This window comes from Bradyrhizobium sp. DN3 (genome assembly GCF_041357655.1).
Taxonomy (GTDB): domain Bacteria; phylum Pseudomonadota; class Alphaproteobacteria; order Rhizobiales; family Xanthobacteraceae; genus Bradyrhizobium.
The window spans coordinates 55,590-167,140 of the sequence record NZ_JAULLN010000009.1 but is presented as its reverse complement, the minus strand read 5'-3'; the positions used below and the strand labels follow the sequence as shown (position 1 = coordinate 167,140).

At 63.6% G+C, this 111,551-nt stretch carries 112 protein-coding genes and 1 pseudogene (2 of these 113 cut by a window edge); 54 read left to right on the top strand and 59 right to left on the bottom strand.

Annotated elements, in window-relative coordinates:
* Together AAE027_RS15910 and AAE027_RS15905 are read left to right on the top strand one after the other, a co-directional pair.
* A protein-coding gene (locus AAE027_RS15910) for a dihydrodipicolinate synthase family protein (protein ID WP_370985332.1) crosses the window boundary here: on the top strand, positions 1–116 show its final stretch. The gene continues 940 nt to the left of window position 1, outside the view; 116 of the gene's 1,056 nt are visible here — the last part of the coding sequence; its start codon lies beyond the left edge, outside the window; its stop codon occupies positions 114–116.
* Positions 104–886, top strand: a complete 783-nt coding sequence (locus AAE027_RS15905) for an ABC transporter ATP-binding protein (protein WP_091888147.1) — start codon at positions 104–106, stop codon at positions 884–886. The genes AAE027_RS15910 and AAE027_RS15905 overlap by 13 nt, the downstream gene beginning before the upstream one ends.
* Before the next feature lie 144 nt (positions 887–1,030).
* Here AAE027_RS15905 and AAE027_RS15900 read toward each other — a convergent pair whose 3' ends face one another.
* The 3 genes from AAE027_RS15900 to AAE027_RS15890 all read right to left on the bottom strand — a co-directional run bounded on the left by AAE027_RS15900 (position 1,031) and on the right by AAE027_RS15890 (position 3,597).
* Entirely contained in the window at positions 1,031–2,122 is a 1,092-nt protein-coding gene (locus tag AAE027_RS15900) for a TRAP transporter substrate-binding protein (protein ID WP_370985333.1), read from the bottom strand.
* Positions 2,123–2,322: 200 nt separating this feature from the next.
* A complete protein-coding gene (locus AAE027_RS15895) occupies positions 2,323–2,580 on the bottom strand; it encodes a hypothetical protein (RefSeq protein WP_018322933.1) in 258 nt (85 codons plus the stop codon).
* Between the two features lie 66 nt (positions 2,581–2,646).
* Positions 2,647–3,597 carry a DUF2778 domain-containing protein gene (locus AAE027_RS15890; RefSeq protein ID WP_370985481.1) on the bottom strand — a complete coding sequence of 317 codons (951 nt, stop codon included), beginning with the start codon at positions 3,595–3,597 and terminating at the stop codon, positions 2,647–2,649.
* 202 nt (positions 3,598–3,799) lie between these two features.
* On the opposite strand from AAE027_RS15890, the gene AAE027_RS15885 reads away from it, so the two are divergent.
* Both AAE027_RS15885 and AAE027_RS15880 read left to right on the top strand, forming a co-directional pair.
* Positions 3,800–4,240, top strand: coding sequence for a DUF1810 domain-containing protein (locus AAE027_RS15885; RefSeq protein ID WP_370985334.1), 441 nt, complete (start codon positions 3,800–3,802; stop codon positions 4,238–4,240).
* A 91-nt stretch (positions 4,241–4,331) separates the two neighbouring features.
* Positions 4,332–6,413: a methyl-accepting chemotaxis protein gene (locus tag AAE027_RS15880; protein WP_370985335.1), complete on the top strand. Its 2,082-nt coding sequence runs from the start codon at positions 4,332–4,334 to the stop codon at positions 6,411–6,413.
* A gap of 111 nt (positions 6,414–6,524) precedes the next feature.
* Here the strand turns inward: AAE027_RS15880 and AAE027_RS15875 are convergent, their stop codons facing one another.
* Together AAE027_RS15875 and AAE027_RS15870 are read right to left on the bottom strand one after the other, a co-directional pair.
* Positions 6,525–7,115 (bottom strand): NADPH-dependent FMN reductase, encoded by a 591-nt coding sequence (locus AAE027_RS15875; RefSeq protein ID WP_091899119.1) that lies wholly within the window; start codon positions 7,113–7,115, stop codon positions 6,525–6,527.
* 50 nt (positions 7,116–7,165) lie between these two features.
* Positions 7,166–8,113 carry an AraC family transcriptional regulator gene (locus AAE027_RS15870; RefSeq protein ID WP_370985482.1) on the bottom strand — a complete coding sequence of 316 codons (948 nt, stop codon included), beginning with the start codon at positions 8,111–8,113 and terminating at the stop codon, positions 7,166–7,168.
* 302 nt (positions 8,114–8,415) lie between these two features.
* On the opposite strand from AAE027_RS15870, the gene AAE027_RS15865 reads away from it, so the two are divergent.
* Genes AAE027_RS15865 through AAE027_RS15855 form a run of 3 tightly spaced genes read left to right on the top strand, consistent with a single transcriptional unit; the run spans position 8,416 to position 11,038 of the window.
* On the top strand, positions 8,416–9,540 hold the full coding sequence (locus tag AAE027_RS15865) for a DUF2336 domain-containing protein (RefSeq protein WP_370985336.1): 1,125 nt from the start codon (positions 8,416–8,418) through the stop codon (positions 9,538–9,540).
* Complete coding sequence (locus AAE027_RS15860; protein ID WP_091899116.1) at positions 9,537–9,869, top strand: PilZ domain-containing protein; 333 nt, start codon at positions 9,537–9,539, stop codon at positions 9,867–9,869. The genes AAE027_RS15865 and AAE027_RS15860 overlap by 4 nt, the downstream gene beginning before the upstream one ends.
* Positions 9,870–9,919: 50 nt before the next feature.
* Positions 9,920–11,038 carry an HD-GYP domain-containing protein gene (locus tag AAE027_RS15855; RefSeq protein ID WP_370985337.1) on the top strand — a complete coding sequence of 373 codons (1,119 nt, stop codon included), beginning with the start codon at positions 9,920–9,922 and terminating at the stop codon, positions 11,036–11,038.
* Positions 11,039–11,064: 26 nt separating this feature from the next.
* On the opposite strand, the gene AAE027_RS15850 is transcribed toward AAE027_RS15855, so the two are convergent.
* Together AAE027_RS15850 and AAE027_RS15845 are read right to left on the bottom strand one after the other, a co-directional pair.
* The gene (locus tag AAE027_RS15850) at positions 11,065–11,268 is read right to left on the bottom strand and encodes a hypothetical protein (protein WP_370985338.1); all 204 of its coding nucleotides are present in this window, start codon (positions 11,266–11,268) and stop codon (positions 11,065–11,067) included.
* 134 nt (positions 11,269–11,402) lie between these two features.
* Entirely contained in the window at positions 11,403–12,080 is a 678-nt protein-coding gene (locus AAE027_RS15845) for a nitroreductase (protein WP_091899113.1), read from the bottom strand.
* A gap of 116 nt (positions 12,081–12,196) precedes the next feature.
* On the opposite strand from AAE027_RS15845, the gene AAE027_RS15840 reads away from it, so the two are divergent.
* The gene (locus AAE027_RS15840) at positions 12,197–13,159 is read left to right on the top strand and encodes an alpha/beta hydrolase (protein WP_370985339.1); all 963 of its coding nucleotides are present in this window, start codon (positions 12,197–12,199) and stop codon (positions 13,157–13,159) included.
* Between the two features lie 127 nt (positions 13,160–13,286).
* Here AAE027_RS15840 and AAE027_RS15835 read toward each other — a convergent pair whose 3' ends face one another.
* Positions 13,287–13,751 carry a cupin domain-containing protein gene (locus tag AAE027_RS15835; RefSeq protein ID WP_370985341.1) on the bottom strand — a complete coding sequence of 155 codons (465 nt, stop codon included), beginning with the start codon at positions 13,749–13,751 and terminating at the stop codon, positions 13,287–13,289.
* A gap of 204 nt (positions 13,752–13,955) precedes the next feature.
* On the opposite strand from AAE027_RS15835, the gene AAE027_RS15830 reads away from it, so the two are divergent.
* Complete coding sequence (locus AAE027_RS15830) at positions 13,956–14,204, top strand: hypothetical protein (protein ID WP_091892990.1); 249 nt, start codon at positions 13,956–13,958, stop codon at positions 14,202–14,204.
* Positions 14,205–14,348: 144 nt separating this feature from the next.
* Here AAE027_RS15830 and AAE027_RS15825 read toward each other — a convergent pair whose 3' ends face one another.
* Positions 14,349–15,224: an MBL fold metallo-hydrolase gene (locus tag AAE027_RS15825; protein ID WP_370985342.1), complete on the bottom strand. Its 876-nt coding sequence runs from the start codon at positions 15,222–15,224 to the stop codon at positions 14,349–14,351.
* 131 nt (positions 15,225–15,355) lie between these two features.
* Here AAE027_RS15825 and AAE027_RS15820 point away from each other — a divergent pair, with 131 nt between their 5' ends.
* Complete coding sequence (locus tag AAE027_RS15820; protein WP_370985343.1) at positions 15,356–15,889, top strand: REP-associated tyrosine transposase; 534 nt, start codon at positions 15,356–15,358, stop codon at positions 15,887–15,889.
* A gap of 166 nt (positions 15,890–16,055) precedes the next feature.
* On the opposite strand, the gene AAE027_RS15815 is transcribed toward AAE027_RS15820, so the two are convergent.
* The gene (locus AAE027_RS15815) at positions 16,056–17,678 is read right to left on the bottom strand and encodes an ABC-F family ATP-binding cassette domain-containing protein (protein WP_091892986.1); all 1,623 of its coding nucleotides are present in this window, start codon (positions 17,676–17,678) and stop codon (positions 16,056–16,058) included.
* A gap of 928 nt (positions 17,679–18,606) precedes the next feature.
* On the opposite strand from AAE027_RS15815, the gene AAE027_RS15810 reads away from it, so the two are divergent.
* Positions 18,607–19,131, top strand: a complete 525-nt coding sequence (locus AAE027_RS15810) for a DUF992 domain-containing protein (RefSeq protein WP_091893017.1) — start codon at positions 18,607–18,609, stop codon at positions 19,129–19,131.
* A gap of 239 nt (positions 19,132–19,370) precedes the next feature.
* Positions 19,371–19,967, top strand: coding sequence for a phasin family protein (locus AAE027_RS15805; protein ID WP_091893015.1), 597 nt, complete (start codon positions 19,371–19,373; stop codon positions 19,965–19,967).
* 157 nt (positions 19,968–20,124) lie between these two features.
* On the opposite strand, the gene AAE027_RS15800 is transcribed toward AAE027_RS15805, so the two are convergent.
* Complete coding sequence (locus AAE027_RS15800; protein ID WP_143035523.1) at positions 20,125–20,355, bottom strand: hypothetical protein; 231 nt, start codon at positions 20,353–20,355, stop codon at positions 20,125–20,127.
* 287 nt (positions 20,356–20,642) lie between these two features.
* A complete protein-coding gene (locus tag AAE027_RS15795; protein ID WP_370985344.1) occupies positions 20,643–21,047 on the bottom strand; it encodes a VOC family protein in 405 nt (134 codons plus the stop codon).
* A gap of 240 nt (positions 21,048–21,287) precedes the next feature.
* Between AAE027_RS15795 and AAE027_RS15790 the strand changes: the two genes are divergently transcribed.
* Positions 21,288–23,237, top strand: a complete 1,950-nt coding sequence (locus AAE027_RS15790; RefSeq protein WP_370985345.1) for an adenylate/guanylate cyclase domain-containing protein — start codon at positions 21,288–21,290, stop codon at positions 23,235–23,237.
* 117 nt (positions 23,238–23,354) lie between these two features.
* On the opposite strand, the gene AAE027_RS15785 is transcribed toward AAE027_RS15790, so the two are convergent.
* The 3 genes from AAE027_RS15785 to AAE027_RS15775 all read right to left on the bottom strand — a co-directional run bounded on the left by AAE027_RS15785 (position 23,355) and on the right by AAE027_RS15775 (position 27,124).
* A complete protein-coding gene (locus AAE027_RS15785; RefSeq protein WP_370985346.1) occupies positions 23,355–24,140 on the bottom strand; it encodes a hypothetical protein in 786 nt (261 codons plus the stop codon).
* A gap of 376 nt (positions 24,141–24,516) precedes the next feature.
* Positions 24,517–26,256: a vanadium-dependent haloperoxidase gene (locus AAE027_RS15780; RefSeq protein WP_370985347.1), complete on the bottom strand. Its 1,740-nt coding sequence runs from the start codon at positions 26,254–26,256 to the stop codon at positions 24,517–24,519.
* A 331-nt stretch (positions 26,257–26,587) separates the two neighbouring features.
* The gene (locus AAE027_RS15775) at positions 26,588–27,124 is read right to left on the bottom strand and encodes a peroxiredoxin-like family protein (RefSeq protein ID WP_128934198.1); all 537 of its coding nucleotides are present in this window, start codon (positions 27,122–27,124) and stop codon (positions 26,588–26,590) included.
* A 76-nt stretch (positions 27,125–27,200) separates the two neighbouring features.
* Here AAE027_RS15775 and AAE027_RS15770 point away from each other — a divergent pair, with 76 nt between their 5' ends.
* Complete coding sequence (locus tag AAE027_RS15770; protein ID WP_370985349.1) at positions 27,201–28,013, top strand: helix-turn-helix transcriptional regulator; 813 nt, start codon at positions 27,201–27,203, stop codon at positions 28,011–28,013.
* A gap of 142 nt (positions 28,014–28,155) precedes the next feature.
* Here AAE027_RS15770 and AAE027_RS15765 read toward each other — a convergent pair whose 3' ends face one another.
* The 3 genes from AAE027_RS15765 to AAE027_RS15755 are packed head-to-tail and all read right to left on the bottom strand — an operon-like array spanning position 28,156 to position 29,903.
* Positions 28,156–28,359: a GDCCVxC domain-containing (seleno)protein gene (locus AAE027_RS15765; RefSeq protein ID WP_370985350.1), complete on the bottom strand. Its 204-nt coding sequence runs from the start codon at positions 28,357–28,359 to the stop codon at positions 28,156–28,158.
* A 14-nt stretch (positions 28,360–28,373) separates the two neighbouring features.
* Entirely contained in the window at positions 28,374–29,213 is an 840-nt protein-coding gene (locus tag AAE027_RS15760; protein ID WP_370985351.1) for a nucleoside phosphorylase, read from the bottom strand.
* Between the two features lie 21 nt (positions 29,214–29,234).
* The gene (locus AAE027_RS15755; protein ID WP_370985352.1) at positions 29,235–29,903 is read right to left on the bottom strand and encodes an ArsR/SmtB family transcription factor; all 669 of its coding nucleotides are present in this window, start codon (positions 29,901–29,903) and stop codon (positions 29,235–29,237) included.
* A 73-nt stretch (positions 29,904–29,976) separates the two neighbouring features.
* Between AAE027_RS15755 and AAE027_RS15750 the strand changes: the two genes are divergently transcribed.
* Genes AAE027_RS15750 through AAE027_RS15740 form a run of 3 tightly spaced genes read left to right on the top strand, consistent with a single transcriptional unit; the run spans position 29,977 to position 32,292 of the window.
* The gene (locus AAE027_RS15750) at positions 29,977–30,717 is read left to right on the top strand and encodes an MBL fold metallo-hydrolase (protein ID WP_370985353.1); all 741 of its coding nucleotides are present in this window, start codon (positions 29,977–29,979) and stop codon (positions 30,715–30,717) included.
* 4 nt (positions 30,718–30,721) lie between these two features.
* Positions 30,722–31,981: an MFS transporter gene (locus tag AAE027_RS15745; RefSeq protein ID WP_370985354.1), complete on the top strand. Its 1,260-nt coding sequence runs from the start codon at positions 30,722–30,724 to the stop codon at positions 31,979–31,981.
* Positions 31,978–32,292, top strand: a complete 315-nt coding sequence (locus tag AAE027_RS15740) for a GFA family protein (protein WP_370985355.1) — start codon at positions 31,978–31,980, stop codon at positions 32,290–32,292. The genes AAE027_RS15745 and AAE027_RS15740 overlap by 4 nt, the downstream gene beginning before the upstream one ends.
* Positions 32,293–32,444: 152 nt before the next feature.
* Here AAE027_RS15740 and AAE027_RS15735 read toward each other — a convergent pair whose 3' ends face one another.
* Both AAE027_RS15735 and AAE027_RS15730 read right to left on the bottom strand, forming a co-directional pair.
* The gene (locus AAE027_RS15735) at positions 32,445–33,149 is read right to left on the bottom strand and encodes a hypothetical protein (protein ID WP_128934200.1); all 705 of its coding nucleotides are present in this window, start codon (positions 33,147–33,149) and stop codon (positions 32,445–32,447) included.
* A gap of 257 nt (positions 33,150–33,406) precedes the next feature.
* Complete coding sequence (locus AAE027_RS15730; protein WP_007609497.1) at positions 33,407–33,556, bottom strand: hypothetical protein; 150 nt, start codon at positions 33,554–33,556, stop codon at positions 33,407–33,409.
* A gap of 103 nt (positions 33,557–33,659) precedes the next feature.
* Here AAE027_RS15730 and AAE027_RS15725 point away from each other — a divergent pair, with 103 nt between their 5' ends.
* Positions 33,660–34,118, top strand: coding sequence for a hypothetical protein (locus AAE027_RS15725; protein WP_370985356.1), 459 nt, complete (start codon positions 33,660–33,662; stop codon positions 34,116–34,118).
* 50 nt (positions 34,119–34,168) lie between these two features.
* On the opposite strand, the gene AAE027_RS15720 is transcribed toward AAE027_RS15725, so the two are convergent.
* The 4 genes from AAE027_RS15720 to AAE027_RS15705 form a co-directional block, all read right to left on the bottom strand.
* Positions 34,169–34,990 (bottom strand): tetratricopeptide repeat protein, encoded by an 822-nt coding sequence (locus tag AAE027_RS15720; protein WP_370985357.1) that lies wholly within the window; start codon positions 34,988–34,990, stop codon positions 34,169–34,171.
* Between the two features lie 32 nt (positions 34,991–35,022).
* The gene (locus AAE027_RS15715) at positions 35,023–35,706 is read right to left on the bottom strand and encodes a substrate-binding domain-containing protein (RefSeq protein ID WP_370985358.1); all 684 of its coding nucleotides are present in this window, start codon (positions 35,704–35,706) and stop codon (positions 35,023–35,025) included.
* An 18-nt stretch (positions 35,707–35,724) separates the two neighbouring features.
* Positions 35,725–36,426, bottom strand: coding sequence for a GrlR family regulatory protein (locus AAE027_RS15710; protein ID WP_128947761.1), 702 nt, complete (start codon positions 36,424–36,426; stop codon positions 35,725–35,727).
* 195 nt (positions 36,427–36,621) lie between these two features.
* Positions 36,622–37,656, bottom strand: a complete 1,035-nt coding sequence (locus tag AAE027_RS15705) for a glutamine synthetase beta-grasp domain-containing protein (protein WP_091892958.1) — start codon at positions 37,654–37,656, stop codon at positions 36,622–36,624.
* Positions 37,657–38,195: 539 nt separating this feature from the next.
* On the opposite strand from AAE027_RS15705, the gene AAE027_RS15700 reads away from it, so the two are divergent.
* Positions 38,196–38,399, top strand: a complete 204-nt coding sequence (locus AAE027_RS15700) for a DUF2735 domain-containing protein (RefSeq protein ID WP_370985359.1) — start codon at positions 38,196–38,198, stop codon at positions 38,397–38,399.
* 112 nt (positions 38,400–38,511) lie between these two features.
* Here the strand turns inward: AAE027_RS15700 and AAE027_RS15695 are convergent, their stop codons facing one another.
* The gene (locus AAE027_RS15695; protein ID WP_370985360.1) at positions 38,512–38,823 is read right to left on the bottom strand and encodes an MliC family protein; all 312 of its coding nucleotides are present in this window, start codon (positions 38,821–38,823) and stop codon (positions 38,512–38,514) included.
* 70 nt (positions 38,824–38,893) lie between these two features.
* Here AAE027_RS15695 and AAE027_RS15690 point away from each other — a divergent pair, with 70 nt between their 5' ends.
* Positions 38,894–39,637 (top strand): tyrosine-protein phosphatase, encoded by a 744-nt coding sequence (locus tag AAE027_RS15690; protein ID WP_370985361.1) that lies wholly within the window; start codon positions 38,894–38,896, stop codon positions 39,635–39,637.
* A 15-nt stretch (positions 39,638–39,652) separates the two neighbouring features.
* On the opposite strand, the gene AAE027_RS15685 is transcribed toward AAE027_RS15690, so the two are convergent.
* Together AAE027_RS15685 and AAE027_RS15680 are read right to left on the bottom strand one after the other, a co-directional pair.
* Positions 39,653–40,003: a hypothetical protein gene (locus tag AAE027_RS15685; protein WP_370985362.1), complete on the bottom strand. Its 351-nt coding sequence runs from the start codon at positions 40,001–40,003 to the stop codon at positions 39,653–39,655.
* A gap of 39 nt (positions 40,004–40,042) precedes the next feature.
* Entirely contained in the window at positions 40,043–40,372 is a 330-nt protein-coding gene (locus AAE027_RS15680) for a hypothetical protein (protein WP_370985363.1), read from the bottom strand.
* Between the two features lie 119 nt (positions 40,373–40,491).
* Here AAE027_RS15680 and AAE027_RS15675 point away from each other — a divergent pair, with 119 nt between their 5' ends.
* The 3 genes from AAE027_RS15675 to AAE027_RS15665 all read left to right on the top strand — a co-directional run bounded on the left by AAE027_RS15675 (position 40,492) and on the right by AAE027_RS15665 (position 42,372).
* The gene (locus AAE027_RS15675; RefSeq protein WP_370985364.1) at positions 40,492–41,172 is read left to right on the top strand and encodes an SDR family oxidoreductase; all 681 of its coding nucleotides are present in this window, start codon (positions 40,492–40,494) and stop codon (positions 41,170–41,172) included.
* Positions 41,173–41,284: 112 nt separating this feature from the next.
* Complete coding sequence (locus AAE027_RS15670) at positions 41,285–41,971, top strand: DUF2161 domain-containing phosphodiesterase (RefSeq protein WP_370985365.1); 687 nt, start codon at positions 41,285–41,287, stop codon at positions 41,969–41,971.
* A 95-nt stretch (positions 41,972–42,066) separates the two neighbouring features.
* Complete coding sequence (locus AAE027_RS15665; protein WP_015686575.1) at positions 42,067–42,372, top strand: hypothetical protein; 306 nt, start codon at positions 42,067–42,069, stop codon at positions 42,370–42,372.
* A gap of 62 nt (positions 42,373–42,434) precedes the next feature.
* Here AAE027_RS15665 and AAE027_RS15660 read toward each other — a convergent pair whose 3' ends face one another.
* Both AAE027_RS15660 and AAE027_RS15655 read right to left on the bottom strand, forming a co-directional pair.
* The gene (locus AAE027_RS15660; protein ID WP_370985366.1) at positions 42,435–43,040 is read right to left on the bottom strand and encodes a GNAT family N-acetyltransferase; all 606 of its coding nucleotides are present in this window, start codon (positions 43,038–43,040) and stop codon (positions 42,435–42,437) included.
* 149 nt (positions 43,041–43,189) lie between these two features.
* Positions 43,190–43,591: a PaaI family thioesterase gene (locus AAE027_RS15655; protein WP_370985367.1), complete on the bottom strand. Its 402-nt coding sequence runs from the start codon at positions 43,589–43,591 to the stop codon at positions 43,190–43,192.
* A 118-nt stretch (positions 43,592–43,709) separates the two neighbouring features.
* On the opposite strand from AAE027_RS15655, the gene AAE027_RS15650 reads away from it, so the two are divergent.
* The gene (locus AAE027_RS15650) at positions 43,710–44,498 is read left to right on the top strand and encodes a cobalamin-binding protein (RefSeq protein ID WP_370985368.1); all 789 of its coding nucleotides are present in this window, start codon (positions 43,710–43,712) and stop codon (positions 44,496–44,498) included.
* 151 nt (positions 44,499–44,649) lie between these two features.
* Here AAE027_RS15650 and kynU read toward each other — a convergent pair whose 3' ends face one another.
* From kynU to AAE027_RS15625, 5 genes are all read right to left on the bottom strand, one after another.
* Positions 44,650–45,852 carry a kynureninase gene (kynU, locus tag AAE027_RS15645; protein WP_370985369.1) on the bottom strand — a complete coding sequence of 401 codons (1,203 nt, stop codon included), beginning with the start codon at positions 45,850–45,852 and terminating at the stop codon, positions 44,650–44,652.
* Between the two features lie 8 nt (positions 45,853–45,860).
* Positions 45,861–46,700 carry a tryptophan 2,3-dioxygenase gene (gene kynA, locus AAE027_RS15640; RefSeq protein WP_370985370.1) on the bottom strand — a complete coding sequence of 280 codons (840 nt, stop codon included), beginning with the start codon at positions 46,698–46,700 and terminating at the stop codon, positions 45,861–45,863.
* Between the two features lie 35 nt (positions 46,701–46,735).
* Positions 46,736–47,545, bottom strand: coding sequence for an alpha/beta hydrolase (locus tag AAE027_RS15635; protein ID WP_370985371.1), 810 nt, complete (start codon positions 47,543–47,545; stop codon positions 46,736–46,738).
* Between the two features lie 356 nt (positions 47,546–47,901).
* Positions 47,902–49,179, bottom strand: coding sequence for an ArgE/DapE family deacylase (locus AAE027_RS15630; RefSeq protein WP_370985373.1), 1,278 nt, complete (start codon positions 49,177–49,179; stop codon positions 47,902–47,904).
* A gap of 54 nt (positions 49,180–49,233) precedes the next feature.
* Positions 49,234–49,959 (bottom strand): pyridoxamine 5'-phosphate oxidase family protein, encoded by a 726-nt coding sequence (locus AAE027_RS15625; protein WP_370985375.1) that lies wholly within the window; start codon positions 49,957–49,959, stop codon positions 49,234–49,236.
* Positions 49,960–50,032: 73 nt separating this feature from the next.
* Here AAE027_RS15625 and pdxR point away from each other — a divergent pair, with 73 nt between their 5' ends.
* A complete protein-coding gene (gene pdxR / locus AAE027_RS15620; protein WP_370985376.1) occupies positions 50,033–51,502 on the top strand; it encodes a MocR-like pyridoxine biosynthesis transcription factor PdxR in 1,470 nt (489 codons plus the stop codon).
* A 67-nt stretch (positions 51,503–51,569) separates the two neighbouring features.
* Entirely contained in the window at positions 51,570–51,815 is a 246-nt protein-coding gene (locus AAE027_RS15615) for a DUF6719 family protein (RefSeq protein ID WP_370985377.1), read from the top strand.
* 4 nt (positions 51,816–51,819) lie between these two features.
* Here the strand turns inward: AAE027_RS15615 and AAE027_RS15610 are convergent, their stop codons facing one another.
* Together AAE027_RS15610 and AAE027_RS15605 are read right to left on the bottom strand one after the other, a co-directional pair.
* Positions 51,820–52,191: a hypothetical protein gene (locus tag AAE027_RS15610; protein WP_370985379.1), complete on the bottom strand. Its 372-nt coding sequence runs from the start codon at positions 52,189–52,191 to the stop codon at positions 51,820–51,822.
* Between the two features lie 34 nt (positions 52,192–52,225).
* Entirely contained in the window at positions 52,226–52,645 is a 420-nt protein-coding gene (locus AAE027_RS15605; RefSeq protein ID WP_370985380.1) for a hypothetical protein, read from the bottom strand.
* Positions 52,646–52,751: 106 nt separating this feature from the next.
* On the opposite strand from AAE027_RS15605, the gene AAE027_RS15600 reads away from it, so the two are divergent.
* Positions 52,752–52,961 carry a hypothetical protein gene (locus AAE027_RS15600; protein WP_370985382.1) on the top strand — a complete coding sequence of 70 codons (210 nt, stop codon included), beginning with the start codon at positions 52,752–52,754 and terminating at the stop codon, positions 52,959–52,961.
* On the opposite strand, the gene AAE027_RS15595 is transcribed toward AAE027_RS15600, so the two are convergent.
* On the bottom strand, positions 52,955–53,503 hold the full coding sequence (locus AAE027_RS15595; RefSeq protein WP_370985383.1) for a CreA family protein: 549 nt from the start codon (positions 53,501–53,503) through the stop codon (positions 52,955–52,957). The genes AAE027_RS15600 and AAE027_RS15595 overlap by 7 nt on opposite strands.
* Before the next feature lie 208 nt (positions 53,504–53,711).
* On the opposite strand from AAE027_RS15595, the gene AAE027_RS15590 reads away from it, so the two are divergent.
* The 4 genes from AAE027_RS15590 (at position 53,712) to AAE027_RS15575 (ending at position 57,726) form a co-directional block, all read left to right on the top strand.
* On the top strand, positions 53,712–55,319 hold the full coding sequence (locus AAE027_RS15590; protein WP_370985384.1) for a L,D-transpeptidase: 1,608 nt from the start codon (positions 53,712–53,714) through the stop codon (positions 55,317–55,319).
* Positions 55,320–55,409: 90 nt separating this feature from the next.
* On the top strand, positions 55,410–55,979 hold the full coding sequence (locus tag AAE027_RS15585; protein ID WP_370985385.1) for a glutathione peroxidase: 570 nt from the start codon (positions 55,410–55,412) through the stop codon (positions 55,977–55,979).
* A gap of 165 nt (positions 55,980–56,144) precedes the next feature.
* A complete protein-coding gene (locus tag AAE027_RS15580) occupies positions 56,145–57,167 on the top strand; it encodes a polysaccharide deacetylase family protein (protein ID WP_370985386.1) in 1,023 nt (340 codons plus the stop codon).
* A 7-nt stretch (positions 57,168–57,174) separates the two neighbouring features.
* Positions 57,175–57,726 carry a dihydrofolate reductase family protein gene (locus AAE027_RS15575; protein WP_370985387.1) on the top strand — a complete coding sequence of 184 codons (552 nt, stop codon included), beginning with the start codon at positions 57,175–57,177 and terminating at the stop codon, positions 57,724–57,726.
* Between the two features lie 2 nt (positions 57,727–57,728).
* On the opposite strand, the gene AAE027_RS15570 is transcribed toward AAE027_RS15575, so the two are convergent.
* Together AAE027_RS15570 and AAE027_RS15565 are read right to left on the bottom strand one after the other, a co-directional pair.
* A complete protein-coding gene (locus AAE027_RS15570; RefSeq protein WP_091892912.1) occupies positions 57,729–58,181 on the bottom strand; it encodes a DoxX family protein in 453 nt (150 codons plus the stop codon).
* A gap of 301 nt (positions 58,182–58,482) precedes the next feature.
* Positions 58,483–60,795, bottom strand: a complete 2,313-nt coding sequence (locus tag AAE027_RS15565) for an NADP-dependent malic enzyme (protein ID WP_370985388.1) — start codon at positions 60,793–60,795, stop codon at positions 58,483–58,485.
* Between the two features lie 843 nt (positions 60,796–61,638).
* On the opposite strand from AAE027_RS15565, the gene AAE027_RS15560 reads away from it, so the two are divergent.
* Positions 61,639–61,839 carry a hypothetical protein gene (locus tag AAE027_RS15560; RefSeq protein WP_370985390.1) on the top strand — a complete coding sequence of 67 codons (201 nt, stop codon included), beginning with the start codon at positions 61,639–61,641 and terminating at the stop codon, positions 61,837–61,839.
* 566 nt (positions 61,840–62,405) lie between these two features.
* Positions 62,406–64,370: a hypothetical protein gene (locus tag AAE027_RS15555; protein WP_370985391.1), complete on the top strand. Its 1,965-nt coding sequence runs from the start codon at positions 62,406–62,408 to the stop codon at positions 64,368–64,370.
* A gap of 179 nt (positions 64,371–64,549) precedes the next feature.
* Here the strand turns inward: AAE027_RS15555 and aspS are convergent, their stop codons facing one another.
* On the bottom strand, positions 64,550–66,322 hold the full coding sequence (aspS, locus tag AAE027_RS15550) for an aspartate--tRNA ligase (protein ID WP_091892909.1): 1,773 nt from the start codon (positions 66,320–66,322) through the stop codon (positions 64,550–64,552).
* A 188-nt stretch (positions 66,323–66,510) separates the two neighbouring features.
* Here aspS and AAE027_RS15545 point away from each other — a divergent pair, with 188 nt between their 5' ends.
* From AAE027_RS15545 to rnd, 6 genes are all read left to right on the top strand, one after another.
* Positions 66,511–67,989 (top strand): protein adenylyltransferase SelO, encoded by a 1,479-nt coding sequence (locus tag AAE027_RS15545; RefSeq protein WP_370985392.1) that lies wholly within the window; start codon positions 66,511–66,513, stop codon positions 67,987–67,989.
* Between the two features lie 287 nt (positions 67,990–68,276).
* Positions 68,277–69,125 carry a phosphodiesterase gene (locus AAE027_RS15540; RefSeq protein WP_370985393.1) on the top strand — a complete coding sequence of 283 codons (849 nt, stop codon included), beginning with the start codon at positions 68,277–68,279 and terminating at the stop codon, positions 69,123–69,125.
* A 1-nt stretch (position 69,126) separates the two neighbouring features.
* Positions 69,127–70,077, top strand: coding sequence for a carbohydrate ABC transporter permease (locus AAE027_RS15535; RefSeq protein WP_370985394.1), 951 nt, complete (start codon positions 69,127–69,129; stop codon positions 70,075–70,077).
* The gene (locus tag AAE027_RS15530; RefSeq protein WP_091892900.1) at positions 70,074–70,943 is read left to right on the top strand and encodes a carbohydrate ABC transporter permease; all 870 of its coding nucleotides are present in this window, start codon (positions 70,074–70,076) and stop codon (positions 70,941–70,943) included. The genes AAE027_RS15535 and AAE027_RS15530 overlap by 4 nt, the downstream gene beginning before the upstream one ends.
* An 11-nt stretch (positions 70,944–70,954) precedes the next feature.
* A complete protein-coding gene (locus AAE027_RS15525) occupies positions 70,955–72,289 on the top strand; it encodes an ABC transporter substrate-binding protein (protein WP_370985395.1) in 1,335 nt (444 codons plus the stop codon).
* A 413-nt stretch (positions 72,290–72,702) separates the two neighbouring features.
* Positions 72,703–73,851 carry a ribonuclease D gene (gene rnd / locus AAE027_RS15520; protein ID WP_370985397.1) on the top strand — a complete coding sequence of 383 codons (1,149 nt, stop codon included), beginning with the start codon at positions 72,703–72,705 and terminating at the stop codon, positions 73,849–73,851.
* Between the two features lie 183 nt (positions 73,852–74,034).
* On the opposite strand, the gene AAE027_RS15515 is transcribed toward rnd, so the two are convergent.
* The 5 genes from AAE027_RS15515 to AAE027_RS15495 form a co-directional block, all read right to left on the bottom strand.
* A complete protein-coding gene (locus AAE027_RS15515; RefSeq protein WP_370985398.1) occupies positions 74,035–75,417 on the bottom strand; it encodes an aspartate aminotransferase family protein in 1,383 nt (460 codons plus the stop codon).
* A 166-nt stretch (positions 75,418–75,583) separates the two neighbouring features.
* The gene (locus AAE027_RS15510; protein WP_370985487.1) at positions 75,584–75,766 is read right to left on the bottom strand and encodes a hypothetical protein; all 183 of its coding nucleotides are present in this window, start codon (positions 75,764–75,766) and stop codon (positions 75,584–75,586) included.
* Between the two features lie 17 nt (positions 75,767–75,783).
* Positions 75,784–76,347, bottom strand: coding sequence for a cysteine hydrolase family protein (locus tag AAE027_RS15505; protein WP_370985399.1), 564 nt, complete (start codon positions 76,345–76,347; stop codon positions 75,784–75,786).
* Positions 76,348–76,372: 25 nt separating this feature from the next.
* On the bottom strand, positions 76,373–76,993 hold the full coding sequence (locus AAE027_RS15500; protein ID WP_091892890.1) for a GNAT family N-acetyltransferase: 621 nt from the start codon (positions 76,991–76,993) through the stop codon (positions 76,373–76,375).
* The gene (locus AAE027_RS15495) at positions 76,980–77,591 is read right to left on the bottom strand and encodes a hypothetical protein (RefSeq protein WP_370985400.1); all 612 of its coding nucleotides are present in this window, start codon (positions 77,589–77,591) and stop codon (positions 76,980–76,982) included. The genes AAE027_RS15500 and AAE027_RS15495 overlap by 14 nt, the downstream gene beginning before the upstream one ends.
* A 77-nt stretch (positions 77,592–77,668) precedes the next feature.
* Between AAE027_RS15495 and AAE027_RS15490 the strand changes: the two genes are divergently transcribed.
* The gene (locus tag AAE027_RS15490; RefSeq protein ID WP_091892886.1) at positions 77,669–78,709 is read left to right on the top strand and encodes a LysR family transcriptional regulator; all 1,041 of its coding nucleotides are present in this window, start codon (positions 77,669–77,671) and stop codon (positions 78,707–78,709) included.
* A gap of 8 nt (positions 78,710–78,717) precedes the next feature.
* On the opposite strand, the gene AAE027_RS15485 is transcribed toward AAE027_RS15490, so the two are convergent.
* On the bottom strand, positions 78,718–79,896 hold the full coding sequence (locus AAE027_RS15485; protein WP_370985402.1) for an autotransporter outer membrane beta-barrel domain-containing protein: 1,179 nt from the start codon (positions 79,894–79,896) through the stop codon (positions 78,718–78,720).
* A 380-nt stretch (positions 79,897–80,276) separates the two neighbouring features.
* Between AAE027_RS15485 and AAE027_RS15480 the strand changes: the two genes are divergently transcribed.
* The gene (locus tag AAE027_RS15480) at positions 80,277–80,483 is read left to right on the top strand and encodes a cold-shock protein (protein ID WP_008551638.1); all 207 of its coding nucleotides are present in this window, start codon (positions 80,277–80,279) and stop codon (positions 80,481–80,483) included.
* Positions 80,484–80,572: 89 nt separating this feature from the next.
* Here AAE027_RS15480 and purN read toward each other — a convergent pair whose 3' ends face one another.
* On the bottom strand, positions 80,573–81,226 hold the full coding sequence (gene purN / locus AAE027_RS15475) for a phosphoribosylglycinamide formyltransferase (protein ID WP_370985403.1): 654 nt from the start codon (positions 81,224–81,226) through the stop codon (positions 80,573–80,575).
* Positions 81,226–82,299, bottom strand: a complete 1,074-nt coding sequence (gene purM, locus AAE027_RS15470; RefSeq protein WP_370985404.1) for a phosphoribosylformylglycinamidine cyclo-ligase — start codon at positions 82,297–82,299, stop codon at positions 81,226–81,228. Before purM ends, purN begins: the two co-directional genes overlap by 1 nt.
* A gap of 154 nt (positions 82,300–82,453) precedes the next feature.
* On the opposite strand from purM, the gene AAE027_RS15465 reads away from it, so the two are divergent.
* The 4 genes from AAE027_RS15465 (at position 82,454) to ppx (ending at position 87,619) form a co-directional block, all read left to right on the top strand.
* Positions 82,454–82,996 (top strand): CDP-alcohol phosphatidyltransferase family protein, encoded by a 543-nt coding sequence (locus AAE027_RS15465; RefSeq protein WP_091892878.1) that lies wholly within the window; start codon positions 82,454–82,456, stop codon positions 82,994–82,996.
* 93 nt (positions 82,997–83,089) lie between these two features.
* Positions 83,090–83,767 carry a P-loop NTPase family protein gene (locus tag AAE027_RS15460; RefSeq protein ID WP_370985405.1) on the top strand — a complete coding sequence of 226 codons (678 nt, stop codon included), beginning with the start codon at positions 83,090–83,092 and terminating at the stop codon, positions 83,765–83,767.
* 141 nt (positions 83,768–83,908) lie between these two features.
* Entirely contained in the window at positions 83,909–86,101 is a 2,193-nt protein-coding gene (locus tag AAE027_RS15455) for an RNA degradosome polyphosphate kinase (protein WP_176945841.1), read from the top strand.
* Between the two features lie 15 nt (positions 86,102–86,116).
* On the top strand, positions 86,117–87,619 hold the full coding sequence (gene ppx, locus AAE027_RS15450; RefSeq protein WP_370985406.1) for an exopolyphosphatase: 1,503 nt from the start codon (positions 86,117–86,119) through the stop codon (positions 87,617–87,619).
* Positions 87,620–87,623: 4 nt separating this feature from the next.
* On the opposite strand, the pseudogene AAE027_RS15445 reads toward ppx, so the two are convergent.
* The 4 genes and pseudogenes from AAE027_RS15445 to ndk all read right to left on the bottom strand — a co-directional run bounded on the left by AAE027_RS15445 (position 87,624) and on the right by ndk (position 92,938).
* Positions 87,624–88,745: pseudogene (locus tag AAE027_RS15445) on the bottom strand (PepSY-associated TM helix domain-containing protein).
* A gap of 159 nt (positions 88,746–88,904) precedes the next feature.
* Entirely contained in the window at positions 88,905–90,836 is a 1,932-nt protein-coding gene (locus AAE027_RS15440) for a TonB-dependent receptor (RefSeq protein ID WP_370985483.1), read from the bottom strand.
* 774 nt (positions 90,837–91,610) lie between these two features.
* Positions 91,611–92,471, bottom strand: a complete 861-nt coding sequence (locus AAE027_RS15435) for a TerC family protein (RefSeq protein ID WP_370985407.1) — start codon at positions 92,469–92,471, stop codon at positions 91,611–91,613.
* A gap of 44 nt (positions 92,472–92,515) precedes the next feature.
* Positions 92,516–92,938: a nucleoside-diphosphate kinase gene (gene ndk, locus AAE027_RS15430; protein ID WP_128934245.1), complete on the bottom strand. Its 423-nt coding sequence runs from the start codon at positions 92,936–92,938 to the stop codon at positions 92,516–92,518.
* 311 nt (positions 92,939–93,249) lie between these two features.
* On the opposite strand from ndk, the gene AAE027_RS15425 reads away from it, so the two are divergent.
* The 3 genes from AAE027_RS15425 to AAE027_RS15415 all read left to right on the top strand — a co-directional run bounded on the left by AAE027_RS15425 (position 93,250) and on the right by AAE027_RS15415 (position 95,884).
* Positions 93,250–93,507: a sulfur globule protein precursor gene (locus AAE027_RS15425; RefSeq protein WP_091893003.1), complete on the top strand. Its 258-nt coding sequence runs from the start codon at positions 93,250–93,252 to the stop codon at positions 93,505–93,507.
* 233 nt (positions 93,508–93,740) lie between these two features.
* Positions 93,741–93,914 (top strand): hypothetical protein, encoded by a 174-nt coding sequence (locus AAE027_RS15420; protein WP_176945832.1) that lies wholly within the window; start codon positions 93,741–93,743, stop codon positions 93,912–93,914.
* Positions 93,915–94,024: 110 nt separating this feature from the next.
* A complete protein-coding gene (locus AAE027_RS15415) occupies positions 94,025–95,884 on the top strand; it encodes an ABC-F family ATP-binding cassette domain-containing protein (protein WP_370985408.1) in 1,860 nt (619 codons plus the stop codon).
* A gap of 309 nt (positions 95,885–96,193) precedes the next feature.
* Here the strand turns inward: AAE027_RS15415 and AAE027_RS15410 are convergent, their stop codons facing one another.
* From AAE027_RS15410 to leuC, 4 genes are all read right to left on the bottom strand, one after another.
* On the bottom strand, positions 96,194–97,084 hold the full coding sequence (locus AAE027_RS15410; protein ID WP_370985409.1) for an alpha/beta fold hydrolase: 891 nt from the start codon (positions 97,082–97,084) through the stop codon (positions 96,194–96,196).
* Positions 97,085–97,279: 195 nt separating this feature from the next.
* Positions 97,280–98,602 carry a 2-hydroxycarboxylate transporter family protein gene (locus tag AAE027_RS15405; protein ID WP_176945831.1) on the bottom strand — a complete coding sequence of 441 codons (1,323 nt, stop codon included), beginning with the start codon at positions 98,600–98,602 and terminating at the stop codon, positions 97,280–97,282.
* A 66-nt stretch (positions 98,603–98,668) separates the two neighbouring features.
* Positions 98,669–99,277, bottom strand: coding sequence for a 3-isopropylmalate dehydratase small subunit (gene leuD / locus AAE027_RS15400; protein WP_370985411.1), 609 nt, complete (start codon positions 99,275–99,277; stop codon positions 98,669–98,671).
* Positions 99,274–100,698 (bottom strand): 3-isopropylmalate dehydratase large subunit, encoded by a 1,425-nt coding sequence (gene leuC, locus AAE027_RS15395; RefSeq protein ID WP_370985412.1) that lies wholly within the window; start codon positions 100,696–100,698, stop codon positions 99,274–99,276. Before leuC ends, leuD begins: the two co-directional genes overlap by 4 nt.
* A gap of 125 nt (positions 100,699–100,823) precedes the next feature.
* Between leuC and AAE027_RS15390 the strand changes: the two genes are divergently transcribed.
* Positions 100,824–101,744: a LysR family transcriptional regulator gene (locus AAE027_RS15390; protein WP_370985413.1), complete on the top strand. Its 921-nt coding sequence runs from the start codon at positions 100,824–100,826 to the stop codon at positions 101,742–101,744.
* A 211-nt stretch (positions 101,745–101,955) separates the two neighbouring features.
* Here the strand turns inward: AAE027_RS15390 and AAE027_RS15385 are convergent, their stop codons facing one another.
* The 3 genes from AAE027_RS15385 to AAE027_RS15375 form a co-directional block, all read right to left on the bottom strand.
* Positions 101,956–102,447 carry a hypothetical protein gene (locus AAE027_RS15385; RefSeq protein ID WP_370985484.1) on the bottom strand — a complete coding sequence of 164 codons (492 nt, stop codon included), beginning with the start codon at positions 102,445–102,447 and terminating at the stop codon, positions 101,956–101,958.
* A gap of 164 nt (positions 102,448–102,611) precedes the next feature.
* Positions 102,612–103,064: a DNA polymerase III subunit chi gene (locus tag AAE027_RS15380; protein ID WP_091892858.1), complete on the bottom strand. Its 453-nt coding sequence runs from the start codon at positions 103,062–103,064 to the stop codon at positions 102,612–102,614.
* On the bottom strand, positions 103,061–104,560 hold the full coding sequence (locus tag AAE027_RS15375) for a leucyl aminopeptidase (protein WP_370985414.1): 1,500 nt from the start codon (positions 104,558–104,560) through the stop codon (positions 103,061–103,063). The genes AAE027_RS15380 and AAE027_RS15375 overlap by 4 nt, the downstream gene beginning before the upstream one ends.
* Positions 104,561–104,897: 337 nt before the next feature.
* Here AAE027_RS15375 and lptF point away from each other — a divergent pair, with 337 nt between their 5' ends.
* From lptF to pdxA, 5 genes are all read left to right on the top strand, one after another.
* Positions 104,898–106,067, top strand: coding sequence for an LPS export ABC transporter permease LptF (gene lptF, locus AAE027_RS15370; protein ID WP_128934253.1), 1,170 nt, complete (start codon positions 104,898–104,900; stop codon positions 106,065–106,067).
* Positions 106,064–107,161 carry an LPS export ABC transporter permease LptG gene (gene lptG / locus AAE027_RS15365; RefSeq protein ID WP_130216071.1) on the top strand — a complete coding sequence of 366 codons (1,098 nt, stop codon included), beginning with the start codon at positions 106,064–106,066 and terminating at the stop codon, positions 107,159–107,161. The genes lptF and lptG overlap by 4 nt, the downstream gene beginning before the upstream one ends.
* Complete coding sequence (locus AAE027_RS15360) at positions 107,161–109,647, top strand: LPS-assembly protein LptD (RefSeq protein WP_370985415.1); 2,487 nt, start codon at positions 107,161–107,163, stop codon at positions 109,645–109,647. Before lptG ends, AAE027_RS15360 begins: the two co-directional genes overlap by 1 nt.
* Positions 109,648–109,713: 66 nt before the next feature.
* On the top strand, positions 109,714–110,640 hold the full coding sequence (locus tag AAE027_RS15355) for a SurA N-terminal domain-containing protein (protein WP_370985416.1): 927 nt from the start codon (positions 109,714–109,716) through the stop codon (positions 110,638–110,640).
* On the top strand, positions 110,640–111,551 hold the 5' portion of the coding sequence (pdxA, locus tag AAE027_RS15350; RefSeq protein ID WP_370985417.1) for a 4-hydroxythreonine-4-phosphate dehydrogenase PdxA. It continues 114 nt past the right edge of the window; the window shows 912 of its 1,026 coding nt (coding positions 1–912); the start codon lies at positions 110,640–110,642; its stop codon lies beyond the right edge, outside the window. Before AAE027_RS15355 ends, pdxA begins: the two co-directional genes overlap by 1 nt.

Below are 111,551 nucleotides of genomic sequence, written 5' to 3'. Positions count from 1 at the left end.
CGAACGAAGGCCTCAGCCCCGGCCAGAAGCAGGAGATCGATCGCGTCACTCGCGAGCACGCCGATCTCAGCGACGACGCCTTCGTCGCCGCCAATTTGAACAAATGGCTGGCATGACCGAAGAGCCCTTCATCAGCCTGCAAGGCGTCCGGAAAGTCTACCGCAGCGGCGGTGCCGAGTTTTTAGCGGTCTCCGACGTCACCATGGACGTGCAGGAAGGTGAGCTGGTCTCGCTGGTCGGCCCGTCCGGCTGCGGCAAGACCACGGTGATGAAGATATTGGCCGGCCTGCACGGCGCCGACGGCGGCACCGTGAGAATAGGCAATGCCAAGAGCCCGTTCGATCCGACCCGCGACATCGGCATGGTATTCCAGCAGGCGCTGCTCCTGAAGTGGCGCACCATCCTGGACAACGTGCTCTTGCCGGCCGAGATCGTCGGCCTGCCGATGAGAGCCGCGCGCGAGCGGGCGCGCGACCTGCTCAATCTGGTCGGGCTAGCCGGCTACGAGCAGAAATATCCGCAGCAGCTCTCCGGCGGCATGCAGCAGCGCACCGCGATCGCGCGCGCCTTCATCCACGATCCAAAGCTGATCCTGATGGACGAGCCGTTCGGCGCGCTGGATGCCTTGACGCGCGAGCAGATGAATCTGGAGATGCTGCGGATCTGGCGCGAGAGCGGCAAGACCATCATCTTCGTCACCCATTCGATCCAGGAGGCCGTCTTCCTGTCCTCGCACTGCGCCGTGCTGACGGCGGGACCTGCGAAGATGGCCGACTATTTTGCGATCGACCTGCCCTTCCCGCGTGATCTTCCGCTGAAGACCACGGATGCGTTCGGTGCGTATGCGCGAAGGATCTATGCGAAGCTGGGGCTGGGGGCGGCGTAGACCGCTTGCTCAGGTCCCGTAGGGTGGGCAAAGCGAAGCGTGCCCACCAGGGCCAGTCGAGCAAGTCGTGGTGGGCACGGCGCAAGTGCGCCTTTGCCCAGCCTACGGGAGCGCGGCGCAATCGCGGCACCGCGCCCCTCAAGCTCAGCTCTTGTTGCGCGTCTTGCTGAGCAGATAGTTGTCGTAGAAGTTTTCCGCGATCTGCGTGTAGAACAGCAGCTCCTTCATATAGGCGTCGTGGCTGTCCTTGGTCCGCTTGAACAGGTCGCTCTTGGCGGCGAGCTCGTTCAGATGGTCCTGGGTCGCGTTGTAGCAGGCCTCCAGCACCGGCTGCGGGAACGCCTTCAGCTCCGCGCCATTGGCGATCAGGCGCTTCAGCGCCGCCGGATTCACGCTGTCATATTTCTCGAGCATCCAGGCGCCGGCCGCCGATGCGGCCTGGTTGACGATCGCCTGGTATTGCTTGGGCAGCGAGGCCCATTTCTCGTCGTTGACGACCATGTGCAGCATGGCACCGCCTTCCCACCAGCCCGGGAAATAATAGTATTTGGCGACCTTCTGAAAACCGAGCTTCTCGTCGTCATAGGGACCGACGAATTCGGCAGCATCGATCGTGCCCTTCTCGAGCGCGGGATACACATCGCCGCCGGCGATCTGCTGCGGCACGACGCCGAGCCGCGCCAGCACGTGGCCGCCCATGCCGGCGATGCGGAATTTGAGGCCTTTGAGGTCGTCGACGGACTTGATCTCCTTGCGGAACCAGCCGCCCATCTGGGTGCCGGAATTGCCGCAGAGGATGGCGTGCGCCTTGAAAGGCTTGAGCGCTTCGTTGGTGAGGCCGGCGCCGCCGCCGAAGTGCCACCACGACTCCTGATGGCGATGGTTCATGCCAAAGGGCGCGCCGGTGGCATAGGCCAGCGCCGGCTCCTTGCCGATGTAGAAATAGAGCGGCGTCTGCGCCATCTCCACCGAGGCAGTGCTGACGGCATCGAGTGCCTGCAGGCCGGGCACGAGCTCGCCGGCCGCGAAGGTTTGGATCTGGAATTTGTTGTCGGTGGCTTCCGCGACGTATTTCGCAAACGTCTGCGCCGTACCGTAGATGGTGTCGAGCGATTTGGGGAAGCTCGAGGTCAGGCGCCATTTGATCTCGGGCGCGCCTTGCGCGATCGCAGGGGCCGCAACCAGCGTCGTCGCGCCGGCGACCGCGCCGCCCTTGAGAAATGTACGGCGTTTCATGATGGGGTCTCTCCCTTGAAGTCAGTTTTCAAACATATTGGGCTTCTGGCGACGGTCGTCGCGGACCGTTTGCCCGTTCCTATAGCGGAGTTCAAGAAAAGGTCTGTAGCCTGGATGGAGCGCAGCGCAATCCGGGAAGGTGCCACTGACGCGCACGACCCGGATTACGCTTTCGCTCCATCCGGGCTACGAAGCTGTCGCTAGAGCAGCTTCGCGCTGACGAACAGCGCACGCACGGCGTTGGTTGCTTGCACTGCGAGCATGGCGTTACCGGCAGCGCCCTCCAGCGCCTCAACGGCGTCCTCATGCAGGGAGCGGAATTCCATCCATTCCACCGACTTGAAGTTGGTCAGGAACTGATAGGCCTGGCCGACGGTCGCAATCGCCAGCGTGTCACCGTTCAGCTTGATCTTGAACGTCGTACGCAGCGGGGTCTCGGAACTTGATGGATCACTCATGGGCTGCTTCTGGACGAGGACGATTTAACGAAGGGGAAACGGCAGCCCCGCCGCGGCAGGCAAAGATCAGGAATCGGTGCTCGCGCGCTGCGAGGCGGTCGCAGACCCGCGCAGATTCGGCACCACGACCAGACGGTTGAACTCGCCATTGTCGTAGGCCTTGATGAAACGGTCATAGTCCTTGATCGAGACGCAACCGTTGGAATCGCCGCGCGGTCCGAGCATGTAATTGTGGGTGAGCAGGCCGACGCGGCCGAGCGCGCTGGTGCCTTCGACCGGAGTCATGCGCAGCGCCCGAACGCCGTGGAACAGCTTTTCGCGCGGCTTCAGCTCGTAAGTAGCCGGCGGCGTCGCACCGACCATCCGCCGGTCGACATGATCGGGATTGTCCATCATCGGGCCGAAGCCGGAATGGGCCTCGAGCGCCACGCCGCCCGGCAGGTAAACCGCCTTGGCCGAGATGTCATAGACCGCCGTCCGCGAATCGTAGCCGAGGGCCGAAAGATCGGGCGCCTTGTTGAACAACCCGCTGTCGGGCGTCAGCGAGGCCAGCTTGATCTTGTCGGTGAATTTTTCGAAGAAATTGCGGTTATCGACCCGGGGGCTGGTGTCGGCATACGCTTGGCTGGATGCGATCTGGGAGGCGAGATCGGCCTGGACCGGGCGCGAGCGCGGCATCGGGACGGCGTCGGCGCGCTGCGAGGGCCTCGCCTCCTCGGCCGGGGGCTGGTCGTCCTCGGTCAGGGTCGAGCGCCAGTCATCGCCCTGGAGCTTCTCGGCGAGCATGGCCTTGGCATCGCGAAGCTTGAGCTGGACCGCGTTCAGGGCGGAGCGCTCCAGCGTCCGCAGGCCGAGTTCGCGGGCCGGCGGATTGCCGGAGGCCGAAGCGAAACGGTCCTCGAATGAAGGGGCATTGGCCGGCGGCAACGCGGCGGAGACCAGCGGGGTCGAATCGCCCATATCCGCAACCCACGCGGCAGCGCCAAGCGCCAGCGCGATCGCTGCCAGAGACAGCAATATCTTTTCGGCTCGCCCGACACGGCGGCGCGACAACAGCCTCTCGGCATGTGCTGCGTCGGAAACCATCAGATCCCCAAATCGACCCCCGGGGGCGCCCAACCCCCACCCGGAGACTCTATACCAGCTACCACATTGGGAGCCAAAAGTTAGGCATAATCGCGGCCGGCAAGGGGTCCGGTACGGCTTCCTGAGGTATCCAATGACCGATCCGTTCGATCTCAACCGCTTTGTCCGGGCCCAGGACCCGGTCTATCGCGACGTCCAGGGCGAGTTGGCCCGGGGCCGGAAGCAGACTCACTGGATGTGGTTCATCTTCCCGCAGGTCGCGGGCCTCGGCTTCAGCGCCATGTCGCAGCGCTACGCCATCGGCTCCCGTGCGGAGGCCGAAGCCTACCTGGCCCATCCCGTCCTCGGGGTGCGCCTGATCGAATGCACGAGGCTCGTGCTCGCCGTTCAGGGGCGGACCATCAACGCGATCCTGGGCGCGCCGGATGATGCGAAATTCCGCTCGTCGATGACACTGTTCGGTGCGGTGTCCCGTGAGCCCGTCTTCGATCAGGCGATCGCCCGATATTTCGCGGGCGAACGCGACGGCGCCACGCTGGAAATCCTCGCCAAGCTCGACCGGGCATCCGGCTGAGTTGCGCGGCCACCAGCGTAAACCCGGGATTAACATCGCCTGCCTATCTTTCGCGCACAATAATTCTCCCGCGCCAATTGCCGGACAGATCATGAAAATCGGTACGCTCCTGACCACCGCCATCGTCTCGCTCTCGACCGTCGGCGGCGGCCTCGCCGTCTACGTTGCCGTGACGAAATATCAGACGATGGAGCGGATCAGCGAGGCGCAAGGCCGCCTGGCGATCGTTCGCGCTGCCAGCGACATCCCGCGCTATCTCAATCCCGAGCGCGGCTTTTCCACCAACATCCTCTACGGCCCCGCCACGATCGATCCTGCGCTGCTCGCCGAGCAGGACAAGCTGCGCAAGCAGACCAACGGCGCCCGCGACAGGATGAACGCGCTGCGCAAGGAACTGCCCGGCTCCTTCGACGACGGCAGCACGATCGGCAGCAACATCGACGGCATCAATGCGAAATTCACCGCCCTGCGCGAGGCCATCGACAAGGCGCTCGCGGGGCCTGCAGAAGCGCGCAAGGATGCCGCCAAGAAGATCGTCGCCGACAATGCCGTGCTCAACGGCGGCGTGACCGCGCTGCTCAACGAGCAGGTCCGCCGCATGGCGATTCTCAACGGCGACGCCTACCGGCAGGCCAGCTACGCCAACATCGCGATGACGCTGCGCGACGTCGGCGGCTTCAATTCCAGCCTGCACAAGAATCTCGTCGGCGGCAAGAAGCCTGCGACCGACGCCGAGAAGGCCGAGATCAGTCGCTCGCAGGGCCGCAACGATCAGATCGTGATGGCGCTGCAGGAATTGCGCGGCAATCCAGCGACTCCGGCCAACGTCGCCGCTGCACTGGAGAAGTTCAACGCGATCTATGTCGAGGAGTTCGGCCGCGAGCTCAAGCTGGTGAAGGACGGTGCGGTCAGCGGCAAGTACGAGCACGACATGGACACCTACTACGCTGCCACGCAGCGCGGCCTCGGCACCATCATCGGCGTCCGCGACGCCTTCTACGACAACGCCGAAGAGATCCTCGCCGGCGCGTCTTCGGGCGCGCGCACCAGCTTCACCATCGCGCTTGCAGGCCTTGCCGCCGTGCTGATCGCGAGCGCCGGCCTCATCGTGACCGTGCGCCGCCGCGTCTGCGCGCCGATCGTCAGCCTGACGACGCGGATGTCGCGGCTCGCCGACGGCGAAGTTGCAGAAGGTATCCCCGGCGCCGAGCGCTCCGACGAGATCGGGGCGATGGCCGCCGCCGTCCAGGTGTTCAAGGACAACATGATCCGGGCCGACCGGCTTGCGGCCGAGAAGCAGGCCGAGAACGACGGCAAGATGCGCCGCGCCCAGGCGCTCGACGACCTCACCCGCGCCTTCGAGGCCAAGGTCACCGAGCTCGTCGGCGGCCTCTCGAGCGCCTCCTCCACAATGGAAAGCACGGCGCAGTCGATGACGTCGACGGCGGCCCAGACCAACAGCCAGGCCGCCATCGTCGCCGCCGCCTCCGAACAGACCTCGACCAACGTGCAGACGGTTGCCAGCGCCACCGAGGAGCTGACCTCATCGATCTCGGAGATCGGCCGTCAGGTCGCGCAATCCACCGAGATTGCCGCCCGCGCCGTCGACAATGCTCGCCGCACCGGCGATACCGCGCGCGCGCTCGCCGAGGGCGCGCAGAAGATCGGCGACGTCGTCACGCTGATCCAGAGCATCGCCGAGCAGACCAACCTGCTCGCACTGAACGCGACCATCGAGGCCGCCCGTGCGGGCGATGCCGGCCGCGGCTTTGCGGTGGTTGCTTCCGAAGTGAAGTCACTGGCCGGCCAGACCGCCAAGGCCACGACGGAAATCTCCGAGCAGATCACGGCGATCCAGTCCGCGAGCGACGAGACCGTGGCCGCGATCCGCAACGTCGCCGACGTCATCGCCGAGATCGACCAGATCGGCGCCGCGATCGCGGCTGCGATCGAGGAACAGGGCTCAGCGACCAAGGAGATCGCCCGCAGCGTCCAGGAAGCCGCGCGCGGCACCCAGGAGGTCAACAGCAACATCTCCGGCGTGCAACGCGCCGCCGACGACACGGGAGCTGCCGCCAGGGAGGTGCTGGGCGCCGCCGAGCAGCTCTCAACCCAGTCGCGCGATCTCGCCGGCCAGTTCGACCGCTTCCTCGGCGAGGTCAGGGCCGCGTAAGCGCGCGGATTCGTAGCCCGGATGGAGCGAAAGCGAAATCCGGGGCGGTGCCGTTGACGTGCGATTTCCCGGATTGCGCTTCGCTCCACCCGGGCTACGGGACTCACCGTCTCAATAAGGCGGCGGCTTGCGCGCGCGCTGTGCTTTCGCCGCCTCGATCCACCACGCAAGATCATCGGCAAAGCGCGGGAACGAGCGCTCCAGCGCCTTGCCGCCCTCGCCGACCGGCTCGCCGTCGGCCGACAGCGTCTGCGCGATCGGGCCGACACCGATGGTGCTCGACACCACCACCATGCCCATTTCCGACAGCGTGCCGTGCCAGGCCGTCGCGGCGCGCGCGCCGGACAGACGGCCGGCGGAATAGCTCGCGATCGCGGCCGGACGCCAGAACCACTCTTCGAGGAAATGGTCGGTGAGGTTCTTCAGGCCGGGCTGGATGCCCCAATTGTACTCGCCGGTGACAAAAACAAATCCGTCGGCGCCGCGGATCTGTCCGGCCAGCTTCTCGAGCGCCTCGGGCGCCGAGCCCTCGGGATATTCCTTGTACATGCGGTCGAGCATCGGCAGACCGATTGCCTTGGCGTCGATGAATTCGACGTCCTCGCCGCGGCTGCGCAGACGATTGATGACGAAATTCGCAAGGCGGATGCCCATGCGGTCGGAACGGTAGGAACCGTAGAGGACGAGAATGCGATTGCTCATGGTCGAACGGTAGCACGAAACCGGCGTTCGGCCCTACTCGATTTGTCAAATTATCGCCCGCGTCCGCGCTCCAGCGTTTGCGATGGCGTCTCGCCGAACTGGTCACGGTAGCTTCGGGAAAAATCGCTGAGATGCCAGAAGCCGAAGGCGAGCGCCACGGCCTTGACGCTGTCCGCCCCGGCGAGCAGCCGCCGTCGCACCAGCCACAGCCGGCGTAGGCGCAAATAGCGGTGCAGGCTCATGCCGCGATAGCGGCGGACGACGTCGTGCATGGTGCGCACGGACAGGCCGAGCTTGCGCGCAATCTCCTCGCTATAGATCGGCTGTGAGAGATCGTCGGACAGCAGCGCGCGGATGTCCTGGAACATCTTGAAGTGCCGCTCATCATTGGGCAGCGCGGTCCATCGCGCGGGAACAACGCTCTCAAATGCGCCGTCGACAGCCGCAAGCAGGGATTCCTTCATTGCGGCTGCCTTGAACGGCACATCTGATTCGTCGATGGGCTCTGACGCCGCGACCAACACCTCGCGAACCACGCCGCGCAATCGGGCGAGGCTCGCGGCGGTCGTTTCGAAAATCTGGAAGCTCAGGGTCACTCGTGGCCAGCCGCGATCCGTCACCTCCGGCCTGAACATCACCGAGGCAATTTGCCGCTGCACCTCCTCGATGCTCGTGTAGGCGGCTCCGCCGCTGCCAATGACGACGACTGGTCGCGCGCGCTGCGCGCCATTAAACCGAATAGGGACATCGAGGTCGTCCATCGTGAACCCGATCGCCGTGCAACTCTCGACGAGTTGTCCGTCAACCACGCGCGGAAATGCGCGCGTCAAATTTACGTCGCAACCGGGCAGCGAGAGAATGGTCTGCTCAGCAGAAATCTTTCGTACGAAAGGCGTGAACTCGAAATCCAGGCCTCGTATGGCGTTCCGAAATTCGTCGACGTCTGAAAAGCGGAATATCTTTGGTGCCAACCTCGGCACGTCATCAATGCTGTTCATGGCAATATGAAATGCACCGTCGTAACCGACGTGTGCATCCGGCAGCGGTACCGGTTCGCTTCCCCCTTCTGTTTCCCGTCGGACCTGAAGAATCAATCCTAATGTGTTGCGATCAGTTGGGAAGGGTCCAGGTGAAAGGACAAGCTGGGGCGTCAAGTCTTGCCAAATTTCGATAGCATTTTCCGAAAATTCGACGGTGCATAAATACCCCGGCATTTAATTTCTAAAATCAAAAATTAACACCTTTGAGGCGCAATAGTCTTCGTTAAATCGTCAAAGTTATTTCGATTCAGGCTCCTGCCATGATGGCAAACTCGCCTGCTGATATTCTGGTCGAGTTGGAAGATGCGGTCGCAACGTGCCCGCTGGAACGCTGCGGTCGCATCCTCGCCGGTATTATACAGCTACTTACCTGCAGTCGTGACCGGCCTCAGCAATTGCTTGCCAATGTGGTCGATGGCGTTCTTCTGCGATTGGCAGAACGGGTTGATGCCAGTGCCCTGATTCAACTGGGCGCGGCGCTTGCCGAGCTCAAGGCGGCTCCGCCGAAGACCTTGCTGCGTCTTGCCGCACACCGCGATCCGGACGTGGCGTGCCCTGTCCTGCTCAAATCGAAGACCCTCTCCAGGGTCGATCTCGAGACGATCGCCGCCTCGGGCGGCGAATGGCAACGATGCGCCATCGCCGCCCGCGAGCGCGTCGAGCCGCCGCTGACCGAGGCGCTGATCAAGAGCGGAGGCCGCGCCGTCCACCTTGCGTTGATCGGTAATCCCGGGGCCAAGCTCTCGGAGGCCGCCTATTCCACGCTGATCGCCCGAGCCGGGCAGGACGACGAGATCACGAAGGCGCTCGCGCTCAGGCCAGATACGCCCGAGCTCATCGTGCGGAAACTGCTGTCCGCCTCAAACGGCCAGGAAAGGCCGGCGAAGCTCAACGCCTCATCAACGCCGCCGCACAACGCGACATCGAGCGCAACTGCCACCTTGGCACCGCCCAAGCTGCCCTGCCAGGCGGCCTATGCGAGCGCGAGGCCGGAGATCGTCGCCCTCAACCGCGTCGGCAAGCTCAACGATTCCACCGTCAACCGCTTCGCGATTCGCGGCGAGACCGCCAATCTGTTCACGGCGCTGTCGGTGCTTTCAGGGGCGCCGCTCGACATCATCGAGCACGTCATGGCCGATGAGGATTGCGAGGGTCTGGTCATGGCCTGCCGCGCTTCGCGGCTGAATTGGCAGACCACGCTGGCCATCCTGAGCAACCGCAGTGGTCGACGGCTTTCCTTTGCCGAGCGCGAACGCGCGCAACGGATCTTCGACGCGCTGCTTCTGTCGACCAGCCAATGGACGGTGCGCTGGGGGGAAATCACCGCAAACGCCAAGACAAGCGATAGGGCACATCGCAGCGCAAGATTGGGGGACAAGCAATGAGATTCGATGGCCGCAAGGCGGGGCGCGTTCGGATGGACCACCGGCAGCCCGTCAACCTGATGGGCTCAGACGGCACTTGGCGGCGCAGCTGTGTTCTGCTCGACGTATCGCAGACAGGTGCGAAGGTCGAGGTCGAGGGTACGCTGGACGTGCTCCAGGCCAAGGAATTCTTCATGGTGCTGTCATCGACGGGGCTCGCCTTTCGGCGCTGCGAGCTGGTCTGGATCGATGGCACCACCGCGGGACTCCACTTCGTCACCGCAGGCGGCAAGAAGAAGCCGGCGAGCGCGCCGGCAACCGCTACGCGGAATTCCGCCGGAAGCAAATAGGCCGAGAATTCATCCCGCACATTGGACCCCACGACATCCCAGGTCAAACCGTGCAGAACCCGCGAACCACGCACAGGCCCTTCGATCGTGACGGCATCCGGGATGCCGAGGCGGCCCGTCCCTTCGTGCATGTGCTGGCCGACACGTCCGACAAGCTGGCGCGTGTCTGCTCGATTCTCGAGGAGCGTTTCGCCGTCGCGGGCGAACGGCTCGACGCCGAGGCCAAGCTGGCGCAGGTTCCGTTCGCCATCGTCATCCGCGCAGAGCTTCGCGACCTCGACAACATCGCGGCCATCAAGAAACGGGCCGGCAAATTGGCCAAAGCGAAGAAGCGGATCTTCCTCATCGAGGACACGTCTCACGTCGGCGTTTCGCAAGCCTATGCGCTTGGAGCGACGCTCGTCCTGCCCGGCACGATCAGCCGGGCCAAATTGCTGTTGGCGCTGTCTGATCCGGCCGATCCGTCCTCTGCCTCGTCAGGCGAGACTGCACAGTTTGACGACGCAGTTGAGATCGGGGCAACCGCGTTCGCCTCGATGTTCACGGCGGTCACCCTCGACCAACCCCTCGACGTGGACGGCACCAAGGAAGCCGGCCGCCAGATTGCCGATCGCATCACTGAGCATGGTCTGTCGGAATGGCTCACGACGGTGCGGCGTCATCACGAAGGAACCTATCAGCACTGCCTGATCGTGACCGGTGTCGCCATCGACTTCGGTCTGAGCCTCGGCGTCGGAAGAGCCGATCTGGAGCGCCTCTACTCGGCGGCCATGTTCCACGACATCGGCAAGGCGCAGATCCCGCTCGCCATCCTCGATAAGCCGGGTCGTCTCGATGCCGAAGAGCGCGCCGTGATCGAGACCCACCCGGCCGCTGGCTACGAGTTTCTGAAGGGTCACGGCAGGATTTCGCCGGAGATCCTCGATGCCGTGCGTCATCATCACGAATATCTCGACGGGAGCGGGTATCCGGATGCCCTCTGCGCCGAAACCATTGGCGACATCGTGCGAATTCTCACGATTTCCGACATATTCGCAGCGCTCATCGAGCACCGGCATTACAAGCCGACCATGCCGCGCGCGGAAGCTTACGACATACTGCGCGGGATGGCCGGAAAGCTGGAGAAGGCGCTGGTGACCGCGTTCAAACCGGTCGCGCTCACGAGGTGAGCGCAGCGACGGCGCCGCAAAACCGGCTAGTGCGTCGCGCGGTATTGCGCGCGGTGCGGAATGGAGCGGCAGGCCAGCCCGTCAGCCAGCAGCTTCATGTCCTCGTGCTTGCCGCTGCGGATCAGCCGGCCGAACTCTTCGGGTGTGAAAGGAAGACTTGGATCATCATCGATCGGGCGCCGCACTCGCGGACCGAGGAACCATCGAACCAGGCTAGCCAGCCGCCGCATCTCAATTCCCTCGCGCCAGCAACAAACCTCTCAGTCAGCATATTGTTCCTCCCGCCCCTTCGAGATTGCAAGAGCTTGCCAGCGACTCCGCACCAAAAAAAATTTCGCCAGAGAACAATCTCCTCTTTGTCGTGCTAATCGGCAAAACCCACGTACCGCACGAACTCCTCGTTAAGTTCGCGGTCCGAGCGAACGGCATTCGCTGCAAAGCCGTCGTCGGGATAGCCCATCGCGACGCAGGTCATGATCACCTCGTCCTCGGGAATCTTCGCGACCTCGCGCACGATATCCGAGCGCATGATGCCCTGTCCGTTGATCACCGAACCGAGGCCGCGATCCCACGCCGCGAGCACGATGCCGTAGCAGAGCGCGCCGAGATCGAAATGGCAGACCGCGCCGGGATCGAGCACGCGGTCGTAGGTCAAGACCAGCGAGACCGGGGCGTCGAACTGGCGGAAGCCGCGCAGCACCCAGTCCTGGCGCATCGGCTTGTCGTCGCGCGCGATCCCCATCGCGCCGAACAGCTTCTTGGCGATGTCGACCTGTCGCGTACGATGCACGCCCTGGTACTCGCCATGGCTGACGATGTCGCGCCTGACCTTGGCGCCGGCGATCATCTCCTCCATGTTGCGGCGGCGCACCTCTTCCAGCGGTCTGCCGGTGAGCACGTGGACATGCCAGGGCTGGGTGTTCATCGACGACGGCGCGCGCTTGGCGCTCTCGATGATCGCCTCGATCACTGCGCGCGGCACCGGCTCGTTCCTGAAGCCGCGCACGCTGCGGCGCGACTGGACCAGCGTTTCGAATTCCACCTCAAGACCTCCCTGCCCATTTCGTCCGGCGTTGCGCTAGAACCGCCGGTTGCCGATGCGGCGCGCAAAATCTATGCTAACCCGCAAGCAAGACCAAGAACCCTGGAGGACCTGTCATGGCCGCGCCGCTCGATCCTGTGATCGCCGAGATCATTCCGCTCATGCCGATGCGCGATCCTGCGGTCATGACGCCACAGAGCGCTCGCGATTCCTTGCGCGCACTGGCTGCCTCGCGCGCCGCCATCCCGCCACCGCTCGTCGACAGCGTGCAGGATATCAAGGTGAAAGGCGGCGCCGGCCCGCTCGATGCACGCGTCTATCGGGTCGGCACCACGCCGGCACCGACCGTGGTGTTCTTCCATGGCGGCGGCTGGGTCGCGGGCGATCTCGAAACCCACGACCGGCAGGCGCGCAACCTCGCGATCGAGACCGGCGCGGTCGTCGTCTCCGTCGACTATCGCCGCCCGCCCGAGACGCGCTTCCCCGGCGCCTTCGAGGACGCCTTCGCCGCGGTGAGTGACATCTTCGACCGCGTCGCGGAATTTGGCGGCGATGCAAAGCGCTTCGGCGTTGCCGGCGACAGCGCCGGCGGCAATCTCGCGGCGACCACCGCGATCGCCTGCCGTGACGCCGGCATCAAGCTCGCCGCGCAATTGCTGGTCTATCCCGTGACCGACGTCCTCGGCAGCTATGCGGATGCGCGCGAGAACGCGCGCTATCCCTCGCGCGCCGAGAATGCCGACGGCTACTTCCTCTCCCGCGCGGTGATGGAATGGTTTTGCGGCCATTATCTCGCCGATCCCGGCCATGCTTCGGACTGGCGCGTCTCACCGCTGCGCGCAGCATCCCTCGCCGGCGTCGCGCCCGCCGTCGTGACCACCGCCTGGTTCGATCCGCTGCGCGACGAAGGCGCGGCCTATGCGCGGGCACTGGAGGCTGCCGGCGTGCGCGTGAAGCACCATGAGGGCCCCGGCCTGATCCACGGCTATTTCGGCATGGGCGACGCCTCAGACGTCGCGCGCGCCGAAGCGCAGCGTGCACGCGCCGACTTTAAGGCGCTGCTCGCGCGGGGCGTATAGGGATGCGACAAATCCGTAGCCCGGATGGAGCGCAGCGTAATCCGGGTTTCGTCTCACGCGGACGGTCGAGCGATACGGTTGGTCTGCCCCCGGATTGCGCTTCGCTCCATCCGGGCTACACGACCGGCTAAATGCTCCGCGCCCGCTGCGCGTCGGTGTGTCCCCAGGTCTCGTCCCAATCCTGGCCGGCGGCATCGACGACACGGCCGTCGGCTTCGAAGAACTTGTTCGGCACCTGGAAGATCGCCAGGATCAACGCGCCGTCCGGGCACCAGGCGGCGTGCCGGCTGCCCGCCTCGCGCCAGATGAATTCCCCGGCCTTGCATGCGATCCCCTTGGCCGGCCCGTCCTTGTCGACGAGCGCGCCCTCGATGACGTAGCTCTGCTCGATGCCGACATGCTCGTGATCGGGCAGCACCGATCCCGGGGCAAAGCGCATCAAGGCGGTCATCAGACCGCTGCTGCGATCGAACAGCAGTGTCTTGGCTTCGCACCCCGGAAAGCGCGTCTTTTGCCAGTCCATCTCTTGCGGCTGAACCAGGTGAGAATGCCGGTCGGCGGCTTCCTGGTCTATCGGGATCACGGCGTCCATCACGATGCTCCCTCTCTCTATCTCAACCGTCCGAAGCTAGCAGGATCGCCCGGCCTGGTCAGCGAGCAGTGCAATAAGTGGGGCGTTTGCCGATCGCGCCCGAAAAATCGGCAGGCCGAACCGACTACGCCCGCTCATCCTGCTTGATTGCGCCACGATTCCCGGCTCCAATCCAGCTGCCATTTCTGGTTTAGGGAGACACCCATGATGAAGCGGATTTTCCTCGCGGCGATCGTTGCCACCTTTGCAGCGGGTTCGGCCTTCGCGCAAGAAACCTGCGAGAGCAAGGCGATCGGCAAGGACGGCAAGCCCCTGGCCGGTGCCGCCAAGACCTCGTTCCTGAAGAAGTGCAAGGCCGACGCGTGCGCGCCCAAGGCCGTCGGCGCCGACGGCAAGCCGCTCGCCGGCGCCGCCAAGAACAGCTTTATGAAGAAGTGCGAGACCAGCGCGTAAGGCGCTACGAATTCGCAGCTTTTCTAGCGAACAGTTGCTGCACAATTCGTCATGCCCGGGCTTGTCCCGGGCATCCACGTTCTTGTTTCCGTCGCAAAGATCGTGGATGGCCGGGACGAGCCCGGCCATGACGAAAGAGAAACTTCACTCCCGCTTGAAGCGATAATCGAACGCGTCGCCGAGTGGCTTGATCAGTCCGGCCGTCGGCGCCGGAAAATGCACCGGCAGGATCAACGTGTCGGTGTCCGCAACGGACGCGAAGAACTTTCGCCGCGACACCGCCGACTGCTTCGGATCCCAATCCGGCTTCGCCGACCAATCCGGTTCGCGGCACTGGATCTGATGATGCATGAGATCGCCCGCGACCACCGCGCGCTGGCCCTTCGAGACAATGTTCACGCAGCAATGGCAGGGCGAATGCCCCGGCGTCGGCGTCAGCGTCACGGTGTCGTCGAGCGCGTAGTCGTCATCGACCAATAGCGCCCGCCCCGCTTCGACGATCGGCAGGCAATTGTCGCGAAACACGGTGCCCGGCGGATTGCTGCCCTTGGCGTGCTCGGCCTCCCAGGCCGCGTACTCGCGCTTGTGGAAGACGTATTTGGCATTCGGGAACGTCGGCACCCAGCGCCCGTCGCGCAAGGTGGTATTCCAGCCGGTGTGGTCGATATGCAGATGCGTGCAGAACACGTAGTCGATCTGCTCGAAGCCGATGCCGAGCGCGAACAATTCGTTGCGCCAGCGCTCCTTGCCGGGGAAATCGAACGGCGGCGGATGGCCCTTGTCCTCGCCGGTGCAGGTGTCGACCAAAATCGTGTAGCGCGGCGTGCGGACCACGAAGGTCTGGTAGGTGATCACCATCATGCCGCGCGCGGCGTCGAACACCTCCGGCTCCATCGTCGGCAGATGACGGGCGAACGCGCCCTCGTCATAGGCCGGGAAGAAATCCTGCGGCCGCCGCCACGGCCCTTCCCGCTCGATCACCGCATCGATGGTAATGTCGCCGATCCGGAGTTGCTTCATGGTTGTTTGCTCCCTTTTTGCGAAAGGGTAGCGAGAGCGGCAGAGATCTTCAAGCAAGCGAGTTCATTGAAACTCTCTCGATTTGGTTGTCGCCCGGATGGAGCGAAGCGTAATCCGGGAAAGCTCCTCGCATGGTCCGCTATCGTCGCAATTTCGTCCCGGCCGGGACCTTCTTCTTCACCGCAACGCTGGATGATAGACGATCATCCGTGCTGATCGACCATGTCGACAAACTACGCGGCGCATTCCGCATGACGCGCGTCGAACGACCATTCGAGATCGACGCGATCGTGATCCTGCCGGATCACCTCCACGTCATCATGACGCTCCCGGACGATGACGCTGATTTCTCCGGGAGATGGCGACGTATCAAAAGCCTGTTCACTCACCGGCTCGTAGCTTCCGGCGCCCCAATCTCCCGCAATCATCGCGGCGAGTTCGCCCTATGGCAGCGGCGATTTTGGGAGCACACAATTCGCAACGACGCCGATTTCGAGCGCTGCGCCGACTACATCCATTTTAATCCCGTCAAGCACGGCCTTGTCTCATCGCCGACAGATTGGCCCTATTCTTCGCTCCATCGCTACGTCCGCGCTGGCTTGCTACCCGCCGACTGGGGCGGCACCGGCGAGATAGACGGCAACTTCGGTGAACGCGGAGAGTGATCCCGGATTATGCTGACGCTCCATCCGGGCTACGAACGATATCAAGCGGCCTCTTGTAGCCTGGATGGAGCGAAGCGCAATCCGGGGCACAATAACCACACGGTGCAACCGCTCGCGTGGCACGAACCCCGGATTGCGCTGCCGCTCCATCCGGACTACCGCCCACCTACGACCGCAACCCCGGCGCCTCCTGCCCCGTGCGCGCGACATATTCCGTGTACCCGCCACCGTACTGGTGGATGCCCTCCGGGGTCAGCTCCAGCACGCGGTTCGACAGCGTCGCCAAGAAATGCCGGTCATGCGAGACGAACAGCATGGTGCCCTCGAAATCCGACAGCGCCGTGATCAGCATCTCCTTGGTGGCGAGGTCGAGATGGTTGGTCGGCTCGTCCAGCACCAAAAAGTTCGGCGGATCGAACAGCATCTTGGCCATCACTAGGCGCGCCTTCTCGCCGCCCGACAGCACCCGGCAGCGCTTCTCGACGTCGTCGCCGGAGAAGCCGAAGCAGCCGGCGAGCGCACGCAAGGAGCCCTGCCCCGCGGTCGGAAACGCGTCTTCCAGCGACTGGAACACGGTGCGTTCGCCGTCGAGCAAATCCATCGCGTGCTGGGCGAAATAGCCCATCTTGACGCTGCCCCCGAGCGCCACCGTGCCCTCGTCCGGCTCGCTCGCACCGGCAATGAGCTTGAGCAAGGTCGATTTGCCGGCGCCGTTGATGCCCATCACGCACCAGCGCTCGCGGCGGCGGATCATGAAATCGAGGCCGTCATAGATGCGCTTATTGCCGTAGCCCTTGTGGACATTCTTCAGCGCGACGACATCCTCGCCCGAGCGCGGCGCCGGCGGGAAGTCGAACGCGACGCTCTGGCGGCGGCGCGGCGGCTCGACCCGCTCGATCTTGTCGAGCTTCTTGACCCGGCTCTGCACCTGGGCCGCATGCGAGGCGCGCGCCTTGAAGCGCTCGATGAATTTGATCTCCTTGGCCAGCATGGCCTGCTGGCGCTCGAACTGGGCCTGCTGCTGCTTCTCGTTCTGCGCCCGCTGCTGCTCGTAGAATTCGTAATCGCCGGTGTAGGTGGTGAGCGAGCCGCTATCGATCTCGATCACTTTGGAGATCACGCGGTTGATGAACTCGCGGTCATGCGAGGTCATCAGCAACGTGCCTTCGTAATCGCGCAGGAATTTTTCCAGCCAGATCAGGCTTTCGAGATCGAGATGGTTGCTCGGCTCGTCGAGCAGCATGACGTCGGGGCGCATCAGGAGGATGCGGGCCAGCGCCACGCGCATCTTCCAGCCGCCGGAGAGCTTGCCGACGTCGCCGTCCATCATCTCCTGGCTGAAGCCGAGGCCGGACAGCGCTTCGCGCGCACGGCCGTCGAGCGCGTAGCCGTCGAGTTCCTCGAAGCGATGCTGCACCTCGCCATAGCGGGCGATGATCTCGTCCATCGCGTCGGCCTTGTCAGGATCGGCCATCGCGGCCTCGAGCTCGCGCAGCTCGGCTGCGACCTCGCTGACGGGACCCGCGCCATTCATCACCTCGGCCACGGCGCTGCGGCCGCTCATCTCGCCGACGTCCTGGTTGAAATAGCCGATGGTGATGCCGCGGTCGGTCGAGACCTGGCCTTCGTCGGGCAGTTCCTCTCCGGCGATCATCCGGAACAATGTGGTCTTGCCGGCGCCGTTCGGACCGACAAGGCCAATCTTCTCGCCCTTGTTGAGGGCGGCGGAGGCTTCGATGAACAGGATCTGGTGGCCGGCTTGCTTGCTGACGTTGTCGAGGCGGATCATGAGGTCATTTGGGGGATTTTTGCGTTGCAGCGTCATAGGCCATGCGAGCCGTCAGGGGAAGCCCGGCGGGGCCCGGATCAGCCCTACCGGTGCCAATTCGGTCGTTTCCACCCCGCAGCTTAGGGCTTGTGGACCTCGACGGTCTGCATCATTGCGATCTCATGGTTGGGAGCGGAGATGATCAGCTCGCCTAGCGCGTCGATTGTGCGGAGATGCGCAATCGGCGCGCAACACGACCGAGCACCGAAGCATTCGAAACTAATGTGAAGCCAAAAGCGAAATTCATTTCACGCAGGCGCGCCGCCGGAACCTAATTAACTGCCAACAAACGACAAATTTAGTTATTTCCGATAATCATGATGACTCCATCATAAAATACAAAAATATGTTGGGGAAAACATGGGAGGTTTGGAATGGAAGCTGCCCGCCGCTTTCGCGCAATGGCGTCACTTTGCCGGCAGACTGCCGCACTTCATCCTGACAGAAGCTGGAAACTGCTCGCAGAGGCTGAGTACTGGGAGCATCTGGCGACTGCAGCTTTAGTCCACTGACTTCGGCCTAGCGAATATTCACTTCCTTGGTCTTTTCGTCGACTTCTTGGTTCAAATCATATTCTGAGGCAGCGATGTCCAGTACTGGTCAGGTTTATACTTGCGCTGTCCTGCGCGAGCGTGTGCAAGCGATTGTGGCGGGGCTTCGAGAAGTGGAGACGCTTCGAAGCAGGCTCCGAAACGCAGAAGCGAGAACAATCGGCCGAAGACGGCGTGCCAAAGTGGGCCGCAGAGCAAGAGCCGTTTGAGGACGCTCGGTCACTCAATATTTCCCCGCATTGGGCTCACTCGCACGTCTTCGACGTGTGCCACCAACGGGAACATCGCGGGCTCAGCGCGCATTGAAGGACCATCGAATACGCTCGATGGAGACCCTCATGATTGGGACAACGCTGAACGAAACAAGGCTGACCAATTTGGCGACAGCGTGCGCGGCCCTGGCTCTCGTGCTCGCCACGGTTCCGGCAACGGCGCAGGAGGCCGGACGACCGAGAGTCGGCACACTTACGTGCAACATATCGCCCGGAGTCGGCATGATTGTTGCTGGACAACGGCAGTTGAGCTGCATCTATGCATCGGCGAGAGGCAGGGCGCGCGAGGCTTACGAAGGCACCGTCAGCACGCTTGGTCTCGATATAGGAGCCACGTCCGGCGGTCAGCTCGTTTGGGCCGTTTATGCTCCGACCGCGGTTCGCCACGCCGCGTTGGCCGGAACCTATGCGGGCGCGACTGCCGGCGGCACAGTTGGTGCCGGAGTTGGCGCCAACCTCCTGGTGGGCGGCTCGGATCGCACGATCGCCTTGCAGCCGGTATCCGTCCAGGCGCAAACAGGTATGAACATCGCAGCAGGCATATCGAGAATGGAATTGCGGCCGGCCGCTGCGCCTGTGCGCCGCAGGTGACCGCCGTCGCCGGCGAATTGAAGTAGAAATGGCGCTTGTCGGTGAGTCCGGGTCCCGCCGTGGCCACCGGTGCCCTCAGGGAAGTTGAACCGCTCGTTCCTGCGCGCAATGGCGGAGGATTGATTAAAATTCGCTCGCCCCGGAACGGTCCAGAAATGCCCACGTTTGCTCGCGTAGGATCGCACCTGTGACGGAGGGCATAGGATCCGACCTCACCAACAACAACGATGGAGCAACTAATGGCCAATCCACGCCAGGAGGAAAAGTCTACCCAAAGCCCTGAGGACACAATCCGCCGCGCCGCCGAGAGGACCGCGGAGCAGACCAGACGGATCGGCCTAGCTACTGCTGAGGCCGGCGAAGAGGTCGCCCAAGCCAGCAGCCATCTACTGCAACAAAATGCCGAGATGCTGCAAAACACGTGGCGTTTCGGCGTCGACATGGCCACCGCGATGATGGGCCGCTCGACTGATCAGCTTGGTCTCACGTTCGGTTTGACGGGCAATGAAGCGCAGCGGGCAACGGAACGCTCGGTCCGCAACGCCGAAGCCATCATGTACTCTACGACCGCAGTCGCCAAAGGAATGAACGGCATGTCGCGCGAGTACTTCGATTTCGTTCGACAGCAGATCGATCGGACCATGGATCGCATGAATGAACTCTGGCGCTGCCGAACTCCTCACGATTTGGCGGCCGTGCAGACTGATCTGATGCGCGACACGATCAGTAGCGCCTTGGATACCAGCCGCCGGATGGCGGACATGTCTCTGAAGGTGGCTGACGATGCCGGAAACCATATAACCCAGAGTGTCGAACGCATGCGGCACGCAGCCTAGCGCGCTGGCATAATCATGGCGCACGTGCGCGGCTGAACCCCACCGCTCACCGCGCGGCCAAACCTGACGGCCTTGTTCTCTCGCAGAGCTGAGGGCCGAAACAATAAGGGCCCCGACGTACTGGACGCGTCGGGGCCCAGACCGTTACTCACTGCGGTCAGTCGCAGATGCGGCGGCGAACCACAACATCCTCACCGAACCGGTTGATCCGGTGTTCGACGATGGTGCGGCAAGCGCCGTAGTAATCGTTACCGTAGTCACGGTAGTATCGGTCCGGGCCGACATAGACGCCGCCGGGACCGATGCCAAACTCAACAGCGTTTGCTGTTGTTACCGCTCCCGCAGCTAGAGCAGCCACTGCGGCGAGCGCGAGGATCGTTCGCTTCATTTGGCACTCCTCTCGCAAGTGACGGAGCATTGGGCCAACGATCGGGCCGGAGATTGGTTTCGTGACAATGAGCGGGGACCAATGCAGAAAATCGTCGTTCCATTATGAACAGCGCCTTCACGAAGAAACGCAGGATGAACGCAGAAGCAAATCTGGTCCGCCATGCCTCAACGAACGGACCTCCGTTAGACGAGGGGTTGCTTCGCTGATGGACCAAACCCGCGTGGCCTTTGCGTCACGGCTGCCAGGGTGGCGATGCACGCCGACAACATGTGCGATCCCCCCCATCAGGACCGGACCGGCTGCCCGATTCCAAGAAGATTGCCTTCGCTGTCGCGGAACCACGCGCCTCGCTCACCGATACCCTTGCTGGCGTAATTCCCGGCTATCTCGGCGATCCCCTCAACGGTCTTCAGACCGGGCAGGTCATATTCCTCGAACTTGACTCCCCGCGCGCGAAGCTCGCACACCGTTGCCTCGATATCCTCAACTTCCCAGCCCATCTGCGTGTGCGTGCCGGATTGCACTCCGGCCGACATGAATATCGCAAACTCGCCACTTGCGCAGATGTAGCGCAGTCCACCTTCGCGTTGTTCGACAGGGTCGAGCCCGAGTTTTTCGGAATAGAACGCCCGCGCCCGATCTAGGTCCTTGGCTGGAAGACGGGTGGCCACATTCGCGTTCGCTAGCATCCTTCTCTCCCTCTGAGTTTAAATAAGAGTTGGGCGCGTCGCATCCTCAGGCAAGCCAAAGTCCGGGTCATTCGCGTCGATTTGGCCGCGTCAGCACCACGTCCGGTCTGGCCTCGGCTGCTGACGAGGCGCCATCGCGATCTTCCTTCGGGCCAATCGGCGATATAGGGGCGTCCACTGAACAATCGGTCAGGGCAGCTAACGTTTTAGCGATGGCGAGCGCTCTGGGACATCGCACGGTTGGCACTGTCACGCATCCGTCGTAACAATGAGCGGCTTGGAGAGCCGGCGATGGTGCAGGAGCGGCCAGCCCGGATCGCGCGCAGGCTGTCGGCGATATTGGCCGCCGACGTGGCCGGCTATTCGCGGCTCATGCACAATGACGAAGAGGCAACGCATGCCAAACTGACTGCGCTTTTGACGGACGCAGTCGCCCCGGCAGTTGCCGAACATGATGGCCGCATCGTCAAGAACACCGGCGATGGCTTCTTGGCGGAATTTCCGAGCGCGGTCGAGGCGGTTCGGGCTGCGGTACAATTTCAGACCCGCGTCAAGGAACTGACAATCGATGATCCAGAAGCCAAGCGCATAGTCTTCCGCGTGGGAATTAATATCGGCGATGTGATCGTCGAGCCGAACGACATCTTTGGCGATGGTGTGAATGTCGCGGCGCGGCTTGAAGGCATCGCGAAGGCCGGCGGCATCTGCATATCTTCCGCCGCCTACGATCAAGTCCGTGGCAAGGTCGGGGTCGAGTTCGCCGATCTGGGCGAGCAGAACCTCAAAAATATCGCTCTCCCAGTCCGAGCCTATGCTTCGCAGCTCTCCGATACGCTGCCGGTCATTTCGGGCTTTCCGTTTGTCCAGTGGCCTGCGCATAGCCGGCGAGCTCGGATGGGTCTTACAATGGCCCTTCTCCTGCTCATGGCTGGCGGCGGACTTGGTTACTGGTACATGCGGTGGAATGAGCCACAACTGGTGAAGCATCGTCTATCGATTGTCGTGCTGCCATTCACGAATTTGAGCAACGAACCCGAGCAGGAGTACTTTGCGGAAGGTGTTGCTGACGATCTAAGCTCCGATCTCTCGCGGATCGAGGACAGCTTCGTGATCGCGCCGAGTACAGCCCGTGCCTATAAGAACGTTGACCCAAAGCGCGTTCGCCGCGAACTCGGCGTCCGCTATATCCTCGACGGTAGCTTGCGCCGAACGGAGTCGATTGTCCGGATCAACGCCCGGCTGATCGATACGCGAACCGGCGCACAGATCTGGTCGGAGAGCGTCGACGGTGAGTGGTCCAAATCGTTGCAGCTTCAGGATGTCATCACGGGTGGATTGGCGCGGCGGCTTGATCTCGAGCTGACTAACCACGAAAGCCGCGACGCGGAGGTTGCGCGGCCCAACAATCCCGACGCGGTCGATCTTACAATGCAGGGCCTGGCCGTGCTCAATCGTCCCTATTCGCGCGAACAGGTAGCCGAGTCGGGTGCCCTCTTCGAGCGCGCACTGCAGATCGACCCCGGCTACCCCAAGGCCCTCGTGGGGTTGGCAGACACTTTGGCAATACAAGTCAATTATCGTTGGACCGATGCAGCCGCCGGTAAGTTGCGGCGCGCTGAGAAAACGGTGGATCAGGTTCTGTCCCAGTTTCCCAGCGACGCAATGGCACATTTTGTAAAGGGCGAGATCCAACGGGCCAAGGGCAGGAATCTCGACGCTGCTGTCAGCGAGTATATGGCGGCAATCGGGATAAACCCTAGTCTCGCCCCGGCTCATGGCGCGCTGGGCGCTGCCAAGATACGTGTTGGCCGATCTGCGGAGGCATTTGCCCCACTCCAAATGGCCATCCAGCTCAGCCCCCGCGATCCGCTCCTAAGCACGTGGTACTTCTACGCCTGTCATGCGCACAGCCATCTCGCTCAATATGATGAAGCGATAGACTGGTGCAGCCGCTCCATCACAGTGAATCCCTTTTGGATTGCCTACGCAGATCTCGCCGCCGCTAACGCATGGACGGGACATGAGCCCGAAGCTCTTGCCGCCGTCGGCGAGCTTCGTCGGCTCATGCCCAACTATACCGTTGCCCTTTGGTTGCAGGATGGGTCTGAGTGGTCCGATAACGTCGTTTTCCTTGCCGAATTTCAGCGCATCGCTGAGGGTCTGCGTAAGGCGGGACTTCCTGAACGGTGAACGAGCAAAGGACCGAGCCGATCCCCACGCTCGCGGCGTGCCGGATAAGAGCTCGGCGGACTCTCGCTCAGGCATATTAGAAGTGGCCCGGAAGCCTGATCCGGGTCCACAACCGGACTACCAATTACCCTGAAGCCCAGAATGCCGTTCCGTCCACGGGGGCGGAAGTGCGGCTGCCTTCTCAAGTTCGTTGTTGGGTGCAGGTTCGTTGGACCGCGCGAAAACAAAACGGGACGTGGCGGCACTTTCCGCTTCGCCCCTCCCGTCTTGGCCGATCAGGATCAATCCAGCTCCGCCATTCGCGACGTTCAGAATAGTCGGTTCGCCGCCCCACGTCTTGATTGGCTTCATTCCGATGGTGAGAAATTCGCCCATAGGCTGGTCCAGATACTGAATTCGCAATTGCGGACCGACCTCCGCGTCGGCGAGCTTAAAGCCGATCTGCATGGCGCGCGCGTAAATAGCAGCCAAAGTCACGGTATCCGTCTTGAACCCAAGCTCGGCTACTCGCACAACGACAAGATTCACTTCGGCTGCCTTAGAAGCAACGGTGAAGGTCGGTCGAGCGAGGATTTCGGCAGCCGTGCCGCCGACACCGCACCTCATGGTGTCCAGCACGTTACGCAGCGCAACAGAGTTGGCAAAGGTGCCGACCCTAATTGTCTTCCACGTCGGAACATCGCGCGCCGACTTGAACTGTTGGAGCGCATAGGATGGACGCGGCCTGTGCGCCTTCATCTCGTTTTGCAGGACATCGCGAGCTGCACATTGAGCCCACGCATCCTCTGCCAACGAAACGATGCAAGCGGCGCACACTATCGAAGCGACCAAGTGCCGGCGGTTGCGCCCTGCAGAGCGCTGATTGACCGCGCCGCAATCGGCAAGACTTTCCAGAATGGACATGTCGAAAATCGATTTGTTCGTACGCTTGACCCAAAATGCCCGCCTCCGAGTCAAGGGGAATGTCGGAGGGTAACGCGTCAAGAAACATTGCCCGGCCGACTTTGAAATGGGGTCCGGAGGCGGGGCACCAGCTGAAGTATTCCATTGCAAATGGCAGGCGGCAGTCCGTAAGCCTGATCGCGCCCGCACCATCATACCAACGAGGAATGATGTGGTTGAACGATAGCACCGTCGTTCCCATGGTTCAATTCTGAATCAAGGCCACGCTCATCGAGGCGAGCAACTTAGGGAGCAATGGATAGAGCCAGCCCGCTGCGGCAGATGGCTACTGCCGCAGCGATCGAGAGCAACATTCAATTAGGCCGGACTCTCGCGACTAAACTATTGCCGAAAGCTTTGCCGCCTCGAGAGCAGGATCAAGGTCGTCGTCACCATCGAGGACAAGGGCTCCGTCGTAGGTGACCCTGTCCTGCTCTATCTCAACGACCTTTTTGCCGAAGCTCAGGTAGCTGAACTTCCAGGGACGCTCATGGTAGTCCCGCCGGAGGTGATACAGGACGCTTGTCGCGATCCGCTGCCCTAGAAGCATGGACGCGCTGTAGTCGGTACGCCAGTGAACGCCCGCCATGTTGCGTCCGATTGCAATGTTGGACGCGACCTTGTCGAGTTCGCCTGCAATCGTTAGCTGGTCAGCATCTGGCACTCCGACAGTTGTCAGGTCTGTTCCTTGGGGCGTCGGGATAACGGGCGTAATCCCAACATCCTTGAGCTTCTGTGTTCCTGCAAAATAGGCCTTCAGCGCGGTGACGCATGCGCCGGCGACAGTGGCATGGCCCGCACCGTAGGAGCCGTGCGCCGGTGAGCCGTCGGCGAAACACATCGGCAGCAAGTAGCTGTCGCTGTTGGCGCCGTGGGCGGCGTTCGCTTGCCTGATTCTTGCAACCGCGCCGCCCGAGGCGTTGGACGCCTGCAACACCGCAAGCCCGCTTGAGAGCGCCAATTGCGCCTCAGCGGCCTTCAAACCCGTGGGGTGCAGCGCACGATGGACCAAACCGCCATAGGCTTCCGGGCGCAGGCGCAGGTTTCCGATAAATTTCTGGTACCACACCGCCTTCAACGCACATGTCGCCACCTCGCAGACCAGCGAAAGTATGAACGGCGAGCCAAAGGTGCCGAAGCCCTCCTCATGCGGGAAGACCGGCGCATCCCGGTTGTAGGGATTTCCCGCATCCAGCTTAACGCCAGGGCTACCGAGCAAGATCAGGGCAGCGTTCAGGTAGGCTTCATACAGTGCGTCAAGATGGACGTATCGCGCGATGTCGCCCGCGTTCTGAATGTACCGCGGGGTGGCCGGGAGTTCGATCGATGACGGAAAGGCTTTTCCTCTCTGCACGTCGAGCCAATCGGCCCATGCGATCATGTGAGGGACGCCTCCAGACTGATAGTCGGTGTTTACAACCCGCCCTTCAGTTTGTTTGATCCGCAAAGACCCGTACGGCACGTCAAGCCAGAGAAATTGTGAAACGAGCGGCCCAAGGTGCTCCTGGTTCGTTTGTCCCGCTGGCGTCCATTCGCCGCCTCGAAAAAGCGTTGCCGGGCTGACGGGCCGGGCAGTGTAGTTGGGATGATTACTCGAGTCGGGATGGGCATATAGCTTGAGAGCGCTCAGTTCGCTGGCTGCGGCTTGTGCCAAGGCGTTGCTCGGATAATCCAGAAAATTGACGTCACGGAGCAATGCCATCCAGTAAAGCTCGATCATCTCCGCGGCTGCAGTCTCATGCTTCCCGTCCTGCTCCGGTGGTTTCGGAATGCGGAAATGCCAACCGGCCGAGGTGAGTCGATCGGCGGCCAGACCTGCTTGCGGATTTACGAGCGGACGGAGGCCGGCTGACTCGATGTTCTGAAAATCCGCCGGGCGATGCTCATTCAGAGCTGCTAAAAATGATTTGAATGAGCTCGGGATCACTCGCCCGTCGTCGTCGTGCTTTAGCGACTTGTGAAAGTGCAACTCCGCTGCCTGGACAAGATCATTGGGTGGAGTGTGGACCAGCTTATGTACAGCAGTATTAGCTGGAGCAGGTGATGGTGGATGTGGCTTTGGATAAGAAATTGCCATTTGAATTTCTCCTATAGCCATCCCGCCACAATTGACGAGACCGGGCATCGGTGCCCTTTCGGAGTCGTATCGTGAATACGACACAACCTGTGTGGGATGCCTCACAGGAGCGCTTTTTTCAATTGGGTCGAATACGGCAGCCGGACTCACCAAGTTCTGCTGAGCACTCAGAAAAGAGTAACGGCTAGGCAAAATGGCCGCAGATTGTTCTGCGGCCTAGATTGTCGCGCGCCGCCTCAGTTCTCAGCGATCACCGGCAGCGAGCCTGGAATCTTTCGGAAAGCGGTAGCGCTAACGTTTGAGCCTGCGGGATCGAGACGGGCTCAATGTCTTAAATCGCGCCGTTATATTCTCCTCTGGCTGGATAGTCGTTCTTGATGACGAAATCCAACGCCTGGACCATTTCAGAGAAGTTGGGCCTGACGAACGGCATGGATTGGACGGAGAGATAGTAGATCGTTTGATCCGGTCTGATCAGAAACACGCCGGGTTCAGAGAACAAAGAAGGTTCTTCGATTCCGATCGAGGTCTTTCCCCGAGATGTCGATATATACAGACCCCAATTGCGAGCATCGCTCAGTCCTAGACCATATCCGACCCGCAAATTCTTGGCTTGGATCTTGTCCGCCATCTGGCGAGCTCGCTCCTCCCCATCTGAACTAATGGCGACGGTGGTGACGCCGCGGATGGCAAATTCCGGCGTCAGGCGTTCTAATTCCTTCAGGTAGTTGGCACAGATCGGGCAATGCAAGCCGCGATAGAAGCAGACGAGTGACATGCGCTCTGGGCTCTCGGTTGCCAGGTCGAAGGGACCATGGTCGAGCGTGTTTACGACAAGGGGCGGCGCTTTCTGGCGAGGTATAAGCATTTGGATTCCTTTCACGGACCAAGGGGCAGCACAGGACCGGTTGCTCCCAGATCCAGCTCATGCCACACTGGAGAGCATGAATGGTCCCCGAAACATGATTGAGAGTCCTGTAACGGCCAAGCGCGATAGGCTTTCCGCCTTCTTCGATGCCTTCCAAATGTCGGTGACGGTCGCTGCGAAAGATGCCCGAGACGCGGTCGCAAACCTTGTTGTTGTTGGAGAGGGTGGCTGCGCAAGGAGCGTCGTCTTCTGCCCCCACCGTGATGCGATGCCCGATCGCGGCGGCGATATCCTGGCTGCGGCGACCATCGAGTTCGGGGGCATCACAAACCCGCTCATGAATGCAATGCCCGAGCGGATCGTGATCCCCCTCGGCGAGTCCCCTACCCTACAAGCTCTGACTGCAGCCTTTGTAACCGAGGCCTCGGACATGCGATGCGGCAGGCAAGTCGCTCTCGACCGCTTGTGCGAGGTGATCATCTTGCTTGTGCTTCGGAGGGCAATCGATATCGGCTCGACGCGACCAGGACTTCTTGCCGGCCTATCCCATCCAGCGATCCATAAGGCTCTGGTCGCTATGCACGATCAACCCTCTCGCCCGTGGCACACCGAGGAGCTTGCGAGTATCAGCGGACTCTCGCGGAGCCGCTTCATGACTCTGTTTCCCAAAGTGACCGGCACTACACCGGCTGCCTATCTTAAGGCGTGGCGGCTGACACTTGGCCAGCGTGAGCTCCAGCGCGGCGAGCGCGTCAAGTCGGTCGCGAGGCGCGTGGGTTTTGGCAGCGCAGCGGCGTTCTCGCGCGCATACGCATTGGCATTCGGCCATTCACCGATCTCTTTGCGTAAGCCAGGTCCTGCGTCTCGGGATGTCGCTGCTGCCCACTAGCTGCTACCGCCAACAGATCATCAAGCGTCAGGCGAAAAGGTCCTTCAAGCGGTGGTCTATGCGTGAAGGCGTAATCTCGAGAATCTCGGCAGTAACAACTTCCGCCGCGACAAATGAATCGAGAGCGACGCGCCCCTCGTGTCTACGAACAGCACACCCCGCTCGTTTGAATCGGGGGGCATGGAACGGTCCCGTAGGAACAGAAGACGCAGCAGTCGCCCGACTTGGGCTTTAGCCGTAGGCCGCACCTCCTGCAGTTGTAAAAGAACTGGCAGGCATCCGTCGGCATGGTCTCGATCTCTTGATGGCCACACGCCGGACACGTGAGGGTCGACTCTAGCTGCATTTGTTGCCTGCGGTTCAAGCGTCGTCCGAGATCCTCGCGTCATTCTGCCAGCCGCGCGCCGCAGCGGCAATGAGGGCAAGCGTGGCCTTGGTGCCGTCGGCCTCGCCCTTCTCGAAGTCGCCCTCGGTCTGCGCCATCGAGTTCGTGACGTGGGCGAAGCAGACGATCGAGTTGCCGCTCGTCGTGCCGAAAGCGTAGAGCGCCGCAGCTTCCATCTCCACGGCGAGCATCCCCAGCTCGCGCGCTCGCGAGATCGCCGCTTCGGTCTCGCGATAGGGGGCATCCGTTGTCCAGGTCGAACCGCGATGCAGTTTCTCCGGCAGCGATCGGCCCGCCCGCTCGACGCGATCCAGAAGCGACATGTCGGGTGCTGCCGCGAAAGTCGAGCCAGGCAGGTAGTGATAACTCGTCCCCTCGTCGCGCAGCGCGCGGTCGATCAGGACGAAATACGGAGTAGGTCCGATGGGATTGATCTGGCCCGCCGAGGTGACGCTGACGAGCAGCCGGCAGCTCGACGCGAAGAGCTGCTCGGCGACCAGGACGGCGAAGGGTGCCCCGACCGCGCAGCCGACGATCCCGACCTCGCCGATGTCGTCGAGATCGAAGGCAAGAAGCTCGGTGTGGTAGCAGGCCCAACCTTCATGGATGCGGCCGGCGCCGGTCCGCTTGAGGTGACGGACGACGTCACCATCCGGATCGAGCACGCAGATTTCGGGCACAGCTACGAGCGGCAACTGCCTCTGCCGGCGCGCCTCCCTCAACAGGGATTCAGGCCGGAATACCGAGGGCGCCTTGTGATCCTTTACGCCAACGATCGGCCACGCGCGTTCCGCGCGATGAGGCTTATCATCCATGATGCACCTGATCGACCTGTTTCAAGCAACGGATTCGACCGGCAGGCCGGCGGCCTTCCACTCCGGGTAACCGTCCTCAAGGCGGCGAATGCGATAGCCGCGCGCCCGCAGCGCCGCCACGGCTTCGAACGAAAGAACGCAATAGGGCCCGCGACAATACGCAATCACTTCACGGCCTTGCGGCAACTCGCCCAAACGTCTTTCCAGTTCGGCCAGAGGAATGTTGAGCGCCCCCGGCAGATGGCCCAGTGCGAACTCATCCTCGGGCCGCACATCGAGCAACGTAACCAGATCGTCCCGCAATCGCGCGACCAGGTCGTCACGCGAGACGGGCTCTAGCGCATCACGGGCCTGGAAGTAATCGGTCACAACACGACCGATCTCGGCGACATTCCGTTCACCGACCCGACCCAGCGCCTTGACCAGCGTCACTACTTCGGCGTCGCCGGCGAGGCGATAGAGAATGTGCTTGCCACGACGCTCCGTTTCGACGAGGCGCGCGCGCCTCAAAATCTGCAGGTGCCGCGACGTGTTGGCGAATGTCAGATGTGCCCGAGCCGACAGCTCCTCGACGGTGCGTATCCCCTGCGCAAGGTGCTCCAGCAGCTCAAGCCGGTGAGCATGGCCGAGCGCCTGCGCCACCTCGGCAAGGTTTTCATAGATCTCCTGTTTCGGTCCTGAGCTTGACACGGCGGTCCTTCAATATATCATTCAGCAGATTGATTGAATGTATCTAGCGTTTCTCTCGAGGGAGTGCAAGTCCATGATTCTCCGCCAGTTCTTGCATAGCGATCCAGTCGGTATCTCCTACCTTTTCGGCTGCGGCGGCAAAGCTGCCGGCGCGGTCGTTGATCCGGTCGGCGATATTCAGCCCTACCTGCAGGCGGCCGACAATACCGGCATGCGGATCCATTTCGTCATAGACACTCATGTCCATGCCGATCACCTGTCAGCGGGACGGGTGCTCGCCGCCGCAGCGGGAGCTGAGTACGTGCTCTCGACGGAGGCTGGTGTATCATTTCCCTACAAGGGTGTGCACGACGGCGACGTTCTTCCCCTCGGCAATGTGTCGGCGACGGTGATGCACACGCCGGGTCACACGCCCGAGCACATCTGCATCCTTGTTACGGACCAAACACGCGCCAACGAACCCTGGTTCGTCTTCACCGGTCACACGCTCATGGTCGGCGATCTCGGCCGCACCGAACTTGCCGTGAGCGCAGAGGAAGGCGCCAGGCAACTGTTCCGAAGCGTGAGCAGACTGAAGGAGCTTCCTGACTACGTCGAGGTGCTGCCGGGCGCCTATGCCGGCTCGGTTTGCGGTCGGCGCCTGAGCGGCAAACCATCCTCCGCGATCGGCTTCGAGAAGCGGCACAATCAGGCGTTCAAAATCGAGGATGAAGCCGAGTTTGTTCGGTTCATGGTCACCGAGATTCCGCCGGCGCCGCCAGAGGCCGCGCGGATCAGGGCAGCAAACTCAGACATGGCGGCGGCCGCGGCCTGATCTAATGACCGAAGCTGTAACTGGTCCACAGATTGCCTCGTCTGTCCAACTGGGGCTGAAAGAGAACTGGCCGCAGTTCGCCTTGCTCGTCCTGATCAACGCCTTCGTCGGCGGGATGGTCGGGATCGAGCGGACAGTCGTGCCGTTGATCGGCTCCGAGGAATTCAGCATCAGTTCGACGACGTTCGTCGTTTCCTTCATCGTCAGCTTCGGCGTCGTGAAGGCTTGCGCCAATCTGATCTCCGGCCAGCTCGCCGACGCCTGGGGACGCAAAAATGTTCTGATCCTCGGCTGGCTCGTCGGCCTGCCGGTGCCGCTCATGATCATGTGGGCGCCGAGCTGGGGATGGGTCATCGCAGCAAACGCCCTTCTCGGCATCAACCAGGGTCTTGCCTGGTCGATGACGGTAATCATGAAAATCGATCTCGTCGGACCGAAGTCGCGGGGACTCGCCGTTGGCCTGAACGAGTTCGCCGGTTATCTTGCGGTCGGCGTGACGGCCTTCCTCACCGGATATCTCGCCTCGAAATACGGACTGCGGCCGGCACCGATCTACCTCGGCGTTGCCTATGCGGTTCTAGGCACAGTGCTCTCGATCCTGCTGGTGCGCGACACACGCGAGCACGTTCGGCTGGAGACCGCAGCGCATGCGCGTCAAGCGTCCCCGATCAGCTTCAGGGAGATATTCGTCCTCACGTCGTTCGGAGATCGCAATCTATTCGCCGCGTCGCAGGCTGGGCTCGTCAACAATCTGAATGATGGAATGAGCTGGGGCATCTTTCCGCTGTTCTTCGCCTCGTTCGGCCTCCCCGTCGACCGGATCGGCATACTGAAGGCCGTCTATCCGGCCACCTGGGGCATCCTGCAGATCGCCACGGGCCCTCTTTCTGATCGGTGGGGCCGCAAGGGCTTGATCGTGGCCGGCATGTGGGTCCAGGCCGCGGGTCTATTCTTGAGCGCTGCAACAAGCCATTTCGAATGGTGGCTGGTCGGCAGCCTGCTTCTCGGACTTGGTACGGCCATGGTGTACCCGAGCCTGATCGCTGCGGTGTCCGACGCTTCGCATCCAAGCTGGCGCGCACGCTCACTCAGCGTCTACCGCTTCTGGCGCGATCTCGGTTACGCGATCGGGGCGCTATCGGCCGGCATCATCGCCGACCTGTTCGGCATGGCCTGGGCGATCGGAGCGATCGGCGCGCTCACTTTCCTCTCGGGGGCGATAGTATTCGTCGCTATGGAGGTCAGGCCCGGAGCACGAACGTGAGCGAAACCTTTTCAGGACGTTGCCTTTGTGGGGCGGTGCGTTTCGAGGCGCGAGGCCGGCCGAAGGGAATCTTCTGGTGTCACTGCGATAGCTGCCGCCGCCATTCCGGCGCGCCCGTCAGCGTGTTCGTCGGGTTCGAGAACGACTCTGTCACGGTGACCGAGGGCGCCATCACGACGTTCAAATCATCGCCGGGAACGACGCGCGGTTTCTGTGCCCGCTGCGGCTCGACGCTGACCTGCGCTACCGTGCACTTTCCGACGGAGACGCACTATCACGTCGGTGCCTTCGACCGGGCGGCGGAGCTCTAGCCGAGGAAGCATTTTTTCGCCAACGAGCAATTGCCCTGGCTGAAGCTTAGCCACAACGAGCAAGGTAAATGACTGCGACGGTGCGGCCGATCTATCTGGATTTCAACGCGAGCACACCGGTTGATCCAGCCGTGGCGCTGTGAGTAGATGCCCTACGCCCGCCGCATCAGCTTGAGCGAAGCGGCAAGGCGCAAGCTGCGCTTGCCGGCGAGTGCGATGCCTTCGAGCTCGCCGCTATCAGCCGTGCAGGTGCCTGAGAAGCCAATCCCGACCTCGAGGCCGCCAAAGACGGGATTTTCGCCTTTCGCCGGCGTGTGCTCCTGGTTCAGCATCTCGCCCTTCCAGCGGCCGTCCGCGGAGGAATAGGAGCCGAGATAGTAGAAGAACGCATCGCCGCCGAGAATGCGGCCGTCGATCAGCAGCATCACGCCGGAGAGTCCGGCATCCACGCCATCGAGCGCACGCAGGCTCATCCCATAGAGCCCGTTGGCGATCCCGCCCGGACCGACCGCTCCGCTCGGCGGCAGCGCCTCGTCATCGAGCGGGGTGAGATTGGCCCAGAAATTGGCGCCCGGCATCGTGTCCGCGCTGCCCTGAAGGCGGATCTGGTTGCCGTACAGCCGGCCGCGCGCCCCGATCGAGGCGACGTCGGCGCCCATCAGCGGCTTGTAGTTGGGATCCTGGTTATGCCGCTCGGTGATGACCTCGGCGATGATCTCGCCGTCGCGCTCGACATAGGTGCCAAGATGCGCAAAGCCCGAATTGCCGCCTAGCATCTTGCCGTCATGCAGGCACATGATGCTGCGGCCGAACGCATCGTTGACGCCGTATTCAACCTTGTACAGTCCGTCCAGCAACGTCTTGAACCCGCAAAATCGGAAAAAAACTGTGGCTACCTAGCATCGTCGCCGCATTGAAGCCACCCGGCTTTTCGCGCAGGGCCGCTCGCGGGACGTTCGCTGTCATGATGCCATTATGCCCCTGTTTTGCCCGACGGGTCAACCGAATTTCGATTAATCCGCAATGTGTGCGATTTCAATCCCTTGGCTACTGTGCATGGGGTTGTTTTCGCATGTTTTGTTTTGCCGGGCTCCTGGACGGCATTCGCCGTCCATCAGTGCCGCTTGAAGTACTGCACCTCGCGCTCGTGCTTCTCGGCCGCCGCACGGCTCTTGAAGGTGCCGAGATTGCGGCGCTTGCCGGTCTTCGGATTCACCTTGCGTGAATAGAGGCGGTATTCGCCCGATGCCAGTTTGCGGATCATGATCGCGCCTCCCGCTTGTTGGGGGTTTAACGACCGGTGCCGAAGCTGGTTCCTGCCTGCCCCCCTTTCGAACCCGCCGGCGCAAGCTTGCGACCAAAGGGGCATGAACCAGACAGAGCCATCGCCCGAAGAGCAGATCGCCGAATTCGTCGCCAGCGCGTCGAAGCAGCCGCTGCTCGATGCCGCCTTCGAACTTTGGCGCTGGCGCTTCCGATTGAATTCGATCGAGGGTCGTCCCACCGCCGAGGAGGTCCGCATCAATCGCACCCTCACGCCGCAGCAGATGGCCGAGCAATACCGCTACGAGCGCGACCATGCCCATGAAGGGCCGATGTTCGGATACCTAAAGCGCGCCCATCCGCATGCCGACGACGATGCGATCCGGCAGGCCATCATCACCGCAGTCAAGTTCGAGGGCGCGGCCGAGGCCTATTTCAAATGGGATGGCGATTTCTGGGCCTGCGTCGTGCGCGCCGTGGCGCAGGCCGCCACCGAGTATCCCGATTTTCTCGAGACGACCTATCGCGACGCCCGCAACAATCTCGCCTACTACATGAAATGAGTTGAGACGGTGCAGCGTGAGCCCTCACTTCTCCTGAAGGGAGAGGTGAGCTAGAAGCACAGCGTGGTGACGAGCGTGCCCTGCTTGTCCTTGATCGCATAGGGGCAGCGAATGCGCTCCAGCGCCTTCTTGGCGTCATCGTCGCCGAGCGCTGCGGCGCGCTCGTAATAGGCCTTGGCAGCGTCCTTGTCCTTCGGACCGCCGCGGCCTTCCTGGGCGAAGGCGCCCATCCGCTCCAGCGCACCGGGATGGTTTTGCGCCGCCGCCTTCTCGAACAGCGCGCGCGCCGCGGCGTCGTCCCTCTCCCCGCCATTGCCGCTCGCAAGCATCAGGCCGAGCTGGTACTGCGCTTCCGCATTGGTCTCGGCGGCCTTGCCCAGCAGCGCGCGCGCCTGCGCGGGATCGGCCGGCGCAGCGCCACCCGCGCCGCCGAGCGCGGCGAGATTGCTGACGCCGCGGGGATTGCCTGATTGCGCCGCCTTCTCGAACAGCTTGCGCGCTTGTGCTTCGTCCTTCGCAACGCCGGAGCCGGTGCCGTAGGCGACGCCGAGCTCGACCATCGCAGAGCTCGATCCCTTGTCGGCAGCCTTGCGCCAGGCGGCGATTGCCTCGCTCGTCTGCCGGTTGGCCGCATAGGCGCGGCCGAGCGCGAACATCGCCCTGCGCGAGGAGGATGCGGCCTGCTTGCAGAACTTGATGGCGGTCGCGACGTCGGAGGAAGCGATCTCCGTCACGCCCTTCACATCGGCCGGCTTGTCGGGATCACTGGGATCGGCCGCCACCCGGTCGCACAGGACGAGATCGGCCGATTGCGCCTGCGCCGCCAGGGGCGCGGCAAGCGCCAAGAGAGCTGCGAGGAGATAAGCGCGCATGGCCACTACGTTGCGTCCCCGCCCCGGCAAATTCAAGGCTCGAGTCCCGATTGGCGCAGCACGGGGACGACCTCCGGCGAGGCCAGGTAACGCAGCAGCCTGTCGGCGGCCTCGGCATGTGTCGCATTCGCCATGCGGCCGGCGGAGAACACGGCCGGCATCTGCAAATCATGCGGGATCGGGCCGACGACCTCGATGCCATCGACCTGCTTCAGCTCGCTGATCTGCTGTACGGCGAGATCGGCCTCGCCGTTGACGAGCCGCTCCGCCGTAAAGCCCTGCTGCACGATGGTGGCCTTGGCGTTGATCTCGGCCGCGATGCCCATTCGCTGGATCAACTGGGCAAAGTAGATTCCGCTGGCGCCGAGCCGCGAATAGGCGACGGACCGCGCCGCAAGCAGCGTTGCGCGCAACGCGGCTTCGTCGGCGATGTCGGGATGCGCCTGCCCTGCCCGCACCGCAATGCCGACATAGGAGCGCGCGAGGTCAGCCGCGCTGTCAGGGACCACGCGGCCCTCACTGATCACCGCGTCGAGCCCCTCGCGGGTGAGGATGACAAGATCGGCGGCCTCGCCGTCGCGGAGCCGTTTTAGCAGCGCCTGGGTCGGCGCGAAGTCGGCGTCGATGCGCACGCCCGTCGCAGCTTCATACGCAGACGACAGGCTGCGCATCGCACCCATCAGGCCGAGCGTCGAGAGCATGCGAATGTTGTCCATATGCAATTCCTGTCACGATCAGGCGCGGTGCATCAGCTTGAGCGCAGCGGTCAGGCGCAGGCTGCGCTTGCCGGCGAGCGCCGTTGCCTCCAGTACCGCCTCTTCCGCGTCATAGCGGCCGGAGAAACCGATGCCGACCTCGTGGCCGCCGAAGATCGGATCGTCCTTGGCCGGCGTGTGCTCCTGATTGAGAATCTGGCCTTTCCAGCGACCCTTCGCGGCGGTGTAGCTGCCGAGATAGTAGAAGGCCGCATCGCCGCCGAGGATGCGACCCTGGTTGAGCAGCATCACGCCGGTGAGGCCGCCATCGAGGCCGTCGAGCATCCGCAGATGAATCGAATAGAGGCCATCGGCAATCCCGGCCTCACCAACGCCGCCGACGATCGGCACCTCGTCTTCGGTGATCGGCGTCATCAGCGACTGGAAGGGTACGCCCGGCAGCTCTTTCAGCTCGCCCTTGAAGCGATAGAGATCGCCGTCGGCCCAGCCCTTCGCGATCAAGGTGGCATCGTCGGTGCCGGCCATGGCGCGGTAGTTCGGATCGGGGTTATGGCGGACGGTCTTGATCACGACGTCGACGCCGCTGTCGGTCTTGTCGTAGGTGCCGATATGGGCGAAGGCCGAATTGCCGCCGAGCATCTTGCCATTGCCGGCATGCATCACGCTCCGGCCGACCGCGTCGCCGAGCTGAAATCTCACCTTGTAGAAGCCTTCAAACACCCGCCGTGTCCCCGGCCCTGCGCGCATCCGGGGCACTCTCCCGCATTCGAACGCAATCGACAAGCTTCGCGCGGGAAGAGGCCGGCGGGTCACAGGAACAGCTGCCATCAGAATGCAAAAATCCGCCGGAGCCTTGCAGCTCCGGCGGATTTGAGACCAACCCGGGTCAGCCCCCAGGCCCGGGCCGGGAGGATCTTAGGCCGCGGCCTTCTTGTCGGTCGGCACGGACGCGATCGTCTTCAGGATCTGGGAAGCGATCTGGTAGGGGTCGCCTTGCGAGTTCGGACGACGGTCTTCCAGATAGCCCTTGTAGCCGTTGTTGACGAAGGAGTGCGGAACGCGGATCGAGGCGCCGCGGTCGGCCACGCCGTAGCTGAACTTGTTCCAGGGCGCGGTCTCGTGCTTGCCGGTCAGACGCTTGTCGTTGTCCGGGCCGTAGACGGCGATGTGGTCCATCAGGTTCTTCTCGAAGGCCGCCATCAGCGCCTCGAAATACTCCTTGCCGCCGACTTCGCGCATATAGGCGGTCGAGAAGTTGGCATGCATGCCCGAGCCGTTCCAGTCGGTGTCGCCGAGCGGCTTGCAGTGGAACTCGATGTCGATGCCGTACTTCTCGGTGAGGCGCAGCATCAGGTAGCGGGCCATCCACATCTGGTCGGCAGCGGTCTTGGAGCCCTTGCCGAAGATCTGGAATTCCCACTGGCCCTTCGCGACTTCCGCGTTGATGCCTTCATGGTTGATGCCGGCAGCGAGGCAGAGGTCGAGATGCTCTTCGACGATCTTGCGGGCGACGTCGCCGACGTTCGAGTAGCCGACGCCGGTGTAGTACGGACCCTGCGGGGCCGGATAGCCGGCAGTCGGGAAGCCGAGCGGGCGGCCGTCCTTGTAGAAGAAGTACTCCTGCTCGAAGCCGAACCAGGCACCGGCGTCGTCGAGGATGGTGGCGCGCTTGTTGGACGGATGCGGGGTCTTGCCATCGGGCATCATGACTTCGCACATCACGAGCACGCCATTGGTGCGCGCGGCGTCCGGGAAAACGGCAACCGGCTTCAGCACGCAATCAGAGCTATGACCTTCGGCCTGCTGGGTGGAGGAGCCATCGAAGCCCCAGAGCGGAAGCTGCTCGAGCGTCGGGAACGACGCGAATTCCTTGATCTGAGTTTTGCCGCGCAAATTCGGAGTCGGCGTATATCCGTCGAGCCAAATGTACTCGAGCTTATACTTGGTCATTGAGCCTCTCTGTAGATGATGCGAAAGGTTGGGGGCCCTGGGGTCCCCGCACGTTTGTACCCGGCCACCATCGGCCGGCCCTTTACAAGCATTTAACGTGCCAAAAGGCCGCACTGCGGGAGGTTTTCCACTGCGGCAGGCGGCTCCTCGGCGCTGACAAACCGCCCCCGGCGTCGTGCGTCATAGCCGCGCACCTTCGCGTGAAGCTGCACCGCAAAAACTCCGCGGAAACCGCCCGATTCTGAAGCAGGCGGCGCGGTGCTGGAGGATGCCGATGAAACGCGCGTCAACGTCCGGCAACTTTCGTAAAGCCCCACAGCCCTGCCCAGCAACCTTTGGAATAGCCCAGGCGTTGGTCACCGACACGGTGCCTTGGGAGATGCAGCAGGCGACCTGCCTACAAATTGGGCGGCAACTGATTTCCTTTTCAGCACTTTCCAATTCGGGGCGCGCGGCCGATATGGGGATTTCAGTAACCACAATCGAACGAGTCGGGCGCACCATGGAGGCCAAGGCGCTTCGACCAAGGAGAAATCGCAATGATGAACAATGGTCTGAGTCACGGATCTGCGAAGATCTACCAATTCCCTGCCGGGGGCCGCGCAGCTCTTGGGGGACGCCGCTATGGCGAGACCAGCCTTCCCGCCGATCATGCTTCGCTTCCCACGAAGGTCTCGATCTGCAGCGACAGCTGGTACCACCAGGACGCGGTGGATGAAGCCAAGCCGAAATGGGATCGCTGATGCCGGTGGCTGGTTTGATACCGCCGCGCGCTCGCGGAACGCAGGCGGCAGTTTGAAAAAGGGTCGAAACCACGGTGTTTCGACCCTTTTTTGATTCAGGTAGAGAGAACGTTCAGATCACCGCGCAGGCCGTCACCGGCCGCTTCAGATGTCTGATCGTGGTGGTCCCGGTCCTGCCGATCGTCAGCGTAATCCCGGCCCTCGAATAGCGCGCGCCAGAGACCGTCAGCCGCTTGGCAAGCGTCACCGGCTCGCCGTCGATCTGGAGGAAGGCGCGCTTGTCGCCGTCATAAAACCCGATGATGAACTGCGTACCATCGGCGCAGCGATAGGTCTGGAATGTCTGCGCATCGGCCGGCCGACTGTGGAGAATTCCGGCCGACAGCATGGTGATAGCCAAAACAATGGCCTTGTGTCGGCCCATGATCGCCCCCTGTATTGGACTTTAAGGATGCCGCAGCGCATCCGGTGGAACCATAACCCAAGCTGATCTCATGTCCGACTCCCCTGCCCGCCACCTCGCCTTGCAAGGCGCCAGCAATTTTCGCGATCTCGGCGGCTATCCGACCACCGACGGCCGCATCACGCGCTGGCGGCACATCTTCCGCTCCAACCATCTCGGCCAACTCACTGCAGCCGACATCGAGATCGTCCGCGCGCTGGGGGTGCGAAGCGCATTCGATTTCCGTGGACTGGAGGAGCGCGCGGCCGGCGTCTGTGTCGTGAACGAAATCACCGTGCACTCGCTGCCGATCGAGCCGACCGTCGTGGCTGCGCTGCGCGCCGAGCTCGCTCGGGGCACGCTGACGGCACCGGTCGCGCTGGAGCTCATGCGCGAATCCTATCGCAACTACGTGCGCCACAACACGCACAGCTTTCGCGACCTGTTCGGCCTTCTCCTGGAAGACCGCGCGCCGCTCGTGATCCACTGCACCGCAGGCAAGGACCGTACCGGCTTTGCCAGCGCGCTGATCCTGCATGCACTCGGCGTCCCCGATGACGTCATTGCCGAGGACTACCTGCTCACCAATCAGCACTACAAGCGCGATGCGACGGCTGCTACCGACCTGCCGGAGGACGTACGCAATGCCATCGGCAGCGTCGAAGCCTCTTACCTTGCTGCTGCGTTCGAAGCCGTGGGCAGGGAATACGGCGATATCGAAACCTATTTGCGCGACGGGCTCAAGCTCGGCGCGGCCGAACGGACTGCGCTGAAGGAGCGTTATCTGCAAGCGTGATCCGCGGCGGGCGCCTCAAGCCGTCAGCCCGACGGCCTTGATCATCGCGCTCTTGAGGGCCAAGGAGATCTGCTGGGTGCTCCAATCGCTTTGGTGCAGCTTGTCAGGATCACCTGTGTCCAGCAATTGCTCGAACGAAACGTTGTTTTGCACGTGCCAATGCCGCATCAGTGCCCAACGCTGAAACAGATTCACCTCGGCCTCATTGGCAGCATCGCGGATCAGCCGGACCATCTTGTCCGAAAGCTCAGCACGGTCGTCCCAGAGCATCTTCGTCACATATTGCGGATCAATCACCAGAACCTCGAAGCCGCGAGCGCGCAATTGCGCCAGGCCCTTCCTGATATTCCCGGCAACAACGTCCATGTCGTACTGGTCGTTGTGAAAGACCGCGTTCGTTCCAACCTACCAGATGACCAGTGCCGGATCATCATGAAAGATATCGGCCTCGAAGCGTCCGAGTTCTTCGTTTGCCTCTTCGCCGCCCTTGCCGCGGTTCAGCACGTCAATCCGAATGTCAGGCCGGTGGACAACATCCTTGAAGTATTGCCGTAGATACATCTCCAACCGATAGGGGTACGGCACAACATCGGCTCGTCCGGCCGTTGATGACGACCCCATGGCCACGATGCGAACGGGACCCTTCCCGTCTAAAGCCTGCCGGAGCCGCATCAGCGGATATTTTAGGTCGACGATGGCAGCGGGAAATTCGATGGTTGGCAAATTGTCCGACATGAACAACCTTCTCACCGATCTAAAGTTGTAACTATAGCCCAGCCTTGAAGCTGCCGCCATTGCAAGTCCAATTCGCTGGACGCAATAGTCGCCGGCAAAGCGAAACCACGGAGAGCACCGTGCAGGGAAAAGTCATTGTCGTGACCGGCGCGCTGGGAGCGCTGGGCAAGGTGGTCGCCGAGACGGCGCTGGCACGCGGCGCGCGCGTGGCCAGCATCGATTACGCGCCATCGCAAGCTCCCGCAACGCCTGAAAACATCGAGATTGGCGGCGTCGACCTGTCCGATGCGGCGCAGGCGGAGACGGCGATCGAGGCCGCGGCAAAGCACTTTGGCAAGCTCGACGCGCTGATCAATATCGCGGGCGGCTTCGCCTTCGAGACCGTCGACGACGGCGACACCGCGACGTGGCAGCGTATGCATGCGCTGAATGTCCTGACAGCGCTCAACACCTCGCGCGCGGCGCTGCCCCATCTCGCCGCCTCCAAGGCCGGCCGCATCGTCAACATCGGCGCCATGGGCGCGCTCCAGGCCGGCTCCGGCATGGGACCATATGCGGCGTCGAAGGCAGGCGTGCATCGCCTCACCGAGGCGCTTGCCGCCGAGTGGAAGGGCAAGGTGACCGTCAACGCCGTGCTGCCGTCCATCATCGACACCAGCGCCAACCGCGCCGACATGCCGAAAGCAGACTTCTCCAAATGGGTGACGCCGCAGGAGCTCGCCGAAGTCATCCTGTTTCTCGCCAGCGATGCCGCGAGCGGCGTCACCGGAGCGCTGATCCCGGTCGGCGGACGGGTGTAGGCGTATCGCGCTCCGAATCTCTGCCAGACAGCCCTGATTCAATCGGAGCCGAGAAGGCTCTAAACTGCCTGCAACTGATTCTCCGATCGGACATCACACTCGGAACTTGTCTTTGGAAACCGCGCTCTATCTGCCCGTCAAACGCTTCCTCGAAGAGCTCGGCTTCACCGTGAAGGGCGAGATCGGCGGCTGCGATCTCGTGGGCCTCAGCGCCGGCGATCCACCTGTCGTGGTGATCGGCGAGCTCAAGCTCGCCTTCAATCTCGAGCTGATCCTCCAGGCGGTCGATCGCGCGCCGGCCGGCGACGAGATCTGGATCGCCGCCAGAATGTCGGCCCGCGGCAAAGGGCGTGAGAGCGATGCGCGCTACCGCAATCTCTGCCGCCGGCTCGGCTTCGGCATGCTCGGAGTGACCGATCGCGGCCAAGTCGAGGTGCTGGTGAAGCCGCCGACCGCGGCGCCGCGCCGCGAGCCGAAGGTGCGCTCGCGGCTCGTCGCCGAACATCAGCGCCGCCAGGGCGATCCCGTGCTCGGCGGCAGCACCCGTTCGCCGATCATGACGGCCTATCGGCAGCAGGCGCTGGCCTGCGCCTCGGCGCTCGCCGAAGGCCCGCGGCGGGTGAGCGAGTTGCGCGAACGCTGTCCCGATGCCGGTAAGATCTTGCTTAACAATGTGTATGGCTGGTTCGAGCGTGCTGAGCGGGGAATTTACGGGCTCACCGAAGCCGGGCACGCGGCACTGAAACGCTGGCCACAGCAAGGGATTGAAGTCGGTGCAGGTGTCGCGTCACCGCCCTGACACCCGACCGGTGCATAGCTGAGATGCCACACCGATTCCATATTGCAATGCAACATTCGCGGCACTAGGTATCCCGGCATCAAAACGAGGCCGTTATGAGCGCAGACTGGAATACCAAATATGGCACGCGGCGCGTGCGTCACGATCCGCCCACTCTGGACGAGGCGATCTTCGCCGCCGTCGGCATCACCGACGACCAGGAGCAGCAGGCCGAGATCGCGGCAGCGCTGATGGGCATGCCGCTCGATGTCGTGCAGGCCGAGGTCAAGAAGCAGGCCCGCACCAACAGCCGCATCACCGCAACCCGCGTGATCGCCGGCGAACAGGGCGCGCAGCGCTCAGTGGTGGTCGAGCGCCGCGTCGTCCGCCGCTTCGGCAACGACAAGCGCACCGGCACCTAAGCGCTCTTTCCTTTGATCTGAATGCAAAAGCGGACCGGCCTTGCCGGTCCGCTTTTTCGTTTTCAGGCGGCGCGATTGCCGTACATGCTGGAGATGATCTTCCAGCAGGTCGAGTTGAAGCTGAGCAGGGCCCGGCCGGCCGTGAACGGCGAGGCCGCGAGGTCAGCAAGCTCCGCCTCGGGCGTCTTGCCGAGATCGATCGTCCCGGTCGATTCGCCGTGGCGGAAAGCCAGATGCGCACCGAACTTCCTGGCGAGCGCCCTCATGGCGTGGTTTTCGGCGCCGGTGGTGACGCGCAGGCGCTTATAGCCCTTCCAGCGCGCTTCCGCGATCAGGCGGCGGAACAGCACGGTTCCGACGCCCTGACGGCGTGCGGAGGCCTCCACGCTGAAGGCAACCTCAGGCAGCGAATCGTGCTCCGCCGGATGCAGCTCGGCCGCACCGCGGACCACGCCATCGACGATGTAGGCGACGATCACGGTGCCGTCTTCGGCACAGCGGGCGGCGTAACGCTCGATGAAGCTGTCGTCGAGAAAACCGTTGAAACGGTCGTGCCGGCTTCCGGCATCAAGCCTCAGCAGGTGATCGCGCAGAAGCGGCAATTCTTCCTGCTGGATCAGGGTCCGCACGTAGCCCGGAGCGGTGCGGACGGTCTCTTCAAGTACCACGTCAAAACTCCTCTTGGTGTCCCTCGAGGAGGCGTTCGAATCCCTAGGCCGCCTATATTGTGCATCGCAGCAAGCTTTTCAAGACGGAGGCTTGCTCAAGTAAGTGGCACCTGACGTGACTATTTCGTTAACAAAATCAAGGGCCCTAATCATACGAGGACGAGCTGCGTCTGGGTCACGACGGCCACCAGCTTGCCGTCCTCGGTCTCCAGCCGGGTGGTCCAGACCTGGGTCCGTCGGCCCCGGTGGACCGGGGTAGCGGTCGCGATCACCGTGGTTCCTTCCTTGGCCCCACCGATGAAGTTGGTCTTGCTCTCCAGCGTCGTCGTGCCCTTGGCGTCGTCCGGCAGGTTGATCACGGTCGCAGCCGCGCCGACGGAATCGGCCAGCGCCATTAGCGCGCCGCCATGGATGGTGTGATGAAGCGTGCAGAGGTCGGGCCGGACCGTCATCCGCGCCACCACGCGATCCTTCTCGGCCTCGACGAACTCGACGCCTTTGAGCTCGGCGAACGGCATCTTCATCACTTTAAGTTTCTCGAGCGGCGTCATCGGATCTGCTCCCAATTCGTTGTTGTCTCAGCGTGAATTGCTTCGCGCGGCAAAGCAATGACGTCCGAGGTAATGGGCGGGCTGACATCGGCGCAGACATTGTGCATAGGCTCCTCGCATGCGCCACTTCCCGCCCCACCGCATCGTCTGCCTGACCGAGGAGACGGTCGAAACGCTCTATTTGCTCGGCGAGCAGGACCGCATCGTCGGCGTCTCCGGCTACGCAGTGCGCCCGCCCCAGGTGCGACGGGAGAAGCCACGGGTGTCTGCCTTCGTCTCGGCCGACATCCCGAAGATCCTGGCGCTGGAACCGGAGCTGGTGCTGGCCTTTTCCGATCTGCAGGCCGGCATCGTCGCAGATCTCGTCCGCGCCGGTGTCGACGTCCATGTCTTCAACCAGCGCGATCTCGCCGGAATCTTAGCGATGATCCGCACGCTCGGTGCGCTGGTCGGTGCGGCCGGGCGCGCGGAAGACCTCGCCCAAGGTTTCGAGCGGCGCCTCGCCGCGATCGCGGCAACGCCCCGCCCCTCGTCGAGGCCAAGAGTCTATTTCGAGGAGTGGGATGATCCGCTCATCTCGGGCATTGGCTGGGTCTCCGAGCTGATCGAAATCGCCGGTGGCGCGGATGTGTTCCCGGAGCTGCGGTCGCGGCAGGCGGCGAAGGACCGCATCGTCTCGGCGGAGATGGTGCGCGAGGCAGCGCCGGATGTGATCCTCGCGTCGTGGTGCGGCAAGAAGGTCGTCCCTGCCGGTATCCGCGCGCGCGACGGCTGGAGTGCGATTCCAGCGGTGCGCGATGATCGTATTGTCGAGATCAAGTCGACGATCATCTTGCAGCCAGGACCGGCGGCGCTGACGGATGGGCTCGATGCGATCGTGCAGGCGCTGTGGGGCGAGCGGTCCTGATCCCTCCGCCGTCATTGCGAGCCAACGGGTCCGCGCAAAGCGCGGCCCGATGACAGGCTCCGCGAAGCAATCCAGACTGCCGCCGCAGAGACAGTCTGGATTGCTTCGTCGCAAGAGCTCCTCGCAATGACGTCTGTGGAGGCGTCCTTCCTCATGTCACCGCGTTCACGACCTGGTACTCCGGCCGGCGCCACACTTCGCCAGCGATCACCTCCTCGATGATCTCGGCGGCGCGGACGATCTCATCCTCCCCGACATAAAGCGGCGTGATCCCGAACCGCATGATATCTGGTGCACGGAAATCACCGATAACGCCGCGGGCAATCAGCGCCTGCATGGCGGCGTAGCCACCGTCGAAGGCAAAGGAGATTTGCGAGCCGCGCCGCTCATGCGCGCGCGGGGTCACCAGCTTCAGAGCTGGGCAGCGACGCTCGACTTCGGCGATGAGGAGATCACAGAGCGCCAGCGAACGCGCACGGACCTCGGCGATATCGATCCTGTCCCAGATGTCGAGCGAGGCCTCCAGCCCCGCCATCGCCAGCACCGGGGGGGTGCCGACACGCATGCGCTCGACGCCGCCGGCCGCCGCATAGGCAAGCTCGAACGCAAACGGCTTGGCATGGCCCATCCATCCCGACAAAGCCGCGCGAGCATTGTCGGCGTGGCGCGGCGCGACGTAGAGGAAGGCCGGCGCGCCGGGGCCGGCGTTGAGATATTTGTAGGTGCAGCCCGCGGCAAAATCGGCGCCGCAGCCGGACAGATTGACCGGCAGCGCACCGGCGGAATGGGCGAGATCCCAGACGGTGACGGTGCCGAGGGCATGCGCTTTCGCGGTGAGCTTCGCCATGTCGTGGCGGCGACCGGTGCGGTAGTCGACCTCGGTGATGTAGAGCACCGCGATCTCCGCCGACAGCGCAGCCTCGATCTCCTCCGGCGCCACCAGACGCAATCGATGGCCGCGCCCGAGCGTTTCGATCAGGCCTTCGGCCATGTAGAGGTCGGTCGGGAAATTGCCGGTGTCCGACAGGATCACCTTGCGCGACGCGTTCATATCGATCGCAGCCGCGAGTGCCTGGTAAACCTTGAGCGACAGCGTGTCTCCGACCATCACCGAGCCGGCTTCCGCGCCAATCAGTCGCGCAATGCGATCGCCGACATGACGCGGTTGGGCATACCAACCTGCGGTGTTCCAGGCACGGATCAGCTCATTGCCCCATTCGGCCGTGATGACGTGATTGACGCGCTCGGCAACGCCGAGCGGCAGCGCGCCAAGCGAATTGCCGTCGAGATAAATCACGCCCTCGGGCAGATGGAACAAGGCCTTGGTGTCGTCGTAGACGCGTAGCTTGGTCATCGACATCTCTACAGAATCGTACGCACGCGCCAGAGCTCGGGGAACAGCTCGATCTCCAGCATCCGTTTGAGATAGCTGACGCCGCCGGTACCACCGGTGCCGCGCTTGAAGCCGATGACGCGCTCGACCGTCGTTACATGGTTGAAACGCCAGCGGCGGAAATAGTCTTCGAAATCGACCAGCTTCTCGGCGAGCTCGTAGAGCATCCAGTGCGTCTCCGGCGCCTCGTAGACGATACGCCAGGCCTGGAGCACGCCTTCGTTGAAGCTGTGGGTTTCGCGGACGTCGCGGGCCAGCACGGGCGCAGGCATCTTGAGCCCGTTGCGGTCGGCAAGCCGCAGCACCTCGTCATAGAGGCTTGGCGTCGCGAGCTCGGCTTCGAGCAGCTTCGTCGTCTCCGCATCGTGCGCGTGCGGCTTGAGCATGGCGTGGTTGCGGTTGCCGAGCAAGAATTCGATCAGCCGGTATTGACGTGACTGGAAGCCGGAGGACTGCCCGAGTTGCGCGCGGAAGCGCGTATACTCGCTCGGCGTCATCGTCCGCAGCACGTCCCAGGCGCCGTTGAGCTGCTCGAAGATGCGCGACACCCGCGCCAGCATCTTCATCGCCGGTTGCACCTCGTCCCTGGCGATCGCGCGGCGCGCGGCGCTGAGCTCGTGGATGGCAAGGCGCATCCACAGCTCCGTGGTCTGATGCTGGATGATGAACAGCATCTCGTCATGCGCTTCCGAGAGCGGATGCTGCGCCCCAAGGATCGCATCCAGCGCCAGGTAGTTTCCATAGGACATGCGCCGGGCGAAATCCGTCTCGGCGCCTTCGCTTGCAGGATCGTAATCGTTGGACGTCATTGACAGGCCCTCTCGATCGATCGTCCCTCGCCTCGTCAGTCGAGGCCGATCAGGCGCGCGGTGATCTGCGACGACGGATCCTTCAGCCCGTCGATCACGGTAAAATGGTTGAGGCCGGGATCGATCACCAGGTGCGTCGGCACGTCGAAACCGGTCCAGACATTGGCCATCAGGTCGGATTGGCGGATGAATTCAGGGCGCTCGTTGCCGCCGACCCAGGCCGTCACGGGCGACTGCCCCCGCGGCAGATGCAGCGCCGCACTCTCGAGCGCCGCCTCCTCCATGGTCATGCGCAGCGTTTCGTTCATCTTTGTCTTCAAGAGCGGCCGCAGATCGTGCAGGCCGCTGATCGAGAGGGTGCCGGCGATGCGATCGTAGACGGCGGGCTCGAGCCGGCTGTCGTCGCACAGCATGCGCGTGACGAGATGACCGCCGGCGGAATGACCGGCGAGCCGGATCGGCCCCGCCACCAGCGAGGCCGCCTTGGCGATCGCGGCAGTGATTTCCGCGGTGATGTCGGAGATGCGCGCAGCCGGCGTCAGCGTGTAGCTCGGCAGCGCCACGGTCCAGCCATGATGCCTTGCGCCTTCGGCCAAATCGCTCCAGGCCGATTTGTCGAAGCGCATCCAGTAGCCGCCATGGACGAACACGACGAGGCCCTTGCTGTCGCCGTCGGGCAGGATCAGGTCGAGGCGCTGCCGCTCACCGGCGCCGTAGGCGACGTCGGAACGAAAATCCTTCAACCCCGCACGGTAAGCCGCCGCCCGCTCGGCCCACAGCGCCGGCATCTTGTCGGAGCCCAGGATATGGGCCGAATTGGCATAAGCATCATCCCAATCGCGCATCGTGATTTCCTCGGCGGACTCAGGCTCTGCGAGCCGGACGCCAGTCTGCCACCGGCACGGCCGCCATCCTAGTCTTTATTTTAAGCTTAAAGGATGTGTCTGCGCGTATTTCGGACAACAGATTCTGCCCCCGCCGGAGCGCGGTAGGGTGGGCAAAGCGAAGCGTGCCCACCATTCGTTCGGAATTGAGGATGGATGGTGGGCACGGCGCAAGGGCGCCTTTGCCCACCCTACGGGCCCTCCGCCCGTTATTGCGAGCGCAGCGAAGCAATCCAGAGCCTTTCCGCGGAGGGATTCTGGATTGCTTCGTCGCTTCGCTCCTCGCAATGACGGCGGAGGGAGCAAAGCCCGGCTGCTTACGCCTTCTCCACTCCGCACCACTCGGCGATGAACAGCGCCATCGCCTTGGTCGTCTTCTTCAGCGACTCCAGGTCGACGAACTCGTTGAAGCCGTGCATCTCGCCACCGCTCGCGCCGAAGCACAGGCTCGGGATGCCGTGATTGAGGCCGTAGAAGCGGGTATCGGTGAGCGCGGTGAATACGAGGTCCTCGACCGCGCCACCGTAGACCTTGTTAAAGGCCCTGCTGAACGCGGCCTCGGGCGCGGCCGCGTCGGTGAGTTCATACCCCTCCGACAGGAAGCCCGACCATTCGACCTCCGGCGGGTTGTTGGCGAGGAAGCGGTGGTTGCGCGCGGCGGCCGCGACGCAAGCCACAATCTCCTTCTGGTGATCGGCGATCGACCAGCCGGGCAATACGGCAATCCGGCAGTCGACGTCGCACCAGGCCGGCACGCTGGAGGCCCAGTCGCCGCCCTTGATGATGCCGGGGTTGAAATTGATGGGATGGTTGACCGTCTTGAAATGGCGATCGGCTTTCGCGCGCTCGTTCCACTCGATCTCGAGCTTTTGCAGGGCCTGGATCAAATGATAGGCCGCCATGATCGCATTCGCTCCGGAGCCGGCGAAGGCGACATGGGTCGGATGGCCTTTCACGCGCAGGCGAAACCAGATCACGCCGACCTGCGAGCGCACCATCTTGCCGCCGGTCGGCTCCGGGATGAAGCAGGCATCGGCGCGGTAGCCCCGCTGAAGCGTCGACAGCGCGCCGACGCCGGTGCTCTCCTCCTCGATCACGGACTGGAAATGGATCCGCGCCGTCGGCTTCAAGCCGGCGGCCTTGATCGCATCCAGCGCATAGAGCGCACCGATCGTGCCCGACTTCATGTCGCAGGCGCCACGGCCGAACATCTTGCCGTCCTTGATGACGGGCGAGAAGGGCGGTGTGTCCCACAAATCCAGCGGCCCTGCGGGCACCACATCACAGTGGCCCTGGAGGATCAGCGATTTTCCAACGTTGGTTTGCGGACGGTAGGTGCCCACCACCGAACGCGCTTTCGAAAAATCATGCTCGATCGGACCGAAACCGCGCAGGTCCTTGAGGTCGTCGACATTGACGTGCCAATCGTCGACCTCATAGCCGCGTTCGCGCAGGAGGTCGCCGATCATGTCCTGGCATGGTCCCTCCGCTCCGCGGGTCGAGGGGATCGCGACGAAATCACGTGTGGTCGCAAGCTGGGCTTCGAAGCTGGCGTCGACGGCGTCAAGAATCCTCTGCTGCGTTTCGGCATTCATCAGGCAACTCCAATCGGGCATTCAGATCATCGATGGAGCGCAAGCTAGCCGATTTCAGCCGTTCGGGTACTCTACAAAATAAGCATCCCGCAATGCATCGTCGAGCAGCCGGCCTTCGGAGTAGCCGTTCAGACCCGCAGGCCGGTTGACGCCGTCGAGCAGGCGCGGACACGGCTCGGGCGCGCCGAGCACCGTGCGCACCGGGATGCGCTCGGCATAGATCGGCAGTTCGTAGTCCTCATCGTCATCGGCCACGCCCTTGGCGCGGATCTTGGCCGAGGCCTCTTCGATCTCCATCGCGACGAAGGAGGTCGCCTTGGTCTCCTGCGCGGTGCTCTGACGCAGGCTCGCGGTGCGGCCCGGGAAGAAGCGATCGACCATCGCGATCACCGCGCGCTCCTTCTCCTCGGGGTCGGTGACGAGATAGGCGGTGCCGAACGCCATCACCGCGCGGTAGTCGGCAGAGTGGTTGAAACCGCAGCGCGCCAGCACGAGACTGTCGAGATGAGCGACCGTCAGGCAGACGCGCTCGCCCCTGGTCTGGTTGCGCAGCATGCGGCTGGCGCTGCTCCCATGCCAGTACAGCTTCGTGCCTTCGCGCCAGAAGAAGGTCGGCGTGCAATAGGGCTGGCCGTCGATCACATAGGACACGTGGCAAAGCATCGAGGAATCCAGGATGCGGTGGACAGTCGCGTGATCGTAGAAGCCGCGATCGTGACGGCGCTTCACTTGGTTGCGCGCTGATGTCGGATAGGAATTTGAAGTCTCAACCTGGCTCACGGCCGCACCTCGGAGATTGGAACAATCCAGAAGAGTTGTAGCCGCGGATTTGGTCTGCGATAGTGCCAATTCCATGCGAAAAATTCCGACCAATTCTCCCTCGCCGGCCAAGGCCGAGCTGCCGCTCGACCTCACCGGTCCGCACATCACGGCCGGCGCCTCCGCGGCGCACCGGCTCTACCAGGCGCTGTGCGAGATGATCGTCTCCGGCCTCGTCAGGCCCGGCGAGCCATTGCCGCCCTCACGGACGCTGGCGCAGCAGACCGGCTTCCGCCGCAACGCCGTCGTCACGGCCTATGAGCGGCTGATCGCCGACGGCTTTGCCGACGCAACCGTCGGCTCTGGCACCTTCGTCGCAGCGCGCATCCCGGCGCGAGCGGCCGAGGCGAAGAAACCCAAGGCGGTTGTCGAAGCGCCGCGGCAAGGCGCATTCGCGCTCGGCTGCACCCATATCGACGAGCGCGCCGTGCAGCGCTTCCGCGCCTTCGTCGGGCGTCGCATGCGCGCATTCGGACCCGAGCATCTGCATTATGGCGATCCCCGCGGCAGTCGCGAGCTGCGTGCGGCAATCGCCGATCATCTGTTGTCGGCGCGGGGCCTGCGCTGCGACCCCGATCAGATCGTGCTCACATCAGGCACGCTGCATGCGCTGCGCATCGTGCTGAGCGCGATCCTGAAGGCGGGCGACCAGGTCTGGTGCGAGGACCCCGGCTATCCGATCGCGCGCCAGACGATCGGACAATGCGGATATCGCACTGTGTCCATTCCGGTCGACGCGCACGGCCTGCACGTGGCTAGGGGTCGTGCGGCGGCACCGTCTGCGCGCGCGGCCTATGTCACGCCGTCGCACCAGTTTCCGCTGGGTGTCCAGATGTCGATGCCGCGGCGGCTCGAATTGCTGGACTGGGCGAAGCAGGCCGCCGCCTTCGTGCTCGAGGACGATTACGACAGCGAGTTCCGCTATGACGGCGCACCGCTGATGTCGCTCGCCGGCATCGATCACCTCCAGCGCGTGATCTACCTCGGCACTTTCGCCAAGACCTTGTTTCCGGGCCTGCGCATCGGCTATTGCGCCCTGCCCGAGCGCCTGATCGCGGACGTGACGGCTGCACGGGCTGCGCTCGACCGCTTTCCCGGCACGCTGATGGAAGGCGCGGTGGCCGACATGCTCAATTCCGGTGCCTTCGCCGCCAACCTGAAGCGGGTGCGCAAGCTCTATCGCGAAGCGCGTGATGCGCTGGCAGAGACATTGGAAGCGAAATCGGACGGGGCGCTATCCGTGCCGGTGCCGTCGCAAGGGTTGCATCTTGTCGCCCGGTTCGATCCTTCGGTCGATCCGTCGCGGGCGGCCGAGGCCAAGCGGGCGGCCGGCGCGGAAGGCTGGCTCCTCGCCGAGACCTATTCTCGCGCGCGTCCCCTGCCCGGTTTCGTGCTGGGATTTTCGGGGCACGCGGTTCCGCAACTGGTGGCGTCGGCCGAACGGCTGGCACGGGAATCGCGATCAGTCCTGCGCGCGAGAAGCAAATCGTCGCGGCGGGCGTGACCAAGCTTCACTATCAGAATCGCCTGCCGCTCCCTAGATTGCGGCATCGATGCCGGGACCTCACATCATGCTGCTGCGCCGCGCGACCTACCTTTCGCTCCTGATGTCCCTCGCGCTTGCCTCGACGGCGCGTGCAGCAACGGTCGGCCGCGAACAGGACATCGTGGACCTCAAGCTCGGCCAACGTGTGCAAGTGGATGACGGAACCTGCCCCGCCGGACAGGTCAAGGAAGTGCGCGGCGCCAAGATGACCGACAAGGGCGTGGCGCGCACGAGCACCTGCGTGCCGCGATACGGTCCGAAATCGAAGTAGCGGGCTAAGAGCCCTGCTTCGCAGGGTCGAACATGCACTGCAAGGTCGGCTTGGCGATCTTGGTGAAGGTCGAGCCGATCTCGCCCTGCTTGGACGTCGGCACCCAGTCGGTCTCGATCGTCGGCACGCCGGTCTCGCTGATGCCGCGCAGCAGCGCCTCGCGCAAATCGCGGTCCTCGACGACGGCGGCGGCATGGTCATGCAGGCAGCCGCAGACCTCTTCTGGATGCTCCCAGCGCCCGAGCATGCGCGGCGCACACTGACGCACGAATTCGCTACGGGGATCGGGCAACCTGGAGGGAGCGTGCACCTGCGCCTGAGCGGCACTGAGCGTCAAAACGAATATGAACGCTGCGGCGCAGAAACGAACAATCATGATGGGCTTTGCCGGCTGCTTTTCTTGTTGGCGATCAGAAGCGCGTGGCGACCACGATCGGCTGAGATGCCGTGATCGTCAGCGGTGAACCGCTGTACTGGAAGGTGCCGACACCGGGCAGACTGCCGTCCGGCGAGCCCGCGAACGAGGAGCCGGCGAGCACGAAGCCGAAGGCAAGGATGAAGCTGAGCGCGCGCATGATCTTGTGTCCCGATTTCGTGGCCGGCGGTGTGCCGTCGTCGTTGTCAAGCTGATAACCATGGGCGGTTTCGCGCGTGATGCGCCAAAAGCGGAAAATGGTTTCATCATTCGTGAGAATTGTTTCGTCCTGCCCGAGACGACGAAACATTCGCCGGAAAATCCCAATCATTTCAGGTGGGCCGCGCCACTGCCCAAAGTGGCCTGACAGGTTCCCGCTCGAGCTTGGACCGGCCGCGGACGCGGTCGCCGTCATGCTCCCGCCTTACGCGCTTCACACGCATTTTACGTTTTTCTGCTGAAGAGAAGCCGAAATCGAGACGCTGGGATCACCGGGCGCGTTCACGTGAGGGATGGCCATCATGATGGCGACAGATCGCGCACCGACGCGCGAGGCGGAGCAACGGACGGGCCGCGGAGATCAACGATCCATTCGCGACAGCGCCACATCACTTGGCAATACGTCACCTGGTGAAATGGCGCTGCAAGCGAACCGCGGCCTTGAAGCCGCGCCGCAGACATTCGTCCGGCTGACCGGTTCGCATCTTGCAAAGCCGCGCTGTCGTCAGTGAGTGAAGAACTCGCCGCACTTCTGGACGTTTGAGTCCGCCGGTCCCCATGGCATGATCGGTACCGTCGAGGTCGAGTTCTTCGGTGAGCCCTCGATCAGCTTGTCCGAATAGACCATGTAGACCAGCACGTTGCGCTTGGCGTCACAGCCGCGCACGATCTGCATCTTCTTGAAGAACAGTGAGCGACGCTGGCGGAACATGTCGTCGCCCTGCTCCATCTTGTTCTTGAACTTGATCGGGCCGACCTGGCGACAGGCCAGCGAGATGTCCGAGACCTCCTCGGCAAGGCCGAGCCAGCCCTTGAAGCCGCCCTTCTCCGGCACGGTGAAGTGACAGGCGACGCCCTCCACCTCGGGATCATCGAGACCGTAAGTCGCGAGCTTGTCGTTCGGGCTCATCCACTTGAATACGGTCGAGCGGCGGAAGATCAGATCCGGCTCGTCGGCGGCGGAGGCGGAAGCCACCGGCACGGCCAGAGCCAAGAGGAATAAAGCGAGGCCTTTCAAGCGGATGCCGGAAAGACCGGGGAAACGAGATGACATGAAGTTCTCCGGTAGGAAGTCCCCGCAATGTAGGCATCAGGCGGCCGATCAGGAAGACGAGCGGCCAGTCGCCACGGCCGCCGTTTACCGCTCTGTGAGGCTTTTTTGCTACGCGTTGAACAAAAGTAGCTGACGGCAGAACCGCCTTGGTGGTGAACGCGTATCCTCTTTGCGAGACTAACGTCTGATTTGGATTATGGATTCGAGGATGAACAGCGTGAATGAGTCCGGTTTTGCTGCCAAGCCAACGCGTTTTTGGCAGGTCGCCATTTTGACGGCGGCGGGTGCGATCGGGACGGCAAGCCAGGCTGACGCAGCGTTTTATTATTGGACGGATTATTCCGACGGCTCCTATTACGCCCGACAGGATCGGTATCCCGAAACACCGCGCCAGAAGCCGCAGAAGCGCGGCACGGCGGGCAAGAAGGAGATCGTCGCCGAGAAGGAAGCCGGCACCAAGCCGCAAGGACCGCTCGTCATCGTCGTCTCGATCGACCGGCAGAAGGTGACGGTCTACGACAGCAAGGGCGTGTTCGCGGAATCCCCGGTGTCGACAGGCATGAAGGGCCATTCGACGCCGATGGGCGTGTTCAGCGTCATCCAGAAGCACAAATTCCACCATTCCAACATCTATAGCGGCGCCCCGATGCCGTACATGCAGCGGATCACCTGGTCCGGCGTCGCCATGCATGCCGGCGTGCTGCCGGGCTATCCGGCCTCGCATGGCTGCATCCGCATGCCGATGGCGTTCGCGGTGAAGATGTGGAACTGGACCAGGATGGGCGCGCGCGTGATCGTCGCGCCCGGCCAGATGTCGCCGCAAAGTTTCTCGCATCCCCTGCTCGCTGCGGTGCGCGTGCCGCCGCAGCCCGCCGCCAGCCTCGCACCGCGGATCAATGTCGGCGACAAGGCCGATAAAGGTGCAGCACAAACCAACGTCACTGAAGCCAAGCCGGTCGAGACGAAGACCGCCAGTGCAGACAGCCTGTTCGAGCTGCGCGCCTCGGTCGGCCACACCGTGATGTCGGATGTGACCACCGGCAATGCGCCCGTCCGCGAGGAAGCGGCAGCGCCAGCCGACAAGATCGAGACCAAGACCGCCGAGGCATCTGACGCGGCCAAGCCGCCATCCGAAGAAACCGCCAAGCCTGCGAGCACGGACGCGAAGCCCATTGAGGCCGCGGAAGCGCCCAAGGCCTCGACGGCGACCGACGACAAGCTCGACGCTGCCAAGACTGAAGCTGCCGAAACCGCGAAGAAGCCTGACGCCACGACGCCGGCACTCGCCACCTCGCCCGATGTGAAGAAGGACGAGACCGGCGTTACCGATCCCGCGCCGGCAGCGAAGCCGGACGCGCCGAGGCGGGCCGGCCAGATCGCCGTCTTCATCAGCCGCAAGGATTCCAAGCTCTACGTGCGGCAGAACTTTGCGCCGCTGTTCGAGGTGCCCATCACGATCGCCGCGAGCGACCGGCCTCTCGGTACGCATGTCTTCACAGCCGAAGTCGACAAGACCGACTCCAATGCGCTGCATTGGTCGGTGGTGTCGCTGCCGGTCTCCGTCCGCACAGCTGCGCGCGATGACGACGGACGCGTGTCACGCCGCCGTGGCGCTGTCGTGATCCCAGTTGCCGCAAAGCCGGTGGTCACGCCGGACAGCCCCGCTGATGCCCTCGACCGCATCGCAATCCCCGCCGACACCATGGCGAAGATCAACGAGATGCTGACATCGGGTGGCTCGATCATCGTCTCCGACCAGGGCATCAACCAGGGCGAGACCGGCGAAGGCACCGATTTCATCGTCCGCTTGTACTAGCGCTCCTCACCGCGTCCGATAACGCGGTGTTGAGCGGCCCGGTCGTGCCGGCGGAGTAACATGAGCCCCGGATCATTTCGGGGACGCCGCATGATGAACCGCAGGACCATGCTCGCCGCGGCCCTTGCGGGCGCCATCGCGCCAGCGACGCGCGCGTTTGCCGACGGCGGCATGAGCCGGATCTCGGCCTATGCCTTCTCCTTCCCCGCATTGTCCGGCGACGACATCCGCCTTGCCGCGTTCACGGGCAAACCGCTGCTGGTGGTGAACACCGCCTCGCTCTGTGGCTACACCCCGCAATATGCCGGCCTGCAAGAACTCTGGGGCGAGTTTCGCGAGCGCGGGCTCACCGTGATCGGCGTGCCCTCCAACGATTTCGGTGGCCAGGAGCCCGGCGGCGCCAGCGAAATCTCCGACACGGCGCACCACCAATACGGCGTTACCTTCCCGGTGACGGCCAAGGCCGTGGTGGTCGGCGCGAAGGCGCATCCATTCTACAAATGGGCTGCCGACGCGCGGCCGAGGGAGGTTCCGAAGTGGAACTTCCACAAATATCTGATCAGCCGTGACGGCTACATCGCCGAGGTCTTTCCGTCCGCGGTGGCGCCGACCGATACCCGGGTCAAAACGGCCATTGCCAAGGCGCTGGCCGACAGTTGACGCGAGTTGCGCCCATCCGGTTGGGCACAATTGTGGCAGGGCACCAAACAGCCGTTGCAATGGCGAGGGCCCACCATCTAGGCTAGGATCGTTTGGGGCAGGACGGTTTTTGTCGCAGGCGAAAAGCCGCGGCGGAACAACGGGATCAATCTCGAGGACAACACCATGCGCGTGGCGGCAGGACTGATTTTGGCAAGCGCGATGTCTTTGGCCATGACGGGTGCGGCATGGTCGCAGACCGCGGCAAAACCCGCAGCAAGCACACAAGCCGCACCAGCGGCGGCACCGGCCGCTTCAGCGCCGGCGACTGCGCCGGCGGCCGCTCCCGCAGTGGCTGCCGCACCAGCGGGCTTCGTCAACCCGCCGCCACCGAAACAGGCGCCGCAGCCGGCGCGCGCAGCCTGCAACACGCCGGGCGCGCTCGGCGTCGCCCGCACCGTCGAGATCGACACCACCGGCGGCCCTGGCTTCGGCTTCGAGCATTTCAAGGAGCTCGACTTCCTGCGCGACCACGAAGTGGTACTGACCTTCGACGATGGCCCCTGGCCCAAGAACACGCCCGCGGTGCTGAAGGCGCTCGCCGACGAGTGCACCACCGGCATCTTCTTCTCCATCGGCAAGCACGCGACCTACGAGCCGGAGATCCTGAAGCAGGTCTATGCGGCCGGTCATACGATCGGCGCGCACACCTGGTCGCACGCCAACCTCAACAACAAGAAGCTCACGGAAGCGCAGCGCAAGGATGAGATCGAGAAGGGCTTCAGCGCCGTGAAATGGGCGCTCGGCGGCATCTCGCCGTCGCCGTTCTTCCGCTTCCCGGCGCTTCAGCATCCGCCGGAGATGGTCACCTATCTCGGCAACCGCAACATCGGGATCTTCTCCTGCGACATCGACTCCTTCGACTTCAAGGCCTCCAAGCCTGAGAAGGTGATCGAGACCGTGATGAAGAAGCTCGAGACCAAGGGCAAGGGCATCATCCTGATGCACGACTTTCAGAAGCACACCGCAGAAGCCCTGCCCGAATTGCTCAAGCGCCTGAAGGCCGGCGGCTACAAGGTGGTGGCGATGCGCGCAAAATTCCCGGCGTCGACGCTGCCCGAATACGACCAGGAGCTGCTCAAGGACATCAAGCTGCCGACGGTGAGCCAGCGCCCGGTCAATTCCGTTGTGACGACCGTTTCCGAATAGAAGGCAATTGTCTTTCCGGTTCGAAGGCTACGTCATCGTCTCGGCGGACGGCATGCTCGCCGACGCGGCGCACGTCATGCCGGACAGTCTGAAGTTCGACGGCGACAAGCTGTTCTTCGAGCAGGCGCTCGATCGCGCCGCGCTGATCGTGCACGGCCGCAACTCGCACGAGCACCAGCCGAATTCGCCGAAGCGCAAGCGGCTGATCCTGACCCGCAAGATCAAGGCGCTGACCGTCGACCCTGAAATGCCGAACGCGACATTGTGGAATCCGGATCACGCGCGCTTCGAAGAGGCTTGCGCCTTTGCCGACGTCGCCTCCGGCATGGTCGCCGTCATCGGCGGCCCCGTGGTGTTCGACATGTTCATGGACCGCTACGACACGTTCTGGCTGTCGGAGGCGCCGCACGTGCGACTGCCCGGCGGCGAGGGCTGTTTTGTCGGCGTGCCCCAGCGGACGCCGCACAAGGTGCTCGCCTCGCACGGGATGAAGCCAGGGGCTCCGTACCTGCTCGACGCGGCGCATGAGGTCACTGTGACCCCGTGGCGCAGGACGTAGCGCTACACGTCGCCGTAGGCCGCTTCGGCCGGACGTGTGGTGCGGCCGTAGCCGATGATCATGCACAGCGCGCCGATGATCGACAGGTTCTTCAGCGCGTCGACCACCATCTTGGCGTTGTCGGGCGGCGCCTGGTTCCAGAAGTCATCGAACAGCACGGTCGCGACCGCGACGTAGATGATCAGCAGCATCGCGAAGAATCGTGCGCCGAAATTCAGAGCGATCATCAGTCCGGCGATGATCTCGAGCCCGCCGACGGCGATCGCCAAGAGTTGCGGCGTGGTCATGGCAGTCGCCGTCTCGAGCTGCTTGGCGTAAGGCGCGACGACGTCGGGCACCACGAGTTTGGTGGCGATGAAGTCGGCGGTCGCCTGGACGGCAAAGAGCTTGGTCGCGCCCGTGTAGATGAACAGCACGGCGAACAGAATTCGCCCGAAAGTCACGAACGCTGGCATGATCGGCCTCTTGGCTCAGGCTTTTTGAAATCGGCGTCTTGACGCGAGTGCCGGGCGATTATGAAGAGTCGTGCGACGGTTTACAAACGGGGAAATCGCAAACCGTTTTGAAAAGATTGAAGCGCGGATGCGCCGGAGGTCTGCTCCCTCGCCACGCTTGCGGGGAGAGGGTTGGGGTGAGGGGGAGCCTCTGCGGGGACGGTGAGAGTTGGACTCGCGGAGAGTCCCCCTCACCCGGATCGCATCTGTCGATGCGATCCGGCCTCTCCCCGCAAGCGGGGAGAGGCGAAGAGATCGCGCCTCAGGTAAACAACGTCGGCTGCTGCCGCGCTGCCCGTTCCTGCGCCTCCACGACTGCAACAGCCGTCATGTTGAGGATGCCGCGCGCGGTCACCGAGGGCGTCAGGATGTGCGCCGGACGCGCCGGGCCGACCAGGATCGGGCCGACGGGGAGCGCGTCCGCCAGCGACTTGATCATCTGATAGGCGACGTTGGCGGTGTCGAGGGTCGGCATGATCAGGATGTTGGCCTCGCCCTCCAGCTTGGAGTGCGGCAGCACCATTTTCCGCGCAGCAGCTGAGAGTGCGGTGTCGCCCTGCATCTCGCCGTCGGCCTCGATCTCCGGATGCCTTTCCTTCAGGAGCTGGGTGGCCCGGCGCATCTTGCGCGAGGAGTCCGTGTCGTAGCTGCCGAAATCCGAATGCGAGACGAAGGCGATCTTCGGCTTGATGTTGAAGCGCTGCACATGGACTGCCGCGAGGGACGCGATCTCGGCGAGCTCTTCCGCGCTCGGATTGGGCCGCACCTGCGTGTCCGCGATGAAAAAGGCGCCCTTGCTGGTGATCAGCAGGGCTAACGCAGCGTAATCGCTGATACCGGCTGAGAAGCCGATGATCTCGCGGACATGGCGCAGATGGCTCATATACCGCCCCTCGACGCCGCACAGCATGGCATCCGCCTCCCCGCGCACCACGGCAAGCGCCGCGATGACCGTGTTGTTGGTGCGCACCACCGTGCGCGCCGCATCGGGCGTCGCGCCGCGGCGGCCGGCGACCTCGACATAGGTCTGCACATAGGAACGGTAGCGTGGATCGTCCTCGGGATTGACGAGGTCGAAATCCTTGCCCGCCTTGATCGAGAGGCCGAAGCGCTTGATGCGCGCCTCGACCACCGAGGGACGGCCGACCAGGATCGGCGTCGCCAGCTTCTCCTCCAGCACCACCTGCGTGGCGCGCAGCACGCGCTCGTCCTCGCCTTCGGCGTAGATCACGCGCACCGGCTGGGTCTTGGCCTTGGCGAACATCGGCTTCATGACGAGGCCGGAGCGGAAGGCGAAGCGCTCGAGCAGCGCGCGATACTCGTCGAAATTGGTAATGGGGCGCGTCGCGACGCCGGATTCCATCGCCGCCTTGGCAACGGCCGGCGCGATGCGCAGGATCAGGCGAGGATCGAACGGACTCGGGATCAACGAGCCGGGCCCGAAGCCACCCGCCTCACCGGTGTCGAGGCTGCCTTGGGAGACTGCATCCGACGGTGCCTCGCGCGCGAGCTGCGCGATCGCCTCGACGGCGGCATGCTTCATCTCCTCGTTGATGGCGCTGGCGCCGACGTCGAGCGCGCCACGGAAGATGAAGGGGAAGCACAGGACGTTGTTGACCTGGTTCGGAAAGTCGGAGCGGCCGGTGCAGATCATGGCGTCGGGGCGCACCTTGCGCGCATCCTCCGGCATGATCTCCGGTATGGGATTGGCGAGCGCCATGATCAGCGGCTTGTCGGCCATCACCTTGGCCATCTCAGGCTTGAGCACGCCGGGCGCGGACAGGCCGATGAAGATGTCGGCGTCGCCGATGACGTCGGCGAGCGTGCGCTTGTCGGTCTTCTGCGCATAGACCGCCTTCCAGCGGTCCATGGAGGTGTTGCGGCCCTCGTGCACGAGGCCGTCGATGTCGCAAACCCAGATGTTCTTGCGCTGCGCGCCCATCGACACCAGCAGGTTCAGCGTCGCAAGTGCCGCGGCCCCTGCCCCCGACGCCACGATCTTGACGTCGGACAGTTTCTTGCCGTTGAGCCTGAGGCCGTTGGTGATGGCGGCGGCGACGATGATGGCGGTGCCGTGCTGGTCGTCGTGGAAGACCGGGATTTTCATGCGCTCCTTCAAGCGCGCCTCGATCTCGAAGCACTCCGGTCCGCGGATGTCTTCCAGGTTGATGCCGCCAAAGGTCGGCTCGAGCGCCGCCACGGTTTCGACCACGCGGTCGATGGTGTCGGCGGCGATCTCGATGTCGAACACGTCGATGCCGGCGAATTTCTTGAACAGGACCGCCTTGCCCTCCATCACCGGCTTGGAGGCCAGCGGGCCGATATTGCCGAGGCCGAGCACGGCGGTGCCGTTCGAGACCACGGCGACCAGATTGGCGCGGGTGGTGAGCGAGGCGGCCTCTGCGGGATTCTTGGCGATCTCGGTGCAGGCGGCCGCGACGCCCGGCGAATAGGCCAGCGCGAGGTCGCGCTGGTTGGCAAGCGGCTTGCTTGCCTGGATCTCCAGCTTTCCGGGCCGCGGCAGACGGTGATAGGCGAGCGCCGCCTGGTGGAGATCATCAGAGTAAGAAGACATGCAGTACTTTCAAGGACTTAGCTGTAAAACTGCTTCTAACCACTCTATACATATCAATAGGTTAGCTGTCCATTGTAAAACAAGAAGGCACCTTCGCGCATCCGCGGCACTACTATGAGTAGCGTTATGAGATTCGTGCCCGACATGGATTCCTATGAAACGTCATGCGCGAAATCCGCGTTCATGCGAGTTTTGTCACATCTCAAATGAAGCAATTTTTCTGAAGTACGGACGGTGACTTTCGTCAGATTGAATGCTGGGATTCTGCAAAATCCCTATCGGTACTTCAACTCGCGCTCGATGTCGTATTGCCGATCCGCGAGGGCAGCAATGCAAGGAGGGACCTTGTTACCGAGCACTCTCCCCGTTGCGGCCGCATCGGCAGCGCGCCGTGTTAATTGCCACCATGTGTAGAGATCGCGCGTAGGCAGTGCCTGCAACTGCGCAACGGTTGGCACGGCCTTGGTATCCGTGCACGCCTCGATGCCGAACGCAGGACCAGCTACGACTAGGGCTACTGGCAAAAAAATATACCGCAACAGGCGAGATCTCATCGCCGATATCCCTGGATGGCAAGAAGTTGGTCTTGTTGTTTTTCGGCAGCAAGCAAATCGATACGTAGAGAATACAAAAGCAAATCCAAGCGATGCGAGACCGTTGAATGGTTTCGGAGGGGGTTATCCCCTGTTCGACAACTCGCTGTTGCCAACTTTCTGGATCAGTTGATGCTCGCGGAGATTGCATGTACGACGAATATTGCAGGTACCTGCAAGGGCTCAGTTTATTTGACCATATCGCGCGAACAGATCGCACATGACTGTAAGAATTTGAGGGACACATACAATGCTTTTGCGTGAACACTGGGAACAAGCTGTCGCAGCAAATGAGTTCGATACGAAGCTCTCTTCGGAAGACCTACAACTCTTGAAGAAAGTATTCTTCACTGGAGCCGTCGCATGTTTCTCGGAAATGCGAGCGCGCAAAGGCGACGACATCGCTGCGTTAGAGAATGAGCTGAAGGAATTTGTGGACGGCCACAGATAGTAAGCGCCAAAGCTTTCCAAGCTTGATCGTGACGAGAACCTGAAAGTGAGCCCATGGTCCATTGCGATCGCGCAACTTCTTACATCGCAAAGCCGCTGAGGGCCGCGCTGATCTTCTCGCCACTAGCCTATTTCGGGCAAGCAAATTCAGTTCGCGCTGTAAAACCGAAGACAGAGAGGTCGCGCATCTGAAAGTCGATCAACGCTCAAAAAACGATCGAACGTAGAGCTGTAAAACCGCCTGTAAAACGATCCGGCCAACTTATTGATATTTAATGCCTTTTCTGATTTGATGGAGATCATCAGAATAGGACGACATGCGGTGTCTCGCCTCGCGTTACCGGCCTCAAAATGCCTGATCCGGAGCGGCCGCCCGCGCGGACGGGTATTTCCGGGCCATGGAAACGGGATGAAGCACGGCAGGCGCCCCGGTGGCAACATCCGATTGCGACCCCATCAACAGGACGCGTGGTCAAATACTTGAAAACCATAGCTTTCCCTGGACCGCATAGCGTTTCGCGAATATGCCAGGTTGCACGGTGCAAAACGAGCAACTGGAGCAAGGGAATGAAGCGAATCCTGATCGGCCTGATCGTGGCAGCCGTGCTCGGAGCGGGCGGATGGTTCGGCTTCAACCTCTACGCCAAGCATCGCGCCACCGCCGAGGTTGAGGCCGCGTTCGAAAGGATCCGTTCGAGCGGCGGCAAGGCGAGCCATGGCAAGATTGATTTCGATCTGCCCACTCGCATGGTGACGATCGAGGACATCGCGATCGCTCCCGGCGAGCAGGCGCAGATCAAGATCGCCGGCATCAAGGGCACGGGCATCCGCCTGATCGACGATGTCAGGTTCTCGGCCGACAGCATCGACGTCACGGGTTTCGAAGTCGCACTGAACCAAGTCGGCCCCACGAAGCTGAAGGCGTCCTACAAGATCCCGCAACTTACCCTGCGTGACTATGCCGGCCCCCTTCACGCCGGGAATGTGCCGAAGGGCGACTCCCTGATCGACATCTACCGCTATGTGCTCGATCAATACGCAAGCGTCACTGCATCGTCAGTCACGGCTCCGACGCTGACGATGAGCTTCGATGCGAGCGGCAGCGTTGCCGGCAGCGGCGAGGTCGCCTATTCGCGGCTGGCGATCCAGCATCTCAAGCACGGCAAGATCGATGCCATGAAGGCGGACCGGGCCGTCTTCACCATCGACGTGCCGCAGCCGGGCAAGCAGGACAAGCTGACCGGCGATCTCTCCAACATCGTCGTCAACGATTTCGACGCGACCGCGATCGCCGCGGCGCTCGATCCGCAGAAGGCCGGCGATGCCAGCTACCACCGCGTCTACCGGCAGATGTCAGCCGGCCCCTATGTGCTCAAATCGACCCAGGGCATGCGGATCGACATCGACGGGATCACCTTCGAGGACATCGCGGTGCAGCCGTCAAAATTCCGGCCGGCCGAGATCGTTGCGCTCATGCCGACGGACCGGTCGGTCCTCCCGACACAAGCGCAATCGCGCGAGATGATGGGGAAGCTCGCCGGGTTCTATGAGGGCCTTCGCATCGGCAAGATCGAAGTCGGCAAGACCTCGATGGGCACGCCGCAAGGGACGGCCAGGATCAACGCCGTCAGATACCGCGAGGGCGAGTTCGCGGTCGAAGGCATCGATACGCCGTCCCCACAGGGGCAGTTCAAGATGGAGCGATTCGCGCTGAAATCGTTCAGCGCGGCAAACCTGATGCGCTGGGCGGCAGGCCTCAGCGGTCATGGGCAGGCGCCCTCGCCCGATCAGTTGCTGGGCCTGTTCCGCGTGCTCGAAGGCGCCGAGATCAAGGGCGTAGTGGCGCCCTACAAGAACACGCGCCAGTTCGTCACCATCGATACGGTCAGCCTGAACTGGGGCCAGCTGGTCGGATCGATCCCGAGCAAGGCCAGCCTGGTCGTGAAAATGGTCACCCCCACCGATCCCGCCAACCCGGCGCAGCGGCCGCTGGTTATGGCGGGCGTCGACAAGCTCGCGATCAACCTCGATCTCGGCGCTGCCTGGACGGAGTCATCAGGTGCGTTTGCGCTCGCGCCCGCCACCATCGATCTCGGCAATCTCGCCAGGGCACAGGCCCGCCTCGCGCTCGCCAACGTGCCGCGCACGATGTTCACCGCCGATCCGGTGCAGGCCATGAGCCAGGCCGGCCAGATCGAGACCGGCGCGATCGAGCTCTCCCTGCGCGACGGCGGCGTCGTCGATCTCGTCGTGGCGCAGTTCTCGCGCATGCAGGATGTCAGCCGCGACGCCGCGCGCAGCGCCATCGTCGAGATGATCAGGGCGCAGGGCGGGAAGATCGCGGCGTCCAATGCCGACGTTAGAATGGCCGTCGATGCGCTCGCCGGCTTCGTCGAGACATCCGGGCAGACGCTGACCATCAAGCTGACGCCCCGCGCCAAGGTGCCGCTGATGCAATTGATGCAGCTCTCGCAAAGCGACCCGGAGAGCGCGCTGGCGCAGTTCAGGATCGAGGCGTCGACAGGTTTGTAGGGCTTATCGCTGCGAATGAGATGACAGCTGACCTGGCGAAAATCCCTTCCCGTCATTGCTGACGGGTGGAGAGAGCGGACCCAAGATCAGCAGATCGAATCGCGGAGAGTCCCCTCTCACCCGCCTCGCATCTTCGGTGCGACGCGGCCTCTCCCCGCGTGCGGGGAGAGGCGAGCCACTCACTTCTGCGGCAGGTTCACCCGCACGTGCAGTTCGCGGAGCTGCTTGGTGGTGGCTTCCGACGGCGCGCCCATCAGGAGGTCCATGGCCTGCTGGTTCATCGGGAACAGCGAGATCTCGCGCAAATTCGTGGTGCCGCACAGGAGCATCACGATGCGGTCGACACCCGCGGCCATGCCGCCATGCGGCGGCGCGCCGTACTGGAAGGCGCGGTACATGCCGCCGAAGCGGTCGACCACTTCCTGCTCGCCATAGCCGGCAATCTCGAACGCCTTCACCATCGCTTCCGGCACGTGGTTGCGGATGCCGCCCGAGGCGATCTCGTAGCCGTTGCAGGTGATGTCGTACTGGAACGCCTTGATGGTCAGCGGATCCTGTCCCTTCAGCGCTTCCAGACCGCCCTGCGGCATCGAGAACGGGTTGTGCGAGAAATCGACCTTCTTGTCGTCCTCGTTGTACTCGTACATCGGGAAGTCGACGACCCAGGCGAGCTCGAACCGCTCCTTGTCGGTGAGGTTCAACTCCTCGCCGACCTTGTTGCGGGCCAAACCGGAGAACTTCCAGAACTTGTCGGGATCGCCGGCGACGAAGAAGGCGGCATCGCCCTCCTTCACGCCGAGCTGCGCGCGGATCGCGGCGGTGCGCTCGGCCCCGATGTTGTTCGCGAGCGGACCTGCACCCTCGCCGCCCTCACGCCACATGATGTAGCCGAGGCCGGGCTGGCCCTCGCCCTGCGCCCACGAATTCATGCGGTCGCAGAAGGCACGGCTGCCGCCGCCCGGCGCCGGGATCGCCCAGACCTGGTTCTTGGGATCTTCGAGCATGCGCGCGAACACCTTGAAACCGGAGCCGCGGAAATGCTCGGAGACGTCCTGCATCTCGATGGGATTGCGCAGGTCCGGCTTGTCGCTGCCGTATTTGCGCAGTGCCTCGGCGAAGGGAATCCGGCGCCAGCCCTTCGTCACCGGCTTTCCTCTCGCGAACTCCTCGAACACGCCGGTGATGACAGGCTCCATCGCCGCGAAGACGTCGTCCTGCGTCACAAAGCTCATCTCGACGTCGAGCTGATAGAACTCGCCGGGCAGACGGTCGGCGCGCGGGTCCTCGTCGCGGAAGCAGGGCGCGATCTGGAAGTAGCGATCAAAGCCGCTCATCATCAAGAGCTGCTTGTACTGCTGCGGCGCCTGCGGCAGTGCGTAGAATTTGCCGGGATGGATGCGCGAGGGCACCAGGAAATCGCGCGCGCCTTCCGGCGAGGACGCGGTCAGGATCGGGGTGTTGAACTCGAAGAAGCCCTGCCCCTCCATGCGCCTGCGCATCGACTTGATAATTTCGATGCGGGTCATGATGTTCTGATGCAGCTTCTCGCGGCGCAGATCGAGGAAGCGGTACTTCAGGCGGATGTCCTCGGGATATTCCTGGTCGCCGAACACCGGCAGCGGCAGGTCGCCGGCCGGGCCCAGCACCTCGATCTCGCTGATGTAGACTTCGACCTTGCCGGTCGGCAGATCATCATTGTCGGTGCCTTCTGGGCGGCGGCGGGCCTTGCCGTCCATCCGCACCACGAATTCCGAGCGCAGCTTCTCGGCCAGCGAGAATGCCGGCGAGTCCGGGTCGACCACGCACTGGGTCAGGCCGTAATGGTCGCGCAGGTCGATGAACAGCACGCCGCCATGGTCGCGAACGCGATGGACCCAGCCCGAGAGGCGAACCGTCTCGCCGATGTTGCTCTCGCGGAGCGCGCCGCATGTATGTGACCGGTAGCGATGCATGGTCGTCCCAAAATCAATGTCGGAGGAAGCGAATCGGACGGCCGGTAACGGCCGGTCCGAAGTTGCGGCAGGGTTTACCCGACGAGGCCCTAGGCGGCAACCAAGGGAACGCGCTGTTTTGGGCCAGATGCGTCCATTTTCAAGGGCCGAGCCTTTGCCATCAGGCGTTCCAGCCCTATCTTGAGGCCATGACGGTCCATTTCCCCTTCCAGAACTCCTATTCGGCGCTGCCGGACAGCTTCTTCGCCCGCGTCGCGCCGACCCCTGTGGCGGCGCCCCGGCTGATCAAGCTGAACCGGCCGCTGGCGGTCCAGCTCGGACTCGATCCGGATGCGCTGGAGACCCCGGAAGGCGCCGAAATCCTGGCCGGCAAGGCGGTTCCCGTCGGCGCCGATCCCATCGCCATGGCCTATGCCGGCCACCAGTTCGGGCATTTCGTGCCCCAGCTTGGCGACGGCCGCGCCATCCTGCTCGGCGAGGTCATCGATAAAGACGGCGTCCGCCGCGACATCCAGCTCAAGGGAAGCGGCCCCACCCCGTTCTCCCGCCGCGGCGACGGCCGCGCCGCGCTCGGGCCGGTCCTGCGCGAATACATCGTCAGCGAAGCGATGTTCGCGCTGGGCATCCCGACCACGCGCTCGCTCGCCGCCGTCGTCACCGGCGAGCACGTCATCCGCGAGACCGCGCTACCCGGCGCGGTGCTGACGCGCATCGCCTCCAGCCATATCCGCGTCGGCACCTTCCAGTTCTTTGCTGTCCGCCGTGACACTGAGGCGATCCGCCGGCTCGCCGACCACGTGATCACCCGCCATTATCCCGAGCTGCTGCATGTCGAGCGGCCCTATCACGCCCTGCTCGCAAGCGTCGTCGCGCGCCAGGCCGATCTGGTCGCGCGCTGGCTTTTGGTCGGCTTCATCCACGGCGTGATGAATACCGACAACACGTCCATCTCCGGCGAGACCATCGACTACGGCCCCTGCGCCTTCATGGATGCCTATAACCCCGTGCAGGTGTTCTCCTCGATCGATGAGATGGGCCGCTACGCCTATGCCAACCAGCCGCGCATCGGCTTGTGGAATCTGACCCGGCTCGCCGAATGCCTGCTGCCGCTATTCTCCGACGATCAGGAGAAAGCAGTCGCCGAAGCCCAGGACATTCTCGGCGCGTTCGCCGAGACGTTCAGCAACGCCTATCAGGCCGGCCTGCGCAAGAAGATCGGCCTGTTTGGGGAGCGCGACGGCGACGACGCCCTGATCCAGGACCTGCTCGATGCCATGGCCAAGAACCAGGCCGACTTCACCCTCACCTTCCGCAAGCTCGGTGAGGCCGCGGGGGATGAAGCCGGCGCCTCCGACGTCCGCGCGCACTTCATGGATCCCTCGGCGTTCGACGACTGGGCCAAGCGCTGGCGCGAGCGCATTGCCCTGGAGCCGCAGAGCGCGGCCGAACGGAAAGCCGCCATGCACGCCGTCAACCCGATGTTTATCCCGCGCAACCACCGCGTCGAAGCCGTGATCCAGGCCGCCGTCAACGACGACGACTATGCTCCGTTCGAGGAATTGGTGAAGGTGCTGGCCAAGCCGTACGAGGACCAGCCGGACTATGCGGCCTACGCCGATCCGCCGCTCCCGGATCAGCGGGTGCTGCAGACGTTCTGCGGGACGTGAGAAATGCCGTTCGACGGGTAGAGCGCAACGCACCCATCTTCCTCGGCGCCTCTACCATCCCTGCACTCGCGATGCTGATGGATTTGCCTGCGCTCGTCCGACACTGCGCACTGCGATAGGCTCGATGCCGCAACGCGAGACGACCCCGTTGACCGCACTCGCCGTTCTGCCCAACAATTTGCCGCGTCGGCAACCACTGTCATCAAACTGAAACACTCTCACTCTAACCGGCTGGCGGGCCGTCTTGCCGGAGGCGACCGTCCTCCCAGAGACCTGACACGCGCGCCATGCCCTTCAAATTCATCCATATCACCGACACGCATCTCGCGAATCCCGGGCTGAAGCTCTATGGCCTCGACCCGCGCGCCCGGCTGGATGCCGCCATCGCCGACATCAACAAGCATCAGTCGGATGCGGCCTTCGCGGTCGTGACCGGCGACCTCACCCATTGGGGCGAGCCTGGATCGTACGCCAATTTCGCAGACGCGATGGCCGCGCTGAAGATGCCTTACATCGCCATGGTCGGCAATCACGACAAGCGCGTCGCCTGCCTCGACGGTCTTCGGTCCGCGCCGCGCGATCAGAACGGCTTCGTGCAGGGGACGCGCACCACCGAGCACGGCCTGTTCGTCTTCCTCGACACGCTGGACGAGACCAGCCACGCCGGCGAGATGTGTAATAAGCGCCTCGGCTGGCTCGAAAGCACGCTGGCCGCAGCGCCCGCTGACATGCCGTTCGTCGTCTTCATGCATCATCCGCCCTTCCCGGTCGGCGTGCTCGCGATGGACGAGATCGCGCTGAAGCAGCGCGGCGAATTCGCCGAGGTGATCGCGCCCTATCGCAGCCGCATCCGCCACCTCTTCTTCGGCCATGTGCACCGTCCGATCTTCGGCAGCTACGGCAAGATCCCGTTCTCGACGCTGCGCGGCACCAACCACCAGGTCTGGTTCGAGCTCAATGCCAACGCGCCGCATCTGGCGAGCCACGAGCCGCCGGCCTACGGCGTGGTGCTGATCGACGATGAGAACCTGGTCGTGCACAGCCACGACTTCCTCGACACCAGTCTGCGCTTCCCCTTCGAGCCGCCGGCGGGAGTGAACGACCGCGACTATGCGCTCAAGTTTGCGGCGCGGTGAGATGAGCCTCGCCGAACCCGCGGCTCTCCCGGTCGCGACCTCGGCGGCACCGCGCCTGCACGTCCTGAAGCGCTTCGCCGCCGGCTTCAAGGCATCGCTACCGGCCTATCTGCTGCTGCTGCCCTCGCTGATCTTCCTCGCGCTGTTCACCTATGGCGCGATGGGGCGCGTGTTCATCGATGCGCTCTATCAGCGCACGACGCCGAAAGCGCCCGTGCGCTTCGTCGGCCTCGACAATGTCAGCGCGGTGATTGCCGACCCCGCCTTCACCGGCGCGGTCGTCAACAATCTGATCTATGCCGTCGGCACGGCGATCCCGAGCATCGGCTTGGCGCTGTTGTTCGCGCTCGCGCTCGCGCGCACCAGCGCGGTGACCAGTGCGCTGCGCGCGGCGCTGTTCCTACCGGTGCTGATCCCGATGGTCGCAGCATCCGCGCTGTTCCTGTTCATCTTCCTGCCCAATGTCGGCCTGCTCGACTATTACATCGGCCGGCTGCTTCCGGTGCTGCCGAACTGGCTGGGCGATCCCGACATCGCGCTGTCGGCGATCATGGTGATCACGATCTGGAAGAACGCCGGCTATTACATGCTGTTCTTCCTCGCAGGCCTGCAGGCGGTGCCGGAGGACGTCATGGAGGCCGCCCATCTCGATGGTGCCGGTCCGTTCCAGCGCCTGCGCTACATCATCCTGCCGGAGCTTAAGCCCACCTTCCTGTTCGTCACCGTGATCGCGACGCTCAATGCGGTGACGCAAGTCGACCACGTCTTCGTCCTGACCCAGGGTGGCCCGTCCAACTCGACCAATCTCGTACTGTTCTACATCTACCAGCAGGCGGTCGAGCATTACGACGTCGGCAAGGCCTCCGCGGCGACACTGCTGACGCTGGCCGCGCTGATGGGCCTCACCGCGCTTTCGTTCCGCACGCTGGCGAACCGCGAGGGCGGGCCATGAATGTGATCGACCGTCTGTTTAGGGATGCTCCGCTCGCCACGCGCCGCGAGATCACGCCAAAGCTCGGGTTCGTACTGACGGTGCTGCTCGCGCTGGTCTGGCTGATCCCGTTCCTCTGGATGGGCGTGGCGACCCTGCGCCCGGCTTCCGACGGCATCAATCTCATGGCCGAGCTGATGCCGAGCCTGAAGCCGACGCTCGACAACATCAGGGAGGCCTGGGAGATCGGCGACTTCCCGCGCTACACCCTCAATACCACCATCATCTGCACCGGCATTCTGCTGGTGCAGTTCGTCACGATCACACTGGCGGGCTTTGCCTTTGCGCGGCTCGCCTTCGCCGGCAAGACCCTGATCTTCTACCTGTTCCTGATGCAGCTGATGCTGGTGCCGGTGCTGCTGATCGTGCCCAATTTAAGCCTGATCGCGCAGCTCGGCCTCTACGACACGCTTACCGGCGTGATGATGCCATTCTTTGCCTCGGCCTTCGGCACGTTCCTGATGCGGCAAGCGTTCGAGGCCATTCCGACCGAGCTGGAGGACGCCGCGCTGATCGACGGCGCGGGTCTGTTTCAGCGCATCCGCCACATCTACGTGCCGCTGTCGCTGCCGAGCTTTTCGGCCTTCGCCATCATCTCCGTGACCAGCCATTGGAATGACTTCCTGTGGCCACTGATGGTGATCAACTCGCCGGACAAGCGGCCGCTCACGGTCGGGCTCTCCGTCTTCACCAAGACGGCCGAGGGCACGCAGGCTTGGGGCACCATCGCCGCGGGCACGCTGATGGTGATCGCACCGCTGCTCGTCACCTTCCTGATCTTCCAGAAGCGCTTCATCAGCTCTTTCGTCACCTCAGGCATCAAATAGGAGATTTTCCGATGCTATTCTCCCGCAGGCTCATGCTCGGCCTTGCCATTGCAGGCACAATGGCCGGCGCCCTCGCCTTTCCGGCTCTCGCCGGCGAAGGCCCGACCGAGATCGATTTGTTCTTCCCCGTTCCCGTCGACGGCAAGCTCGCCCGCGACATGGGGACCTTGATCAAGGAGTTCAACGAGACCCATCCCGAGGTCAAGGCAACCGCCGTCTACACCGGCTCCTATGACGACACGCTGATCAAGACGCGCGCCGCGATCAAGGCCGGCAAGCCGCCGTCAGCCGTGATCATGTCGGCCAACTTCCTGCTCGACATGCAGATCGAGAACGAGCTCACCAATCTGGATTCTCTGATCGCCGCCGACGGCACCACCAAGGAAAAGTTCTTAGGCCAGTTCTTCCCGGCGCTGCAGGGCAACGCGGTGATCAACCGCTCGGTCTATGGCGTGCCCTTCCACAATTCGACGCCGCTGCTCTACATCAACGCCGACAAGGCCAAGGAAGCGGGCCTTGATCCGAGCAAGCCGCCGCAGACCTGGGCCGAGCTCACCGACTGGGCCAAGAAGCTCACCAGGCGCGAGGGCGACAAGGTCACCCAATGGGGCATCGCGATCCCCTGCGCCTACGACTATTGCGGCTGGATGATGGAAACGCTCACCATGTCCAATGGCGGGCGCTACTACAACGAGGAGTTCGGCGGCGAGGTCTATTACGACACGCCCTCGATGCTCGGCGCGCTCTCCTGGTGGAACGACCTCATCGCCAAGCACAAGGTGCATCCGCCCGGCGCCACCCCTGGCCCCGCCGTCAGCACCTCCTTCATCTCCGGCAACGCCGCGATGATGATGCTGTCCACGGGCTCGCTCACCTATGTGCGCGACAACGCCAAATTCAACTACAAGGTCGCCTTCATCCCGCGCAACGTCCGCAACGCGGTGCCGATCGGCGGCGCCTCGCTGATCATTCCGGCCGGCCTCGAAGCCGACAAGCAGAAGGCCGCCTGGACCCTGATCAAGTGGATGACCTCACCCGAGAAGAGCGCCTGGTGGAGCCGCGCCACCGGCTATTTCGCGCCCAACATGGCCGCCTACAAGACGCCTGACATGGTCGACTTCCTGAACAAGAACCCGGACGCCAAGACCGCCGTCGAGCAGCTCGACGTCGCAAAGCCCTGGTTCGCGACCTACAAGACCGTCCCGGTGCGCAAGAACCTCGAGGACGAGGTGATGCTGGTCCTCAACGGCAAGAAGCAGCCGAAGGAAGCCCTCGCCGCCGCCCAGAAGGCCGCCGACGAGACGCTCAAGCCGTACAACGCGGAGACGTCGCTGAAACTGCCGTAACGCCGGCAACTCATCGCGCAAACAAACTTCGGCGCTCCGCCATGCGGGGCGCCGAATTCGTTTCGACGGCCGCTGCCCGTTAACCTGCCGTCCACCATTCGCCCGGCCCCGCCGCCGGTAACCATTGGAATTAACAGACCCTCAACGCACCCCCGACAAATCTAGCAATGTTTCTGGAGATTCGCCGTGGATCTGATGGTTTTCGAGTTCCTGGGACTGGCTCTGGTCGCCATGTGCGTGCTCGTGGTGGCGCTGCCGTGCGCCCGGAAATCCTCGCAGCGGGTCCGCTACGAATAGGATTTTTGTCGGAAAAATGCGATTTCGGCCCAAATGCAAGCCTTGAATTCGCATCGAGCCCCTTGACATCACTGCACTTTCGGCAGAACGGCTGATGATCTCGTCATGGGCCGTTCATGGATTTGATTACCACCACTGCTGACCTCGCGGCTGCCTGCAGCCGGCTGGCCAAGCACCCCGTCATAACCGTCGATACCGAGTTTCTGCGCGAAACCACCTATTACCCGCTGTTGTGCGTGGTGCAGATGGCCAGCGCCAAGGAAGCCGTTGTCATCGACGCCCTGGCCGAGGGCATCGACCTCAAACCGTTCTTCGAGCTGATGGGCAACGAGGGCGTGCTGAAGGTCTTCCACGCCGCCCGCCAGGACATCGAGATCATCTGGCACCAGGCCGGCATCATCCCGCATCCGGTGTTCGACACCCAGGTCGCGGCCATGGTGCTCGGCTATGGCGACAGCATCGCCTATGACCAGCTGGTCGAGAAGGTCACCGGTCACCGCCCGGACAAGACCCACCGCTTCACCGACTGGTCGCGCCGGCCGCTCACCAAGGAGCAGATGCACTACGCGGTATCCGACGTCACCCACCTGCGCGACGTGTTCGCGGCGCTTGACGCCGACCTGAAGAAGCGCCGCCGCAGCGAATGGGTCTCCATCGAGATGGAGGTCTTGACCTCGCCCAGAACCTACGACTTCCACCCCGAGCGCGCCTGGGAGCGGCTGAAGACCCGGGTGCGCAAGCCGAAGGATCTCGCGGTACTGATGGAGGTCGCGGCCTGGCGCGAGCAGGAGGCGCAGAGCCGTGACGTGCCGCGCGGCCGCGTGCTGCGCGATGAAGCCATCAGCGACATCGCAACGCATGCGCCGACCACACTGGAGAAGCTCGCCCATCTGCGCTCGGTGCCGAAGGGGTTTGAGAAATCCAAATGGGGCGCTGACATCGTCGCCGCGGTCGAGCGCGGGCTGGCGCGGGATTTCTCGGCGCTGCCGAAGCTGGAGAAGCCGCGCAACAACTCCAATGGCGCCGCCATCGTCGAGCTGTTGAAGGTGCTGCTGCGCATGACCGCGGAGCGCCATGCAGTCGCCAGCAAGGTGATCGCCACCGTCGACCATCTCGAGGAGATTGCAGCCAGTGACGAGGCCGACGTGCCGGCCCTGCGCGGCTGGCGCCGCGAGCTGTTCGGCGATGCCGCGCTGAAGCTGAAGCGCGGCGAGCTGGCGCTCGCGATCGAAAAGGGCCGCGTGGTCGGGGTGCAGCGGGCGTAGGCGGTCCAAGTGCCTCCCCAATGTCGTCCTGGCGAAAGCCATGACCCATTACCCCTGGGAGGGGTTTGGCGAAGATTCGCCATTCGGTACTTCTACGAACTCCGATCGATAGATCACGCGGTATGGGTCCCGGCCTTCGCCGGGACGACACCGAAATTGTAGTGGACGACGCCGGTACGCCCCCTACCCCGGCGTCAGCTTCGCCACTTCCCCCTTCATGTCCTCCAGCACACCCGAGATCGCCGCGACCAGCTCGTCGATCTGGGCCTTGGTGGCGATCAGCGGCGGGCAGATGGCGATGGCATCGAGCATGTTGCGGGAGATCACGCCGCGCTCCTGCAGCATGCGGCTGGCGATGCCGCCGACGGCGCCGGGCGTAGCGGCTGCCGTCTTGCGCCCCTTGTCGAGCACGAGCTCGAGGGCCGCGATCATGCCGACACCGCGGACCTCGCCGACCAGCGGATGGCTGGCGAGCTCGCGCAGCTTGCCCTGCATATAGCTCCCCAGTTCGGCGGCATGCGCGACCAGGCCGCGCTCCTCGATGATCTTCAAATTCTCCAGCGCAATCGCCGAGCCGACGGGATGTCCGCCCGCGGTGAAGCCGTGGCCGAGCACGCCGATCTTGTTGCTCTCGTCCGCGATCGGCTCGAACACGCGATCGTTCAGCATGATCGCCGACAGCGGAAAATAGCTCGAAGTGATCTGCTTGGAGACCACCATCGCGTCCGGCTTGATGCCATAGGTCTCGCAGCCGAACATCTTGCCGGTGCGGCCGAAGCCGCAGATCACCTCGTCGGCGACCAGCAGGATGTCGTACTTTTTCAAGACCTTCTGGATCTTGTCCCAATAGGTCGCCGGCGGAACGATGACACCGCCCGCACCCATTACCGGCTCGCCGAAGAAGGCCGCGATCGTATCCGGGCCCTCCTTCTGGATCAGCGCGTCGAGTTCCTCGGCCCGGCGCGTCGCGAACGCCTCCTCGCTCTCGCCCGGCGCGCCGTCCTTGTAGAAATGCGGCGAGCCCGTGTGCAGGATGTTCGGCAGCGGCAGGTCGAACGAGCGGTGATTGTTCGGCAGGCCCGTGAGGCTGGCCGAGGCGATGGTGACGCCGTGATAGGCGCGAAGGCGGCTGATCACCTTCTTGCGCTGGGGCTGGCCGAGCGCGTTGGAGCGATAGGCGATCAGCTTCAGGACTGTATCGTTCGCTTCTGAGCCGGAATTGGTGAAGAACACCTTGCTCATCGGCACCGGCGCGAGTGCGACCAGCTTCTCGGCGAGGTCGATCGAGGGCCCGTGCGATTTGGCGGAGAACGTGTGATAGAACGGCAGCGCCTGCATCTGCTTGTGCGCGGCGTCGACCAGACGCTTCTCGTTGAAGCCGAGCCCGACGCTCCACAGGCCTGCCATCGCCTCGAAATAGCGCTTGCCCGCAGCATCGAACACGTAGGGACCCTCGCCGCGCTCGATCACGAGGGGACCGGCCTGCTGATGGGTGCGCGCGTTGGTGTAGGGATGGAGCTGATAGGCCACATCCCGGGCCTCTTGCGAATTCGGCAGCATGGTCATTTGCAGGGATCCCTAAAGTCGTGACGTCGCCGGCACACAGCCAGCGTCATCACTTGATGATCAAGCCACTTGGCTATTGCGATGGGACAAAGCTTGCAACGCCAATTCGTCGGCAGCAAGCGCTCAGCAGCGTTGCACAAAGCCGCATATCGGGATGGGACGGCTCTCAGGCCGCGTCGTCGTCATCCCCATCGTCAGCGGCGGCGGCCTCCCTCACCTCAACGAGCGCCATCGAGAGCAGATAGACCGTCGTGGGCAAGCCGACGCGGCGCGCCGTCTCGACGGCACGCAACAAATCGCTTGCCAGCTCCTTGAGCTGTTCTCCCCGTGACAATGTCTCGACCCCCACCCGCCGATCGCGGCCGCCTACACCGCAACGGCGCCGCTGGTTCTGATCAGTTCGGCGCTGGAATGGATCGTAGCAAAATTCCCGATGACATTCACTACTGCTCGCTTGTAGGCGGCGGCATCACCCGTGCCCGGCTGCCGGCAGGCCACGGCGTCAGCGACCACCTCGTAGCGATGGCTGCGGTGAAACCCGTCCACGGCGGTGGCCAGGATGGTCTCGTCCAGGGAAAACCCGGCCAGCACGCAGCGCACATTGTGGATATTGGACATGTAGTCCACAAACCGCGACGAGCTGTAGGCCGACGGCAGCGGATGCTCAAACGTCATTTCTCCCGGACGCGGCTTCGCCTCCGCGATCCAATCGGTCAGCCTGGATGCCGGATTGAACCAGGCCGCCTGCGCGATGCGCTTCAAATGCATCACCGGCCAGAGATTGCTGCGCCACAGCGTCAGCAGTCCCAGGCAGCGCTCGGTGGCGGCATCGCCGTCGAGGATGACGTGGCGGCGCCCAGGGGTCAGATATTCGACCTGGAGGTCCGCGCAGACCAGGATCGGCGGATCATCGTGGATGGAAACCGGCATTATCTTGCGCGCAGTTGCACCTGTTTCAGCGATCGGCGAGCGCGAGATCCCGCAGCGGCGAGGTCACCGCCCGCCCCGCCGAGGCGTCGAGTACGCCCGGCCGGTCCCAATCGCCTTCGGGCCGGATGATCACATAGGGATCGCTGTCCAGCGTGATGGCGTCCGGCCCCGGCTCGATCTCCAGCAGCATCTCCGTGTAGGAGAAATCCGAGAAGGTGATCTTGCGGTTGTGGCCTAGCGGCTTGGCACCGAAATGGGCCCAGAAATCGACCAGCCGGTCCTGCGCCTGGCCGTAGATCTTGCGGAAGCCCTTGCGCTTCACATAATCGACGCTCGCCTGCACCAGCTTGAACGAGACGCGCGAGCGCCGGTACTGGTGACGCACCGCGAGCCGCTCCACCTTGGCGAAATCGCCGAAGAAACGCACCCGCAGGCAGCCCGCGGGCTCGTTGCCGACGAAGCCGATGAAATGCGCGGCGACCATGTCGTTGCCGTCGAACTCCTCCTCGAACGGACAATCCTGCTCGGCGAGGTAGACCGCAGAGCGGATCGCGGTGACCAACATCAGATCGCTGGGATCGCGCGCAAGACGGATGGTGATGGCGCGGGAGTCGGGCTTGGCGAGAGGAATTCTAGTACCGTGCATCTGCAAAACTCCTTGCTTGGATGATCGCATCCGGCATGCGCATCGGCTGGCGATGCCAGGGGCGCTCGTAGCACCAGAGGTCGGGTTGGAAGCTTGGGACAGGCACAAAGCCGGTCGCCTTCATGATGTCGCGTCCGGCCACGGTTGACGGCTGCGCATAGCAATCGGCGCCGCGAAACCTTAGCTGTCGCAGATGAGCCGCGGCCTTGCCGAGACCCGCGATACCGCGCCCCGTCGTCGCGATCGCCCAGATGTAGATGGCCGCAACGTCGTCTTTCGCGGACGCGAGATAGCGCGTCTCGGGCGCGGTGAGGCAGATCTCGTCGAGCAGCAGCGCATCGTGCCCGCGATCGTTTAGGAACAGGAAGGCCATGCCGCCGAGCAGATGGCCCTTCCGGCTGAAAGTCAGGATGCTCTGAGGATCGAAGGTGAAATATCTTGCAAGCTCTGCTGAACCGATCTGCACGCCCGGCACCAGGCGATGCGCCATTTCCGAAAGCGCGGCGATTTCGGAAAATTGCGCGCAACGAACGTCCACGTCCGGGCTCAGCGGCAGCGCGTCGAAATCATGCCTTGCGGCAAACGAGCCTCTTTCCATACCGAGATCGCCCCTCTATCGTTTGCGGCTTTCGTACCCCGCTATGAGGACGAGCTTAGCGGTTGGGGACCAAGAGTATGCAGCAGTTATTGCACCGGGGTGCTGCGATGATGCAGCACCGTGAAGAAGTCCTGGGTGCGTCCTGGGACGATTTGAAGCTGTTTTTAGCATGCGCAAAATATAAAAGTTTTCGCAACGCGGCCGAAGAGCTCGGCCTCACCTCCACCACCTTGATGCGCCGGATCGACCGGCTCGAAGAGAGTATCGGCTGCAAGCTGTTCCTGCGCGACCAGAGCGGGCTCACGCTCAGCGACGAAGGCACCGCGATGATCGCCGACGTCGCGCATATGGAGCGTCACGCCTTCAACGTCTTCCGTCGCGCCTCGCGTTCGTCGAACGACACCGCGGGCACCGTGCGCGTCGCGGTGACGGAGGGGCCCGGCAATTTCTGGATCCTGCCGCGGCTGATCGATTTCCAGAAGACCTATCGAAGGATCACCGTCGATCTGCGCTGCGCGATGGAGCAGGCCGACGTCGCGCGGCTTGAATCCGACATCGCGATCCAGCTCGAGCCACCGACCAATCCGGATCTGATCGTCGCCAAGCTGGGCCGGCTGCACATCTATCCATTCGTCTCCAAGGAGTACGAGGACCTCTACGGCGTGCCGGCAACGCTCGCCGACCTCAAGAACCACCGCATCATCAAGCAGAGCGCGCCGCAGGTCGATGACGGCGCCTACGCCCGCGTGCTCGGGCTGAAGTCGTTGGAAGGCGTCGTCGGGATCAAGACCAACTCCTCGGTCGGCGTGCTCTATGCCGTCGAGCGCGGCGCCGGCATCGGCTTCCTGCCGACGGTGTCGATCGCGCTCGGTGCGCCGCTCGTTGCCGTCGATCTCGGCGTCAGCCACCACGCCGATCTCTGGCTCACCTATCACAAGGAGTTTCGCACCTCCGAGCGGCACAAGATCGTGGTCGACTGGCTGAAGAAGATCTTCGATCCCAAGACCTATCCCTGCTTCCGCGACGAGTTCATCCATCCGAACGCGTTGGTGCCGATGATGACGGCCGCGCGCGAGGGTTTTGGGCTGACGGGCTATGCCGCGGCAACGCCGGCGTAAGTTTCAGCTCACCATTTATATTCGAAGCCGACCGTGCCCTGGTGCGAGGTGAGCTCGTTGCGGAACTTGCCGTCGTAATTGACGTAGAGCCGCGCGACGCTGGTCAGGTTGAGCGAGGCCGAGGCGCCGGCATCCATGCCGTAGCGACTCTCGCCGATGCCGGGGACGACGATGCTCTGGGTCCCCAGGCTGACCTGGACCGATCCGAGGTCCTGGTGGAAATTGTCGACGAACTTGCCGTAGGCGGACAGGTCGAGGATTTTCTGGTCGATGATGAAGTAGCGGCCGATCTCGGCCCCGATCATGACGCGCGCGCGCGACAGCGCCGTCGCGCCGACGTTGAGCGGATCGAGGCCGCCGGCCTCCTGGAACGCCGCGCTGGTGGCGCGCACATATTCGAGCGCGCCCTTGGGCACGATGCGCATCTGGTCCTTGGTCCAGTAATAGCTGATCTCGGTCAGCGCACCATCGACCGCGGCGCGATAGCCCGCGCTCGCAAGGCCGAAGCCGGTGTCGCGGCTGGAACGGACCTTGCCGAAACCGTGCACCACCGCAAAGGCCCAGGTCCAGGGCCCCTTGTCGATGGAGCCGTTGAGGCCGACCTGGGTCAGGTCGAGTGTCGCCGACTGGAGCGCCAGCGGCACGTCGATGTCGGTGTGGCTCTGGTCGACCGAAAAGCCGATATTGACACCCGGTGCGAGCCGCGCGCCGATGCCGGCGACACCGCCAAAGGTCTTGCGCTTGTCGCCGAGAAAGTCGCCTTGCGCATCGGTGCGGACCGAAATGCCGTAACCCTCGAACCAGGTGCGGTAGCGCGGATCTTCGGTGCTCGCCGATGCGCCGCCGCCGCCGGGATTGGTGCGGGATGCCCGGTTGATGCCGCTCGATGCCTGATTGCCGAGGCGCTCCAGGAAACCTGAGCCGAGATTGAGCGTGCTGTTGCCGGCCGACTGGTCGTAATTGGTCGAGGTCGGCATCGGAACCGGGGTCGGCGACGGCGTGGGTGTCGGGGTCGGCGTGGGCGTCGGCCTCGGACTTTGCGCGAGGACGGGCGTCGCCGCCGACACCGTCACGATGAGCGCAAACGTCATAAGGGCAAAGATAGTGGCGACCGCTGCCGCGACGCGGCGGATGCGGCTCAGCCCGACAGTCTGCCGTGTCCCTGGTGGCTGCGCGGTGCAGCGCATGACGACAAATCCCAAAGCAAATGGCGGCGCGCAAAAATGCAACAGGAGCGGCGCACGCATAAGCTGATTTGCGCCGAACTGTTACGGAGGGTCAACCAGCTGACGCCTCCTGACGAGGGGGATTGCTCCTGATTGTGGTTCCCGGGCCACAGGTCGAAAATTGCACTCGAGCGTGTCCGGTGCGATCTTGAAATTCGCACCCTGCTTGCTAACGCGCGCTTTTCATGTTGCAATATTGGCCACAATCGGAATTGGCCGCTCGGCTGTGCGTTTCGCGACATTAAGACTCAAGACTCGAACAGACTTCCGGAAGCCCGTTTGTGGCGTGGCACGCGAAAAAGCGGCCGCGTCTTTTTTCTATCTAGTGGAGGAGATTAGCGATGCCGCAAAAGGGCACCGTCAAATGGTTCAACCCGACCAAGGGCTATGGGTTCATCAAGCCGAACGGCGGCGACAAGGACGTGTTCGTCCACATCTCCGCCGTCGAGCGCGCCGGACTCTCGACCCTCAACGAGAACCAGGTGGTTGAATACGACCTCGTGGAGAACCGCGGCAAATCATCCGCGGAGAACCTCAAGGTCTCCTGATTTCTCTCAAAGCTACGCGCGAGAGATCATGACGTTGCCCCCGGCTCTGCCGGGGGATTTTGTTTGGGAAGTCGAAAAGCGACGTCGCTTCAGCTCACCACCGGCGCAACCAAAAAATTCTCCGACGCAGAGCTGCCCGCCGTTCTGCACACCTCGCCGTCGATCCGGACCCTGCCGGCCGCGAGCAGCCGCAGCGCCTCGGGATAGATGCGGTGCTCGACTTCGAGGATGCGCTCCGAGAGCGTGTCCGACGTATCGTTGTCGCTGACGGGAACCGCGCCCTGCATCACGATCGGTCCGGCATCGGTCTCGGGGATCACGAAGTGGACCGTCGCGCCGGACAGCTTGACGCCTGCACGCAAGGCCTGGCCGTGCGGGTCGAGACCGGGGAAGGATGGCAGCAGCGAGGGATGGATGTTGAGCATCCGCCCGTACCAGGCCCGAGTGAACTCCGCCGTGAACAGGCGCATGAAGCCGCCCAGACAAATCAGCTCGATGCCGTGCCGGTCGAGCGCGGCCTGCAGCACCTTCTCAAAACCTGCGCGGTCCTTGCCGAACGGCTTGCTCTCGATCACCTCGGTTGTCACGCCGCTCGCCCTGGCCCGTTCGAGTCCCAGTGCATCGGCCTTGTTCGAGATGACCAGCGAAATCTCTGCCGGAAAATCCGCGGCAGCCGCTGCCTTGATCAACGCAGCCATGTTGGAGCCGCGGCCCGAGATCAGGATGGCGACGCGGCGCTTCATCACAGCGCCAGGTCGAGGTGGCCGTTATAGACGACGCGGTGCTCGCCTTCGGCCGGGATCACGGTGCCGAGCTGCGCCACGGTCTCGCCGGCATCGGTGAAGACCTTGACCACCTTGTCGACCTGGTCAGGCTCAACGATCGCGATCATGCCGATGCCGCAATTGAAGGTGCGCAGCATTTCCAGCTCGGCGATGCCGGCCTGCGCGGCCAGCCATTTGAACACCGGCAGCACCAGCAGCTGTGCAAGGTCGATGCCGACGCCGAGGTGCTTCGGCAGCACGCGCGGAATGTTGTCGGTGAAACCGCCGCCGGTGATGTGGGCGAGCCCCTTCACCGCGCCGGTCTCGCGGATCGCACGCAGGCAGGATTTGACGTAGAGCCGCGTCGGCGTCAGCAGCGCGCCACCCAGCGTCATCACGGGCGCGAACGGCGCCTGCGCCTCGAAGCCGAGACCGGATTGTTCCACGATCTTGCGCACCAGCGAGAAGCCGTTGGAATGCACGCCCGACGATGCGAGCCCGATCACCGCATCGCCCGCCGCGATGTCCTTGCGCGGCAGCAGCGTGCCGCGCTCGACGGCGCCGACGGCAAAGCCGCCGAGATCATAATCGCCGTCCTTGTAGAGGCCGGGCATCTCGGCCGTTTCACCGCCGATCAGGGCGCAGCCGGATTCGCGGCAGCCCTCCGCAACGCCCGCGACGATCGCGGCGGTGGCCTCCGGATCGAGCTTGCCGCACGCGAAATAGTCCAGGAAGAACAGTGGCTCGGCGCCCTGGACCACGAGGTCGTTGACGCTCATGGCGACGAGGTCGATGCCGATGCCGCCATGCAGGCCGGTCTCGATCGCGATCTTGACCTTGGTGCCGACGCCGTCGGTCGCAGCAACCAGGACGGGGTCCTTGAAACCGGCCGCCTTGAGGTCGAACAGGCCGCCGAAACCGCCGATCTCGGCGTCGGCGCCGGGCCGTGCGGTGGCGCGCACCATCGGCTTGATCAGGTCGACGAGGCGGTTGCCGGCGTCGATGTCGACGCCTGAATCGGCGTAAGTGAGGCCGTTTTTGCGGTCGGTCATGCCCGATTTCCAGTGGGTTTGCGGCTGGTTACGTCGAATTCCGGGGACGCGCAATGGCTCGCATGGCGCCCCGCCCTATACTATGTAGATATCAACCGGTTCAGCCTCCGAGGGGGCCGGATCTGAGGTCAATCCGGGTGCCGGGAAGCGCCGCGTGAGTATTCCGAACATCATTACCCTGGGCCGCATCATGCTGGTCCCGATCATCGTCTGGGCCATCGTGTCGAGCCAAATGGAGGTGGCGTTCGCGGTCTTCCTGATCGCCGGTATTAGCGACGCCGTCGACGGCTTCCTGGCCAAGCGCTTCAACATGACAAGCGAGCTTGGCGCCCTGCTCGATCCGCTTGCCGACAAGGCGCTGCTGGTCTCGATCTACATGGCGCTCGGCATCTGGGGGGCGATTCCGCGCTGGATTGTCATCCTCGTGGTCTCGCGCGACATCATGATCGTCGCCGCCGTGATCGTATCCTGGCTGTTCGACCGGCCGGTCGAGATGAAGCCCTCGAAGGTGTCCAAGCTCAACACTGTGGCCCAAGTGGCGTTCGCGGCCTTGGTGCTGGCCGCACTTGCCTTCGGCTTCAAGCCGCAACCCTATGATATGATCCTGATGGGCCTCGTCACGGTTTTCACGCTCTCCTCGGTGTCGCTCTATCTCGTCGAGTGGCTGCGGCACATGAGCACGATCGAGGCCAAATGAGTTGGGATGCGGCCCCGTAAAAGGCCAACTCCCGCTCGATCAAGTCGAATCTTTTCCAACGAGGCCGGCGCGCCGGCATGGAGCAAGGCAAGCGTGGCAGGCCGCGTTCATCCCCGACAATTGGCGTTTTCGCTTCCGCATGCGGAAAGTCTCAGCCGGGACAATTTCCTCGAGGGCCCGGCCAACGCGGCCGGCCTCGGCCTGATCGACGCCTGGCCGGAATGGCCGAACCGGATCATGTGGCTGGCCGGCCCCGAAGGCAGCGGCAAGAGCCATCTCGCCGCGATCTGGGCTGAGGAGGCTGGCGCCCGCTCGACCACAGCCAATGCCCTGACCGCCGCAGCGGTCCCGGGCGCGCTCGCCACCGGGGCGCTAGTGGTCGAGGATCTCAAGGCGAAAGAATTTGACGAGCGCGCCCTCTTCCACCTGATGAACCTCGCCCGTGAGGATGGCGCCTACGTCCTCTTCACCGGGCGCGAGGTCCCGGCATCGCTCGAGATCGAGCTTCGCGACCTGCGCTCGCGCCTGCGCGCCGTGCCGGCGGTCGCGCTGCTGCCGCCCGACGACCAGCTTTTCCGTGGCCTGATCGTCAAATTCTGCGCCGACCGTCAACTCACGGTGGATGAGAGCGTGGTCAGCTACCTCGCCACCCGCCTGGAGCGGTCCTCGGCCGCCGCCCGGCGGGCTGTGGAATTGCTCGACAGCGAGGCCCTGCGACTTGGGCGCCCCGTCACCCGGGCGCTGGCCGCCGAGCTGCTTCGGGACGCCTGACCGGCCCCCGCCTCCGAGGCCGCTTGACGCGGCGGAGCGGCGGAACATCAATGTCATCGAAACGTCATCGCTCTAACACATGCTCCCGCCGGTTTTGCGCGTAAGTCGCAAATTGGGGTGAACTGGATGGATCGACTTCTCATGGACTCTGCGCAAGCCGTTGAAATCAAAGAAAAACCCCCGGAAACCGAGGGCCTGCCGGCGATCGCTTCCAGCCCCGAGCGATTCATCAACCGCGAGCTGTCCTGGCTGCATTTCAACCGCCGCGTCCTGGAGGAATCGGTCAATCCCAGTCACCCCATGCTGGAGCGGGTGCGATTCCTGTCGATTTCAGCGAATAACCTCGACGAGTTCTTCATGGTCCGCGTCGCCGGCATCAAGGCCCAGGTGCGCGAGGGCATTGCCGAGCGCGCCCCCGATGGCCTCACGCCGTCGGAGCAGCTCGCGCTGATCAACCGCACCGTGTCCGAGCTTGCCTCCGACCAGCAGGCGATCTGGCGCGACCTGCGCGGCACGCTCGCCGATGTCGGCATCGTGCTGGTTGAGGGCAAGGACGTCACCAAGGCGGAGCGGAGCTGGATCGAGGACTACTTCCTCAACAACGTGTTCCCGCTGCTGACGCCGCTCGCAATCGATCCGGCCCACCCTTTCCCGTTCATCCCGAGCCTCGGCTTCACCATCGCGCTTCAGCTCACGCGCGCCGCCGACGGCAAGCAGATGAACGCGCTGATCCGCATGCCCGGCAAGATCGACCGCTTCATCCGCCTACCAGCCGAAGGCAGGGCCGTCCGGCTGATTTCGCTGGAACAGGCGACCGCCCTGTTCATCAACCGCCTCTTCCCCGGATACAATCTGCGCGGCCAGGGCGCCTTCCGAATCATCCGCGACTCCGAGCTCGAAATCGAGGAAGAGGCGGAAGACCTGGTCCGCCTGTTCGAGACCGCGCTGAAGCGTCGCCGCCGCGGCTCGGTGATCCGGCTCGAGATCGACGCCAAGATGCCCGAGGAATTGCGGAGCTTCGTCCAGCACGCGCTGTCGGCCGCCGACGACGAGGTGTTCTTGGTCGATGGCGTGCTCGCCATGAACGAGCTTTCGCAGCTCACCCGCATCGACCGTCCCGACCTCGAATTCACCCCCTACGTGCCGCGCCATCCCGAGCGGGTGCGCGAGCATGCCGGCGACGTCTTCGCGGCGATCCGGCAGAAGGACCTCGTCGTCCATCATCCCTATGAATCCTTCGACGTGGTGGTGCAGTTCCTGCAGCAGGCCGCGCGCGACCCAGATGTGGTCGCGATCAAGCAGACGCTATACCGCACCTCCAACAACTCGCCGATCGTGCGCGCGCTCGCCGAAGCCGCTGAGGCCGGCAAGTCGGTGACCGCGCTGATCGAGCTGAAGGCGCGCTTCGACGAAGAGGCCAACATCCGCTGGGCGCGCGACCTCGAGCGCGCCGGCGTGCAGGTCGTCTACGGCTTCCTCGAACTGAAGACGCATGCAAAGCTCTCGATGGTGGTGCGCCGCGAGGGCGGCAGCCTCACGACCTACGTCCATACCGGCACCGGCAACTATCACTCGGTGACCGCGCGCATCTACACCGACCTCTCCTACTTCACCTCGGATCCGACCATCGGCCGCGACGCGGCGCGTGTGTTCAATTTCATCACCGGCTATGCCGCGCCGAGCGATCTGGAGAAGATGGCGGTGTCGCCATTGACCTTGCGCAAGCGCATCATCGAGCACATCCAGGGCGAGACCGCGCATGCACGGCACGGGCGGCACGGCGCGGTCTGGATGAAGATGAACGCGCTTGTCGACCCCGACATCATCGACGCGCTCTACGAGGCCTCACAGGCCGGCGTCCAGGTCGAGTTGGTGGTGCGCGGCATCTGCTGCCTCAGGCCCGGAATTCCCGGCCTGTCGGAGAACATCCGCGTCAAGTCGATCATCGGACGCTTCCTGGAACACGGCCGAATCTACTGCTTCGGCATGGGCCAGGGCCTGCCGAGCGCGAAAGCGGCTGTGTATATCTCCTCGGCCGACATGATGCCGCGCAACCTCGACCGCCGCGTCGAGGTGCTGTGTCCGCTGCAAAATCCCACGGTGCATCAGCAGGTTCTCGAACAGATCATGGTCGCGAATCTGAAGGATAATGAGCAGAGCTGGCAATTGTTGCCGGACGGGTCCTCAACGCGTATGAAGGCCGCGAAGGGCGAGGAGCCTTTCAACGTCCACAACTACTTCATGACAAATCCGAGTCTGTCTGGCCGTGGAAAGTCGCTCAAGGAATCCTCGCCGCGCCGTCTCACGCGCCGGAATGAACGTCATCCATCCTGATCCCGGATTTTCGACGTGAAGCGGCCGCGCAAGCGCGGCTCCAGCGTCGCGGTCATCGATATCGGTTCCAACTCGGTCCGTCTCGTCGTCTACGAGGCGCTGGCGCGCAGCCTCATTCCAATCTTCAACGAGAAGACGCTGTGCGGCCTCGGACGCGAGGTGCAGAGCACGGGCCTGCTCGCGCCCGACGCCGTCGACAAGGCGCTGACCTCGCTCAAGCGTTTTCGGGCGCTGTGCCGCGTGATGCAGGTCGGGCGCGTGTTCGCGATTGCGACCGCCGCCTGCCGCGACGCTTCCAACGGCCCCGACTTCATCGCGAAGGCCGAGCGCATCTGCGCCGTGAAGATCGAGATCCTGTCGGGCCAGCGCGAAGCGCGGCTGTCGGCCCTCGGCGTGATCTCCGGCATCCATTATCCCGACGGCATCGTCGGCGATCTCGGCGGCGGCTCGCTCGAGCTGATCGACGTGCGCAGGAACAGCGTACGCAGCGGCGTGACGCTGCCGCTCGGCGGGCTCGCGCTCCAGGACCTCGCGCACAAATCGCTCAAGCGCGCCGACCGCATCGTCCGCGAAGCGATCGACGAGGTGCCGCAGCTAGCCGCGGGCCGCGGCCGCACCTTCTACGCGGTCGGCGGCACCTGGCGCGCGCTCGCGCGCATCCACATCATCCAGAGCGGCTATCCGCTCCAGGTGATGCACGGCTATTCGATTCCGGCGGCCGAGGCGCTCGACTTCTCGCGGCGTCTGCGCCGGCTTGCGGCCGCCGACATGCTGGCCGACATCGAGATCGTTGCTGATGCGCGCCGCCCGCTCCTCACCTATGCGGCACTGGTGCTCGAGCACATCATCCGCGTGGCGAAGCCGAAAACCATCGTGTTCTCGACCTTCGGCGTGCGCGAGGGCCTGCTGCACGAGAAGCTGCCGGAGTCCGAACGCAACAAGGACGGGCTGATCTGCGCCGCAGAGGAGCTCAACCAGCTGCTGTCGCGTTCGGCGAAGCACGCCCGCGAGCTGATCGCCTGGACCGACCGCCTCGCGCGCGTCGTGAAGCTGCGCGAGACCGAAGAGGATCGCCGCCTGCGCCACACCGCGTGTCTGCTCTCCGACATCGGCTGGCGCGTGCATCCTGATCATCGTGGCGAGCAGACGCTGAGCCTCGTCGTCAACGGCAATTTCGGCGCGATCACCCATACCGAGCGCGCGTTCATCGGCCTGTCGGTGTTCTACCGCTATGCGGGCCTGAGCGAGGAAAACCAGCCGCCGGCCACCATGCAGAGCCTGCTGACGCCGGCGCAGCTCGAGCGTGCACGCCTCTTGGGCGCTGCGTTCCGCGTCGCGCACCTGATCTCGGCGGCGCGGCCGGGTGTGCTGCCCGCCACACATTTCCGCAGCGGGAGCCGCAAGCTGATGCTGGTGTTCGAGCACCGCCTCGTCGATCTCGTCGCCGACCGCGTCGGCAGCCGCTTCCGCCAGCTCGCCCGCCTGATGGGCCGCGCCGGCTCGATCGTGAGGCGGTAACCAGCTAGCCGGTCCTCACCCTTCCGGGACGTCTTTTGAGCCACATGATCAGGCCGCTGACCAACAGGGCGAGAGGCGCGAATCCGGCCGCGAAAACCAACAGGCGTCCTGCGAGTCCGAACGCCGCGCCGTTGTGAAGCCAGAGCTGTTCGGCCAGATAGCGGTCCCCCATCGACATGGCGACCGGACTGCGGTCGTGCACCACTGCGCCACTCCATGGATCGAGCCAGATCGCCCCCCGTGCCCGCACGGCGGGATCAGCACCGTCGGGACGAAACTGCACGCGCCAGGTGTTGCGCGTTGCGGTCGGCGGATTGAACATAGCGATCGCAACGCCGGGCTTGGCCGCCTGCGCTAGTCGCGCGATCGCATCGGCTGGGAGCAGTGGCGTCTCTGCCGAAGGCGGCATTTCGACCCGTGGCGAGCGATCAGGCGTCGTTTGCGACAGAAGGCCAACGATGGGGCGCACCACGTCGGGAAATACGATGCCGACGCCGGTGATTGAGATCACCAAGAGCACGAGCAGTGCCCAAAAGCCGGCCGCGCTATGAAAGTCCAGAACAAATCGAAACAGCGAGACGTTCTTGCGCACCGAGACCGATCGCCAGAAAAGACCCGGCCTCGGCCACCACAGGACCAGGCCCGATATGGCCAAACCGAGCAGCACGAACCCGGCCACGCCGACCAGCTCCTTGCCCCACCACTCATAGAGCAGCAGCGTGTAGTGGAGACGATAGACCTTGAGGGCGAACGCGTTGACGTAGTCACGCCGCCCGAGCACGTTTCCGTTCGAAGGATCGACCATGGTCGTCCAACGGTTCGGGTAGCGGCCAGGCGCGGTTTCATGCGTATGTATCACGATCCAGACCGGCTAGGTCCGATCCGGCGCCAGGATCGTGGCAATCGGCGCTGGATCCGCCGCCGCGGCGGCGCGCATCACTTCCGATAAAGTGACTTTTTGCTCCGGACCTGCGGGAGTATAGAGCGCAGGATTCAGGGCAACATCGATCTCCCGGTAGAAGACAATGAAGCTTCCGGTGAGGCCTATCAGCACCACGACGAGGCCGAAGATCAATCCGAGCCATCGGTGAGCCCACAGCAGCGTGTGCCGCGCGCGCCCGGGCATCATTCGGGATCGGGCGGGCGCGGAGCCGTCCTGTCGCGGCGCCCTGATTCTTTCGTCCATTCAGAGCACCCGTCGTCTGCGCCTGATCGTGGCTCCGCGTCTGGCCTCGGTGACGTAAGGAACGCGCATCGTCGTTGCGCGCATCAAAGCCGACCCGGTTCAGAAATCCGTCGACATCGACAATAGCAGGGTTCGCGGCGTGCCTTGCGCCAATGCGGAGAAGCTCGCCACGCCAGCCCAGTAGTTGGTATCGAATACATTCTGGACCAGGGCCCGGAGCGTGACCGGCCGGTTATTGATGCGCGTGGTGTAGCGCGCACCTAGATCGAGCCTGGTCCAGGCCGGAATAACTTGCGTGTTTGCCCCATCCAGATATTGGTGCCCGGTGTAGATGGTGTTTGCGACCAGCGTCAGTCCGGGTGCGAACGGGGTGTCCCATTCGGCGGATAGATTGGCCTGCACCTGAGGCACGCCGATCGGCGTCTTGCCGAGATTGGCCAGCGTGCTCGTCTTCGTCAGCTCCGCGTCGATCAACGTCACGCCGCCAAGCACGCGAATGCCCGGCTGCACTTCTCCAAACACGGTGAATTCCACGCCGCGATTGCGCTGTTCGGCGTCAGCCCTGAAGACCTTATCTGCCCCCGGCTGTCCCGACGGCTTGGTGATCTCGAACAGGCTGATCGTAGTCGCGAGCATCCCGAAGTCGATCTTGACGCCGGCTTCCTTCTGCTTGCTGAAGTACGGCGCCAGGACCTCTCCTTGATTGCTCGCCGTCGTCGGTGCGATGTCGCCCTTGCTGAGCCCTTCGATGTAGTTGGCGTACAGCGAAACGTTGCTCCAGGGCTTGACGACCAGGCCGACCATCGGCGTGAGCGCCGTCTGGTCGTAGGCGGAGGTAACGGCGCCCGTGGTGGTGTTGTAGTTGTTGGACTTGACGCCCTGTTGCCTGACGCCGACGGTCAGCTGAAGGCGCTCCTGGAAAACCGACATGGTGTCGGCCAGCGCAAGACCGGTCAGCTCCGTATCCGACAGTTTCGGTACAGACGCGGGAGCCGGAACGAGCTGCTCGGGACGGGCGATCGGCGCATAGATGTTGGACAACACCGGCGTCCCGGATACGGAGCCGCGCGAGATCTGATCCGTGTAGTAGCTGCCCTGGAAGGTCACGGCGTGACTGATCGCGGCTGTTTCGAGCCGGGCACGCACACCGGCATCGGCCACGTTCCTGTCGATATCGAATTTGAAATGCCCCGGCGTCGAAGTCGTGTTGCCTGCCGCGTTCAGGATCGTCGGCGTCCCAAACAGACGATCGACCTGGGTCCTGCCACCACCGCCGTCGGCGAACACCGTCACGGAATCTGTCACATCGTATTCGGCGCGTCCCAGCAGCGAATTGTCGTGAACCTTGGCCCATTCCCAGGCCTGCGTGACATTGCGCCGCCCGACCGGCGCTGTCGGAACCGCGACGCCTGTTGCGACCAGAAACGGCCTCGTGGGCGCGTCGAACTTTTCCTCCTGATCGATGAAGTCGAGCGAAGCTCTGAACTTCTCGCCGCGATAGTCGAACGCTGCGGCGCCGACATGCGCCTCCCGGGTCTGGTTGTCGAGCGGTGTATCGCCATTGTGATAGCTACCATTGACGCGAATGCCGAATTCGCGGTTCTCGCCGAACCGTCGGCTCACGTCGAGATGCGTGCCGAGCTGGGTGTTTGTCGTGTAGTCGGTCGTGACCCGGGTGAGATCGACATCCCCAGCACGTTTTGGAACGATGTTGATGGTGCCCCCGACGCTGCTGTTTGGCGCCATGCCGTAAAGCAGCGCCGTCGGGCCCTTGATGATTTCGATGCGCTCCACGTAATCGGTGAACACCCGATAATTCGGTGCAACGCCATAGACGCCGTTGAAGGCAATTTCTCCGACATTCCCCTCCCCGATCGGAAAGCCGCGGATGAAGAAGGAGTCGAGAATGCCACCGGTCTGACCGGTGAAACGGACCGAAGGATCGTTGCTGACGACGTCGGCGACCGTGGTGGCCTGTTGATCTTCAATCTTCTTCGCCGTGTAGCTCGTGATGTTGAACGGCGTATCCATGAAATCCTTGTTGCCCAGCAAGCCGACCTGGCCGCCGCGGGCGACTTGCCCGCCTGCGTAGGACGGCGGAAGTGCGCTCGGCCTCGCAGCCGTGGGGGTTGCTTCCGCCTGCAACTTGGCCCGCTCATTCGCAGGCGCGCTACGGCCCGCCCTTCGGCCTGGATTGGAGCGTGGACGTGCGCGCTGCTTCGGGGCATCTGCGGTGACGGTCACCGCCGGCAACGTGCTTCCCCGCTCCGTCTCCGGCACAGCGCTTTGCGCGTTGGTGCCGTGCAGGAGGCCGTCGCTGAACAAGGCAATGGAGACCACGGAGATCGCGAAGGCTCTCGGGCTGGAGCACATCAGAAATGTTTTGATGCTAGCGGCAAGAACAGCAACAGGACGGCAAATCACTCTCGACGGCATCGCACCAGCTTCCGATTTCATAAACATGAACGTCGGAGCGACGTGCCGTGGGAACCTTCGTTGAGTCAACGAAAGCACCCTTTATTTTCAATAGTTTATAATAAGACAACCTCTAAATCGCGCGTTGGTTGCGAAGGAAGACTCATCGCACGCAACGCCCAAGCGCGCTGCGTATTACCGCGCAGCGCGCTTCCTGCCGCGAACACAATGCGCGCGGTTGTAGGAATGCGATGATGGGAGACTTCGGCTCTTGCGCTAAGCCCATGGCCGGTGATCGCTCGGGTACCGCGGCCAACGCGGCGAGCACATCAGTGACATGCTCGCCTCTCATCGCTGGAGAGAAGACCAAGACCGATCAGAGCGTCGAAGTCACTTCGCCGATGCCTTGGCGTGCCCCTCGGAGGATTCGAGCGCGGCCGCGCTCAGGCTGCGCCGGCGCCAGATGGTGCCGACGACCAGCACGACAACGACGCCGAGCGCGGCGCAGAAATATTCGCCGCCTCCGCCGCCATGGGCGAACTGCGGCGGGATGCGAAGTGCGCCGAGCATGCTGTCCAGCGAGGCGCCGAGCGGGCCATCGAACAGCATGTGCAGCTTCGGTGCGACGCCGGGATCGGTCGCGATCACCTCGCCCGCGATCCAGCCGAGCAGCGCCGCGCCGGCCCAGACCAGGACCGGCAGCTTTGCGAGCAGCGCCATGATCAGCGCGGCACCGGCGACGATCAGCGGCACGCTGATGGCGAGGCCGAGGATCAACAACGGTACGCTGCCATTGGCGGCAGCAGCCACCGCAATGACGTTGTCCAGGCTCATGACGATGTCGGCGACCACGACGATCTGGACCGCCTGCAACAGATGCGAGGCGGACTCGACGTCGTCCTCGTCCTCGTTTTCGGGCACCAGCAGTTTTGCCGCGATCACGATCAGCGCGAGACCGCCGACGAGTTTCAGGTAGGGCAGCCCCATCAGGCTCGCGACGATGCCGGTGAAGATGATCCGCAGTATCACTGCGGCGCCCGCGCCGAAGATCATGCCCCACAGCCGGTGCCGCGGCTTGAGGCCGCGGCAGGCGAGCGCAATCACCAGCGCGTTGTCGCCGGAGAGCAGGATGTTGATCCAGATGATCTTGCCGACCGCGATCCAGAAGGTCGGTTCAGCCATCTCGTTGCGAAACTGGGTGAAGAACGCCCCGATCGTCGCGGGATCGAAGATCTGCCAGAGCCAGTTCACAATACGTCCTTTCGCCCCGTCGTCCTAACTTATCGGCTGATGGATCAGCCGACGATCTCGTTGCCCGAGAAGAACTGCGCGATCTCGATTACAGCCGTCTCCGGCGCATCCGAGCCGTGCACCGAATTCTCGCCGATCGACTTGGCGTAGAGCTTGCGGACGGTGCCCTCGGCAGCCTTGGCCGGATCGGTCGCACCCATCACCTCGCGGTACTTGGCGATCGCGCCCTCGCCTTCCAGCACCTGCACCACGACCGGACCCGAGGTCATGAAGTCGACGAGCTCGCCGAAGAACGGGCGCGCCTTGTGGACGGCATAGAAGGTCTCGGCCTGGTCCTTGGTCATGCGGATGCGCTTCTGCGCGACGATGCGCAGGCCCGCCTTCTCGATCACGGCGTTGACCGCGCCGGTCAGGTTACGCTCGGTCGCGTCGGGCTTGATGATCGAGAAAGTGCGTTCGATGGCCATAAGTCTTGTCCTTGGAAGGAATGCGGTGGTTCGGAGTTGCGGGGCTTATATCGGCGCCTTTGCCGGACGGCAAGCGACCGCCGATGCGGCCGCATGGGCGCTTCGCCGCAGGCGTCGTAACCCGCGATTTCAGCTGATTACAACGATTTCACCCAGATGAACCGATCCTGAAACCCCCGTCAGGGTTCGGTTCAGCTTCGCAGGCGTAAGGTCGGGCCCATCGAAACCCAAGCCTGATTGTGAGGCAGACCGTTTCGGCGGCCTTTCCATCGACGCGACAGGCCCGCGCCGGCAGTTTTGAGGAGATCACCATGTTGAGGAAACTTTCGCTTGCCGCCGTTGCCGCGGTCGCGCTCGGTGCCGCGCTGGCGCCGACCTCCGCCTCCGCTCACTGGCATGGCGGCTGGCACGGCGGAGGCTGGCACGGAGGCGGCTGGCACCACGGCTGGGGCGGACCGCGCTTCTATGTCGGCGGCCCCGTCTCCTACGGTTATGGCGGCTGCTACGTGCGCCGGCTGGTCCCGACCCCCTGGGGACCCCGCTGGCGGCTGATCAACCGCTGCTACTGAGCCCGACAGCACCTTCCAAAGCACCTTCCTGACAAAAGGGGTCCTATGCCCCCCAAGGCACCCCTTCAGGAGAGGCCCCGGCGTTCCCCCCGCCGGGGCCTCTTATTTGGGCGGACATGGGGCGATTAATACAACTTTGACGAGAATTTCGGACATTCCCCGCGAGCAGCGAAACCATTTTGGAGGCAATGACTTGGTACCGTGTCTTTACTTTAAGAGCATGGAACCTCGCGATGGCTGGGCCTTTTGCCAATGACAGCGTACAGATCGACCGGCGCACCAGCCGCTCGATTTGCGATGCCGTGGGCGAACGGCTTCAGCAGAGTCTGCGCCCCGATCCTCACCTCCCGACACACCTCGAGCAGCTGCTCAACGAATTGAAGCAGCGCGAGCGCGAATCGCACTGACCGGCGCATGAGCCGGAAAAGTGTGAAGCGGTTTTCCGACAGGATCATGCTCGAGCGATAGCCACGGAAAAACGGGTTGCGTTCGTCGCGCCTTGCGGTGACAAGGCCGCATGCTGTCCATCACCGATCTCTCCATCCGCCTCGCCGGACGCCTTCTGATTGACCAGAGTTCCGTGCAGATCACGCCCGGCTCGCGCGTTGGCCTGGTCGGACGCAACGGCACCGGCAAGTCGACGCTGTTCAAGGTGATCCGCGGCGAGCTTGCGGCCGAGCACGGCTCGGTGACACTGCCGCCGCGATGGCGCGTCGGCAGTCTCGCGCAAGAGGCCCCGAACGGCCCCGAAAGCCTGATCTCCGTCGTGCTCAAGGCCGACCTCGAACGCGAGGCGCTGCTCGCCGAGGCCGAGCACGCGACCGATCCGCACCGGATCGCCGAGATCCAGACCCGCCTCGTCGACATCGACGCGCATTCGGCGCCGAGCCGTGCGGCCGCGATCCTCTCCGGCCTCGGCTTCTCCGCCGCCGATCAGCTCCGCCCATGCGCCGAATTCTCCGGCGGCTGGCGCATGCGCGTCGCGCTCGCCGCGACGCTGTTCGCAGCTCCGGACCTGTTGCTGCTCGACGAGCCCACCAACTATCTCGATCTCGAAGGCACATTGTGGCTTGAGGATCATCTCGCGCATTATCCGCGCACGGTGATCGTGATCAGCCACGACCGCGACCTCCTGGAAAGCTCGGTCGACCAGATCCTGCATCTGGAGCGCGGCAAGCTCACGCTCTACAAGGGCACCTATTCCTCCTTCGAGGAGCAGCGCGCCGCGCGCGAATTGCTCGATGCCAAGCAGGTCAAGCGCCAGGAGGCCGAACGCGCGCGGCTGCAAGCCTTCGTCGACCGCTTCAAGGCCAAGGCCTCCAAGGCGCGCCAGGCGCAATCCCGCGTCAAGATGCTGGAGCGGCTGAAGCCGATCACCGCGCTGGTCACCGAGGACGTGCGCGAGATCAGCTTTCCGGCGCCGGAGAAGATCCTGTCGCCGCCGATCATCGCCGTCGACAACGCTTCGGTCGGCTACGATCCGGCAACGCCTGTGCTGAGCCGCGTCACCCTGCGCATCGACAATGACGACCGCATCGCGCTACTCGGCGCCAACGGCAACGGCAAGTCGACGCTGGTCAAGCTGCTGGCCGGACGCCTCGCATCGTTCTCCGGCAAGGTGACCCGCGCGGACAAGCTGTCGATCGCCTATTTCGCCCAGCACCAGCTCGACGAGCTCAACGAGGACGCCTCCGCCTACGATCACGTGCGCAAGCTGATGGGCGATGCGCCCGAAGCCAAGGTGCGGGCCCGCGCTGGAGCGATCGGTTTCTCCGGCAAGGCCGCCGATACCAAGGCGGGGAAATTGTCGGGCGGCGAGAAGGCGCGGCTGCTATTGGGCCTTGCGACCTTCTTCGGCCCCAACATGATCATTTTGGACGAGCCGACCAACCATCTCGACATCGACAGCCGCGCCGCGCTTGCGGAGGCGATCAACGAATTTCCCGGCGCTGTGATCATGGTCTCCCACGACCGCTACCTGATCGAGGCCTGCGCCGAACGGCTCTGGATCGTCGCCGATCGCACCGTGACCAATTACGACGGCGACCTCGACGAGTACCGCCGCCTGGTGCTGTCCGCGCGCAACGCCGAATCCCCACGCGAGCGCAGCGCCGCGAGTGAGAAGCCACAACGCCCGAAGTCGGACAATCGCGGCTCGCTGAAGAAGCGCATCGCGGAAGCCGAAGCCGAGATCGCCCGCGTCGGTGAGATCATCGCGAAGATCGACACCGCCCTCGCCCTGCCCGACATCTTCACCCGCGATCCCAAGCAGGCCGCGCAATTGTCGAAGGCGCGCGCCAATGCGGCGGACGCACTGGCGCGGGCGGAGGAACAGTGGCTCGAGGCGAGTACGCAGTTCGACGAAGCGGCGGGTTGACCCTCCCGACGCGATTGGCTGCATCAAAACCGGCAAGACAACCCCATGCACAGTACCGGTATTTACACACCTAACCCTTAGCGATTGAATCAAATGTCTTTTGTGAGGTCGGTCGGCAGGCCCGTTGCGGCGATGCCGGCGCAAATGCCGGCAGGCTTTCGACCCCGCAAACACCTCCCTGAAGAGGCCCAGCGCCTCCGGGAAAGCGGCACTCAGCGGTCTCGCCGGGCAGCGAGCCACCCAGCATCATGAGCGTGAGATAGAGCGGCGAGCGATCCCGGAGACCGCTGTCGAGACGCGTCGCCGTCGTTACGCCAAGAAGGCATTGAGCTGCTCGAGGAGCAACTCAGGTGCTTCTTCCGGCAGATAATGGCCGCAAGGCAGGCTTCCGCCTCGCACGTCCTTGGCCTTGGCGCGCCATGTGTCGAGGACGTCGTAGCTCGACCCGACAACTCCCTTGCCGCCCCACAGCACGAGCAGCGGGCAACCAATTCTCTTGTCGGAATCCGCCTCATCGTGGATCAGGTCGATGCCGGCAGCGGCGCGATAATCCTCGCAGACGGCATGCAGCGTCTCGCGGGTGTAGCACCGGCGATACTCTTCGAGTGCAACCGGGTCGATGGCGCCCGGCGTCTTGTTCTGCTTGTTGATATGGGTCTGCAGATAGAATTCGAGATTGTTGCCGATCAAGGTTTCCGGAAGCGGCGCCGGCTGAATCAGAAAGAACCACCACATATATCGCGTAGCGAACTCCTTGTTCACCTTGGCGTACATCGTCGCGGTTGGCGCGATGTCGAGCAGGACCGCCCTGGAGACGGTGTCCGGATGATCAAGCATCAGGCGATGCAGAACACGCCCGCCGCGATCGTGGCCGACAGCCCGGAAGCGGTCAAAACCGAGCGCGCGCATCACTTCGACCTGATCCCGCGCCATCTCCCGCTTGGAATATGCGATACTGTCCTTGCCGCCGTCGGGCTTGCTCGAGTCGCCGTAGCCGCGCAGATCGGTCAGCACCACGGTAAAGCGCTCCGCGAGCTTGGGGGCGATCTTGTGCCAGCACGCCAATGTCTGCGGGTGTCCGTGCAGCAACAGCAGCGGCGGCCCCTCGCCCTTCACGAGCGCGTTGATCTCGGCCCCGCTGGTCTTGAGGCGCTTCTGTCGAAACCCCGGTAGCAACTTTTGCAGCGCGCTGGTCGTCACGGTATTATTCTCCTGAGCGAAAGCACCCGGCGCCAATATGGCCGAACCGAGGGCACCGGTTGTCAACGCGATCGACATCAGATGGCGGCGCGTCAACCCGGTCTCTGATCGATCGGAGCACGATTCAATCTGTTCGAATTCGAGCATTGAGATCTCCCCTGGAACATTCGTCCTGCGCAAAGGCCGCGGCCCGTATCAGGACAGCGACTTCATCAAGAGTGTCGCGATCACGATCATGATCGCGCCGCCGACGCGGGTGGCGATCTGGGCGAACGCCATCAGGCCCATGCGATCCGCGGCGCCAAGAATGGCGACGTCGCCGGTGCCCCCGAGGCCCGAGTGGCAGGCGGTCACGATCGCCGCCTCCACCGGATACATGTTCAGCCACTTGCCGACGAAGAAACCTGACAGGATCATCGCCAGCACCGTGGTCGTGCAGATCATGATGTAGCCTGGATTGAAGGAGGCAACGAGCTGCTGCCATGAGACCAGCAATGTCCCCATCGCCACCAGGATCGCGAAAGTAAGGTTGGTCGACATGAACTTGTTGATCTGATAGGCGCCGAGCTCCATCTCGGCCGGTAGTAACCTGGTCAGCTTCAATGCCACCGCGGCGATGATCATCATGATCGGCCCGGGGATGCCGGTGAGCGGCGCCAAAATCATGCCGAGCACGAATAAGCCGCACGAAAGCACTATGCCGGCACCGAGCAGTCCGAGATCGATCGGCTGGTCCGGTCGCGCTTCGCCGAGAATGTCGTCGTCTCCGGTTTTGACCAGCATCCCTCTGCCATTGAGGTCGGCCCGCATCTCGCCAAGGCGCGCCAGCAGGCCCGCGCTGACGATCGCGACGACGTTGCCGAGCAGCGCCGCTGGGACCATCTGGGCCACAAGCTCAGCTTGCGACCGATGCAGCATCTCGGAATAAGCGATGGACAGCGGCAGGACACCTTCCGCAAGACCGCCGCCGACGATGGGGATGATGACAAAGAAGAACGTGTCCTTCGGGCTGTGGCCGAACAGAAGCCCGACGGCGATGCCGGCGGTGACGGCCGCGATCGTGCCGATCAGGAGCGGAACGAACATGCGAATGAAGCCCTGAACCAGGACCCGATAGGGCATGCCGAGGATCGAGCCTGCGACGAGGCAGGCGATGAAGAAATACTGAAAGTTGGCGGTTCGGAACGTGGTCGTGATCGCCTTCAAGGCGGCTTCTGGCATCAGGCCGTAGCTCACCAGGGCCGACGGCACGAATAGACACAGGATCGCGGTGCCGCCGATCTGCTTCAGCACCGGAATGGTCTGACCGAGCTTGCCCAGCAGGAAGCCGAGCAGCATCAGGACCGAAAGGCCGCCGATCACGTCGTTCGGCAGCTTGCCGGAATAGACGGCGGCGGCGCAGACGAGCGCGGCCGCGACGTAGATGCCGATCGGCAACGGGCCGACCTTGAGACGGGCCAGATGTGTTGCAGCAACGGCGCCAGGCGCTTCGGCCGGGCGATATGTTGTGTCTACCAAAGCTTCCTCCGCTGTTTGTCGTTTTGTCGTTGGCGCGCGGATTCGAGCCGCGCAAGGTCGTGCAGGTCAGACGATCCAGGGGTTCTCCGCCCGATGCCGCGCCTCGAAGGCGCATATGTCGTCGGCGAAGACGAGCGTGGAGGCGATGAAATCGCGGCCGGTCAGGAAGGCCTCTTTCCTGTCCGGCTCGATGTCGAACCCGATCGAGCGGCGACCGCGATCGAACCGGATCGATTGCGCAGCAAGGTCGATCGTAACGTCATTGCGCGAGCTGTCGGCCACGACGCGGGCGAGTTCCGCCACCACATCGGCATCGAGCGAGATCGTCAGCAGACCGTTGTTGGCGCAATTGTCGTTGAAGATGCCGGCGAAGCTGGTGCCGATCAGCGCGCGAATGCCGAGCTGCTGCAGCCCCCAGACCGCGTGCTCGCGGCTCGACCCGCAGCCGAAATTCGGGCCGACGACGAGAAAGTTGGCGTCGCGATAGCCTTCCCGATTGAGGATGAAGTCAGCGTTGGGCTTACCGCCGCTGAAGCGCAGCAGGTTGAAGGCGCCCTCGCCCAAGCCGCTGCGGTCCACGCCCTTGAGGAACATTTTTGGCATGATGACGTCGGTGTCGACATTGGGCGCCATCATGGGCGCAGCCACGCCCGTGACCTGACCAAACGGAATCATTGGCGTGCTCCTGCCAAGAGAGAACGCACATCCGTGATGCGTCCGGTGACGGCTGCCGCCGCCACCATGGCCGGGCTCATCAGGTGCGTGCGCGCGCCCGATCCCTGGCGGCCTTCAAAATTGCGGTTGGTCGAGGACGCGCACCGCTCGCCGGGCCTGAGCACATCGTCGTTCATCGCAAGGCACATCGAGCAGCCGGACTGCCGCCATTCGACGCCGGCCTCGGTGAACATCTTTGCGAGGCCCTCCGCCTCGGCCTGGGCCCTGACCTGGGTCGAGCCCGGCACCACGATCGCACGCACGCCATCGGCGACCCGACGGCCGCGAAAGATCTCGGCCGCATCGCGCAGATCCTCGATCCGCGCGTTCGTGCAGGACCCGATGAAAGCGAAGTCGATCGGAACGGATTGAATGGGCAGGCCGGGCGTGAGGCCCATATAGTCCAGAGCGCGCCTCGCGGCCGCCTCGCGCTCGGGCGCAGCCTGTTGTCCAGGATCGGGAATGGTCTCAGTGACGGCGATCGCCTGGTCGGGACTGGTGCCCCAGGTCACGACCGGCGCGATTTCGGAAACCTCGAGCGCGATCTCGCGATCGAACCGAGCGTCGGGATCCGAAGCCAGGATCAGCCAGCTCCTGGCCGCCCGCTCCCACATCTCGCCCTTCGGCGCGCGCGGACGTCCCTTCAGATAATCCAGCACCTTTTGATCCGGCGCGATCACGACGCCGCGCGCACCCGCCTCGACGATCATGATCGAGATCACGATCCTGCCCTCGACGCTCATGTTGGAGACGACGGGGCCGCTGAACTCCACGGCATATCCGGTCGCACCGTCGGCACCTATCCGCCGGATCACCTCCATCACAATGTCCTTGGGCGTCACGCCGAGCGGCGCCTCCCCCGTCAGGTGGATGCGCATCGTCTTGAGGCGGCGATAGCGTACGGTCGACGTCGCGAGATAGTGCTCGATGTCGGATGTTCCGATGCCGTAGCCGAGAGCACCGAACGCGCCATAGGCGGTGCTGTGACTGTCGCCGGCCGCGATCACCATGCCTGGCATGACGAGCCCCTGCTCGGGAGCAACAACATGCTCGATGCCCTGCCGGGGGTCGAGGATGTCAAAATATTCGATGCCGAAATCCCTGGCGTTCTCGGCGAAGTAATCGACCTGCCGCGCCGCGCCTCGGTCCGGCATCGCTCGGGTGCGCTGAGCCGCGGTCGGGTTGACGTGGTCGACGACCATCAGCGCGGCCTTCGGATTCCAGACCTTACGCCCAGCCGCGCGCAGCCCGGCGAAGGCTTGAGGACTGGTGTATTCGTTGAGCACGGTGCGGTCGACATAGAGCAGCACGAGACCGGCATCGTCGAGATTGCGGACGACATGGGCGTCGACCAGCTTGTCGTACAGCGTGCGCGCGGCCATCGCGCTTTCCTCCCAGAGAAGACTTGCTGCACCGTGCCGCCCACGACACTGGAAATCCAATGTCGTGTTCTGATATCGTTATGCAAAGTATGCATAAGCAACCTAATACATTTAGGAGACCTGCGATGGAGATCAACTGGCTGCACGATTTCATCGCGGTGGCGACCACGCGCAGCTTCTCGCGCGCCGCGGAGCAGCGGAATTGCTCGCAGCCTGCGCTGAGCCGCAGGATTCAGGCGCTGGAAGTGTGGACCGGGGCGCCGCTGCTGGACCGCACGACGCACAGCGTCAATCTCACGGCGGCCGGCGAAGGCTTTCGCGAGACGGCCGAGGACGTTCTGCGCCGGCTTGCGGCCGGCCGGCTCGACGCCCAGGAACGGGCTCGCGGCGCCTCCGACGTGCTGAAGTTCGCCTCGACCAACGCGCTGTCGCTGACCTTCTTTCCCGATTGGCTGCGCGGGATCGAGACCAAGCTGGCGTTCGTTCCGAACGTGCAGCTCGTCGCCAACCACATGGAGGCCTGTGAGCGGATATTGCTCGCGGGCGATGCGCACTTCCTGCTCTGTCATTACCACCCGGCAGCGCCCACGGCGCTCGCGCCATCGCATTTCCGCTCGCTGCATGTCGGCGACGACAGGCTCATTCCGGCATCGGTGCCGGTTTCAAGTCGAAGCCGCAAGCCGCGATTCAAGCTACCGGGAACGAAAGCCGCGCCGGTCCCGTTCCTGAGCTTCCGTCCTGAATCCGGCATGGGACGAATTCTCGAAGCCGTGCGCGCGACGTCGCCGTTGGACGCGCATCTGCGCACAACCTTTACCTCTCATCTCGCAAAGCTGCTGGTGACGATGGTCCAGGCCGGCCGCGGCATGGCGTGGCTGCCGGAAAGCCTGATCAGCGATCAGCTCGCTTCGGGCGAGATCGTCGCAGCAGGCGGGGCAGAATGGTACGTGCCGATCGAGATCCACGTGTTCCGGCCGAAGCTTCGTCTGGCGCAGGCCGCGGAGGCGTTTTGGCAGCATATCGCGAAGAGCGGCCGTCAGATCTAAAGGAGCTGCGTCTTGAGACGGAAAACCGCTTCACACCTTTCCGGATCATGCTCCAATGCACTCTCGTGTCTCGGACGCGCGGCTGCACTCTTTGCACTGCTGCGCAGAGTCGAGACCCAGCGTGCCACGAGTCTGGGCCCCGGCTCAGCAGCGCAACACTATGGTGCTGCGCGGCGTCCGGGGCACGCGACCTCAACGGCAAGCGTTACGCTTACGCCGACTTCTTCTTCGCCTTCGGCTTGGTGGCCTTCGGCACGACCTGCGGCTCCGGATTGCCCTCGATCGAGGACAGACGTCCCGCCGTGAACGTGTAGATGCCGGCGCGCGGACCGGTCGTCCAGGTCAGGACGGCGACGCGGCGGCCGATGGCGTCGTTGGAGAGGTTGACGGACGAAGGCGCGCCGATGCCGCGCACCACGTCGCACTCGGTGTGGCCGAGCGCGACCGTGCCGCCCATCGGCGCCGGCGACGTCGTCGATGCATTGGCATCGGCCGGCCCGGGAGGCGGCGCCATGCCGGGACAGGCGCCGTCGGCGCTGACGAGATCCTCGGCTCCCACCGGTTTGTCAGGCGTGAGTGGCGGCGACTCGATCGAGATATTCTTGATGAAGAGACGGCCGGGCTTCTGGAACCATTCTGCGTCCTTCGACAGCAGATCGCTCGCGCCCGAGCAGCCCGCAACCAGCGGTGCTACGGCGGCCAACACAATCATGAGCGAGCCGGGAAGCTTTTGATGTCGCACGATAAACTCATTCCCCGCGTGAAGGACCAGCCCTAAACGATTGTCCCAACATCCCTTTGCGGCACGAAGGTGGCCGAAGCCAGCATCGTTCGAAAAGTGCAAATTATCATTAATTGCGAACGGCGCTAATTCCGCTTCTGCCACCGGCCCCGCTCGTCGGCCTGCCAATAGGTGACATCAAATCCCCGCGCCTTGCAATCCGTCCAGGCGCTGCGCGCGAGCGCAAGCGCGTCCGGGTCGTCGCCGTTGAACAAGAGCACCATGCGTTCATAGCCCTCCGCGTCCTGCGGCAGCGCGGCGTTGTCGACCAGGAAGCGGACATTGGCGCCGTTCGGATTGTCCGCCTCGACCGCAAGCACGATCGGCTGGTCGACGGCATCGTTCACGCGCCATGTCGCGTGCGGCAGGAACGAATCGTCGCGATAGGTCCACAAATGCGCGTCCAGCGCATCGGCGCGCTCTTCCGAGGTCGACTGCACCACGACGCGCCAGCCGCGCTCGAGCGATTTCTCGAGAAGCGGCGGCAACACGTTCTCCACCGTCATGTTTTGCAGATGGTAGAACAGCACTTCGGTCATTTGCGCTCGTAATGATCTGCCACCAGGCGATCCAGGAGACGGACGCCATAGCCGCTTCCCCAGCTCTGGTTGATGTCGGACTTTGGCGCGCCCATGGCGGTGCCGGCGATGTCGAGATGCGCCCAGGGCGTGCCGTCGACGAAGCGCTGGAGGAACTGCGCCGCGGTGATCGAGCCGCCGTGACGGCCGCCGGTGTTCTTCATGTCGGCGAACTGGGAATCGATCAGCTTGTCGTATTCGGGGCCGAGCGGCATGCGCCAGACCTTTTCCCCGCTCTCGATGCCGGCCGTGATCAGCCGCTCGGCGAGCTCGTCATTGTTGGAGAACATGCCGGCATGCTCGGTGCCGAGCGCGACCATGATGGCGCCGGTCAGCGTCGCCAGGTCCACCATGAATTTCGGCTTCACCTTCTTCGCCACGTACCAGAGCACGTCGGCGAGCACGAGGCGGCCTTCGGCGTCGGTGTTGATGATCTCGATGGTCTGGCCCGACATCGAGGTGACGATGTCGCCCGGCCGCTGCGCATTGCCGTCGGGCATGTTCTCGACGAGGCCGATGGCGCCGACCACGTTGACCTTGGCTTTACGCGCCGCCAGCGCATGCATCAGGCCGACGACGCAGGCAGCTCCCCCCATATCGCCCTTCATGTCCTCCATGCTGCCGGCCGGCTTGATCGAAATGCCGCCGGTGTCGAAGCAGACGCCCTTGCCGACGAAGGCGACGGGCGCCTCGCCCTTCTTGGCCCCGTCCCAGCGCATGATCACGGTGCGGCTCGGCCGCATCGAGCCCTGGCCGACGCCGAGCAGCGCGCCCATGCCGAGCTTCTGCATCGCCTTGACGTCGAGCACCTCGACCTTGACGCCGAGCTTGCGGAGTTGACCGGCGCGGCGCGCGAATTCCTCGGGGAAAAGCACGTTCGGCGGCTCGTTGACGAGGTCGCGCGCGATGACGACGCCGTCGACGACGTGGCCGGCCGCGGCGAATGCCTTTTTCGCAGCGGTGACATCGCCGACCGCAAGCGAGACATCGGCACGTGAGCCGCCCTCCTCGCCGTCCTTCTTCTTGGTCTTGTAGCGGTCGAACTTATAGGCGCGCAGCCGCAGGCCCGCGGCGACCGCAACCGCCTGCTCGCTCGTCATGGCGCCGTCGGGCAGCTCGGCCATCATCGTCATGGCGGCGGTCCCGGCCGGAAGCTTGCTCGCTGCCACGCCGCCGAATTTGAGGAAATCGTTCGCCTTCAGGCTGGCCGACTTGCCGGCGCCAATCACGATCAGGCGAGTGGCCTTCACCCCCTCCGGCGCCAGGATGTCCAGTGCGGCCCCGCTTTTGCCCTTGAAGGCGGTGGCGGAGGCCGCCCGCTTCACCAGGTCCGCGGCGCCGCCGAGCGCCTTGGCCGTTGCCGGGCCGAGCTTCAGACCGTCGTCGCAGAACACGACCAGGATGCCACGGGGCGCGGCAGACAACGGGACAAAGCCGACCTTGATGGCATCGGACATGGGTAACTTCTCCAAAACATGAGGCTTTTCGCCGCCCGGCGATCCCGGCCGGGGGCCGGAGCTGAACTGCGATTCACTGAGGTTTCCATACTATGGGCCAGCGGCCCGCCAGATGCCAAGCACCGCCGTGGCCGCCGGGCCACAACGAGCGAAATATTAACCATATATTGAGGGTGCCATGGGGCAGCCATTTTGTTGACGGATCAAAGGGATGGTAGAGAGAGTAAGCTGGCGGAACCGATGGCTGGCCGTCCCTTGGGGATCCCGTTGCGGGATTGGGGCGGGTAGCCGGATTCCCGCCGGCATTGGGGTCTTGGTGGGATTCGTGCAGTAGCGCATGGGGTCGATCGATAGGTATATCTTCCGCACGACGCTGGCGTCGTTTGCGCTGGTCCTGGTCAGCCTCACCGGCGTGATCTGGATTACGCAGGCGTTGCGCGGCATCGACCTGATGACGAGCCAAGGTCAGACCATCCTCACCTTCCTCGGCATCACCAGCCTCGTCATCCCGGCCCTTGTCCTGATCATCTCGCCGATCGCGTTGATGATCGCGATCTCGCACACGCTGAACAAGCTGGCGACCGATTCCGAGATCATCGTGATGAATGCGGCGGGCTTCTCGCCATTCCGTCTGTTCTATCCGTTCTTCTACGCCACCTGCGTGGTGGCGCTGCTGGTCGCCTTCATCGCGGCCTATCTCGCCCCCGACGGCATGCGGCGGATCAAGCAGTGGGACGCCGAGATCACCGCCGACGTGCTCACCAACATCCTTCAGCCCGGCCGCTTCGCCCAGCTCGACAAGAACCTGACGATCCGGATCCGCGAGCGCCAGCCCGGCGGCATCCTCGCCGGCATCTTCATCGACGACCGCCGCGATCCGAACGAGCGCGTCTCGATCGTCGCCGAGCACGGCGAGGTCGTGAAGAACGACACCGGATCGTTCCTGGTGCTGGAGACGGGCAATCTCCAGCGCTTCGAGGCCGGCAAGCGCGATCCGGCGCTGGTGGCGTTCGGCCGCTACGGCTTCGACATGTCGAAATTCTCCGGCCAGGGCCGCGACGTCACCCTCGGCATCCGCGAACGCTATCTCTGGGAGCTGTTCTCGCCGTCCGAGGACGATCCCGTCTACAAGCAGATCCCCGGCCAGTTCCGCTCGGCCCTGCACGACAGCATCTTGGCGCCGATCTATCCGTTCGCCTTTGCCGTGCTGACCTTCGCGTTCCTGGGTGCGCCCCGCACCACCCGCCAGAGCCGCAATTTCTCGATCGGCTCCTCGATCCTCGCGGTGTTCGGCCTGCGCATGGCCGGCTTCGCCTGCTCCGTGATGGCGGTGAAATCGCCGGGCGCGGTGCTGGTGCAATACGCGATGGTCATGGGCGCGATCGGCGTCGGGCTCTGGATGATCATCGGCGGCGTCGTGGTCGAGCCGCCCCCCGGCCTGATGGAGGCCATCAACAGATCGAACGCGCGGATCGCGCGGCTGTTCGGACGGCCGGCCACCGCATGAGCATGCTCACCAACACACTCGGGCGCTATTTCGCCGGCCGCTTCGTGGTCGCCGCGCTCGGCGTGTTCGCCAGCATCTTCCTGCTGCTGGTGCTGGTCGACTACATCGAGATGGTGCGCAAGACCTCTGGCCTCGCATCCGCCTCGGCGATCATGGTGGCCGAGACCTCGCTATTCCGGGTGCCGCAGCTGCTGGAGAAGCTGACGCCGTTCTGCATGCTGATCGGCGCCATGACCTGCTATCTCGCGCTCTCCCGCCGGCTCGAGCTCGTGGTCGCGCGCGCCGCCGGCATCTCGGCCTGGCAATTCATCTCGCCGGCGCTCGGCAGCGCGCTGCTGATCGGGGTGATCGCCACCGTCGCCTACAATCCGATGTCGGCCAATTTGCGCGAACTCTCCAAGCGCATGGAGGCGGAGCTGTTCGGCTCGGCGCCCGGCGGCGGCATCCAGGATGCGTCCGGCTTCTGGCTCAATCAGGTGACCAACGACGGCCAGACCATCATCAATGCCGCACGCAGCGAGCAGCAGGGCATCCGGCTCACCGGCCTCACGCTGTTCCGGTTTGACACAGAGCAGCACTTCAAGGAACGCATCGAGGCGCGCGAGGCGACGCTGGAGGCCGGCCATTGGCTGTTCAAGGGCGTCCGCCGCTTCTCGCTGGACTCCCCGCCGGTCGATCAGGCCCGCCTCGAGATCCCGACGACTCTGACAGAGGCGCAGGTCCGCAACAGCTTTTCCACACCCGAGACTGTGTCCTTTTGGCAACTACCGAGCTACATCCGCTCATCCGAAAGCTCGGGCTTCGCGACAGCAGGATACCGACTCCAGTATCAGAAGCTTCTGGCACAGCCGTTTTTGCTGGCGGCCATGGTGATGCTGGCGGCCTCCGTGTCGTTGCGCTTCTTCCGGATGGGCGGCGTGCAGAAGATGGTTTTGAGTGGCGTGGGCGCGGGCTTTCTGCTCTACGTCCTGTCGAAAGTAACTGAGGACTTGAGCAAGGCTGAGTTGATGCATCCGATCGCTGCGGCGTGGTTGCCCGTTGTGGTGGGCGGCCTCACCGGCTTTTTGGCCTTGCTCTATCAGGAGGACGGATAGTGACTGCCGTCCACCGAGGGCTCGTGTCTCGTTCGACGCGGCGCACATTGGTGCGCGCGAACGGATGCGGCTGGTCCGTCCGCAGGCTTCTGCTCGCTGTCGCCGCTGCCGCCTCGCTCGGCGCGCTGATCGACGTTGCCGCAGTGGTGCCTGCCTCCGCCCAGTACACCTATAATCCGCTGCCGCCGCGTCCGAAGCCGCAGAGGGCTCCCAACGACAACCAGATGCTGGTGCAGGCGACCGAGGTCGACTACGACTACAACAACTCGCGCGTCTCCGCGGTCGGTAACGTCCAGCTGTTCTACAACGGCACCAGCGTCGAGGCCGACAGGGTCATCTACGACCAGAAGACCAAGCGGCTTCATGCCGAAGGCAACATCCGCATGACGGATGCCGACGGCAAGATCACCTATGCCGAGATCATGGATCTCTCCGACGATTACCGCGACGGTTTCGTCGATTCGCTGCGCGTGGACACCGCCGATCAGACCCGCATGGCCGCGAGCCGCGCCGACCGCTCCAGCGGCAATTACACGGTGTTCGAGAACGGCGTCTACACCGCCTGCGCGCCGTGTAAGGACGATCCGAAGAAGCCGCCGCTGTGGCAGGTCAAGGGTGCGCGCATCATCCACGACCAGCAGGAGAAGATGCTGTATTTCGAGACGGCACAGCTCGAATTCTTCGGCGTGCCGCTCGCCTACATGCCCTATTTCTCGACGCCCGACCCGACCGTGAAGCGCAAGTCCGGCTTCCTGATGCCGGGCTATTTCCCGGGCACGACGAACACCGGCTTTGGCGCCGAAATTCCCTATTATTGGGCGATCGCGCCCGACATGGACGCAACCATCACCCCCCGCTTCATGTCGCGGCAAGGCGTGATGCTGCAGGGCGAATTCCGGCAGCGCCTGATCGACGGCGCCTACCAGATCCGCGCTTATGGCATCGACCAGCTCGATCCGGGAGCGTTCGCCGGGCAGCCCGGTGACCGCCAATTCCGCGGCGCCGTCGACACCAAGGGTCAGTTCGCGCTGAACGACAAATGGGTCTGGGGTTGGGACGGCGTCCTGATGTCCGACTACTATTTCTTCTCGGACTATCGGCTCTATCAGTACCGCGATCCGCTCGGCTCGTTCCTGCTGCTGCCGACCGAAGCGCTGTCGCAACTCTATCTGACCGGTGTCGGCAATCGCAGCTTCTTCGATGCGCGCACGATGTACTGGCTGAGCTATTCGGGCAACCAGAGCCAGGTGCCGATCGTCTATCCGGTGATCGACTACTCGAACGTGCTCAACTATCCCGTCTTCGGCGGCGAGTTCAGCTACAAGACCAATTTCGTGAACCTGTCGCGTGACGGGTCGGTGTTCGATCCGATCACGACGACCGCCAACACCAACAGCCTGTGCACGACGGCGTCGGCCGATCCGCTGGCCCGTCTGCCTTCGCAGTGCCTGCTGCGCGGCTTCCCCGGCACCTACACCCGCCTCACCGCGGAAGCGCAGTGGCGCAAGTCCTTCACCGATCCGTTCGGCCAGATCTGGACGCCGTTCGCCAGTCTCCGCGCCGACGCGATCAATTCCTCGGTCTCCAACCAGCCGGGCGTGTCGAACTTCCTGCCCGTCGGCGACACCCAGGCGTTCCGCCTGATGCCGACCGTTGGCCTGGAATACCGCTATCCCTTCATCAACATTCAGCCCTGGGGCTCGACCACCGTCGAGCCGATCGCGCAGATCATCATCCGGCCGAACGAAACCTATGCCGGCAAGCTCCCGAACGAGGACGCCCAGAGCATGGTGTTCGACGCATCGAACCTGTTCAGCGTCGACAAGTTCTCCGGCTACGACCGCGTCGAGGGCGGCGGCCGCGCCAATGTCGGCGTGCAGTCCACCACGCAGTTCGACAAGGGCGGCGCCGTCAAGGTGCTGTTCGGCCAGTCCTACCACCTGTTCGGCCTGAACTCCTTCGCGGTCCAGGACACCATCAATACCGGCCTCAATTCCGGTCTCGACAAGCCGCGTTCCGATTACGTCACGAGCGCGAGCTACTCACCCAACAGCACTTATACATTCAGCGTCCGCTCCCGCATGGACGAGCAGACCTGGAACGTCCAGCGTTTCGAGGCGGAAGGCCGCGCCAATTTCAATCGCTGGTCGGTCGCCGTGCTGTACGGCAATTACGCAGCGCAGCCGGAACTCGGCTATCTGACCCGCCGCGAGGGCATCCTGACGACAGGCTCGCTGAAGGTCGCCTCCAACTGGGTGGTGTCGGGTTCGGCCCGCTGGGATCTGGAGGCCAACAAGATCAACCAGTATGTGCTCGGCGCCGGCTATGTCGACGATTGCTTCGTGCTGGCGGCGAACTATGTAACTTCCTATAGCTATTCCGCGGGCAGTGCACCGCCCGTGTTGAGCCACGCGTTCATGTTCCAGATCGGCCTGCGCACGCTGGCGACCTCGTCGACGACCAGCGGTTCCTCGGGCCTCCAGTGAGCGGTTTGAAGTGCTGGCCGCGCTTGCCACCACAGGCTCGACGCGGCTGACATGCGAGCGATAACCATGACGATTCCGTTGCCGATCTTCCGCCCCCTTCTCGTCCTCGCCGCCCTGTTCCTGGTCGGTGCGCCGGCGCGGGCGCAGAACATCGTCGTCATGGTCAACGGCGATCCGATCACCGATTTCGACATCGAGCAGCGCTCGAAGCTCGACCAGCTGACGACGCAGAAGGCGCCGAGCCGCGAGCAGGTCATCAACGAGCTGATCGACGACAAGGTGAAGATGAAGGAAGGCAAGAAGTACGGGGTCGATCCCGGCGTCTCCGACATCAACCAATCCTATGAGGGCATGGCGCAGCGCATGCGCATCACGCCGGACCAGCTCACCAAATCGCTCGAATCCAAGGGCGTGCGCCCCGAGACGCTGAAGGCCCGCATGAAGTCCGAGATGGTCTGGACCAGCCTCGTACGCGGCCGCTACAAGGAGAAGCTGCTCGTCGGCGAGCGTGACGTCGCCCAGGCCGTGCAGGCGCAGAGCGGCGAGAAGCTCCAGATCGAGGGCACCGAATACAAGATGCAGCCGATCGTGCTGATCGTGCCGCGCGGCTCGTCCCCGGCGTTCCTTGAAACACGCAAGAAGGAAGCCGACAGCTATCGCGCGCGCGTCGGAAGCTGCGAGGAAGCCAACTCGCTGTTCCGCTCGACGCCGAACGCCACCATCCGCGACAGCGTCACCAAGACCACCGCGGAACTACCCGAGGCGCTGCGCAAAGTGCTCGACGACACGCCGATCGGCCATCTGACCGCGCCCGAAGTGACCAAGGCCGGCATCGAGATGGTGGTGCTGTGCTCGCGCAAGCCGACCATGATCGACACGCCGAAGAAACGCGAGGTCCGCGAGAAGATGTATCAGGAGAAGTACGAGAAGACCCAGAAGGCCTATCTCGAAGAGCTCCGCAAGGCGGCGATGATCGAATATCGCAACCGCTGATGGCCGAGCCTTCCGCAGCGCGCCCGGCAAAACCCCTCGCCCTGACCCTGGGAGAGCCCGCCGGCATCGGCCCCGACATCACCATCGCAGCCTGGCTCAGGCGCCGTGAGCTGAACCTGCCCGCCTTCTACCTGCTCGGCGACGAGGCGCTGATCGCCCGGCGCGCCAAGGCGCTCGGCGCCGACATCAGGATCGCCGCGGTGAGCCCCGGCGAGGCCGAGGCCGCCTTCACCGAGGCCCTGCCCGTGGTTGCCACCGGCGAGCATGCCACGGCCGAGCCCGGCAAGCCTGACGCATCGAGCGCGCCGGCCGCGCTCGCCTCGATCCGCCAGGCGGTCGCTGATGTGCGCGAGGGCCGCGCCGGCGCCGTCGTCACCAATCCCATCGCCAAGAGCGTGCTCTACCGCGCAGGCTTCCGTCATCCCGGCCACACCGAATACCTCGCCGAGCTCGCCGCGACGGACAGCCACGTCCCGCAGCCGGTGATGATGCTGTGGTCGCCGCAGCTCGCCGTGGTGCCGGTGACCATTCACGTCTCGCTGCGCGAGGCGCTGGCCCAGCTCACGAGCGAGCTGATCGTCTCGACCGTTCGCATCGTCGCGACCGAGCTCAAATCCCGCTTCGGCATCACGGCGCCGCGCATCGCGGTCTCCGGCCTCAATCCGCATGCCGGCGAGGACGGCTCGCTCGGCCACGAGGAGCAGACCATCATCGCGCCGGCGCTGAAAGCGCTGCGCAACGACGGCATCGAGGCCAGGGGCCCGCTGCCTGCCGACACCATGTTCCACGAGGCTGCGCGGCAGACCTATGACTGCGCGGTCTGCATGTATCACGACCAGGCGCTGATCCCGATCAAGACGGTCGCTTTCGACGACGCGGTCAACGTCACGCTCGGCCTGCCCTTCATCCGC

Excerpts from the sequence above, each read along its gene's own strand:
- AAE027_RS15905 (WP_091888147.1), top strand. The coding sequence starts at position 104 with ATGGCTGGCATGACCGAAGAGCCCTTCATCAGCCTGCAAGGCGTCCGG.
- AAE027_RS15900 (WP_370985333.1), bottom strand. The coding sequence starts at position 2,122 with ATGAAACGCCGTACATTTCTCAAGGGCGGCGCGGTCGCCGGCGCGACG.
- AAE027_RS15895 (WP_018322933.1), bottom strand. The coding sequence starts at position 2,580 with ATGAGTGATCCATCAAGTTCCGAGACCCCGCTGCGTACGACGTTCAAG.
- AAE027_RS15885 (WP_370985334.1), top strand. The coding sequence starts at position 3,800 with ATGACCGATCCGTTCGATCTCAACCGCTTTGTCCGGGCCCAGGACCCG.
- AAE027_RS15880 (WP_370985335.1), top strand. The coding sequence starts at position 4,332 with ATGAAAATCGGTACGCTCCTGACCACCGCCATCGTCTCGCTCTCGACC.
- AAE027_RS15875 (WP_091899119.1), bottom strand. The coding sequence starts at position 7,115 with ATGAGCAATCGCATTCTCGTCCTCTACGGTTCCTACCGTTCCGACCGC.
- AAE027_RS15870 (WP_370985482.1), bottom strand. The coding sequence starts at position 8,113 with ATGAACAGCATTGATGACGTGCCGAGGTTGGCACCAAAGATATTCCGC.
- AAE027_RS15865 (WP_370985336.1), top strand. The coding sequence starts at position 8,416 with ATGATGGCAAACTCGCCTGCTGATATTCTGGTCGAGTTGGAAGATGCG.
- AAE027_RS15860 (WP_091899116.1), top strand. The coding sequence starts at position 9,537 with ATGAGATTCGATGGCCGCAAGGCGGGGCGCGTTCGGATGGACCACCGG.
- AAE027_RS15850 (WP_370985338.1), bottom strand. The coding sequence starts at position 11,268 with ATGCGGCGGCTGGCTAGCCTGGTTCGATGGTTCCTCGGTCCGCGAGTG.
- AAE027_RS15840 (WP_370985339.1), top strand. The coding sequence starts at position 12,197 with ATGGCCGCGCCGCTCGATCCTGTGATCGCCGAGATCATTCCGCTCATG.
- AAE027_RS15835 (WP_370985341.1), bottom strand. The coding sequence starts at position 13,751 with ATGGACGCCGTGATCCCGATAGACCAGGAAGCCGCCGACCGGCATTCT.
- AAE027_RS15830 (WP_091892990.1), top strand. The coding sequence starts at position 13,956 with ATGATGAAGCGGATTTTCCTCGCGGCGATCGTTGCCACCTTTGCAGCG.
- AAE027_RS15825 (WP_370985342.1), bottom strand. The coding sequence starts at position 15,224 with ATGAAGCAACTCCGGATCGGCGACATTACCATCGATGCGGTGATCGAG.
- AAE027_RS15820 (WP_370985343.1), top strand. The coding sequence starts at position 15,356 with ATGGTCCGCTATCGTCGCAATTTCGTCCCGGCCGGGACCTTCTTCTTC.
- AAE027_RS15815 (WP_091892986.1), bottom strand. The coding sequence starts at position 17,678 with ATGATCCGCCTCGACAACGTCAGCAAGCAAGCCGGCCACCAGATCCTG.
- AAE027_RS15810 (WP_091893017.1), top strand. The coding sequence starts at position 18,607 with ATGATTGGGACAACGCTGAACGAAACAAGGCTGACCAATTTGGCGACA.
- AAE027_RS15805 (WP_091893015.1), top strand. The coding sequence starts at position 19,371 with ATGGCCAATCCACGCCAGGAGGAAAAGTCTACCCAAAGCCCTGAGGAC.
- AAE027_RS15800 (WP_143035523.1), bottom strand. The coding sequence starts at position 20,355 with ATGAAGCGAACGATCCTCGCGCTCGCCGCAGTGGCTGCTCTAGCTGCG.
- AAE027_RS15795 (WP_370985344.1), bottom strand. The coding sequence starts at position 21,047 with ATGCTAGCGAACGCGAATGTGGCCACCCGTCTTCCAGCCAAGGACCTA.
- AAE027_RS15785 (WP_370985346.1), bottom strand. The coding sequence starts at position 24,140 with ATGTCCATTCTGGAAAGTCTTGCCGATTGCGGCGCGGTCAATCAGCGC.
- AAE027_RS15780 (WP_370985347.1), bottom strand. The coding sequence starts at position 26,256 with ATGGCAATTTCTTATCCAAAGCCACATCCACCATCACCTGCTCCAGCT.
- AAE027_RS15775 (WP_128934198.1), bottom strand. The coding sequence starts at position 27,124 with ATGCTTATACCTCGCCAGAAAGCGCCGCCCCTTGTCGTAAACACGCTC.
- AAE027_RS15770 (WP_370985349.1), top strand. The coding sequence starts at position 27,201 with ATGAATGGTCCCCGAAACATGATTGAGAGTCCTGTAACGGCCAAGCGC.
- AAE027_RS15765 (WP_370985350.1), bottom strand. The coding sequence starts at position 28,359 with ATGCAGCTAGAGTCGACCCTCACGTGTCCGGCGTGTGGCCATCAAGAG.
- AAE027_RS15760 (WP_370985351.1), bottom strand. The coding sequence starts at position 29,213 with ATGGATGATAAGCCTCATCGCGCGGAACGCGCGTGGCCGATCGTTGGC.
- AAE027_RS15750 (WP_370985353.1), top strand. The coding sequence starts at position 29,977 with ATGATTCTCCGCCAGTTCTTGCATAGCGATCCAGTCGGTATCTCCTAC.
- AAE027_RS15745 (WP_370985354.1), top strand. The coding sequence starts at position 30,722 with ATGACCGAAGCTGTAACTGGTCCACAGATTGCCTCGTCTGTCCAACTG.
- AAE027_RS15730 (WP_007609497.1), bottom strand. The coding sequence starts at position 33,556 with ATGATCCGCAAACTGGCATCGGGCGAATACCGCCTCTATTCACGCAAG.
- AAE027_RS15725 (WP_370985356.1), top strand. The coding sequence starts at position 33,660 with ATGAACCAGACAGAGCCATCGCCCGAAGAGCAGATCGCCGAATTCGTC.
- AAE027_RS15720 (WP_370985357.1), bottom strand. The coding sequence starts at position 34,990 with ATGCGCGCTTATCTCCTCGCAGCTCTCTTGGCGCTTGCCGCGCCCCTG.
- AAE027_RS15715 (WP_370985358.1), bottom strand. The coding sequence starts at position 35,706 with ATGGACAACATTCGCATGCTCTCGACGCTCGGCCTGATGGGTGCGATG.
- AAE027_RS15705 (WP_091892958.1), bottom strand. The coding sequence starts at position 37,656 with ATGACCAAGTATAAGCTCGAGTACATTTGGCTCGACGGATATACGCCG.
- AAE027_RS15700 (WP_370985359.1), top strand. The coding sequence starts at position 38,196 with ATGATGAACAATGGTCTGAGTCACGGATCTGCGAAGATCTACCAATTC.
- AAE027_RS15695 (WP_370985360.1), bottom strand. The coding sequence starts at position 38,823 with ATGGGCCGACACAAGGCCATTGTTTTGGCTATCACCATGCTGTCGGCC.
- AAE027_RS15690 (WP_370985361.1), top strand. The coding sequence starts at position 38,894 with ATGTCCGACTCCCCTGCCCGCCACCTCGCCTTGCAAGGCGCCAGCAAT.
- AAE027_RS15685 (WP_370985362.1), bottom strand. The coding sequence starts at position 40,003 with ATGGACGTTGTTGCCGGGAATATCAGGAAGGGCCTGGCGCAATTGCGC.
- AAE027_RS15680 (WP_370985363.1), bottom strand. The coding sequence starts at position 40,372 with ATGTCGGACAATTTGCCAACCATCGAATTTCCCGCTGCCATCGTCGAC.
- AAE027_RS15665 (WP_015686575.1), top strand. The coding sequence starts at position 42,067 with ATGAGCGCAGACTGGAATACCAAATATGGCACGCGGCGCGTGCGTCAC.
- AAE027_RS15655 (WP_370985367.1), bottom strand. The coding sequence starts at position 43,591 with ATGACGCCGCTCGAGAAACTTAAAGTGATGAAGATGCCGTTCGCCGAG.
- AAE027_RS15650 (WP_370985368.1), top strand. The coding sequence starts at position 43,710 with ATGCGCCACTTCCCGCCCCACCGCATCGTCTGCCTGACCGAGGAGACG.
- kynU (WP_370985369.1), bottom strand. The coding sequence starts at position 45,852 with ATGACCAAGCTACGCGTCTACGACGACACCAAGGCCTTGTTCCATCTG.
- kynA (WP_370985370.1), bottom strand. The coding sequence starts at position 46,700 with ATGACGTCCAACGATTACGATCCTGCAAGCGAAGGCGCCGAGACGGAT.
- AAE027_RS15635 (WP_370985371.1), bottom strand. The coding sequence starts at position 47,545 with ATGCGCGATTGGGATGATGCTTATGCCAATTCGGCCCATATCCTGGGC.
- AAE027_RS15630 (WP_370985373.1), bottom strand. The coding sequence starts at position 49,179 with ATGAATGCCGAAACGCAGCAGAGGATTCTTGACGCCGTCGACGCCAGC.
- pdxR (WP_370985376.1), top strand. The coding sequence starts at position 50,033 with ATGCGAAAAATTCCGACCAATTCTCCCTCGCCGGCCAAGGCCGAGCTG.
- AAE027_RS15615 (WP_370985377.1), top strand. The coding sequence starts at position 51,570 with ATGCTGCTGCGCCGCGCGACCTACCTTTCGCTCCTGATGTCCCTCGCG.
- AAE027_RS15610 (WP_370985379.1), bottom strand. The coding sequence starts at position 52,191 with ATGATTGTTCGTTTCTGCGCCGCAGCGTTCATATTCGTTTTGACGCTC.
- AAE027_RS15605 (WP_370985380.1), bottom strand. The coding sequence starts at position 52,645 with ATGACGGCGACCGCGTCCGCGGCCGGTCCAAGCTCGAGCGGGAACCTG.
- AAE027_RS15600 (WP_370985382.1), top strand. The coding sequence starts at position 52,752 with ATGATGGCGACAGATCGCGCACCGACGCGCGAGGCGGAGCAACGGACG.
- AAE027_RS15595 (WP_370985383.1), bottom strand. The coding sequence starts at position 53,503 with ATGTCATCTCGTTTCCCCGGTCTTTCCGGCATCCGCTTGAAAGGCCTC.
- AAE027_RS15590 (WP_370985384.1), top strand. The coding sequence starts at position 53,712 with ATGAACAGCGTGAATGAGTCCGGTTTTGCTGCCAAGCCAACGCGTTTT.
- AAE027_RS15585 (WP_370985385.1), top strand. The coding sequence starts at position 55,410 with ATGATGAACCGCAGGACCATGCTCGCCGCGGCCCTTGCGGGCGCCATC.
- AAE027_RS15580 (WP_370985386.1), top strand. The coding sequence starts at position 56,145 with ATGCGCGTGGCGGCAGGACTGATTTTGGCAAGCGCGATGTCTTTGGCC.
- AAE027_RS15570 (WP_091892912.1), bottom strand. The coding sequence starts at position 58,181 with ATGCCAGCGTTCGTGACTTTCGGGCGAATTCTGTTCGCCGTGCTGTTC.
- AAE027_RS15565 (WP_370985388.1), bottom strand. The coding sequence starts at position 60,795 with ATGTCTTCTTACTCTGATGATCTCCACCAGGCGGCGCTCGCCTATCAC.
- AAE027_RS15560 (WP_370985390.1), top strand. The coding sequence starts at position 61,639 with ATGCTTTTGCGTGAACACTGGGAACAAGCTGTCGCAGCAAATGAGTTC.
- AAE027_RS15555 (WP_370985391.1), top strand. The coding sequence starts at position 62,406 with ATGAAGCGAATCCTGATCGGCCTGATCGTGGCAGCCGTGCTCGGAGCG.
- aspS (WP_091892909.1), bottom strand. The coding sequence starts at position 66,322 with ATGCATCGCTACCGGTCACATACATGCGGCGCGCTCCGCGAGAGCAAC.
- AAE027_RS15545 (WP_370985392.1), top strand. The coding sequence starts at position 66,511 with ATGACGGTCCATTTCCCCTTCCAGAACTCCTATTCGGCGCTGCCGGAC.
- AAE027_RS15540 (WP_370985393.1), top strand. The coding sequence starts at position 68,277 with ATGCCCTTCAAATTCATCCATATCACCGACACGCATCTCGCGAATCCC.
- AAE027_RS15535 (WP_370985394.1), top strand. The coding sequence starts at position 69,127 with ATGAGCCTCGCCGAACCCGCGGCTCTCCCGGTCGCGACCTCGGCGGCA.
- AAE027_RS15530 (WP_091892900.1), top strand. The coding sequence starts at position 70,074 with ATGAATGTGATCGACCGTCTGTTTAGGGATGCTCCGCTCGCCACGCGC.
- AAE027_RS15525 (WP_370985395.1), top strand. The coding sequence starts at position 70,955 with ATGCTATTCTCCCGCAGGCTCATGCTCGGCCTTGCCATTGCAGGCACA.
- rnd (WP_370985397.1), top strand. The coding sequence starts at position 72,703 with ATGGATTTGATTACCACCACTGCTGACCTCGCGGCTGCCTGCAGCCGG.
- AAE027_RS15515 (WP_370985398.1), bottom strand. The coding sequence starts at position 75,417 with ATGACCATGCTGCCGAATTCGCAAGAGGCCCGGGATGTGGCCTATCAG.
- AAE027_RS15505 (WP_370985399.1), bottom strand. The coding sequence starts at position 76,347 with ATGCCGGTTTCCATCCACGATGATCCGCCGATCCTGGTCTGCGCGGAC.
- AAE027_RS15500 (WP_091892890.1), bottom strand. The coding sequence starts at position 76,993 with ATGCACGGTACTAGAATTCCTCTCGCCAAGCCCGACTCCCGCGCCATC.
- AAE027_RS15495 (WP_370985400.1), bottom strand. The coding sequence starts at position 77,591 with ATGGAAAGAGGCTCGTTTGCCGCAAGGCATGATTTCGACGCGCTGCCG.
- AAE027_RS15490 (WP_091892886.1), top strand. The coding sequence starts at position 77,669 with ATGCAGCAGTTATTGCACCGGGGTGCTGCGATGATGCAGCACCGTGAA.
- AAE027_RS15485 (WP_370985402.1), bottom strand. The coding sequence starts at position 79,896 with ATGCGCTGCACCGCGCAGCCACCAGGGACACGGCAGACTGTCGGGCTG.
- AAE027_RS15480 (WP_008551638.1), top strand. The coding sequence starts at position 80,277 with ATGCCGCAAAAGGGCACCGTCAAATGGTTCAACCCGACCAAGGGCTAT.
- purN (WP_370985403.1), bottom strand. The coding sequence starts at position 81,226 with ATGAAGCGCCGCGTCGCCATCCTGATCTCGGGCCGCGGCTCCAACATG.
- purM (WP_370985404.1), bottom strand. The coding sequence starts at position 82,299 with ATGACCGACCGCAAAAACGGCCTCACTTACGCCGATTCAGGCGTCGAC.
- AAE027_RS15455 (WP_176945841.1), top strand. The coding sequence starts at position 83,909 with ATGGACTCTGCGCAAGCCGTTGAAATCAAAGAAAAACCCCCGGAAACC.
- AAE027_RS15440 (WP_370985483.1), bottom strand. The coding sequence starts at position 90,836 with ATGGATACGCCGTTCAACATCACGAGCTACACGGCGAAGAAGATTGAA.
- ndk (WP_128934245.1), bottom strand. The coding sequence starts at position 92,938 with ATGGCCATCGAACGCACTTTCTCGATCATCAAGCCCGACGCGACCGAG.
- AAE027_RS15425 (WP_091893003.1), top strand. The coding sequence starts at position 93,250 with ATGTTGAGGAAACTTTCGCTTGCCGCCGTTGCCGCGGTCGCGCTCGGT.
- AAE027_RS15420 (WP_176945832.1), top strand. The coding sequence starts at position 93,741 with ATGGCTGGGCCTTTTGCCAATGACAGCGTACAGATCGACCGGCGCACC.
- AAE027_RS15415 (WP_370985408.1), top strand. The coding sequence starts at position 94,025 with ATGCTGTCCATCACCGATCTCTCCATCCGCCTCGCCGGACGCCTTCTG.
- leuD (WP_370985411.1), bottom strand. The coding sequence starts at position 99,277 with ATGATTCCGTTTGGTCAGGTCACGGGCGTGGCTGCGCCCATGATGGCG.
- leuC (WP_370985412.1), bottom strand. The coding sequence starts at position 100,698 with ATGGCCGCGCGCACGCTGTACGACAAGCTGGTCGACGCCCATGTCGTC.
- AAE027_RS15390 (WP_370985413.1), top strand. The coding sequence starts at position 100,824 with ATGGAGATCAACTGGCTGCACGATTTCATCGCGGTGGCGACCACGCGC.
- AAE027_RS15380 (WP_091892858.1), bottom strand. The coding sequence starts at position 103,064 with ATGACCGAAGTGCTGTTCTACCATCTGCAAAACATGACGGTGGAGAAC.
- AAE027_RS15375 (WP_370985414.1), bottom strand. The coding sequence starts at position 104,560 with ATGTCCGATGCCATCAAGGTCGGCTTTGTCCCGTTGTCTGCCGCGCCC.
- lptF (WP_128934253.1), top strand. The coding sequence starts at position 104,898 with ATGGGGTCGATCGATAGGTATATCTTCCGCACGACGCTGGCGTCGTTT.
- lptG (WP_130216071.1), top strand. The coding sequence starts at position 106,064 with ATGAGCATGCTCACCAACACACTCGGGCGCTATTTCGCCGGCCGCTTC.
- AAE027_RS15355 (WP_370985416.1), top strand. The coding sequence starts at position 109,714 with ATGACGATTCCGTTGCCGATCTTCCGCCCCCTTCTCGTCCTCGCCGCC.